The organism is Clostridium zeae, assembly GCF_017312485.1.
Taxonomy (GTDB): domain Bacteria; phylum Bacillota; class Clostridia; order Clostridiales; family Clostridiaceae; genus Clostridium_AR; species Clostridium_AR zeae.
The window spans coordinates 960,992-1,076,334 of the sequence record NZ_BMBA01000002.1; the positions used below are offsets into that span (position 1 = coordinate 960,992).

The following is a 115,343-nucleotide window of genomic DNA, read 5'->3' on the forward strand; positions in this document are numbered from 1 at the left end:
GCAAGTTGTTTTGAGCTTTATACACTTTAACTCTATTATTAGCTTTTAAAAATATCAAAAAATAGCCAAAAATTACAATAAAAATTACTGCTATTAAAGTTACTGGATTAGTAAAAATAATATTCTGAACTATAAAATATAGAACAGCCATAACTGCTGTAAAAATGGTGATGTTCACATAATAGCTTTGGGTAGCTGCTTCAATCTCCTTATCTTTTGTTCTATCTAGTGGTATTACAATACCAAATATTATATCCTTTCTAGTCATTTTAGGAGTAAGCAAAAATGTAATATATAACAATCCTACAATTAAAGCAGACATCAAATTCATAATAAATAAATCATTCATAAACAAACCTCCTTAAGGTTCACTTTTCATACTCATAATATAATTTTTTACATTCATTAATAAAATCTTCTTTAGAAACTCCAAAACAATGAGCTTGTGCAATAATGTTTCTTAATTCTTCTTTAAGAGAGCTTGTAGCTTTTTCATTTTGCTTTATTGGAATTGCATTTACCACTGCCCCCTTGCGTCTATCTATTGTTACAAAACCTTCATCTTTTAATAAGTTATATCCCTTATTTACTGTGTGGAGATTTATACCGATGTCTTCAGCCATTTGACGAACAGATGGTAAACTTTCTTCTGGCTGAAGTTCTCCACTTGCTATTCCATGGACAATTTGATTTTTTAATTGGAGATATATAGGTACTTCGCTTTGAAAATCTATCTTTATCAGCATCCTGCACTTCCTTTCATCTTTAATTATACAAGTTATATTTGTTATATATAATATATAACAAATATAACTATAAATCAATATATTTTAATATAAATTATAATTTTTTTATTTTTTGCTATGGTTGTAAAAATGCAATACTTCAATCTGTTTTCTACATAGTAAAAAATGTTGTAAACCTATTAAGCTAATAGTTTTACAACATTTCCATTTACCTAAAAATATTATTTTTGTAAGTACTCTGTACTTCTACTCATACGATTAAACCAATTCACAGCTTTATGGTCTTGATTAATTATATTAGAAATCCCTCCATGACCACTTAGATAAACTGTAACTGCATTTTTTATATTTATGCCTTTCTTATCTGGTACCTCAATAGCGCTATCAACTTTAATTCCACGATTAATTATATAACTATACACACCTATGCCATAGGCTTCATGTGAATTTACCTTATCACTAACCTTATAGGATGCATAGCCTTTAGTCTTACCATTCACCCAGCTTGATTGCTTTGGTGCGTCATATGGTATTTCACTTTGGTAGAAATAAGTTTTTCCTCTCTCACCATTCCATATGGTTTGATATTTATGAAAATGTTCAACCATAAGAGCATATAAGGTAACATCATTACCATTGACTATAACTCCATTTGAAGTGATATTGGCATCCCAACCTACTCCTTTTCCATGATCTGCACGCCATACCCAAAAATGATCACCAATTACATAATCACTATTTATCTTTAAACATACCTCAGCCTTACCTATATCTGCTCCTCCAACTCTAAAGAACAAATCACTTAAAACAATTGGATTTGATGAATTGTTATTAGACTCACCTTTTGCTCCAACCTCAAGCAATACCGGAGATTCTGCTGTACCAGCATCGAAAAGCACCCCTGAAACATTCACTCCTTCAACATCATCAATAGACATTATCACCACACCATTATCAGCAAGTAAAGTTGCAATTCCAATACCTAATATTATAGTGTCTTTATTCTTCACTGTTATAGTTTCATCTATATGATATATTCCTGGAGTAAATAATATGTTTTTACCTTGCTCAAGGGCATAATTTATATCCCTTGCGCTAGTTTTCTTTGAATGAGCAATATAAAAGTTCTCAAGAGATACTTTCTTACCTAAAGCTTTTCCCTCTTTCCATGTAGTCCCTTTCGTGTCCCTTTGGAATTCAGGAACAAATACCTTGTAATATCCATCAGCATCTATCATCAAAAATGGTTTTTCTCTCATTACTGGTGCTGACTCAATCTTAGTAAATGGATGCTCTGGCCACTGTCCTTTAGGAGGATTGGTGTCCCCTACAAAAAACATATTATACGCGCTTCCATTCCAGCTTTTAAATTCATTATTTCTTGAAAACCACTGCTGTTGTGTCCCTGAAATAATCTCTCCCTCTATTAATGAATCAGCTAAAAAGCCTCCACTTGACCAACCTCCATCATATAGAGTCAAATCTCCTTTTATATAAACTCTTCTTAGTGGTGATGCCTGAGATACTGCCCACTTAGCAACTCCATTGGTTGGTGTTATACTAATATTTTCACATGACCTCCAAAAATTACAAAGCGCATTACCATTGCTCCAGGCAGCATCAACTTCTATTGCACCTGTTACGTTTACATCATAAGGTCTTTCTCCAAGCCCAGAAACTTGTGTATAAAATCCAACCTTCATATTTACTTCATATGAACCTGGTTTAAAAAAGATAGCATATCTTTCCTCACCAAAATGGTTAGCTTCCTGAGTTCTAAATATTTTATCACATATATCTTGTATATAGTTTTTTGTCATGGACTCATCAAATATGTAAACATTTTCACCAAAGTTATATTTATCTTTTAATTCATTTGCGTCAATCTCTTCATTCTGCAGTATTTCTGAAGCAGCCTTAGTATCTTTGTTCATTCTTCTCCTCCTCTTAATAGCCAGACTTCCTAGTTTTACATCCAGTTCAAGCTTAATTACATATATAAATGTCCCAATTCACTATAAAACATTTTATGTTATCTTCCTCATTAATTCCCATAAATAAACATTGTTAATTGGTCTTTAAATATATAAACTGAATTTATAACACTATCCTACGATATTACATTTATCTTCTATTGAAATATTAACATGTACCACCTAAATTTTAAGGTACATATTATTTAGAAAGAGTGTTATATTTTTGGATTTATGCAAATGTCTATTAATAATTTTTGCATAAATTAATATTATTTTTGAAAGGTGATATAGTGGATTTAAAAGAAAAAATCAAAAATCTTCCCTCCTGTTCTGGTGTATATCTGATGAAAGATTCTTTAGATACAATAATTTATGTTGGAAAATCTAAAAACTTAAAGAGCAGAGTTTCATCGTATTTTACAAATTCAAAATCACATTCACCCAAAGTCGTTAAGCTAGTGAAAAACTTAAAGGATTTTGATTATATTATTACAGACACTGAATTTGAAGCATTTATGCTTGAATGTAAACTAATAAAAGAAATTAAACCAATTTACAATAAATTAATGAAGAATCCTATATCATACTGCTACATAAAATTAACTTTAAGTGGTAAGTATCCAGAAATAGATATATCTGATACTTACTCTATTGATGATGGAAATATGTATTTTGGTCCCTATACAAGTTCTAATAAAATTGAAAGAGCTCTTCTGGGATTGAAAGAGCATTATAAAATTTTGTGTAGTAATAAATTTAAAAGTTCTTCTGCCTGTATAAATTATTCTTTAGGCTTATGTATGGGGGTCTGTATGGAAAACTTCTCTAAAGACAGCTACTTATCAGTTGTAGATAAAATTATATCTTTGCTTAAAGGTACTGATACAGGTGTAATTGAAGAAATAGAATATAAAATGCTTGATTCAGTTAATAAATTAGATTTTGAAACCGCTGCAAAATATAGGGATAATATAGAAGCTATAAGTTATATTGTAGCCAGAACCAATATGATTAACTATATGGACTTAAGTAGAAATGTGATCCTCATAGAAAATCTAGACATGTCTTACATAAAATTTTTTCTAATTAAGGATAATAAAATAGTTTTTAATGAAAAATTTAGCCTTCTCCCAAACAATAATCTAGTTGATTATCTGACTAAAATTACATTGGAGCACTACAGCAATGTTAGCTTAAATAATTTAAGATATTTTGATAAGGATGCTATAGATGAAGCTCAGATAATTTTCAGTTATATACAAAATAAATCAAATAACTGTAGATACTCTATTTTAAATATGGACTCTTTATCTATGGATTTTGAAGTTAATATAAATAGGACAATCACTAACCTGCTTACTTCAAACAGCTAACAACGCAATAGTAAGTAATAACATTTTAAAAGCTTTAGACACCGTGTTGAAATTAAATAAGCTGTATCATTGGCTTGATACAGCTTGTTAAAACCCTTGTGAAAATTACAGGGAATATTGAGTTTGTCCACCTGATAAACTTTTCAAAAGAGCATAAATTTATACTTGTTTGAAAATCTTGTTATTATAAGATTTTCAAACATTCATAAATTAATGATTTAATATAGAGTGAACAACTCAAGATTTATTAATCTTATTTAAAATACTTATTAATAATAACAAATAACAGGTGTACCTACTTGAATATTTTCGTATACGGCTTTAGCAAGATAAAATGGTGAGTTTACACAACCATGAGAACCATTTGTTCTATATATATTTCCTCCAAATGCACTTCTCCAACTTGCATCATGTATTCCTATACCTTGATCAAAAGGCATCCAATAACTAACAGGAACATCGTAATCTTGTCCTTTTAGACTAGTATTTCTTTCTTTGTATTTTATATAGTAAACTCCTACTCTAGTGGAGTGGTTTTGGCTTATATTACCTGTGACTACATCTCCTTCAACTACTAATTTACCGTCCTTATAGAACCATAAGTGCTGTTTTGACATATCAACTTCAACATAAGTACTACCTATATCATTATTATCTCTTGAAACACCTTTTATAGTATACGTAGGCTCTTTAGTCTCAGCCTTTCCTTCTTTTATATCCGAAATTATAGCTTGAGTTTCTTTTGTATTACTAATGGACCAACCATAATCTCCGCCATTAACTTTTATTTTATTTCCAAGTGTAGTTACAAAATCTCTTGTTTTACCAACTGTATCATAGGTATTAGAAAGCTTCGTAACGAACTCTTTTACCTTACTTTCATCTAAAGAAATATTTAAATTATCATCAACCTTAATCCAGCTATTAATTGTCGAACCATCTAAAACTTCTGTGCTTTTTCCAAAGGTATAAGTGATTTTTGATGCTACATATTTATTAAGAATATTTTTAGTATCAATTACCTTTTGGGAACTTGCAGTATATTGAGGTTTAACATAACAGTCGGTACTCTTTAAATCTATAGTCGCTTCTCCACTAACAATTGCATTTGAGACAATATTATATAGTGCATCTTTATTAATTTTATTACCATTAACCTCATTTACAATATTATAACTTCCATTTTCATATTTGAAGCTTGCATTTTTAGGTTCAATTATATTGCTACTATCAAAAAAAGATAAGCTATCTAATTTCTTTTTTAAGAGTTCCTTATCAAAAGAAACTGCTTCTGAAACTTTATATTCTTTTGAGTTAAAAACTGCTATCACCCACCCAAATGGATTTTCTTTATCTTTCAAATCTTTGACTTGTCCATTGGAATCATACTTCAATCCAATCTCATCCGCAGTAATCTGTTCTTTTTTGCCATTGTCTGACTCTAACTGTAGCGTATAGGCTTTAACCACAGATGGCATTTGCTTTTCTACTTCTTCTACAGTTTTTCCTGAAACACTAATACTATCAATTTCTGAACCAAAGTAGAAATGATTTCTAAAATATATGGTCATGCCTAAATATATTACAAGTAGAACAGTAAGAGAAATTATGCTACCTATCAAAATTTTATTGCGTTTACTATTATCTTTTTCCGTAATACCATCTCCTTTTATAATCGCAGCAAAATTTTAGTAATGAAATTTTAATTTCATGCCCCCTCTCTAAAGTCATATTTCATTCTATGTTCAATGATTAATTTTTAAGACTATATTGTTTATGATAAATGTAAAATTATTGATACAACTTTTTCTACAAAATTCTCTTACTATTGAAATAAATATACCACTTATAATACTTTCCACTTTTGTATACATAATTCAATTCACGAATACTTTTTCCTGATTATTGTAAACTTTCACTAATTTATTATATCTACGTAATTTAATACAATTGATAAAACTTATGCATTAAGGCATAAAATTTACAAGTGAATTAGACTTAAATGAATACGATATATATTAATACGAAGATTAATATATATCGATACTATTTTTCCAAAATTTTCATAAAAAATTATAATAAAGGAATTATACCCTAAATAAAATACACAAAAAATGTTTATTAACCAAAGAAGGAGGGGGGTTTCTTGAGAAAATATTTTGAAGGTAATGTTATTAAACTTATTTTGTTCTTTTGTTTTTACTTATGTTTGCACACTTTAACAGCCAATGCAAAAACATTCTTGCCACTTAATCTACAAGAATTACAAACCAAGCTTGATATTGCAATGCACTCTAGACTTGCTACATATAACTTAAGTTATATCGGAGATCCCTCCACTATAAAAGTAGATGTTGCAAACATCATAAATAATATCTATGATAAGGATGACTACCTTAAATATTCTTGTAAAAGCTATAGATACACAGCTTCAGCTAAAGGAAATATTATTGCAATAAAGTTCACTTTTAATTATTGGAACACATTAACTCAAGATATGTATGTAGAAAATGAAGTCAATAAAATACTCACACAGATTATATCACCAGATATGAACAGTTATGAGAAGGAAAAAGCAATTCATGATTGGATAGTAAAAAATGTTCAGTATGATGTTTCACTAATCAATCATTCCGATTTCGACGCTCTAATTTATCCTTACAAAACTGTATGCCAAGGTTATTCTTTACTTGCATACAAAATGTTAAATAAGGTTGGTATCCCAACAAAAATAATAGAAGGCGTTTCTAGAGGCGAGGCACACACATGGAATTTAGTCAATCTTGACGGAATATGGTATCATCTTGATATTACATTGGATGATCCCGTACCAGATTTAATGAATTCAATCAACTATGATTATTATAATCTTACTGATTCACAAATAAGTGTTAATCACTCATGGATAAAAGCCTATCCACCTTCTAAAACAGATTTTTCCAATTCAATAAAACTTAAACTTACTGCTAATGACAAAAACTCTGCTTTTTATGCTCAACTTTTTACTGATCTAGGATTAATTTATTTATCAGATGACTATACAGTACATAATTCAATTGAGTTAAAAAGTAAACTTCTCGCTGCAGTAAAAAGCAGAAAAAACAGCATAAATCTAAGATACTTAAATAGTTCTTTATTATCGACTGATATCGAATATGCATTAAGAGATATGCCAGATATAACTTCATATTCTTACAGTAAAATGGACTATTCAAGAACTATTCAATCTAATGATGTTATATTTAAATTGAAAATAAACTATTTTATATCTCCCTATTTAAATTCAACTGATTTTCCTTTTACTAAACCAAAATTGCTTGCAGGTTCTCCAATTAATTCTGCAGTATGATCATTCCAAACAAAACAATCCCACTTCCTCATAAAATAAAAAAATCACTAATGCGTCTATTAGTGATTTTTTGAATACCTTTCTTTTCTAAATATACATTAGAAAATCCCCCGTAGCCAATTAAGTTTTATTTTATAATTTTAATCGTCATTACTATCTATATTTAGTGACATAAGTTTAGAATAAATTCTCTTTTTATCAACATCACTTATTACTTCTTCAGTATATCTTTTAATTGTCTCCACTAATTTAATTGTATACACTACATCTGTATTGGATTTAACTTGTAATTCAGTATTAGTTGTAAAAGTCACAATAGGAATGTATTTTAATTTACTGAATTCTTTTAAAACCTTTTGTATCACTTGAATATGTTTGTAATTTTCACATATAGGATTCTGCAGCTGTTCTCTCTTTATATGTAGTCTTTGTTGCCAGGTTTCATCAAATTCTTCTCCAATAATCTTACCTTTATAATTTTCGGATTGTATTACAAAAACCCCAAAATTCGATACAACAATATGATCTACTTGTGTAATCTCTTCCCCTAAACTTATTGTTATATGGTTAATTATTTCATATTTATTCTTGTCCAAACTGGCTAGATAAACTTCTACTGACTTTTCACCAAGATATTCTTTTATTCTCGGCATAAAAAGATCTATTATCAATGCTAAAATTATTAAAATCCATAAATACCAAAATTTCATTAATAATTCTAATAATACTTCCATTATTATTTCTCCCTTTATCAAAAGTAATCAAGTATCAAATAGACTTTCAACTTCAAGTTTTAAAAATCAAACTTTTGATAATTTTAAATTACTTATAATCTGTTCTTGATACAATTTATTCGATTATATTTTTAAATTAATTGTCAGAATAATAACCCTTAACAATATCTTATCAAAAATTCTACTATAAAACATCTAAATAGAGTTAATAACAAATAAAAACTTAACAAACATTATATTGACCTACTAAATGCAACTTGATATAATTTTATTTGTAAATACATTCCATTCCAAAGACACTATATAATTACATCGTAGTTACCTTTCTTTATTTTCTATCCTTGTTTCGTACTTTTTTCAGAAAGAGGTGATTATAAAAACTTCTTAACTATTAAAATAATTTAACCCCAATCTACTTTAGCTTCTTTTCTTTATATCTATTTTTCAAATCTAATAAAATAAAAGGATGTGTTTTAAAAATGAGTAAACATGTATTTTCTAAAAAACTTCTAGCCTTAGCTGCTGTAGCATTATTGTCAGTTGGTATTCTAAAACCAATTAACGCATATGCAGCTTCTATAACTTCAGGAAAAACTTATAAATTAATTAATGTTGGCAGCGGTAAAGCGCTTGACGTTTATGCTGCTGGTACTGCTAACTATACTAACGTTGATATCTTCACAGATAACGGAACTGCTGCACAAAAGTGGACAATATATTCTAATTCTGATGGCACATATAAACTGCTAAATGCAAATAGTAATAAAGCTCTTGATGTTTATGCTGCAAATACTGCTGATTATGCTAACGTAGATATCTATGATGATAATGGTACCGCTGCTCAGAAGTGGAACATTGTAGCTAATAGTGATGGAACATATAAACTTATAAATATCAATAGCAAAAAAGTTCTTGATGTTTATGCTGCTGGAACTGCTGATTACACAAACGTTGATATCTATTCTGATAACGGAAGTGCAGCTCAAAAGTGGAAAATAGTTGAGGTTGGAAGTAGCACTGGAAGCGGACAAGCCTATACTAACCAAGATTTCACTGCTTACACATCTCCAGTAGGAGGTATTACAGCATCTGGAGTTTCTCCAACTCCTTATACTACCTGTGCTGTCCATCCATCAGATAGATCAAATGCCTATTCTGCACCAATATTTCCATTCGGTTCAATAATCACAACAAACAGTCCAATAAACCTTCCTGGCTATGGAAATAAAAGTTCCTTTGTTGTACAAGATAAAGGAGACTTAGCCTTCCAAAAATCTCAATACTGGGTTGATATATTCTTTGACTATGAAAACAACCCTAATGCTATCCCAAATGCGCAAAACTTTGGAAATCAAAAGATTAGTTATACTGTGAAGTAATACAAATAGGACTTGTATTAAAAAAAGGGCTGTGTTACTAGCTACCTAGTTCACAGTCCCTTTTATAAAAAATGAAGCTCAACCCTATTTTATTAGAAAATCTACTGAAATTTTTAACATATTCGCGGTATAAGGTCATTCTCGGTCATTGCTAATAACCTTGTCCCACCTAGTTCTGTTTTTAAAGTAACTCTTTCTCTTTCATCTTTTATCACCTCACCAATTATCTGCGCATCTTTTCCAAACTCATTATCTTTCATACATTGAAGAACTTTATCACTGTCATCACTTGAAGCAATAACTACAACCTTTCCTTCATTTGCTATGTATAAAGGGTCAAGTCCCAATACTTCACAGATGAATAAAACCTCTTCTCTTATCGGTAAGGATTTTTCATATACGGCCATCCCAATACCTCTTTCATATGCTATTTCATTCAATATAGTAGCTAACCCACCTCTAGTTATATCTCTTATGAATTTAACATTGCTACTGCAATTTAAGATATCTCGTATCATTTTATCTAAAGGATTACAATCACTTATTATCTTAGTTGTAAAATTTAGTTCCTGTCTCTGGCAAAGTATAGCCAATCCATGCTCTCCTAAGGTACCACTTACTATAATCTTATCTCCCACCTGAATTCTACTTGTAGTTATATTTATTGAATCTTCTAATACACCTATCCCTGTAGTATTTATATAAAGCTTGTCTCCTTTACCTCTTTCAACAACTTTTGTGTCTCCTGCCACAATTTTAACCTCACATCTTTTTGCATATTCAGCCATTGAAATAACAATCTTCTCCAATTCCTTTATAGACATTCCTTCTTCGATTATAAATCCAACAGTAATATACAAAGGGTTTGCACCTGAAACTGCTAAATCATTTATTGTTCCACATATAGATAATTTTCCTATATCTCCTCCTGGGAAAAAAATAGGATCTACTACATAAGAATCGGTTGTTATAGCAATCCTCCCATTGAGTTTATTAATTATACTTGAGTCTCCTTGCTGATCAAGTATATCATTACCAAAATATTTGTAGAATAAATTATTTATAAGCTCGTGCGTTTTTTTGCCACCACTTCCAAAATCTAAAGTAACTATATCCACTTAATCGCCTTCTTACATTATATATATTTAAAGTACACACCACAACTTCCTTCCCTAGACACCATACAAACCCCTACAGGCTTATCAGGTGTACATTCTTTTCCAAAAAGCTTGCAATCCTTTGGAACCTTTACTCCGCGTAGAATATCTTCACATATACATCCTTTTGAGGACTTCTGCTCTATTATCTTCAAGCCAAATTTAGTACTTGCATCAAAGTCTTTATAGTCATTCCTTATTTTTAATCCACTGTTTTTAATTGTCCCAAAACCACGCCAGATGCCATCAGAAGCCTCAAATATATAATTAATTAATTGCTTAGCTTTAAGATTTCCTTCATATTTTACAACACTTTTATAAACATTCTTCAATGTACAATCATTTTTTGAAATCATATCAATCAGTAATAGAACCCCTAACATAATGTCCTTATCTTCAAAACCTGCTATTATTCCTGGTACACGCAGCTCATCACTTATATATTCAAACTCTTTCTCCCCCACAATAGTACTTACATGTCCAGGATAAATAATTCCATCTATATTTGTACACTTATCCTTCAAAAGATTTTTTATAACTTCAGGCATGGTTTTTAATGAAGTAAAAACGCTAAAATTCTTTACCTGCTCCACATAAGCTTTATGAATAGCAAGGGCAATGACCGGAACCGTAGTCTCAAACCCTATTCCTAAAAATACCACTTCTTTAAACGGATTTTGTTTTGCTATATTTACCGCCTCAAATGGAGAATATAAAACCCTTATGTCACACCCTAGAGCTTTCTGATATTTAAGGCTTCTGTTTGTACCAGGAATATTAATCATATCTCCAAAGGTAGTTATAATTATTTCGTCTCTTTCACTTAATTTAATTACGCTATCTATATATCCTTGAGGTGTTACACATACTGGACACCCTGGACCGCTTACGAGTTCAATATTATCAGGTAATATATTCTTAATTCCACTTCTTAGTATAGATGCCGTATGAGTTCCACAAATCTCCATTATTCTTATCTTTTTTTGCATTTTTCTTACCTCACTTCTCATCTTGAAGTTTAAGATTATATGGATGTTTCACTTCGTAATAAAGTTTATTATTTTTAAATTTTCTCACCAAAGCCCGTGAGAGTTTTAAAAATATATTTCGTTTCGAACTGATACATCTTTAAAAACACTATTGAATAGTTCCTCGGTCTTTCTTCCTTCTTCTTTATCTAATTTCTCTATGGCACAGCCAGCATGTACTAAAACATAGTCTCCTAAAATAATATTCTCTAAAAGAGATATATTTACTATCATTTCTACTCCTTTATACTGAACCAACGCTTTATCATTATCTATCTTTATAACCTCAAAAGGAAATGCAATACACATACTCTAATAAGCCTCTCTTTCATTTGCAATAACAATTTGTCCTAACGAAATCCCTCCATCATTGCATGGTACTTTATTATTTGTATAAACTCTAAAACCCTTTGATATTAAATTGTTATATATTCTTTCATAAAGTATATTATTTTGAAATACTCCTCCACTCAGAGCCACCTTATTTATATCATAGTCATTATAAATCTTCATACACATGGCTTCGGTAAATTTAATTATAGTATTGTGAAACTTCATAGCAATTACTTCTTTTTTTATTTGTCTCTTCAGATCTTTTAAAATAGAATATATTATATAAGTTGTATTTATAACATATTGATTTTCCTTTTCCTCTATTCCAAACTCGTAATATGCCCTGATGTTTCCATGTGCCATATTTTCTAAATAAATTGCCGCCTCACCTTCAAAAGTTACCCTTCTATTAAAGCCTAACATGTAAGCAACTGCATCAAAAAGCCTCCCCATGCTGGATGTCAATGGAGAATTTATATTCTTTGATATCATATCAAAATATATATCTATATCATTAAGGTTATATATTGGTGTTTTATTAAAATTATGAATATCATTTATCTTTGAAAGTACTTCCATCTTATTATTTTTAAAAGCATCACAAAGATAGGAAATCCCCATTCTCATAGGATCTACTGCCGCTCTATCGCCCCCAGGCATCTTTTCTGTTCTAAGGTTCCCCACTCTTTTGAAGTTCTTTTGGCTAGCTATTAAGAATTCTCCCCCCCATATTGTATTATCATCTCCGAAGCCAGTTCCATCATAGGCCACTCCTATCACTGGTTCATTTATATCATTTTCAAATAGAACACTTGCAATATGAGCATGATGATGATAAGTTCCAATAGTTTTCCCTTCAAACCTCTCTAAAGAGTGTAGTTCAGCTGTAATAGGATGAAAATCATATGCTATTATTTGAGGATCTATATTATAAATTTCTTCGAGATGTCTTATTATTTTATACTGCCTTTCAATTGTTTCCTCATTTTTTAAGTCACCTATATATTGACTTAAAATTATGTTTCCATTCTTAGATACACAGAAAGTATTTTTTAAATAGGACCCTAAACTCATGCTATCTTTAAGTCTATTATGTTTAAAATATGTTGGACTATAACCTCGGCCTCTTCTAATAATTTGTTCGTTGCCATTAATAATCTTAACTACAGAATCATCTACGGATAAAAAAATATCTCTATTATTAATAAGGTGATAGTCAACTATATCATGTAGTTTACTTATGGCATCTTCATTTTTATATATGATTGGCTTACCGTTAAGATTGGCGCTAGTCATTATCAATACCTCTATACCATCGTGAAATAGCAGATGGTGTAAAGGTGTATAGGGAAGCATTATGCCTAAGTCTTTAATGCCTGGTGCTATAATGTCTGGGAGCATATCTCCTCTTTTCTTAAGTATTACAATAGGTCTTTTATTTCCTGATAATATCTTTTCTTCCTTATTAGAAATATAACAATATTTTTTTACTGTTTCTAAATCTTTCATCATTAAGCCAAAGGGCTTAGTATTTCTAACTTTTCTTTCCCTAAGTAATTTAATCGCAGTTTCGCATCTTGCATCACATGTTAAGTTAAAACCACCTATGCCTTTTATTGATAATATGCTTCCAGCTTTAAGTAACTTAATAGCCTCTGTTATAGGATCATTTACATTTATTCTATTGCCCTCACTATCAATCAAGTCCACCTTTGGGCCACATTTGCAACAACAGTTTGCCTCTGAATTAAATCTCCTATTTAACTGATCTACATACTCTTGTCCACAAGATTTACAAGGTTTAAAATTATTCATGGTAGTATCTGCTCTAGAGTATGGTATGCTGCTTATAATTGAATATCTTGGTCCACAATTGGTGCAGTTTGTAAATGGATATCTATATCTAGCATTTTGTTCATCATTGATATCTTCATAACAATCTTCACAGATAGCTAAATCAGGTGAAATAAACGTAAACCCATTGTTTTCTCTAATACACTCCTTTATTTCAAAATCCTTATGTTCCTTAATCTCCTTATCTTCTATACTTATATCCTCAATATTTGATAATTTTGGACATTTAAATCTTAGAGCTTCCGTAAAACTCTCTATAGAATCACTAGTTCCTTCAACATCAATAATTACTCCAATACTGCCGTTTCTCACAAATCCCTTCAGATTATTTTCTAATGCTATTTTATATACAAATGGTCTAAATCCTACCCCTTGTACTAATCCTTTTACTAAGATACGCTTTCTCAACATAAAATCACCTTAAAATATATTTTCAGTATAAGCTTCTGTTTTAAACTTTTTCAATTATATAATCACAAAGTTCCTCTATTCGCCCTCTATCCTCTCTACCACCATCTCAAAGCCTTCCGTTTTTGTTATAATAAGCTTTGCCTCTTCACACTTTGTATCTTTGCTAATAGCAGTAAATGCAAATTTTAATGACTCTTCAAATATACCGTTATATCCACCAATACTAAGAAAGATTCGATTCACTTTCTTTAAATTATAATTTCTTACACTTTCCTCTATGATTAAAAATATCTCATAAGCAATGGACGCCTCATGCACTTATCTCACCAATTTTAATCCCATACTAAAAAGTCTTATAATTATTAATGCTGTAATTTGCTAATATCTATTCTGCTGAATAGATGTGCCACTTCAATCCGAAAACCATTCTCAAAACTCCTCTGGGTCTGAGATGAGGCTTTGAAAATATAAATCGCGTTACGAAACTATACATCTATAGATAATCTCGTACACTTCCTTAGTTATGTCTTCAAATCTACTTTCAAGTTTCTTCGATAGCTCCATGTTAAAGCAGATCCTATCTACTTCAATTCCAATAATGAGTCCATCTATATATAGCTCCGCCTTATTAATCGATGAAATCAAGCTAATATTATGCATAAAAAATCGATTATTCTCGTATAGTCTTCCTTTATCTAACGGCACCACTGTAAGCTCTCCGCACTCTATTCCAAAGTTAGTACTATCAATTATTACCACAGTATCTCCGTTGTCTATACAATCCAGGGCATAGTCTAAGTCTGTTTCTGCCTTTACACATTCTAATTCTAATCCTAGCTTCATTAACTTATCTTCAATACTGTCAATTATCTTCATTGATATACCATCATCACTCATTAATATATTTCCTATACCTATAATCTTGATCATACTAACCTCATAGTAAAATCACTACAACTGTCACTTATGACATGTGTTGCGCAAGAAACACATGGATCAAAGGATCTAACTATCCTTCCTATTTCTAAAGGTGCTTTAGGATTTTCTACATATGCTCCTATTAGAGCCTTTTCAATTACTCCTTTATTTCCTTTCGAATCATTTGGAGATATATTCCATCCAGAAGGTGTTATTATATTGTATTTTTTGATCTTTTGATTTTCTATCTCTACCCAATGTCCCAATGCACCTCTTGTTGTATCTCTTAATCCAACTCCATCAGCTATTTGTGGAATATCTAATTTTTGCTGGGTTGATACTCCTGGTTTTAAAAACTCTAGAAGACTTTCTATTATGTCACAAATTCGTTTTGCTTCTAAAACTCTAGCAGTTATTCTATCCAAAGTGGAAATACCTCTTGAGTACTCACCATTTATCCATAACCTTGCTAAAGGGCCAACCTCCATTGGAACTCCATTGTATCTAGCAGCTTTTATCCATGAGTAAGCCTCCTTTTTAGTAACATCAGCTTGAAGCTCTTTATCTCCATTTATAACACCACTGGCATCTGAATAATATGAATTTACAACATCTTCACTTATATTGGCTGGGTTAAACTCATCCCTTTTATCATCTATATACACTCCACTTTTCACGTAGGAATCTAAGCTGTTAATATCTTTATCAAAAGCGCCATAGCTTAAAAAATTCCCATATCCTTTTCCATTCTTAAAATCTTCTGGGTAGTATTTAGCTATGGTATCAATATCACCCATCATTGAATCATTAATAAATTCCCTTATTCCAAATAAAATTGATTTAAGTTCAATAAGTTTTGTTGCATCTATATTTGATGTTACCCCACCAACAAAAATCCCATGGGTATGAGGTGCTTTACCTCCTAAAAGCGCTAACATTTTATGAGCATCTCTACTATATTTAAAAGCCTGTATATAGTGCGAGTTTAATTTTGAGTTTATGTCTTTTGGTAATTTATACTGCTTCAAATTCTCATTAGCAGGATTAATGTCTACTCTTACATAGTCAGGTATAGTGAATTGATAAAAATGTCTTATATGATTCTGTAAAAACTCACACCCATGCATTACATCTCTAAGCAAACTTCCATTTTCATCTGGTTTAACCCCTAATGCATTTTCCAGAGCTACAGAAGATACATATCCATGAGCTGTTGAGCATATTCCACATATCCTTTCAGTAAAGTAAATTGCATCAAAAGGCGATCTTCCTTTTAACATTTCCTCAAATCCTCTAAATAAAAAACCATTAGTTTTGGCATCTATTATTATGTTTTTCTCTATAACAACTTCAACCTGCATGAACCCACTTATTCTAGTAATAGGATTTATAATTATCTTCTCACTCATTTCTTAACCACCTCTTGATAACTGATAAAAGGTTCCATCTTATCTGGAAAGCCTTTGTTTACACATCCAATACAAGGGGTATTGTCCTCCACAGGCCAATTGATTCGATCATTCCATTTTCTTAAAGCACAGTCAGCTCTGGTCATAGGCCCTCTACACCCTAATTGGTACATACACTCCTTATCCCCAAGTTTAGTGGCAAATATTTTTTTATCGAAAAATGATCTTCGTGAACAATGGGTATGAATTGTATCTTCATATAGAAATAAAGGTCTATTTTCAGAGTCTAGTTCTGGTATGCCATATGAAATTAGATGAGCAATAGTACTTGTCACCCATCTTGGATTTGCAGGGCATCCTGGAATTCTTATAACCTTATATAATTGCTCATTTAAAAATTCAGGTAAACTTACGCTTGAGGAAGGATTAGGAGTTGCAGCTGAAATGCCTCCATAAGATGCGCAGGTTCCAACAGCTAAAATGTATTTTGCCTTACCAGCCGCAAGAATTACTGCCTCTGAACCTGATACAAGCTTTCCATTATATTCAGCTACAATATTATAGCTCCCGTTATCTTTGGTAGATACTGCACCCTCAACTACTAATATGAAATCTGTTTCTAGAGTTTCTAGAAATTTTTCAAAAGCTTTTTCACCTTCTGCTCCCATAATACTGTTATTGTAAGTGATGTTAATCATTTGTGTTAGTAAATAATAAATGTCTGGTGTTCTTGCATCTAAAAGAGAAATGATATTTCCTGAGCAACCACATGCTTCTAGCCAGATAAGATTAGTTTTCTTAATTTGATTCTTTTCTATATTTTTCAATGTAGACTCTATTAATTCTCTTTGACATCTTTTCTTTGACACCTGAGCCTCTCAATAAATTAATTGCCTATAAATCTTATTAATATAATTTTTTCATTAGACTTGATTAAAAAAATAAAACTTATTCGCACTCCAAATTTTCCTCATATACATTTAGAAAGGCAGATGCACAAAAAAATCGCTGAAGTAAGTCACTTCAGCGATTTTTTATTTATTTATTTTCTGTTGTTGTACCATTCGTTTCTGCAGTTTGTGCATATTTACGAATTATAAAAATCTCAACTCTTCTGTTCTTAGCTCTTCCTTCAGCTGTATCATTGCTATATTTAGGTCTGTACTCGCCATATGCTTGTATAGAAATTTTGTTAGTACCTACTCCACCTGAGCTAACCATAAAATTCATAACATTTATTGCACGCATTGCGCTTAAGTCCCAGTTTGATCTAAACTTACTAGTACTTATCGGCACATTATCTGTATGTCCTACAACTTTAATTTCATTATCTAGTCCGTGAACCATTTTTGATATTTCAAGAAGTAGCGGATTTACATTTTGTAATACTTGTGCGTCACCTGAATTAAATAGTACCGCATCCTGTATAGATATCTCTAAACCTTCTTTATTAAGTTCAACTTTAACCTTATCAGCATATCCTTTACTTTCAATTTCTGATTCTAAGCTTTGCTTAAGTCCATTCATAGTATCTTCTTCTTTTTGAGTATTGGATTTTTCTGTTGATGTCCCTGAATTTGCCGCTTGCGATTGAACAGCTGCAGTGGTATCAGTTCCACCTTCAGACATTACAGAGGATCCACCTGAAAATATAACGTTAAACTCTGCACTAAGCCTTTGAAGCTTTTGTGAATCTACTTTACTCATAGCAAACATAACTATAAAAAGTGCTAATAGGAGCGTAAGCATGTCCGCATAAGGTATAAGCCAAGTTTCATCTACATGCTCTTCATGATGTTCTTTTTTCTTTTTCATCACTTATCTCCTTTACTTTTCAGCATTTGCACTAATAACTTTTTCTCTTTCCTTTGGCTCTAACATACCAATTAATCTAGCTTCTATACTCTTAGGATTCTTTCCAGCCTGAATAGCTAGTATACCTTCAAGTATAATTCTCATTGTACTTATTTCTTCATGCGACTTTCTTTTAAGTCTAGATGCAAATGGATGACAAACAACATATCCAAAGAAAATACCATAAAGTGTAGCAACGAAGGCTCCTGCGATCATATGACCTAGCTTTTCTGTATCATTTAAGTTACCAAGTGCTCCTATAAGTCCAACAACCGCTCCTAAAACTCCTAGTGTAGGTGCTGAACCACCAGCTGTAGTAAATACTGAAGCTCCTGCTCTATGTCTTTCTTCTGTTCCATCAATTTCAATTTCTAATGCTTCAACAATATCTGCTGGTTCTACACCATCAACAACCATTTCTAAGCCTTTTTTCATAAACTTATTTTCCATAGCTTGTACAGTACTTTCAAGTGCTAATAACCCATTTTTACGAGTTGTTTGAGCCATTTCTACTAGTTGTTTTATGATTTCTGCAGGATCTTCTTTTCCTTCACCTTTAAAAAGTACACCAAAAAGTCTAGGAATATTAAGAAATTCCTTTTTAGGAAAAGAATTCATTACCGCTGCTGTTGTTCCTACAAGAATAATTATTGCTGCTGCTGGATTTAATAATACAGCTACGTTTGCCCCCTTAACAATCATCCCTACGACAACTGAAAGAAGACCTGTTATAACTCCTATGACTAGAAAAATATCCAAAATTTCGTCCTCCTCGTAAAATTACCTATTCGACATATTATTATTTTTTTCTCAAGTTTCATAAATGTATCATATCATAGTAAATATTAATTTAGAACTACCTATCTATAAATGGACTAATGTAATATATAGCAACAATAATATTTTGTTTCATTACCATCCAGTTAACTATATCGATTACCATATATTAGACAACGTTTAATCCATATACTTGCAGATATACTAATTTACACTTACTTAAATAGATTTTAGCAATATATAAAAAGCATCACTTTTTAGCGGTGCTTTTATAGTATTTCTACTATTAAATTTTTCGTGCAATATCAGAATTACTTTTGTTATTTGACAAAAAATTATATCACAGCTTGTCATTAATTGTTGCTTAAAAAGTAAAATTTTTCAGTTTTTGCTTTTAAAATACTTTATCTATATAATTCTAACATATTATTTACCGTACTTTCAACATACTTTAGTATGTTTTGTCGATTATTGTTATTTAGGCTATTATTATTAAGCATTACATGTTTTTTCTGTTATTCTTATTTGGATTCTTACTAACTCTAATTTTTCCATTGCAACCATATTTCTATACAAATAAAAAATTAAAAAGAGAGCATACTCAGATTCTGCTTCCAAAACCTATGTATGCTCTCCTAAAGCTACCACTTATCGGAAAGTGTCATTTCCAATTATATTCTTATTACTTTTCTATAAAATCTTCTCTATATGGAGTAAACACATCTAATAATATTCCTTTTTTAATACATCTACACCCATGTACTACATTAGGAAGTTTATATAAGGTATCACCTTTTTTAACCACATTTTTAACCCCACCAATTTCAAACTCAAATTCACCCTCTAATACATATGAAAGTTGAGTATGTGGATGACTATGCAGGGTTCCTACTGTCCCCTTTTCAAAGTGTACTTCTACTGCCATCAATTGGTCTCCATATGCTAATATCTTTCTTTGTACGCCTTCTCCTGCTGGCTCAAACTTACAATCTTGTGATTATACAAAAGCTTTGTTCATTTTAAATCCTCCATGTTCATTTATACTATAGATAAATTACTTAATATTTTGAGTTCATGGACTGAAGTAGTTTATCCGTTCTATTTATCTTTAATTACCCTACACATACAACTTAGTCATGCTAATTTATAGATAAACCAGTTCAAATAAAATCAAAATTGACAGTTAAGTTACCATTAATAGTTAATATATCTATTAAACTTACTTCATTAAATAGAACTGGGATATCTTTTCCACTGAACAGATAAACTACTTTGTTCCTTAAAGTCAAAATAAAAATTTTGATGGTTCTACGAATCTTTATTTTGATAAATTCCAATATGAAGTAGTTTATCTATAAGTATGTTTTCATATATAATTATATCATACTGATATATCTAGATTAAATTTCCTGAGGAATAAAAGAAAACAGACACCCTCTTTAGAGAATGCCTGCTAAAATATATCTTTATTTCCTTAAAACCATCCAACTCATTATATGATGAATAGCGAATCCACCAAAGCTTAAGTTTCCACTATAGCTTGTATAAACTTTATTTAATTCTTGATTCATATAAGCTTGTCCTTCTTCATAGAAACTGATATTATCACCTTCACTTGATTTCTGAGTTTCAACTCCAACTGTAACAGTAGTACCATATTGCTTAGCTAAGCTTAGTTCTTTAGAAACTACGCTAATTATCCCATTTGTTCCAGCAGCAGTATCTCTGTAAGCCATTATAACTACATTCTTTACATTTTTCATTATCCATTCAGCCATGCTACCAGTTCCATACTTTGTGTTATAAGTTACACCATCAAACCAGAATGGAATATCTATAGCTAATTGTATTCCTAAAGCATTAGTCTTGCTGATTGCGTTTAGTAAGAAACTTTGATAGTTAGCTAAAACACCATTCATATTCTGACTATATTGTGAATTTAAATATGGTTCAACATCTAAGTGAACACCATTGAATCTTTCATTAGCTAATGCAGAATTTTGGTACTTAGTCACCCAGTCAAAAAACTGCTGTTGTTTATATGCACCGCTATCTGATACCCAGTCTGGAGCACCATCCAATGCTTGTACACTTATACTTTTTGAAGAAGCTTTTTTTATAAAATTCTTATAATAATCAAGATTCAAGCTATAATTCACCTGAAGGTATATGTTCTTTACATTGTTTGTAACCGCAAAATTAAGAATACTATCTGAATTCTTTACAATCTGCTGTGTATCCCACAACCAGGTTGAATTTTGCTTACTTACAGTTTGAGTAACTGTAGTGGTCTTAACACTAACTTTATTTACCGCTAATGCTTGAGTTGGGATAATTAAAGCTGCTGCCACAAATAGTGCTAAGAAAAACTTTGATTTTGACATATAAACTCCTCCTATTAAAAGCCGGGAGGGTCCCAAAAGGATTCCTGGCAACCTGGCAACCATGCGGTATATAACCGTTTAGGCCCATAGCTTTGCGTCTTTGCCTTTCGACAAATTTGCCTTTTTCAAATATACTTTGTATTTTCCCACTATGTACTTATGTGAATCTTTAGCATCTAACAATTATTATCATCTTGGTATTAAGTATTAGCTTCATGCATTAATATACAAAATAATAAGCATATTTAATTCACCAAAATTTGATTATCATTATATATTATTGCTTCACTTAGCACTTGTGGTGCTTTTATTATATCCTAAACAATAAAGCTTTGTAATATTAATCAATAAAATTCAAGCATAAATATGCTGGGTTTTTAAAGGTTTTTTTGTCACATTAGTGCACATTTCACCACTATATGGATAAAAATTCAATTCAACTCCAATTGAGCATTTCTATTATATTGTTAAGTAAAGTTATATTCACTAAATTTTATTAATCATAATAATATATTCTATATCAATTATTATTTTTTAGGAGTTTTATGTTTGATTATCCATTTCCCGATGACTATTTTGAGTATTACAGGGCAATTTATAGTATCACAATTAATACAGAAGCCCATACACTAACCTTATTTAAGGCCGATAAATTTTTTAAGTCTTATACAGTTGCAGTTGGAAAACCTTCTACCCCTACTCCAAAAGGAACCTTTAAGATAGTAAATAAAGCTACAAATCCAGGAGGTCCATTTGGTGTAAGATGGCTAGGACTTGATGCGCCTTATGGTGATTACGGCATTCACGGAACTAATAATCCTGCCTCCATAGGAAAAAATGTATCAAATGGTTGTATTCGCATGTATAACAAAGATGTACTTGAGTTATCAAATTTAGTGCCCATAGGTACTGTTGTAAAGATTGTTTAAAAATAGTGAATCAGTACAACCTTGAAAAAAGTCTAAATTATATTGATTTTCATTTTACCAATATAATTTAGACTTTTTTATTCTTTAGGAAATTATATTTCAGATGAAGTTGTGGGTAAGTATGCGTAGACGGCTTAAATTAGCTTTTCTTTATGTTCTTTATAAAGAATGGTACTTCATAACTTAGCATTACAATCCAACCTAGACCACAACTCAATGCTATACCTGCAATTCCAAATCTCGGAGCAAATATGTAAGAGAAAATCACTCTCCCAATCATTTGTACAAAAGTTGACATTAATGTTATCTTTAAATCACCCATTCCTCTAAAATACCCTTGTATTCCATTTGTCCAACTAGGTAGTAAATAGAAAAATGCCATCATTTCAAGATACATTACTCCCATATTTACAACTGTCTCATCACTTCCATTAATAAAGAGCTTCATTATACTTCTTGAACCTAAAAAAATCATTCCACATATTATGAACCAGTAAATAGTTTCTAACTTTAGTCCTGCCCATAATCCTGGCTTAATACGATCATTTTTCTTAGCACCTCTATTCTGAGCTAAAAAGGTAGTCATTGCTTGAGCTATACTTTGTTCTGGCATAAAAGCAAAATCATCCACTCTATTAACTGCATTAAAGGCTGCAATAGCTTGTACACCTAATGGGTTTACCGCACCTTGAACCAATACTTTTCCTACATATAAACAAGTTTGCTGCATTGCAGTAACCCAACTATAATTTATAGTACTTCTAAGTAAAGCTTTGTCTAGTATAATCTCTTCTCTAGAAAAACGTAAGAGTGGAACTTTTAAATATATATACGCAATACAAAAGACACTAGAAAACATTTCAGCTGTAACTGTAGCTATAGCTGCTCCAGCTACCCCCATATGAAAGAATTTTAAAAATATTATATCCATTACCACATTTAAAATAGATGAAATCATTAGAAATTTAAGGGGTGTTTTTGAATCTCCAATACTTCTTAAGGTTGCTGCAAAAACATTGTATAAAAAGGTAAAAATAAGCCCAAAGAATATTATTCTTAAATAAATCGTAGCGTCTGGAATAAGTTCCTCTGGAGTTCTTATTAATCGTAAAATTGGTTTAGTAAATGCCACACATAAAATAATTATACATGAAGTAAAGATAAACCCAGCAATCATTGTAGTTGAAACTTCTCTCTTAAGCTTCTTAATGTTTCCAGATCCAAAATATTCGCTCATTAAAACAGATGCTCCCATGCAAATTCCAATTATTAAAAACATTACAATATTCATAATGGGATTTGCAGTTCCCACCGCAGCCAGTGCTTTGGTTCCTACGAATTTACCTACAAAAATAGAATCTGCTGCATTGTAAGTAAGTTGAAATAAATTTCCAAGAATCAATGGTATTGCAAAGCTAACTAAATGCTTAGATATATTACCTTTTGTCATATCTGTAGTCAATATTTGTCACCGTCCGATCATTTTATAATTGGGTTCTGTTTAAGTAGAGTATTGAAATTAAGTAGTTAGTCATCCGATGCTTTAATGAGTGAATATTCAAGTTTCAAAACCGACTGAAATCGCCATTGTTCACGTGAACAATGCTACACATACTATTCTATACTATTTTTTTTATAAATGAAAGTAACTGCAAAAAAATCGCTAAGTGATCTCTTAGCGATTTCTTTTACATATTTGAATATATCTATTTCCTTGCCTAAAGTTATATTTATATCTACTAAGCTAATATCTCTTTTATATAAGCAGCTATTTCTTCATTCTTGCAATTTTCAAAAAAGTACTCTTTGAATCTTTCTCCACTTATTGCTCCCTTTAATAAATCTTGATCTATTTCTCTTAGTATTGTTAATATATCTTTATAAGTAACTTTCTTAACTTCATCTAATATTTTCTTGTTTCTTTGTTCAGGTATAACACGATCTCTTGGATATCCTTGTCCGCTTTCACCTTCGAAAAGTCTTTCAAAAACATATTGAAGGTTCAACTCTGCTCCCCATCCAAAGCCTTTTGCAAAAGGCATAGAAATTGCATTGCCGTCATTTATTTGAGCAAACATATATGCATCTGAAGGGTCTACTACATAACCACATATAACTCCTGGAAATGAATTACATGCAAGCATAGCACCTGCACCGGTACCACAACCTGTTATTACATAATCTACCGCACCAGAATTAAGCAATATGGCTGCTAATATACCATTTTGAACATAAGTAAGAGAATTCTTATCTTCTGCTCCATACATACCATAATTAAATACTTGATGGCCCATAGGTTCTACAACCTTCTTTAAAGCAGTATATACTATTTCATTTTTTGATGCCTGACTGTTTTCATTAATTAATGCTATCTTCATGTTATAAATTCCTCCAATTCACATTTTAATATATTATCTTATTTTTGATATCTTGTTGAATCTGTTTTTCTGTATGTTATAAGATAACTCTGACAACATAAAGAATAGGTCCTTTGACAAAACTCAGCACACTTGATACCAAGAACCTCTCTGATCCTATAAGATTTTATGTTATTTTTTACATTTATAAATTTAGTATAGCAATTAATATTTTCAATTTCTTGTTATTTTTTACATTAAATATTGCAATTATTGAACAACAATTTTATACTTATATAAATGATACGATTTTGAAACTTAAATCGTTTTGAATTAGACTATTTTGAAATATAAGTTTTAATATATACTATATTACTAAAGAGGTGAGTGTATCTTGAAAGAGCTGAATTCATGTAAAGAGTCAATGCTACAATGTATGAATACCAAAAGTTTTGCAATTGCTCATCTGTATAAAGATGAGAAAAGTATGGATATACATGTTCATGATTGTTATGAAATATATTATTCTATATGTGGAAGTAAACAGTTTTTGATAAACAATAAGTTCTATGACATAAACCCAGGAGATTTATTTGTAATTAACCAATACGAAAGCCATTATTTATCACAAACTGACCAAATGAAGCTAGAACGAATAGTTATATCTGTACATCCTGAATTTGTACGAAATCTTTCAACTAATATGACTGATTTAGATTATTGTTTTTCCTTTCGCCCAGAACACTTTAATCACAAATTATCACTTACAAAAGATCAACAACAAAGATTTATGTATTATATAAATAAGATTAATTCTGTTGAAGCATATGGAAGTGATATTATTGAAAAAAGTTCCTTTATGGAATTGTTAGTAATGATTAATTCATTATACCAAGCCAGCGCTATGGATGATTTAAAAGATGGTTCTTACAAGTATAATGAATTGGTTGAAGATATACTTACTTACGTAAATCTTAATATCTGTAATCCAATTACTATTGAAGGCTTATCAAAACATTTCTACATAAGCAACTCTTATTTATGTAGAATATTTAAATCTACTACTGGAACTACAATTAATAAGTATATTACTGCAAGAAGAATCAGTATAGCTAAATCCTTGCTTGCATCCGGTTGTAATGTAAATGATGTATGCGAGAAATGTGGATTTAACGATTATAGTAATTTCTTAAAATCATTTACGAAAACTGTTGGGATATCTCCTAAAAAATATTCCCTTTATTCCTTTACTTAATGTGGTCCTTTTTAGAAGCAGTCTTGCGCGCTGATTACTTTATAAAAACTTTGACTTCATAGTCGTTTTATATGTAATAAAAGTAGGAAGTTAACAGTAACCTCCTACTTTTTAACTGTATACGAAGTTATATTATTTAACAAAAGTGTTTTTATGCCAAATTTTAATCCACCTAGGTAAATAATATCTGCAACTTCCCTTCATTATACTTTGCTCCAACTATTTCTTTAGCTTGAAGTTTTGTTGGTAAGACAAAGCTTCTTCTTTCATTCTTTATGGTTATTGTTATCTCATCTCCCTTTTGAGAAAGCTTTAAATCTTTCTTATCTATAAAAGGCATATTTATATTAAAACTATATCCCGTGTCTACTTTCTCGATATCGAATATCTTATCCTTGAAGAGAATCTTAGCTGCATCCATTCCACTAAAGATTTGGCTGCCGACTTCTTTCAAAACATCATATTTCCTTAGCTCAGAACTCATTAGTTCTAATTTAAAGATTGGAATGTCCTTAAAACTTTCATATATATCCTCTAGGCTTTCCTTTTGAATACTCTCCCACTTTGAGAAATAACCTTTTAGCGAGGCCTCTGGAAATATTCTGTTTACAATGACTCCATCCACATTGTAATCAAATAAATGAAGATATGAAAAACTTCTCTTCGCCTCTTTAATTACTATTTTTTCAGGTGTAGTAACTATTCTTATACTAACTATATCTTTGTTTAGCATAAGAGTATGAAGCTCATCAACCTTAGAATATAACTTTTCTATTTCATCAAAAACATCATCTGTAGGCATAGGTATTTTCATCGTAGCTTCAACTAATGGCTTTGCAAACTTTGCCCCCTTTCTTTTTATTGGGAAAAGTTTTTCCATCCACCATTTAAATAAGTCTGGAAATTTCAATAGCGACATAGTTTCACCTGTAGGTGCACAATCAACTATTAAAACATCATATTTTCCTTCATCATATATATCCTTTATTTTTATCAAGGATAATAGCTCTTCGAAACCTGGAAAGACTAATAGTTCCTCCGCCTCAATACTTTTTTCTGACTTTGCTATTAAAAGCTTCTGAATATAATTATTTATATTCGCCCAAGAATTTTCATTTTCTATAATAGAATCAATTTCAAGGGCATATAAGTTTTCATTTATCTTTAAAGGATTGTTAGATAGTTTTATATTAAAAGAATCACTAAGACTATGAGCTTGGTCTGTGCTTACTATTAAAACCTTTTTTCCTTCACTCGCTATCTTGCAAGCAGTGGCTGCTGCAATACTAGTTTTTCCTACTCCACCTTTTCCGGTATACAATATTATTCTCATATTCAATACTCCTCCAATCCTTTTAAGAAAATTCAATATCAACTTTCTTTGTTGAACTCTTCTTTGTTTCTTTATTAGTATCTTCCTTCATAATTTCCACCACAACATCTTTTAGCACACTTATTGCATCCTGCTCTAACTGTTCAACCCTTTTTCTGATTGTTTCTGGCAATATCTCTTTTATTGCCTCATATCTATATCTCTCGACTTTAACCATCTTTTTTATAAATTCCTTATTCATAACACTATCCTCCATTTATTCAAAGTAAATACTTAACACTTCATTATTTAGTTTTGCAGAAGCTATTGAATGTTTCCTTATAACATTAGGAATCGGAATATTTCTTTTAAAGTTTCCAAGCTTCACAATTATATCTGTACCTGACTCAAAAAGATCAAAATCTCCCTTATTGCTAAAAGGTAAATAAACATCAAGTCTATATCCTTTTTCAGTTATTTGAAAAATCTCGTTATTTGTTATCTTAAGAACATCAAATATCTGATCATCCTCCAAAGAGTCTTTTACTATTCTATCAAGTGCATCTATTCCATTCACATCTGTCTCGTACCACTTTATCTTATAGATTGGTATATTAATAAAAACCGACTGCAATTCCTCTAAGTAATTTTTTTGTAGTTCTATCCATTGGCTGAAGAACTTATTATCAATATCAGCTGGTATAAGTCTATTAATATACACTCCATCAACATTGAAGTTATATAGATTTAGGTACATATAACTTCTCTTGCTTTCTTCTACTACCATCTTTTCTGGGATTGTAACTAACCTAATACTACAAACTTCTCTATCTTTCAAAAGTTCCTGTAACTTTCCAAGCTTCACATATAGTTTTTCTATATCGTTCATCGCTGCTTCATCAGGCATATCTAATTTGAAAGCAAGTTTTGATACTGGTCTTAATACCTTCAAAGCTACTTTTCCAATAGGGAATAGCTTTTCCATATACCAGGAAAAAAGTTCAGGAAACTTCAACAAAGAAAGAGTTTCTCCAGTAGGAGCACAATCCACTATGATTAAATCATATATATTTTCCTCATACAGTTCTTTAATCTTTAATAGTGAAAATAGTTCTTCAATACCAGGGAATACTACTATGTCCTCCATAGCTTCTTCATTTTCCTCATTCTTAAAGGAAATCATATTCTTAAAAGCTTCTGAAATACTCCCGTAGTATTTACTCATCTCATAGTTCGGGTCTATCTCCAGTGCATATAAATTTTTATCAACTTCTACTGGTTCTTCTTTTATTTCCTTCATGAATAAATCACTCAAGTTGTGAGCCATATCTGTACTTACTACAAGAGTCTTCATCCCTTGCCTAGCAGCTTTAACTCCGTGCGCTGCAGCAGTAGTTGTTTTACCAACACCACCTTTTCCTGTAAAAATTATTATCCTTCCCATAACAAAACCTCCTATAGTTCTTTTTAAGAATAGTTCTTCAAACGAAGTATTTATTTTAAAAAATAACTTAGTTTCCTAAGCTATTCTATAATTATTCTTTTAACCTTTTTATTCTGCTTCTCTTTATCACTTTGGGAATACTTCTCTTGCTTCATAACAGCTATAACCTTGTTGAATATACCTAATGCAGCCTTTTTTTCTTCAACGCTTAATGTAGTATATATCTTTTCAAAGTAATATTCTATAACCTTCTTTTGCTCTTCGATAAATTTTTGTGCTTTATCCGTTAATATTATATTGACGATCCTTCTGTCTTTCTCATCTCTTCTTCTCTCTACCATTTCTTTTTTTTCAAGTCTATTAATTACCCCAGTAGTTGTATTTAATGGTGCATTAATATACTCAGAAATCTCAGTCATGTTTCCAGCCTTGCCTTTATATAAAAATAGAAGAGCCAATACTTCATTCTTAGAGTAATCTAAAAATCCTTCTCCCCATTTATCAGGAAAAAGTAAAAACTTTAATTCATCAATATAATAAAATATCATTTCTTCAAAATTAAATAACTGATTACTCATTTAAAATCTCCTAAAATTAATTCTTCACCCGAAGTATATTTTAATTCTACTGCAGAAGTATTTTTATGTCAATTGATTAATAAATATTTTTTTGCTTACTTACATAAAAAACTGTTCTTCGTATTATAATCTTCATGCAGTATCTTTAATATTTACCAAAGGCATATATTGAAAAAAGCATGACAGTTATTTTATATCACCGCCATGCTTCTCTATATTAGTTATCGCTTAAATCTTCACCGTTAGTTGCAATAACCTTCTTATACCAACCAAAGGATCTTTTCTTTGATCTTTCAAGAGTTCCATTTCCTTCATTATCCTTATCAACATAGATAAATCCGTATCTTTTCTTCATTTCTCCAGTTGTAAAGGAAACTAGGTCTATGCAGCCCCATGGAGTATATCCCATTAAATCTACACCATCTATATTTATAGCCTTTTCCATTTCTTCTATATGTGCTCTTAAATATGCTATTCTGTAGTCATCATTTACTGTACCATCTTCTTCTTTTACATCGATGGCACCAAAGCCGTTTTCAACTATGAATAATGGTAATTCATATCTTTCATAAAGCATATTTAATGAATATCTTAAACCCACTGGATCAATCTGCCAGCCCCAATCTGATGCTTTCACATATGGATTTTTAACAGTTGACTTTTGACCACCTGATAATCCATCTGCTGCTTCGTTAGCTCCAGTTTTAACAGCATTAGACATATAATAGCTGAATCCAATGTAATCTGCTGTTCCTTCTTTTAGTATCTTAGCATCTTCTGGCTCCATCTTTATATTGTAGCCTTTTCTCTCCCATTCTTTCAGTGCATATATTGGATAGTGTCCTCTACAATGAACATCAGCAAAAAGGTAACGATCATGCATTGCTTCTACAGAAAGCATCATATCATCAGGATGACATGAATATGGATAAATTGGAACAAAAGCAATCATACAGCCTATCTTTAATTCCGGATTTATTTCATGTCCTGCTTTTATAGCTAAAGCACTTGCAACTAATTCGTGATGAACTGCTTGATACATCACTTCTTCCCTGTTTTCACCCTCATGGAATCTAACCCCTGAACAAGTCCAAGCAAATATATCAACATCAACATTTTTTTGATTATTAATTTCATTAAAAGTCATCCAATACTTTACTTTATGCTGATATCTTTCAAACACTGTTTTTGCATATCTTACAAAGCAATCTATTACTTCTCTGCCTCTCCATCCACCATATTTTTTTGCTAAGCCATAAGGCATTTCAAAATGAGATAATGTAATTACAGGTTGAATATTATTTTTTAGTAGTTCATCAAACATGTCATCGTAGAATTTTAAACCCTCTTCGTTTGGTTCTAATTCATCTCCATTAGGAAAAATTCTTGACCATGCAATTGATGTCCTAAAACATTTGAAGCCCATTTCTCCAAACAAAGCAATATCTTCTTTGTAATGAGTATAAAAATCTATAGCTTCATGGTTTGGATAGTTATTTCCAGGAATAACACCATCAGTAATAACTCTTGGAACTCCGTGCGCACCTGCTGTCATAACATCAGCAACGCTTGGACCTTTTCCACCTTTATTCCATCCACCTTCTAATTGATGTGCAGCAACAGCTCCACCCCATAAAAAATTCTTAGGAAAGCTCATATGTATATCCTCCCGATATCTTCTTTAATTTTTTTGCTGTTAAAGTATTGTGCTGAAACTAAGTGATTAGTCTTCCGATACTTTAATTTCCCTAACTTTCTCCTATAGCATCTAATGTATAAGCAACTAATCTTAACAATGCTTAAACACAACATAATTTATATAGATGTTTAAAATGGCATACTTATTATTTCTCAATATAATTATATAAAAAGTCTAATATAAGGTTCAAATACAAAAAAGCACAACTGTATCAGCACAGTTATTAGAATGTTTTTATTATTTATAAATCAAACCTTTATACAATAATTTTGTGCATGATTAAAATAACATATTCAACCTTTTAGTAATATCAGTTGATTAATTTATTTTAGAAGAGTAAAATTGATTACTAATTTTACTATTCCAGATGGAACAATAAAGAAGTCAACATTTTATTCTTATGAATTTAGCACAAATTCTAAATTTCCAATTGCTTGCAAAGGCAAGGATTGTTATAGATGAAAAAATACTGCACTGAATTCTTGTTATGCTAACAAAAATGATGTTTAAAATTTTTCTGAGGTAGAAATTCCTATATTTTAAATTTTATATAATTGATCTAATTTAAGTTTTGCTAATAGTATTCTTGAATCAACAATACTATTAGCTTTTTAACATTTACTTTTAATATAAATTATCAAGTAGACTACCGCTCTAGTAATAAAAAACGCTTATATAAACTTTCTAACTTTTATTTATGCGTTTCTATACAATCAATAATTTTTTCATTATCAATTTTTAATACGAGTGAAGTAGCTTTACTCTTTAAATTATAGTAATAAACTCCACAGGGTATATTGGTATCACTAGCAACAAAATAAAAACCTTTTCCATCTGTAGCAAAACATATCTTCATTATATCTTTATAACATTCTCCAGTACTTAAAATAGATTCTACTTTACTATCATTATTCAAATTTATTAATAAAACCTGCTTCTTAAATTTGTGCTCATCAAGGTTAACTACTTCCCCAGTTAATATTATTGCTGCTTGACTGTTGGGAGACATAGATACATCTACAATCTCATTTTTTATTATCCCATAGTTTTTCTTATTATAACCTTCTGCATCCTTTAATATAATTTTATTACTGAAATAAAGATTTAAATTGTGAGTTTTATTAGCTTCATCTAAAGCTTTAAATTTCTCTTCTTCAGAATTTTGTAGCACTAACATTGAGTCAGAAGAATTAGCAAAATCAAAAAACTGATTTGATAAATCTTGCTCACTCTTATCTAATATTCTTAACTCGTTAGTCTTTATATTATATATTGATAAACTAAAATTTCTATGGTCTTTTTGCACAGTTCTTAAATAAATCAATTGATTTTTGTAATTAATTTTCATGAAATCAACATTAATAATTTTGTTGTCTTTTTCAGTAGTAAGTTGTTTTTCCTCATTTGTAATCAAGTTTCTTTGAAATAATTGCGCATATTGATTTACATCATTTTTTGTAAAATATAATACTTTACCATCATCAGATAAAACTGCAGTTGGATAACATGTTTTATTTGTACTATAAATTTTTTTTATATTTTTACTTATAATATCATATGTATAATAATTAATAATCTTATTGTCATTATTAGGAGTAGAAATTATGAGTAGATTTTTATTGGATTTTACTTTAAATACATTAAAGATCAACAATATTAAAATTATACTTATAATAATACCAAATAATATTTTTCTATTTCTCATATTTTATATACCTCATGTTCAAATAGATATAGCTTATCTTTATCTTCTAATATAGTTTAATTACATAATTTTAATTTTTTACAGTTAAAACCCTATTGAGGTTGATATAATTTAATATCTACTAAATTTATAATTCAGTTCAAAGAAAAACTGTATTATCTTATCTTAACAATAGGTTAATAAGAATAATACAGTTTTAAACTTGCAAACAGATTAGTAAATTTCCTTAAGCAAATAAATTTTTTTTACTATCTTAATTTTTAGTAATGATAATAGTACCCATTATGAAGGAGCCCAGTGTCAACTGGATCATCAATACCAAACACGTCCGTAAATATATATCTATTCCAAATATCAACTATTCTTTTTTCAGGTTGTGCTTGTAAAGCTCCAATATCCCATTTATGGAATCCTCCCCATATTCCGCTATCACGATCCTGTACCTTTATATATGTTCCTAAAGGACAGTTATCAAACATTTGATCTGTAGCACAGTCATAATCACTTAATACATGATTGGATTGGCCGTGTACATCTTCATACCATGATATCGCTCCGTAATTAGAATAATAACCACTGCTAGAAGCTGAAATCATGCTATCTGCAATTTTAGTTTTAGTATTATTATCACTATATGGTTGTCCATTTATTTTAATAAATGTAGGATTGCCAAGACCGTCATAAGATACTGTCATCCCTGGTTGCGGTTTAGGTAGAGAATTATTTATAGTTGTACACTTATCAATTATGTGTCCTTTTAATATAACCAATTTATTATTAGTATCATATTTGATATTTGTACCTGGTTCTGCTTTAGATGGGATAGTATCTATTGTACTTTATAGTTGCTGCTTGTGCTGCTTGCGTTACTTGTCCAAAACCAATAATGGTTACAAAAGACAAGACTAGTGAAACTTTTGTTATAAACTTATTTCTCATAAAAACACATCCTAACTATTTTTTCCAATACATGCATTGATTACATTATATATTATAAAATATACAAGTAAAGTGTTCTTTCATATTTTTGTAAAAAAGAAACTACATAAGAGCATTTATTCATATATTATTATGAATACCAGTTATATTTTTAATAATTTTATACATATTAAGTTATTCTTTAGTTACATAATCAATACTCTTTGTAATTAATGGTAATAATAGTTAATTTATTAAACTAACATATATTTTTTGTTACTTAAACTTGTATTTTTATTATAAAATATAATATCCAACAGTAATATAGTTGAAAATGTGGTATAATTCAGATATACTTATGAAAAATAAGTTTTATAATTAGGTTTTTATGCTTTAATTTAATGCATAAATTCTACAAATTTAAGGATGTAAGATTATGAGAAAGAATATAACATTAATTATAATTGCTGTGTTAATAATATCTATTAGCGGGTGCTCTAACACAACAAAAAACAATAAAAATATAGGTGATAATTCAGTAATTTCAACTAAAACTCCATCGAATCAAGAAAATAACATTGCAGATAAATCTACTGATGATAATATAAAAGGTTTAGAAAAATCATTTAAAGAACCAACTGATTTAAAGAAACCTAATATTGAAGATGCTAGAAATTTTAAGCAATCTCTTAAAAATGGTAGTGTAATAATGATTTCAAAATATAATAATGATAAACTTGAAGTATACAATATATCGATGTTGGACAAATTTGTCGATTCGTTTAACCATGGTAAAAAAGACTATGTATGTATAATAAAAGGAACACTAGGTAGGAACGATAAACTTTCGGTAAATAAGCTTGCAGAGTATGAAACTGATGGTAAACTCATCAAGAGTATAATTTATGACACATACGCTAATAAAAATAACTTTGTGCAAGCGACCCCTATATATTTTCCTAAAATAGCAAAGACATCCTATGGTGATGCAATTAGATATTCCATTCTAGAAAATAAGGATACTCCGGATGATATGGGAGCAACTATTATAAGCTTTAATAAGGGTGATATAAAAAATTGAAATTTAACTAAAAGAAGCTGTGAACTAATTATTTAGTCATACAGCTTCTTCTTATATTAATATAATAGTTTTCTCAAGATCCTTACTTCTATTTAAGTTTAAAGTAACTCAACTTTCACTAAAAATCTTTTGCCAAATCTTTAGCCTTATTTATTGTACCATTTACTATTGCATCTACATCTTGACCCATAACATCCAACATCTCTGCTGCAACTGTGATAAAATCTGTTACTCCAAAGAAGCCAAAAATTGTTCTTATGTATCTATCACCCATTTCAAAGTCTGCAGCTGGACCTTCTGAGTAACCACCACCTCTTGATACTATATTGATTGCCTTCTTTCCTTGAAGCATTCCAACTGGACCTTGCTCTGTATATCTAAAGGTTATACCTGTAACACTTACATAATCTATATATGCCTTTAATATTGCAGGAATACTTAGATTCCAAAGCGGTTCAGCAATAACATATTTATCAGCTTCTGCAAATTGATATGCATATTTCAACACTGGATGTTTCTTGCTTTCCTCATTCTTCGGACCAAAGACAGAGCCAAGATCTTCATCTGACAAAAAATTAATATCCTCTTTGTAGAGATCTAAAGTTATTATCTCATCCTTTGGATTTAGTTCTTTATACTTTTCAATAAAACTATCAGATATCTTAAAAGTTCTTGATGCCTCATTTGATTTGCAATTTGCTTTTATATATAGAACTTTGCTCATTTTGTTCAACTCCCTTAAATAATATTCACAATACTTATATTGCTCTTTTTTTTTAATAAATACACTTATGTTATTACTCATATTTTTATAAATTTTAACCAATTTCTATGGAATTTTCTATTTTTTATGTTATAATATTTTCTATAAAATGATACATTTTAAACTTTTATTAACATAAAAAATAACTAATTACACCTTTCACTCGTTTCTTAAATATTTCAATTTATGATTTATTCTTGTTTATCGTTAAATTGTTCCAATACGAAAATATAGTTTACAAATACTAATATAAGAATAAAACAATTTTATTAACTGTAAGATCTCTTATATTTAAATCTATACAAACAACTCAAATGATTATCCTCAAGTCAAAATTATGCTAGTTTCTTTATGTGATTACAGATTAAGTGATTACATTTCTAAATACATCAGTAGAATCTCTTTTCATTAGATCATATATTTTTTAAAATATCTTAAATCTCTATTAATTTTCTTTAAATGGCTCTTTTTATTTTCACAGCTGTAATCTATTAAAACTTTAAATAGATTTGAAAAATATATAATAGGAGGATTATAAAAATGATCACTAAAGTATTTAAAAAGAAATCATTGCTTCTTTCACTTGCATCCTTAGTTGTCATAGGACAAGTAGGTCTTTTCGGTGTTTTTAAGCCTGAAAAGGCATTGGCGGTTGGAAGTGTATCCAAAAAAGGAGTTGCTTCTAACTACTACTGCAATAACGATCTTACTAAACTTAGTAACCTTAATGTAGGTTGGTTCTACAACTGGTCAACTAATTACAGCTCTACAACTTCCACAAACATGGAGTATGTACCTATGGTTTGGGGAAGAGATTATGTAACTTCCTCGAATATTACTGCTCTAACTCAAGGTAAAGCTTCAGGAAAGTTTAAAAATCTTTTAGCCTTCAATGAACCTGATTTAGCTGGTCAAGCAGCTATGTCTGTTGATGAGGCAATAGGTTACTGGCCTCAACTTATGAATACTGGCTTACGTGTTGGAAGCCCTGCTCCAACTACTCCTGATAATGGCTGGCTTGATAACTTTATGAATCAAGCTAACAACAAGGGTTACAGAGTCGACTTTATTGCCCTTCACTTCTATCCTGACTTCACAAACCCTAATTCAATAAATGACATAAAGACTAAGATAACTAACGTATATAACAAATATAAAAAGCCAATTTGGATCACAGAACTAGGTACAGTGGATATAAATGCATGGGGTATAAAAACTAGTGCTCCAGTTTCTCAACAAGCTGCTGATTCCTATATGCAGAGCGTCGTAGCAATGCTTGAGAGTCTTCCTTTCGTTGAAAGATACGCTTGGTTCATGGATAAATGTCCTACTGATCCAGTAACAAAATATTCATCTTTATATGATAGTAGTGATAATCTTACAAGCATGGGTAAAATCTATCAAACAGTAACTGTTAACAATGCTATTTTCTATCAAGATGCTAATTATGGAGGAACTTCAGTAGCTCTTCCAAAAGGAAACTACACTATGGCTCAACTTAATGCTGCTGGAATCCCAAATGATTGGGTTTCTTCTCTAAAGGTACCTTCTGGCTGGACTGTTGAGCTTTATCAGAATGATAATTTTACAGGTACAAAATGGACCTTTACATCAAATAGCTCTTACGTAGGTTCTGCAGTTAATGATCAAGCAACCTCTATCAAAATTTATTAATCCTATGGAGGACTAATTATATGGGGAAAATGAAAAAGTTTCTACATTTTATCCTTGTCGCACTTTTTATAGGAGCATTAGTACCTATTTCTAGTGTAAAAGCAGCAACAGGGGTAACCTTTTACCAAGACGCTAACTATGGTGGAACAGCTGTAACTCTTGGTGCTGGTTCTTACACCCTATCTCAGCTTAATGCTGCTGGCATTCCTAATGATTGGGTATCTTCCTTAAAGGTTCCTTCTGGATGGACTGTTGAAATCTATCAAGATGATAACTTTACAGGTACAAAATGGACCTTTACAGCAGATATCTCTTATGTTGGTGCAGACTGTAATGATAAGATGACTTCTGTTAAAATAACAGCTCCTGCAACAACAGTTGCAAACTCAATCTATTCTGTGGCAGCCTCTTCAGTACCTGCTCCATCAGGAAATGGTGTTATGACCTTTAGAGTACTTAATGGTACAAATGGTGCTTACGCAGACAGTAGCGTATACTGGGCAATCTTCGGAATCGATCCAACTACAAACAAGTGGTGTTATGTTGACATAAATGGAAATCCAATTCCTCTTACAAGTGCATTAAATGATGCAACTGGACACCTTACAAAAAACAATGTCAACTATGCAAATGTATTCTATACTATTAGTCAAAAACAATGGGTTAACCTTCCAAAGCTTAATGGTGCTAGAATGTATCTTAGTCTTGGAAGCCCTTGTTATATTAGAACTTATGATAATGGCTATAACTGGCCAGATGTAAATAATACATCTGATCCAAATAGAAACATTTATTTTGACTTCGTTGAATTCACTCTAGATGCTAATGGATATCATGGAAACACCACTAGAGTTGATGGATTTGGCTTCCCAATACAACATAGACTAATCAACAAATCAGGAAGCTTTGATAGAACTGTTGGCGAGTTAGAAACTGAGACTCGTTCAGGTTTATTCACAAAATATGCAAATGAAGTACCAGACGCTTTCAAAGAATTAGGCACTCTTCAAGCTCCATATAGAATATTACCTCCTTATAGAGGAAATAACTTCAAATCAGGTGGAGCTTATGCAAACTACTATGATAGTTATGTAAATCAAGTTTGGAGCACTTATACTACTAAAAATCTTACCTTCAATTGTTGGAGTGGTACCTTTACTGGACATGTTGTTGGAAATGACTTTGTGTTTAGTAAAAATGGAGGCTCTTCTAATATATACATTCATGGTAAACCATCAACTTACAATATACTTGCTGGAGCTGGAAACCTAGTAACAGGAACTGATGACGAGAAGACAGCTGAATATCAGCTATGCGCAGCTCTTAACAGACATATAGTTGATGATCCTGCTAACTGGAACAATGCTAGCTATTTATATAAGGCTTCACCTTCAAACTACTATTCTAAGTTCTGGCATGATCACAGCATAAACGGACTTGCTTACGGCTTCTGCTTTGACGACAGCCTTGCAGCATATCTAGATGTAAATGATCCTAAGGGACTTGTTGTTAGAGTTGGTTGGTAAATCCTTGTTTTAGTACAATAATCCTGTCATATATAATTTTGTAATCTCTAAGTATAATCAAAATAGACATAATAGACAAAAAGCATAAGCTATATACCATCTAGCTTATGCTTTTTTTCAATGTACCTTACTTTATTATCTCTACACTAAACTTTTCATCACAGTGCAATTCAATATTTCCTGCCCAAGTACATGCTTTTAGGTCCTTCAAGGTTCCATTAAAATAGCCATTAAATTCCTTAGGAATCTTAACCTTCAGATTGCTCAAGCTTTCTTTTAAGGAAAGATTTCTTTCAGATTTATATTTTCTTACTTCCGAAACAATACCTTCAATTAGTTCTCCAAATTCAAGTATTTTCTCTTTTTCTGTATCTATATCAATACCCCACTCTAAATTATGAATAGAGATATCTTTTTCAAAAGCTCTAAAATATTCTTGATATATCTCTTCAGTGATATGCGGAACGTATATGGAATAAAGCTTCAGTATTTCTAAAAGACTTTTATATAAAGCATATTGAGCTGATTTCCTCTCATTGCTTCCATGTATTTCAGGCTTATATAATCTATCCTTTATTATTTCTAGATAATTATCACAAAAATCACTCCAGAAAAATTCATCTATCTCTTTTTTAGCTAGACCTATCTCATATTGATTTAGATATTCTTCCATGGTTTCTTCTATGCTTTTAGCTTTTTCAATAATCCAGCTATCAATGGGTAACAGTTCCTCTGGCCTTTCTCCATCGAAGTCTTGAAGCTGCATAATACAAAAGCTTGCTGCATTCCACAGCTTAGTGATAAATCTCTTAGACTGCTTAAGTTCCTCTTCAGAAAACATAGTATCCGTACCAAGCCTTGCACCTGCAGACCAATATCTAAGTTCATCAGCTGAATGTCTATCAATAAGATCCTTTGGGGATAAAGTACCATTATTTTTTGATTTACTTATCTTTTCTCCTTTTTTAGCTAAAACAAACCCACATATCATTATATCTTTCCAAGGAAGCTCTCCTGTATGAAACAGGCTTCTTACTATGGTATAAAAGGCCCAAGTTCTAATAATCTCATGAGCCTGAGTTCTCATTCCCATTGGCATAAGCTTCTGAGATAAATCACTATCACCCTTCCAGTCTGAATTTATCATTGGAGTTAAGGAAGATGTAGCCCAGGTATCAAATACAGCGGTCTCAGCGGTAAATTCATTGCATCCACAAGAACAAATAGAATGAGGCTTATATTCCATTGGGTTTATAGGAAGTTCTTCGTCTTTTGCAAATATAGGCTTACCACATTTATTACAATACCAAAGTGGAAATGGAACTCCGTAATACCTCTGCCTGGATATACACCAGTCCCACTTAAGATTTTCAACCCAGCTTATATACTTAGCTTTCATAGAAGCTGGATACCAATTTATGCTATCTGCAGCTTTTAGATACTTTTCTTTTTCACTTAATATATCAATATACCACTGCTTTGAAGGAATAATCTCTATTGGTTTTCCACATCGTTCATGAACTGAAACTCTATGACTTATATTATCGCTCTTTCTTAAAAGGTTATTATCCTTAAGAAGCTCTATTATTTTTCCCCTTGCACTTAATACCTTTAGACCTCCTAAATATGGAACACTATCAGATACCTTCCCATTCGTCTCTACAATCTTCTTATAAGGCAATTTATGCTCTTCATACCACTCTAAATCAGTTGTATCTCCAAAGGTAGCACACATTACTATCCCAGTACCCTTTTCTAAGCTTACCTTTTCATCTGGGTAAATAGGTATTTCAAAATCATATAATGGTACTAATGCTGTTTTTCCTATATACTTTTTATATCTCTCATCTTCTGGATTTATAAATAAACATACGCATCCATATAAAAGTTCTGGTCTTGTGGTTGCAACTATAAGCTCCTCATCTTCAACCAAGAAAGGAATATAATTAAAGGTACTATCTTTATCTACTGTTTCTAGTTCAGCTTGTGCTATGGAGGTTTGACAAGTAGTACACCACAAAACCGGTGACTGCTTTATATAAGCCTTTCCTACCTTTGCCATATCTATGAACGCCTTCTGAGATATTTTTTGCACTCTTTTGTTAATAGTCTCATATTGGAGGCTCCAATCTACACTAAAGCCCATTGCTGTCCAGAGACTTTTAAACTCTTCCTCATACTTTTTAGTGGTATTTAAGCATTTTTCAATAAATTCACTTCTAGGCATAGACGATGCTCTAATACCTTCTTCTTTCTCTACAAGCCTTTCTGTAGGTAGCCCATTGTCATCAAATCCAAAGGGATAAAATACATTTTTCCCCTGCATTCTTTGAAATCTTGCTATTATTTCAGCCTGAGTATAGGAAAATATATGACCTATATGAAGGCTTCCGCTTATAGTAGGCGGTGGTGTATCTATTGAAAAAGTTTCTTTATTACTATTAAAATCATATCTATATATCTCATTATCTTGCCAATATTGTTGCCATTTATTTTCAACCTCTGATGGGTTATATTTTTTACTTAACATATTGATTCCTCCTAGATATAAATTTTGGTTTATACTGCAGAAAATCGTGCACTATTTTCTGCAGTATCCATTGGTAAATAATTTTCATAGTTTTTAAAATTAAAACGACCAGTCATTATTCTGAACAAAAGAAAAGTTTATAATTTTTTATAAAAATAAAAAAACCTCCGTCCTAAAAATATAGGACGAAAGATAATCTCCGTGGTACCACCTAAGTTTGTACTGATGTACACTCTCATTATAGTGCGGGCATTTTATATTGCCGATACTACTTCCCTTTTAACAGTGGGATCTCCGTTAAAGCCTACTCTCTTACAGATTTCGGTTTACAGCTCAGAGGCTACCTTCATCATATACATCATGGGAAATTTCCACCAGCATTCCCTCTCTTTATTTCTGTTATACAACTACTCTTCCTCTTCAAAGCCTTTATTTATTAAATTATACATATATTATCAATTATACATTACACTGTCAACACCTAATTTGTAGTTTTTATATTATATGTTATACCTAAAATATTAGTGAAATTAAGTGATTAGATAGGAGATGCCATTTGAGCGAGATATTAGAATTAAATGATTTTCTCAGATGAAGTGACGTTAATAAACTGTACTGTTTGAACGTAGTGAGTTTACAGTTTTAGCCATGTAATTTGACAAAATCATATTAATTCTTTGCGTAAGCTCATTAAAGCATCTGATAACTAAGCTCTTAATTTCAACATGTTATTTTAACTCTGCCAATATTCATTATATGCTTTATATTTAATATTATTGAACTTTTATTTGTTTATATTCATTTTTTATAATTATTTAATCTGGTAATATTTTTATACAATAATGCTTGCAAAAGTATATAAAAATATATTAATTATAAAATAAATATGAAGCAAGTAAACCTAATAAAAAAGTATACGTTGCTTATTATACGATTCACTATAATGGTCTATCGCCAAAAATCAATCAAATTGAAAAGTGGAAATCTACAGGTTCCAGAGGTACAATGTTCTTATATGACTGTTTTATGCAGTGATCTTTGAGATTACTGATATACATTCTCTGCATATGCGGTCTATTGGGAAATGCAAGGAAGGTGACATATATGAAAACGAATCGTTCTTCATCCGCATTAGGCGAATTCATCAAATCGCGTAGGGAAAAGCTGCAACCTTCGGAGGCTGGAATACAACCACTACCTGGACGAAGGCGTACTCCTGGACTTCGAAGAGAAGAGGTCTCTTATCTTGCTAATATGAGTGTGACCTACTATACTTGGCTAGAGCAAGGCAAAGAGGTTAATCCTTCCCTTGAAGTACTGCTAAATATCAGCAATGCGCTACAGCTTGACGAAGATGAACAAAAATATCTGTTTGATTTGGCAAATGTAGACCAGGCGAACGCCGGTACCATGCCGATTAGCGGAGGAACGGATACCGAACTTTTGAAAAAAATTGTAAATCAGTTGTACTATCCTTCTTTCATCACAGATGAAAGTACGAATGTTATTGCCTGGAATCGTGCAGTAGAGCTAATCATAGCGGATTTCGGCAGTTTTCCGGAAAGCGAACGGTATGTGTTGAACATTATGTTTTTTAAACCAGATTACCGCAAAAGACTTGTTAATTGGGAAGTTTTTATCCGTTACTCTGCAGCAATTCTGCGAGCAAGCTTTGACCGCTACAAGGACAATCAATTGTATATGGAACGGCTAGAACGCTTGAGGCTGGAAAGTAAGGACTTTGCGAATTTCTGGGACCTTTATGAAGTTAAGCAAAAACATGTGTCAACTGCTTTATTTCGTCTTCCAGACGGGCAGGAGATGGAGTTCGGGATCCACTCCGCGGCTGCAATAGATAATGTTCCAGGTCTGCGCTGGTGTTTCTTCGCCCCTGTACCAGGTTCAGGCACAGAAGAGAGACTATTGCGTTTGCTAGAACAGGACAGCCTCCTTAAGCAGAACAATTAATATTACATCTGAATTGAGTAATCATACAGTCTATGATTATAGACTGTTACTCTCATTAATAGTATAAACGTGCTGAGGTTAACTCCCTCCAGTTGCAGGTATAATATAGAGAAATGTAACAATTGGAGGTATTTAAAATGCAAACATGGTTTATTACAGGAGCGTCAGGAGGCTTGGCTTCATGTATAACTCGTCAATTACTTGAAAGGGGTGACCGTGTTGCCGCAACGGTACGTAAGCCTGGTGTGCTTGATGATCTGAAGGCACAATATGGTACCCAATTATGGCAAGCTAGATTAGATCTCACAAACCCGCAACAAATTGCTGAGGTGGTAGAGCGTGCATTTACAGACCTGGGCACAATCGATGTGTTTGTCAATAACGCAGCCTATGGATTGTATGGTGCTGTTGAGGAAGCAAGTGACAAGCAGATAGAGCATCTGTTCATGACCAATGTACTTGGATCACTGCGTGCTGCACGCGCAGTTCTGCCTTTTTTCCGTAACCAGGGCAACGGGCACATTGTACAGATTTCTAGTATGGCGGCTCATTATTCTATTCCTGGTATGGGGCTGTATTGTTCTTCAAAATGGGCAGTCGAAGGTGCCTTTGAAGCGCTAGCCAAGGAAGCAGCACCCTTCGGCATTAAAACGACCATAGTGGAGCCCGGCGGGATTCGCACAAATTTTGCTGCTGGAAACGCTGTATTCGGAGAGCGTATGGACATATATAGAGATATGGAAGCTGGTCAACTAGTTAGTATGATAAAAGGTGAAGTTCCCGGCTTAAATATTGACATGCTTAAAAATATGGTTATCGGTGATCCTGATAAAATGGCACAGCAGATTATACATCGTGTTGATCAGGGAGATGGTCCAATACGTATGGCACTGGGAAGTGACGCATATAAGAAAATCAGGGCGACCCTGTTGGAAAGATTAGCTGCATTGGAAGCACAGGAAGAACTGGCTTATTCCACTGATGCAGATGATGTTGTAAAGCAAGTTTAAAATATCAAAGCCACTCCTTACAATGGAGTGGCTTCTTTGTGCCCTTATACTTTCGCTATATTTAACAAACGGTGCCGCTTGTAAGCAAAACTAAAATATATAAGAGTTCAATTTATTTTGCCGTTACTTGCGATACGGTTCTCCGTAACTATTCCAAGTGAGGTTTTTCCACAATTCTATCAATTCTAGAAACTAAGATCTTCTCCATTAGTTGCTATTACTTTCTTGTACCAATGAAATGATTTTTTCTTATTTCTTTTTAAGGTTCCATTTCCTTCATCGTCCATTTCTACATATACAAAACCATATCTTTTTTTCATCTCTCCAGTTCCTGCAGAAACTAAATCAATGCACCCCCATGGTGTATAACCCATTAAGTCAACACCGTCTAAAGTAACTGCCTTTTTCATTTCTGCAATATGATCTTTGAAGTATTGTATACGATAATCATCCACCACATATCCATTTTCATCAGGCTTATCAATAGTTCCCATCCCGTTTTCAACAATAAATAGAGGTTTCTGATACCTATCATAAAGTTCAGATAAAGTGTATCTTAACCCAACAGGGTCAATAGCCCATCCCCACTCCGTTTTTTTAAGGAAAGGATTTACATCCCCCATTTGCCCGCCAGTGTCTGTATTCTGAACGATTTCAGTATGATATACACTGCTACGGTAATAACTAAATGATAAAAAGTCTGAAGGGTAATTCTTTATTATTAAGTCATCCCCAGGTTCTTTTTTTATGGTTACTCCCATCTCTTCAAAAAAGCGGTCTGCGTAAGATGGATAATATCCCCTCATCATAATATCAGAGTAAATCAAAGCTCCTCTTCGATAATCCAATGCTCCAAATATATTTTCTGGTTTACAATCTTTCGGGTAAATGCAGCTTAAAGCAACCATACAACCAATTTGTGCATCTTCAATGATTTCGTGACAAAGTTTATTAGCAAGGGCACTGGCAACAAACATATGATGCTTTGCTTGATAGCGCATCTGAGCTGTAGCTTCTCTAGTCCCCATAAAGGCGTAGCCATTTAGTACATTAATTTCGTTAATAGTAATCCAATATTTAACTAAATCTTTATACCTAGTAAATACCTCTTTGCACATTCTTAAAAAACAATCAATGGTTTGACGACCACCCCAACCATTATAATGTTCAGCCAAATAAGCAGGCGTTTCAAAATGATATAGCGTAACTAATGGTTCGATATTATATTTCTTGCACTCATTAAAAACATCTTCGTAAAACTTTAACCCTTCTTCATTTGGTTGTTCCCCTTCAATTCCACCATTTGGGAAAATACGAGACCAACTAAGAGATAGGCGGAAACATTTCAATCCCATCTCTCCAAAAAGAGCAATGTCTTCTTTAAAATGATGATAAAAATCAACAGCTTTATGACTAGGATAATAAACAGATTCATCGATATAGCCTACTGCACCTTCTGGTATAGTGTCAATTTTGGGATCACCAGTAGGTCGACGGTTTACCACTTTTTTTGTGCCGTCTTTTAACTGGATTGTAATTTTCCTTGGACGATCTGCAGTTCCATTAGTTATGAAGTCGCTTGTTGCAAGACCCCGCCCGCCTTCATTATATCCACCTTCATATTGATTTGCAGCTGTAGCTCCACCCCATAAAAAATTTTCTGGAAAAACTTTTTTCATTGAAATTCATTTCCTTTCTAAAGTACATTACTTTTTTTGATTTTATAAAAACAAAAACTGCCCAAAATAAGTTGGGCAATCCTAAAAATGGATCTGCATTAAGCCTTTTTGATAAGTTTATACAAATCAGTGATTTCACTGGCCATATCTTTAAGGGCCATGGAAGTCATAAAATGGTCTTGTGCATGAACCATAATAAGAGAAAAATCAAATTCCTCTCCGCCTGCTTCCTTTTGTATTAAGCTAGTTTGAAAATGATGTGCCTCATTTAAAGCAGTATCTGCTTCTATCAATTTTGCTTCTACTTCATCAAAATTGCCTTCTTTCGCTTTTTGGATTGCTTCCATTGCCGAGCTTCTTGCGTTCCCAGCGTGAAGGATTAATTGAAATGCAATATTATATAGTTCTTCTTTATTCATAATTAAAGTCCTCTCACTTGTATTAAGGAGGCAGGCAATAGACAAATATATACCTGCCTCACTTTCTTTAGTTAGTCAGCCCTTCCTCTTCTCTCTTCTTCGCCTTATCATAGATTCTGAAGAAAGGAGTATAGATTAGGAATGAAATAAAAATATCAACTACATTCATCACTGCTCCCGAAATATGTCCACCGGATGCAAGATAGCCTGCGATAATTGGTGGCGTTGTCCAAGGGACTGCAATACCTGTAGGTAACGCTACCCATCCAAAATTCATTGCAATAAAAGTTACAATAACGACAACAAGTGAAGTAATGATAAATGGAATAATCATTATCGGGTTTAACATTATTGGCAATCCAAAGATTACTGGCTCGTTTATGTTAAAAATAGCAGGAGCTATTGATAAACGACTAAGACTTTTCATTTGCTTTGATCTAGCAAAGATTAACATTGCAAGAACTAAGCCAAATGTTACACCCGTTCCACCGATGTGGATAAAGTTATCCCAGAATTGCATAGTAGCAACATGTGGTAGATGTTGGCCAGCTTGATATGCTGCAACATTGTCACCGGAAGCACTAAGCCAAATTGGTTCCATAACACTTTTAACAATGTTTGTACCATGCAATCCAGCCCCCCATAGTAATGTTACAAAAAATTCAGCAACAAGGGATCCACCAAGAGTAAGTCCCACCATTTTTAACGGATCACCTAGAATTGTGGTAACTAAGCCATTAATCGTTCCATAATGAGTGGTTTCAACGAGTAAACGTACTCCCCAAACCAAAAGAATAACAGCAAATCCTGGAATTAAAGCTGCAAATGATTTACCAACAGTTGGCGGTACACCATCTGGCATTTTAATAATAATTTCTTTTTGGACGAACCAACGATAAATTTCTGTTGATATAATTGCAATAAGTAATGCAACAAACAAACCTTTACTGCTTAATAATGCTTTTGAAAGTGCACCGGTTACCATAACAGCATCTTTAGCTCCGGCTGCCTTAAATAGGAAATTAAATGGTGTTGTTAATAAGAAGGCAGACACTGAAATAGTACCGGCACTCAACTTATCAACCTTATAGCTTTCAGCTAATCGGTAAGCTACAGCGAATGCAGCAATGAGCGACATGATATTGTAAGTTGCATCTACCGGATAGTTTAAACTATTTTTCCAGCCTGCGCCGAAAATAGAACTCATCCATTCTGCATATCCATTAACTGGAAAGTTGGCCAAAATTAGAAATAATGAACCAATGATCATGAATGGCATAGTGGCAATCAGACCATCACGGAGCGCCAATAAGTGTCTTTGCGCACCGACTCTTGCTGCAACAGGCATTACCTTTTGTTCTAGAAAGTCGTTGTATTTGCTCATTTTCTTCTTCCCCTCTTAATTTATTTGTTATTTACTAACTTTATAGCAGTTTTTAGAACTTCTTCGCCATTACACATCCCGTAGTGAGTTGGGTCAATAGTATCTACTGGAATACCTTTCTCATCCCCTAATGCTTTTATTTTTGAAAGTAGATATCGAACTTGTGGTCCTAAAAGAACGACATCCGCCTTGTCAATGTGTTCATTGATCTGAGTTGCCGGAGCAGCCCAAATTTTCCCTTCCAAACCTTGTTTTTCTGCGGCCTTTTCCATTTTGGTCACAAGCAAACTTGTACTCATCCCAGCTGCACAACATAATAAAATATTCATTGTTTCTCCTCCTATAAAAAGTTTTTTAATAAAATAAGTAGCCAACTATCTAAACTGCATCAATTGACAACCTTTTCATTTTGCTTTGATTACTTGTTGTTTATAGTTTATTCTAAAACTTATTTGTTTTACAGAAAGGATTTTTCCGTTGATAACGGAAAAAGGTATCCTGCTATGAATATCACTTCTGTTTTATATTGCACTCTTAAGTTTTAATACTTTGTTTATTGAATTTAACTTACATTTCGTTATTTACACCCATTTACAAGCCTTACTATATCTTCAGCTGATCCGCTCCTCAGAACTTTTTGGACCATTGTTCTGTTTTCAACTAAAGCAATGAGCCTTCGATACATCCCTTCCAGGTCTTCCTTAGGATTTTTTCCAATGTTTAACAAACAGATAAATTGAACCATATTCTTACCTGCCCATTCTATAGGCTTTTTTAATGTGCACACAGTCCAAAATGTTTCCTCTGTTTCTGGTTCGAATGGATGAGGAATGGCAACAAAATTTCCAAAGCTAGTTGCAGCGATTTCCTCCCTTTCAAATACAGAATTTACATAATCCTTAGAAACAAGTTTTTGTTTGTGTAATTCTTCACACATAAAACGGATTACGCTTTCTTTGTCATCAAAGTTTTTATGAATAAAAACTCTGGATTCATCTAGATATCTGCGTTCCTCGGAGCCTTTTACAGACCTCAGTTTCTCCTGAATACTTACAATATCTTCCCCTCCTAAAAAAGTATGAACAACTTGCACGGGAACTCCTATATCTTCTTTTAATGGAATCGTACTAATAATAAAATCAATTGAGGATAGATCGTATTCATTTAATTGATAGTAACTAGTTGTGGCCACAATATCTATTTCATCTTTAAATTCATTTTTCAAACGATAGTACAATAATTTTGCGCTTCCAACACCTGAATTGCAAACCACAATTACTCGTTTTGTCTTTATTTGGATTGCCTTAATTCTTTCTAATGCCACGCCTATATGTAATGCAATATAAGCAATTTCGTGTTCTCCTACTTCGACCCCCAAGTAGTGCTCTATACATCTGCTAGCAATGGCGGCACCTTGAAAAGCACTAGGATATTTCCTTTTAATGTCGTCTAATAATGGATTCCGAATACTCATACTATAGCGTAATCGATTCATTGCGGGTCCTATGTGCATAATCATGGCTTGAATGAATTCAGAGTCCCCATAAAAATCCCAATTAAAATTGGTTTTCAATTTTTCCAGCATACAATTAATGATGGTGCGTAAATTATCATTTTCGCTAGATTCATTTAAAACATTCTTATGAATTAATTTTGTACCTAACAAATGCACGATAATATAATTAATTTCAGCTTCCGGAAAAATTTTACCGGTAAACTCCTCAACTTCCTTAACAATTTCATTAGCTATTATACTTTCAAATGGATATTTTCCAATTACATCATGTTCGAAATTTTCAATGACAAACCCTTCATCAATCCTTTTGCATCCAATGGCAATATGAGTTGCCAAATTTTCAAGTGTAATGTCCGAAATTTCAAATTCATATTTATTTACCTTTTTTATAATGATTTCCCTAATTTTTTCAAACAGATTTTTATCCAATAGTTGTAGGGACTTACTGTCAATGTTTAAGTTGTTATTTCGACTTAAAATATAATTTGAAAGGCATATCCGCTTCATATATTCATCGCCCTCCACATGCATACCATAATGCGGTGTCGAAACTAACTTCAAATGATAACTCTCCAATATTTCACGGACCATTTTTAAGTCATTTTGCAACTTAGGCTTAGAAACAAATAGGGATTCCTCAAGACTTTCTAATTTTACTAGGTCCTTTCCTAATAACAATCGCCTTAATATATATATAACCCGATTTTGATGTTCGTAAAGATTTGATTGAGTATCATCCATAGAGTCTTTTTCATTAAGAGTAAATTCTTTTTCAAAAGTTGCAAAATCCTTTACTTTTAATAAATAGCCTTTTCCACGAAACGATTCAATAACAATTCCTAACAAAGCACTTTGTGATTGAAGTTCTTTGATCTCAGTTCTAATGGTTCTGTCACTTACTCCAAGTTCTTTTGCCATCCATTCAGACGTAACAGGGTCTTTTGACTTCATTAAAGACAACACGATGTCTTTTTGGCGTTTCGAAACCACTTTTCGGCCCCCTTTTCTATGTTCTTTTCTTAATCGATATTTACGTCCTTATTTTTATACTGCTTGAAAGCGTTGTCAAGTAAAAAATCTTACTTTTATTGAAGTATATAGAAAAAAAGCATTTATTTCAGGATTTTAACACAGCAATTCTTATGTCTAATAGTGAATATTTTTGATATATTATTTTTTTTATCTCTTAGGAATGTTTTCTCCAATTAGTGAAATTAATATTCTTACAGATAATCATGTTAGATAAGGCAATGAGAAAGGCTACAATTCATCAAGGACCTACTATTAAAATAGTAAGTCCTTCAATACTTCCATGGCAAAAAACCTCATTTACTTATAGTACGGTTCACCTTTAATAATCCTATAAGAGTAAAATTTAAACATTTATTGTAGAATACATTTCAGTATCATGTCTTTAACTTCTTCTCTTGTAAGTACATCATCATCTTCGAATTCTTTAAGAGCTTCTAAGATAACTTCCTTTTTCGGAACTTCAGCAATCTCATTAAATGTTGTTGCAATTCCATATTCCTTATAAACACTTTCTGTTGCAGCAATTCCTTCTTCTATTACCTGTATTTTGCTCTTAGAACTTGGATCTACCTTCATCACATTAACAGCATAGTTATACACTTCATCACTATAATGGTATGAAATAGCCCTTAGCCATTTAGGAAAGATTACAGCTACAGCCTGACGATAGTTTACATGGAATAATTCTTCTGCAATTGTTTCACAGCCATAAAGGGACCATGCACTTTCTTTTCCACATCTTAGCATTCCAAAAGTATTAACTGCAGATGCCCACATGAGATTAGCTCTTGCTTCATAATCCTTGGGATTATTTATGACAATTGGCACACTATTCAACACTGTTCTCATCACAGTCTCACAAAAGCCTTCAGCAATTTTACTGCTTCCTCCAAAATAATTTGAGAATAATTGTGCAAAGGTAACTAGAGCACCGTAAGCAGTTTCTTTCTGATTTACTGAATAGGTTAATTCAGGATTTAATATAGCAAATGAAGGATACTTACCATACAAAGAACCACGTGCTCCGCTTTCATGATCTTCTATTTCAGCTGCTGCATCAACTTCTGAACCACCTGAAGGAAATGTAGGAATTTCCCCAACAGGTAACATTTCTTTATCCTTAGGTGAAAGCTCTCCTGAAAGATACTCCCAAAGATTATCATTTTTAGCACCAAAGGCAATGATCTTTGCCATATCCATGCATACACTACCGCCTATACCAAGCACTACATCTACAGCTTCATCCTTACACATTTTTACCGCTTCCAATACCTTTGAATAAGCTGGAGTTACGTTTCCTCCAAAGTCTACATATGAAATTTCATTTTTAATAAGTACATCAGTAATCTTTTCATAGTTTCTGCTAGACTTTAGAGAATTCCCTCCGTAGACAAGCAGAACTCTATTTCCATATTTCTTTATTTCTTCTGGAAGCTTTTCTAATGCATCTCTTCCAAAATGTATTGTAACTGGATTGTTATACGAAAAATTCAACATATAATTCCCCCCTTTTACTTTAGTCAATTTCAATTAGTTCATACTCTCTTGACCCAACACCTAATCTTGCTCTTTTTGATGTCCGTGAATAGCTTCCGTGCCAGCCTCAATTGCAGTCTCATAATATCCTATCTTGCGAATAATAGTTTGCATAACTCTATTTAATTCTTCCATTTGCTTTTGAACATCTTCTTTTCTTTCAAGAAAAATATCCATACGCTCCTTGAGGGTGCTATCGCCTTCTTCACACAAATCCATATAACGCTTTATATCTTTTATAGACATTCCAGAATTCTTCATACAAGTTATGATATCTAGTCTTTGAAAATCTTCATCTTTGAAAACCCTAGTTCCATTTGGTTTCCTATCTACAAAAGGAAGAAGTCCTTCCTTGTCGTAGTAACGCAAGGTTGGAACCGTAACCCCCATTTTTTCTGCAACCTGTCTAATTGTATAATTCATGATGGCCCTCTTTCTTACCTTAGTTATTATTAATCATAATTTTTCTATGCATCCACTAGTAGATCTAAATTTTAGAAAACATTCCCCTTTGTAATCTAGCTCACCCCATTCATATTCATGTACTTCCCTAAAACTCTGCTCCCTAACTTTAAATTTTATCCAACTGCCACTATCTAATTCAAAAACTAAAATTAAATCTGTATTACTAGTAATAGCACCATTCACATGCACATCAGTGTGGATATCTCTTGTTTTCATAATGAGTCTCGCCTTAGTAGATAATACTGGCAAATTTTCTTTATTTCCGTATATTCTTATTACCTTAATAATTATAAAAGCTATAAATAAAATAAATATAATCTGGCCCACCATCATATAATCCCTGTATTTCCACAAACCTTTTTATATAGTTCAATTCCTTTTTTCAGGCGAGTAAGTCCATCTTCCAAACGCGCGCTTGGACATGCGATGTTCATTCGAATAAAACCTCTTCCAGATTCTCCATAGGATTGGCCGTTAGAAATATATAGTCCTACTTCACTGCGCAAGAACTCGCATAGACAGGTTGTATCCTGTGAAATTCTGCTACAGTCAAGCCACAAAAGATAAGTAGCATTTGAAGGAACAAGATATAATTCCGTTAGTTCAGATGCTATGAACTTCTCTACAACTTTTTTGTTTTCTCCTATATAGGAGCGAAGCTCGTTCAGCCACTTTTCTCCTTTAGTGAAGGCTGCAACTGTAGCTTCCATGGCTATTGCATTTGGTTCGGCCACTTCATCTGTATTTAGCGCCTTATTTATTTTGTGCCTTAGGACCTCATTTGGCACTACAACTGCTGAGGTCTGTACTCCAGCTATGTTGAAGGTTTTTGTAGGTGCAATACATGTTATACTGTTGTTTGCACACATTTCAGAAACAGAAGCAAATGGAATATATTCATGCTGTATATCAGTCAAATCACAGTGAATCTCATCTGATACAACAAGCACATTATGTTTAAAGCATAGTTCCCCAATTCTTTCTAAGGTCTCTTTATCCCATACCTTTCCTATTGGGTTTTGAGGGTTGCATAGAATCATCATGGTTGTTTGTGGATCAGAAAGTTTATTTTCCAAATCTTTAAAATCAATGTTGTATTGTTTTCCATCGTATAGCAGCTTATTCTCTACAATATTTCTGCCATTATTCACAATAGAATTAAAGAAGATATTGTAAACAGGCGTCTGAACAAGTACATTTTCCCCCACAGATGTCATTTTCCTAACTGCACTAGAGATAGCCGGCACAACTCCTGTACAAAAAATCAACCATTCCTTATCTATATAAAAATTGTGTCTTCGCTCCCACCAGTTACTAATGGCCTGATACCATTCATCTGGAACAATTGTATAGCCTAAAATTCCTTTTGCCACTTTTTCCTGAATTGCTTCTATAATTTCTGGGGCTGTTTTAAAATCCATATCTGCCACCCACATAGGTAGAACATTTTCATTCACATCCCATTTGAGAGAATTCGTATTACGTCTGTCCGTTAATGCCCCAAAATCATATTGCATACTTTATCTCCCCCATTATAACCTGTGTCTTATTAGCATCTATCTTTGTCTCATCCATAATCAGTTCGCCAATCCCTTCTGCTCGGATTATACCGCCAGACGGGTTCATAACACTATCAATTTCACTACAAATCTGTACATCTACTGTAGAATATTCAAATGCTAGAGTAGTATTCAACAATCTACAATTTTTCATCACAAGATTGTCAATATAACATAATCCCTGCAAGCTCTCAATTGTGCAATTTACAAAGGTCAGATTTTTTGAATTCCATCCCAGGTATTCTCCAGAAATAAAAGAATCATATACCGTCACATTTTCACAGTTCCAGAATGCATCCTTTGACAGCATTTTTGCATTATGGATTTCGATGTTTTTTCCTCCGTCAAATGAATAGTTCCCAACCAACTGAAATCCGTCAATTTTGATATTTGAGCTGTTCATACCAAAATAATCACCCTTGGCTGTTACATTTTTAAAAGAAATCTCATCACAGTTCCATAAAGTCTCACCAGCATTAGGTATGTTTACATTCTCTAATTTAATCCTTTTTGCACGTCTAAAGTTCTTAGGTGCTTCAATTATAGTATTAACTACTTCAATATTATCTGTATACCAGATTCCTGAACGAGCCATTTCAGATAATATACTATCCTCTACCACAATATTTTTACAATACCATAGTGGATATTTCCACTTAAACATACTGTGATCTATTTTAATATTTTCACTCTCCTTCAAAGGAGATTCTCCATCAGCAAAGGTGGAATAGGAAACCTGCAAATCCTTGCCATGGAATAATGCCCTTTCACCTGTCAACAGCTGTTGTTTTATTAGCTTCATAATTCTACTCTCCCATTCTTTACTTCAATATTTACGACTTTCAGTAGTCATCTAGTACTTATTAATCATAATTAATTACATCTACACCCCAATGATAAATGATAAAGTTAACTTTAGGTCAATACCTAATTTTAAAAAAACACAAAATAGAACAACAAGAGCCAGTTTAAATGGTAGCCCCTCATTTAAACTGGCTTTGCTGTTAAATAATCCAAAGAAACTCTTTCCTCAATTCACGTATTTCCCATCAATACATTATCAATCTCACTCCAACAAATACTAGCAGAAGCATTAGAAATTTCATAGATACTTTATTAATCTTATTTGTGAACTTAAATCCTAACCATTCCAAAGGAGCTACCATTATTCCTATACCACAAGTAATAAAGCCTGCACCTATTAACTTAGGAAAAATAGAGTGAGCACTCATGGAAATACCGACTATAATAATCCATACTCCCATACAAAGAAAACCCAATGTTTCTCCTATTGAATTCCCACAATATACATGAAATGATTTAAAAATTATTTCAATTATTTCTTTCTTTTCAGTAGTGATATTCATATTTATATATTCTTTTGATAATCTATCAGCTAAAAATACCCATCGCATTAAGCCTAAAACATAAAAAATACCTGATGCTATACCAAAGGTTTCTCCAATAATCAAATAAGGAGTATCATTTTTATTTAAAATTGTATAGAATATTGCTGACATTGGAATAAGCATTAATGAACTTAATGCAAAGAGACTCCAAAAGAACTTCAGTTTTACTCCTCCTTCATAAAATTTGTTTAATATAATATCACTGGACTCCCTCAATATTTGAGGATAATTAAAAATCTTAGTAACCCCAATTTGACTTATAGTGAATCCTAAGGCCACCATAATAATAAAAGCTCCTGAAAACTTGTAAAACGTAATAATACTCATAATAAATTACTCCTATCCATCATATTCCAATAGTGTTTAGTTACTAAACACTATCACAAAAAAATAATCATTTTTGATCTAGAAAATTTTCTAATTCATTTAAAATGTCTAAAAAAGTCTCCATATTTTTCTCTGATAAGTAATCCAATCGTTGTGAAATTTCAGCATATAGTTCTTTATGGTATTCCTCATGCCCTTTATATACAATAACTCCTTTTTCTGTTAGTTCTAAAGCCACTTCGTTTTCAGTATTAGATACCATTTTTTTGTTTACCAGACCCTTTTTCACTAGTTTATCTATCATCTGAGAAACAGCACCTTTAGTTATCGCTAAATATTGAGCTAATTCAGTAACATTGATTCTATTATTTTTTCCTATGGCTTCGATTGTATGAGCTTCGGACCTGTATAACAAGTCTTTTGTTCCATAATACTTGGGTCTTTTTTCTGATTTATTATATTTATTCATAACTTGTTCGAATTTATGTATCATAACTTCTGCATTTATTTTTTCAGGCATTATCTCATCCCTCCCTATGTTTAGCAACTAAACACCATAGTATACCAATAATATATTTATGTCAATACATTGATGGTTTCCTAATTCAACTATCAATTAGTTACAAACTTTAAAATTTAAAGTTATCATTTACAGCCCTATCTAGCGTCCATTATAATCATTTTATAACTTATAAATAATTTACTGGACGGAGGATTTAATGGAAGAAAAAGTAGTAATTGATAATTCGGAGCAAAAACATGAGAAAAAACAGAAATACTTAGGAGATAAAGGTTTTGTAGTTTTTATAGCTTTCTTGAGTGCTTTTATTCCCTTATCTACAGATGTTTATTTACCTGCACTTCCTAGGATGGTTGAAAGCTTTAATACTACTGCCAGTATGGTTAATTTAACTTTAATCTTCTTCTTTGTATTCTATGCCATTGGTACTATGTTTTGGGGACCTTTAAGCGATAAATATGGCAGAAAACCAATACTACTTGTAGGCCTTTCAATCTATACAATCGCAAGTATACTATGCATTTTTTCTTCTAGTGTATATCAACTTATAATTTATCGTATTCTACAATCTATAGGCTGTGGTGCTGCTACTGCTGTTTCAACAGCTATAGTTAAAGATGTTTATGCTGGAAGAAAACGTGTTTCAATTTTGGCAATAGTACAATCTATGGGGATGGTTTCACCGATTGTTTCTCCAGTTATAGGAGCTTTGATCCTTAGTGCACTTTCTTGGAGAGGTGTGTTCGTAGTACTAGCTGTTATAGGAGTTTTAAGTTTAGCAGGAAGTCTTGCAATGAATGAAACCATAGAAGAACGTACTGAAGGAAGTATATTTAAGTCTATAGGTAGATTAGGTGTGGTAGCTAAAAATAAAAGTTTTACTTCACTGCTTATAACTTTTTCTATGATGTCTATAGCATCTATGTCCTTTATTTCAGCTTCATCATATATCTATGTTGATGGCTTTAAATTAAGTGAAAGAGTTTATAGCTATTATTTTGCAATAAATGCAGTATTCTTTCTTCTAGGTCCTTTACTTTATATTAGACTCTCCAAACATTTTCACTATAAGCCTATTATAACTACTTCATATATAATTATGAGCATAAGTGGTCTTTTACTTATAACTGTTGGCTTTATGAAACCTTGGATCTTTGCCTTATCCTTAATACCAGCTTCCCTATTTGGAAGTATAATCGGGCCTGCAAGAACTAATCTTATGATAGAGCAATTAGATGGCGATACAGGCGCTGCCTCTTCACTTATGAGCTTTGCTTTTACCTTCTTTGGAAGTATTGGAATGCTTATGATATCTACAAACTTTATAAATAGAATAGTACTTATGGGATTGATGTATCTTATAATCGGATTGCTTAGTCTTGCTGCTTGGTTAACTATCTCTAATAAACCGTATATAAAACACGTATCATATCATGGTGAAGCAGAAGACTAGAATATCTTTTTATGGGATACATTAAAAGATAAAATTTATCATCCCTATAAATTTGCTTCACCTTGAATCAAAAAGGCGGACACGCAAGAAAACCTCACTGAAGAAGGTAACTTCAGTGAGGTTTTTATTATTCTGCTATTTGACTATTTTTATTTCTTCTTATAAACATAACTCCTGTACCAATTAGTGCTACTCCTATTACAAGTAATACTCCAGTACCTACTACTGCTCCTGTTTTTGGTATTGAGCTTATAGTTTGATTACTTGAACCACTTGTACTAGTAGATGTATTGTTTGTGTTATTATTGTTATTTCCTGAGTTTGGTGCTGCGTTTTGCAGAGCCTTAAGCTTGTCTTCTGAAGAAGTTAATGCAGACAAATTAGTCACTAGCTTCTTTTGATCATCACTTAGAGCATTATATGCTTTTCTTGCATCAGTAACTTTTTGTGCATCTGCAAGAGTTAAGCTTGCTGGTATAGCATTTATCTTTCCAATTACTGTATCTGAAGCTATTTTATCTGACTGAAGCTTTGCTATTGTATTTTCTGCTGAAGTTAGCTTAGCTAAATTACTTACTAGCTTCTTTTCATCATCATTTAGTGCACTATATGCATTTCTTGCATCACTAACCTTTTGTGTATCTGCTAGAGTTAAGGTAGTTGGTAACGCATCAATCTTTGCTGCTACATCATTTGCTTCAGTCTGCCCAGCCTTAGTGATATCGCTAGCACTTGAAACTGAAAGTTCTAAAGTAGTATCGTATTTCATTACAGATGCTACCACATCGATCTTATCTCCAACTTTGAAGTCTTTTAATTCTGGCATTTTATATATTACAATGTTGCCAGTGCTGTCTTCAATTGTTGATGACGCTGAAGTATTTATATCTTTTAAAGTAACACCTTTTAATCTTACTAACTGTGACTGTACAGAATCATTTGCTTGACTTATTGTAAGTACTTTAGGAGAAACAGCATTATTGCTACTTACAACTGAAACACTTGGTAAATCCTTAGGAGTTATTTCAATAAGCCCGTGATAGTTTGATAAATCTCCTGTTACAGTTATTTTATCGCCTCTCTTAAGATCAGCTTTTGGTGTATTGTTTAAGCATATGCCAGCATTATCATCTTGTACAAATACATTACTGCCCACAACATTATTAACTACACCTGTTATAACAGCACTTCCAGATGCCTTTGCTCTTGCATCACTTATGCTCATTGCTACTGGTTCTGATATATCCTTATCAGAAATTACATAGTCACTGTTATGAGTAATACTAAACTGCACGTATCCGTTACTTGCACTTAGTCCACTTGCGATATTTTCTAACTTTTTAGTTGTTTCATTATAATAATATACATATAGATTTTTCTTAGAATTAGTTGGATCTAAAAGCCACTGTGTATCTAATTTGACTTTTACAGTTGCTTTTCCAGGAAGTTGTCCATTATTTGCAAAGGATACAACTGTAGCTCCTGCATTTCCAACCTTTGCAGCAATTGCAGCTTTATTTGAAGATGAAGAATTATTTACACTTGCTACATTAACGTTCATATCTATATTCTTTGTAGTATTAGTAATATCTTTACCATTAAAAGACCATTGAAGACCGTCTTGTACAAAATTAACAGTTTTATCTTTTCCCTTTATAGAGTCAAATATAGTCTTATCAACTGTTTTACTTCCACTTACATCTACAGTAATATTGGAACCTTCACTAGTCTTATTTAATGTATCCACAACCTTGCTTGCATCACCATTAACAACTTGTGAAACCTTTGTACTAGTCTTTTCTATTGTGTATTTATCAGTTATCTCCATATTGTCAGTTCTATAAGTAGTTATTGTAATACTGTTTGCATTTACAGATACATTTGAGAAGGTCGGAACATGGAACTGTTGCTTAACTGCCTCATAATAATTGCTGCTATTTGGTTCTTTGAATTCATAGTACTTACTTCCAGAAGCTGAGTTAGCAGTTATATAAAGCACTCCTGTAGGATCAGTGACCTTCTCATCTTGATAAGCCGATCCTGAAGGATTAGCTACTGTCTTCTTGTCATCTTTATCCTGTGCTTTAGCTTCATTGTTTACCATCTGATAAGTTCTTGTATAACAATGATCATGACCATCTAAAACCACATCTATCCCTAGCTCAGTATAAACCTGAGGCATAGTATTTCTTCTTGCTATTATATCTGCATCAGTCTCGTGGTTTGCAGAGCTATATATAGAATGGTGCAACGCTACTACCTTCCAGGTAACATTTGGATTTTTAGCTATAGCCTCCTGCATGAAAGCCTTATGATCAGCAGTATTAACATCATTGCTATTTAATACCATATATAAAGTATTTCCATAGGTGAAATAGTAGTCAGCCCCTGTATCAGGCTTTGTATCAACTATCCCATAAGCTGAGGATTCATTTGGCACATTAAAATGAGTATTGTGTCCCTTTCCAGAAGTCTCATGATTACCAGCAAATGCCACTATCGGCAAGTTTCTAAATTGCTCTGGAGCAAAGTATGCTGAGTACTCAGGCTCATTATCTCCTCCAGTAGCCTCTTTACCGTTATTTACTTGATCCCCTAAAGAAAGTAAAAAGCTTGAATTTTTAAACGCTGTTGTTGCTTTATTTAATGTATCTATCCATCCGTTCTTATCCTTGTTTATATCTCCACTTGCTCCTATTTGTGGATCCCCTGCAAGTAAGAAATTATAATCAGTTGGATTTTGAGTTGTGAAGTTGTAGATTGCACTCCAAGTTACCCCATTTCCTACTCTATAAACATACTCAGTTCCAAGAGAAAGCCCTTTTATAGTAGCCTTATTAGATATAGCATTGTTATTACCTTGTGCCTTCTTACCAACAAAAGTTTTAGCTTTAGTTATTGGGAAAACTCCATTTGCATAATCAGTCTTCTTAGCAATTTGTACCTCAGTATCTCTTGCATTTACATCTGAATACCAAGTAAAGTTAAGCTCACTTGGATCTGATCCTGGTGCAAAAGTTATGTCTGTTATATTTGGCGTTGGTTCATCTTTAATCTCACTCTTTGCTATTGTATATCTATCAGTCTTTTCCATGTTATCAGCTCTATAAGTTGTGATTGTAATGCTGTTATCACTTACTTCAACATTAGAGAAGGTAGGTACATGAAGTTGTTGCTTTACAGCTTCATAATAACTTTGAGTATTTGCCTGCTTCATCTCATAGTACTTACTTCCAGATGCTGAGTTTGCTGTAATGTACGCAACACCAGTTGGTCTAATAACAGTTTCATCCTGATAAGTTGTGCCGGATGGATTGGTTATTGAAACCTTCTTATCATTTACTTGATTTGTAGGTTGATTTCCTACCATCTGATAGGTTCTTGTATAGCAATGATCATGCCCATCTAAAACTACATCAATGCCTAAACTAGTAAAAACCTGCGGCAAAAAATTTCTTCTAGAAATTATATCATCATCTGTTGCATGATCTGCTGAGCTATATATTGAGTGATGTAATGACACTACCTTCCAAGTTGCGTTTGGATTTTTAGCTATAGCATCTCTCATAAAAGCTTCATGATCCGCAGAGTTAACGTCGTTACTATTAATCATCATATACAAAGCGTTTCCGTAAGTAAAATAGTAATCTCCACCTGAGGTTGGAGCACTAGAAACAGTTCCATAAGTTGATTCATTTGGCACATTAAAGTGTGTATTATGTCCTGCGCCATAGGTTTCATGATTTCCAGCTATAGCAGCTATTGGTAAACTCTTAAACTGGTCTGGAGCAAAATAAGCTAAATATTCTGTTTCGTTGCTTATTCCCTTTACTTCACCGCCATTATTAACCTGATCCCCTACAGATAATAAAAAGCTTGAATTAGGGAAAGCTGTTGTAGCCTTATTTACTGTAGATACCCATCCAGTTTTGTCGTTATCAATATTACCACTTGCCCCTATTTGTGGATCACCGGCTAATATGAAATTATATGAGCTTGAATTCTGTGACGTATACTGATAAGTTTGACTCCAATTAGTACCATCACCAACACGATAAACATATTCTGTAGACTTTGCTATTCCAGTTGCCACTACCTTATTTGAATTAAGACCATCGTTACCTTCATTCTTAGTTCCTTTGAAGGTTTGCGCCTTATCAACCGGGAATGTTTGTCCATCATAATCAGATTTCTTTGCAATTTGAATCTCTGCATCACCTGAATTTTTCACTGAATACCATGTGAAATTTAATTCTGATGAGTCTTTTCCTGGAGAAAGTGCTATCTCTCTAATATTGTCAGTAGTACCGCTTGCAGTACTTGTTGTGTTATTTGTAGTATTGTCTGCAGCGAACACTGTACTTACATTACTAATAACAGTAGTGAATACCATAACTGCAGCTAAGATTGAGGATACTAATTTTCTACGCACTAAATAAATACCTCCCTAAAATATTTTTATCACCATGTGGAAGTATATTCCTTCTATGTTAATTGTTTATTTAGCGCAAGTTAACTGTCAATTAATTTTTGTAAATTTCTTGTTATTTTGTATCCCTCTTGAAAATCTTAACACTCCTTTAACCTTAGCTTTACAATAATGCTTTTTTTAGCTTTCTATATACTTTATATTTTAATTTAGGACTAAATTTAAGACCACTGTTGAAATTAAAGGAGGTATTGTAGTGTTTAAAAACTTAAAAGCTAGTAAGCTTATACTCTGGTCTATATTCTTCATATTATTTGCTGTATTTCTTTATATGTTCAACAATAACCATCCATTAGGTTCTAGTAAGCAAAATAATAAATCTTATGTAAGATATGAGAAAGCTCAAGTTTTAAACGTAAAAAGTGAATCTGTAAAGCCCTTAGAAAACGGTTCTAACATATTCCTTGGAAGTCAAGAGATAAGTGTAAAAATACTATCAGGAGAGCACAAAGGAGAACTTAAAGACATAACTAACTACCTTAGCGACACTCACAGTGTATATGTAAAAAAAGGGATGTCAGTCATTACGGAAATTGACACAGCTGGTTCTGAGTATCAGGTGATGGTTTATAACTATTATAGAGCTCCAGTGCAATACATGTTTGTCATAATATTTTTCGTTTCATTATGTGTTATAGGAGGAAGAAAAGGAGCAAAGTCAGTTATTGGACTAGCATTTACCTTTATATGTATTATATTTTTATTTGTACCTATGCTCTACAAAGGTTACTCACCAGTACTATCCTCAATAGTTATAATAATCTTAGTTACAGGTATAACTTTACTTTTACTAAATGGATATAGTGCAAAAACCATTTCCGCAATACTAGGAACTATACTTGGTGTAGCAATAGCTGCAATCATAGCACTAATTGTAGGAAAATTAGCTCATTTAACTGGCTATAGCACACAAGATGTAGAGACTTTAAACATGATATCCGCTAAATTTAATATTAAAGTAGAAGGTCTTTTATTAGCCGGCATCTTAATAGCTTCTCTAGGAGCTGTTATGGATTTAAGCATATCCATTGCCTCTTCAATTCAGGAGATCTATTCGTCAAATAACAAGATAAGTAAAAAAGACTTGTTTGCTTCTGGTATGAACGTAGGACGTGATATGATGGGTACCATGGCAAATACTCTTATTTTAGCCTTTGCAGGTGCATCACTAAACATGATTATTATAATTTATTTCTATAATGTAGGGTATAATCAACTCATTAATATGGACATGGTTAATGTTGAAATAATTCAAGGTCTTACAGGCAGTTTAGCTGTAATACTAACTGTTCCTATAATTGCTTTTATTTCTTCTAGGCTAATACCAGCCTTCCAGAATCAAAGTAAGAAAAATAAAAGTTTTATCTATAAATTTGCCCCTTCAAAATGATGTTAAAAGGACTGAAAGCTCATTCAAAGCTTTCAGTCCTTTAATCTGAATACATAACCTTACAAACAAATATTATATTAAAAATAAACTTATTTTATAGCTATTTAATTTCCACAAACTCATAGCTTTGACTTCCAAGCCCTATCTTTTCAGCATAATCAAGTGTATATCGACCTCTTCTAAATACAGTTTTTCCATTGTTTCTATCAACGATATCAAGACAGGCTTTATCTATAGCTACAGGATCAATTGAAGCAAAAACTCCTACATCATTTACAATTGGCTTCATACTATGCCCTTCACAGTCACAGTTTTTAGTTATATTAAATGCGAAGGTTATATAAATATTAGTTTTATCCTTGGCAGCAGCATAAGCATACTCAGAAAGTCTTTCATTAAAGGATTTAGATATGGATGCAACCCAGCTATTTGATATAGCACCATATGGGCATATTGCCATACAGGAAGCACAACCAACACACTTATCCTTATCTATTTTTGCTTTTTTATCCACAGTTATCGCACTTTCTGGACACCTTTTTGCACATGCTTTGCAGGATTTGCACTTTAAGGAACTAATCTTAGGTATGGAGTTTGCATGTTGCGCAAGCTTTCCACCTCTTGCAGCACATCCCATTCCAAGCTGTTTTATAGCTCCTCCAAAACCTGCAAGCGCATGGCCTTTAAAATGACTCATTATGATCAATTGTTTCTTATCTGCAATCTCTTTACCAACCTTGCATTTATTAAAGTTCTTCTTATTTGTTTCAACTTCTGTATAGTCTTCACCATGTTCACCATCAGCAATTATTATAGGAAGTTCTGTAAAACCATGTTCCTTAGCCAGCTTTATATGTTTTTCCTTGGTAGTTCTTTCACCCCTATACAACACATTCGTCTCTATAAATGCGCTTTCAATATGCTGTTCCTTTAAATAATCTATCACTCCTGCATAATTTTTAGATTGGATGAAGGTGTTATTGCCCTTCTCTCCAAAGTGAACCTTTAATGGAATGAACTTTTCTAAAATCACCTTATCTTCTTTTACTATTATAGTTAAAAGCTCTCTAGCAGCACTGCTTATCTCTTCTGTGTTAGAATAAGAATCCACTGCCTTAAAATAAACCTTTGCCATAGTTTAACCCCCAATTAATTTACTCTTTTCCACTTAGCAATTTATCTAAATATACTGATTTCATCTGTTTGCTTGCCATAGCTCTCTTTATTGGCGGAAGTTTTAAAATAGATGAAAAAACTGCTGCCATAGCTCTATGACTAAGTAATGCTTTATTATCAAAAAGAAGTTCCGTTAGTTGCCCCTTTTCAATAGCCTGCAGAACTATTCTATGGGTCGTGTTAGCTGGGGTTATTATTTCTTTGCCCCTATGTTTAAGATATATACTTTTCTTAGGACAATTTCTAACGCATACTCCACAACCAAGGCATATCCCCTCATCAACTTTTGCTTTTTTAGTAATAGGATCAACTTTTATAGCTTCTATAGGACATACCTTTGAACACTTACCACAGCCTACACAGCTCTCATCAGTTACCTGAGGCAAAAACGCTGTGGTTTGAATAGGTGCCATGTATCCAAACTTTTTAACCGCCAACATTCCTTCACAACAACAGCCACAGCAATTACACATAAATACAGAACCATTTCTAACATTTTCACCACACTGAACCAAGTTATGTTCATATGCCATGTTCAATATGTCCAATCCTTCTGATGCATCTATAGTTCTAGCATACCCATTTTTACTCAAGGTGTGAGCTGTATTTCCAAGAGTTATACAAGTTTCCATAGGCGCATCACAGTTTTCTCCTAAATGCTGCATCTTATGTCTACAAAAACACATGCTAACAGCAATATGTTTAGCTTCTTTAATTACATTACTAGCTCTGTCATAATCCATTATCTCAAGTTCATTTTGCCTTGAAAGAACTCCTTCTTGAACAAAAACCTTTCCAAATCTAGTTTCTGTACCTAAGAATAGATCTTTAATAAAGTCTTCTTCTACATTAAGATATTGGTAGTACAGCTCAGATAAAGTCTTCTGATCTATATCGTCTCTGGTCCTCATAAGAGAAAACTCAAAAAAACCTATCATAGGAGGCGGAAGACAATATTCTTTTTTACCATCAAAATCAATATCCATAATTATAGCTCTAGAAGCTAATTTTTCAAGAATTCCTTGAGTTTCAACTTCACTTAATTTCCATATTTGACTTGCAGTCTTCAATGTAAACGGCTTTATAGGAAGCATAGCAACTAATTCTGCTTCTTTTTCAGTAAAAAGCATGCTTAGTATTTTATATAAGGTTTTTGAAGGTGGCGCACCCTGTGGAAATCTATTAATTCTATCCTCTAACATCTTGTAAGCGTTTTTATTTGAAATATGAGACATACTTTCACAACCTTTCTAAAGATGATTACATCATCTCCAAATTTTTGCCGAATTATTAGCATAATTTTAAAGATACACATTTAATTTGAAGGTATTAATTTAATATATAATTAATACTTTTGTACTCATTAGTTCAATTTTACATTTCTATATATTACAAGTCAAAGAAAAAATATGAAAAAGGTATATATAAACTGTAAAACTACCAATTTATATATACCTTATCTTTAATTATTATTTTTCACAACGTTAAATATACTCGATTAAAATTCCTTCTCTAGCTTTGATAATAGCACCTGCATTAAAACTTGCAATTTTATGACTATTAAGCTCTGAAACCACTAACATTATAGTATCATCCAAGTCTCTTTGCTTTAGCAGTTCTCTGTTAAAGCTTAAAAGAAGGTCACCCTTTTTCACTACTTTTCCTTCTTCACAGTATAACTGAAATCCCTCACCGTTTAAGATTACAGTATCAATTCCAACATGAATCAGCATCTCAACTCCATCTGAAGTTTTAATTCCAACTGCATGCTTACTCTCTTTCATAACTGCAACTACGGTTCCATCGCAAGGAGAAAATACTTTATCATCACTAGGCTTTATTGCGATTCCTTCCCCCATCATTTTTTGTGAGAAAACCTCATCTTTTACTTCAATTAAATCAACACTTATACCATCAGCAAAGGCATAAAGTATTTTAGTTTTCTTTTTAAATAAACTTTTAAACATGTTAACCTCTACTTCAATTCTGGCCAGTAGCCTTTATTAGCTTCTATAAGGTCATCAAGTAATAACTTAGCAACTCTAGCACTTGTAATCGTCTTAGATAAAGTAAGAGCTTGCCATAATTTTTGATAACTATTTTCTATCCAGGCTTCTACAACTAACTTTTCTACTGATACTTGTTGTTCCATTAATCCTTTTTGGAATTGTGGTATCTCTCCTTGAGCTAATGGTTCTGGTCCGTCACTACCTACAATACATGGAACCTCAACCATAGCAGTAGGATCAAAGTTTGCTATAGCTCCTTTATTTTCAACTATGCAAAGCATTCTTTCATGAGTGTTGTAAGCAATTGCTCTAGCTAAATCTACTATGAAGGTAGCATGTGCATCAATATGGAACTCTCCACCTTTAGCTGTTCCTGCTTTAACTATATCTCTTGCAGCACTAAATACGCTTTTCTCCCTTCCATCCATCACTTCATTTGCTCTAGAATATTCTGCATTAGAATGCTCTACAACATAGTCTGGATACAAGTAATATTTAAGATAAGTATTAGGTAAAAACCTTGGATCTATTGCTAGTAAATCTTTTGCTTTTTTATGAGTTTCCTGCCAGCTTGGATCTGTATGCTGTGTTTCTACTTCTTTTACTGTAAGGTATCCATTTTCAGCAACGTAAGCTTTTATTCTCTCTGTTAGATCATTTCCTTCCTTATCTTTAACGCTAGTCCACCATCCAAAATGATTTAATCCAAAATACTTAACTTCTAAATCACTTGGTTCTAAGTCCACAATTCCAGCCATACGGCGAAGGGTTCCTACTGGCATATCACAAATATTTAATACCTTCGAATTTGGCTTTAATCTTCTGCAAGCTTCTGCAACTATTGAAGCGGGGTTAGAATAATTTAGCATCCAACAGTTTGGCGAATATTTTTCCATAAGATCTATTAATTCTAACATGCCTCCTATACTTCTCATTCCATAGGCAATTCCTCCTGGTCCACAAGTTTCTTGGCCAACTACTCCATATTTTAGAGGAATTTTTTCATCTTTTTCACGCATCTCATATTTTCCAACTCTAATATGAGCCATACAGAAATCTACATCTGTAAAGGCTTCTTCCGGATCTGTAGTGAAAGAAAACTCTATATCAGGTGCATTTTCTTTTAATACTATCTCTAAGGCTTCACCAATAACTCCCTGGCGTTCACCATCATTATCGTATAATTTTAATTTTCTAATTGGAAAACGGTGTAGATTGTCTAGTAGCATCATAACTATTCCTGGAGTGAAAGTACTTCCTCCTCCTGCAATAACAATAGAATGTTTTTTCATATATATTACCTCTTTCCTTTTATTCTTTATTATTCTCCTACGATTCCTAGTGCTTCATCTACTATGGATCTAATTCTAGTTACATGTAGTCCATAAATAACTTGAACATTTTCTCCCTTTATAACTACTCCTGTAGCACCTGTTCCTTTTAGTGTACTTTTATCAACCTTTGAGGTATCTTCAAGAATCAATCTTAATCTAGTAAAACAATTATCTACCTTTTTAATATTGTCTTTACCACCTAGAGCCTCTATAATTACCAAAGCTTCATTTGATTGAGAACTCTCCCCATTCCCATGTTCAACTGAACTCTTTTCCTTGTAGTCTTTTTTACTATAAAGCTTAACTTCTTCAGTGCTATCTTCTCTTCCTGTAGTCTTTAAGTTAAGTTTAACTATTAGGAATCTAAATATTACGTAGTAAACTGCAAATTGTACTATACCTACCAAAACAAACATTGGCCAATGAGTCTTCTCTATACCTAATGGTAAATTATATAATAAGAAATCTATAAGCCCATTTGGTCCAATTGCTCTTACATTTAATATATTTAAAGCTACCATTCCAAGTCCACTTAGTACTGCATGAACTCCAAATAATATTGGTGCTGTGAATAAGAATGAGAACTCAATTGGCTCAGTTACTCCAGCTATTATTGATGTAACTACTGCTGGTATAAGTATCGCTTTTGCTTTATTCTTCTTGTCAGCATCAGCAGTATGATAAAGAGCTAAACAAGCTCCAACTAACCCGAACATTTTTGATAATCCTCTAGCATCCCATATAACTGTGCCAGATAAAACTTTTATAGAAGGGTCTGCTATTTGTGCAAAATAGATATTTCTTGCTCCTTCGATTACCTTTCCGCCTATGGTTTCTACTCCTCCAAGCTGGCTGTATAAGAATGGAGTATAAACTAGGTGATGCAATCCTGTTGGTATTAAAAGTCTTTCAAGCATTCCATACATGAATATTCCGAAGTTACCACTCTTTTGTATATAATAACCTAAGCTTGATATCACCCACTGCACTGATGGCCAAACATATGATAGTACAACTGCTAGTATAACTACTACTGGGATAAGTATTAAAAATACTAATCTTGAACCACCATATATTTGGAAAGCTCCTTCAAATTCTTTTTTGCAATACTTGTTATGAACATAAGCCACTACAATACCTAAAATTATTCCTAAGAAAACTCCCATGTCCAAAACTTGTGTTCCAAGAACAACTGCTTGACCAGACCCCCTTAATTTATCAGCAGCTACTAGCTTACCTGATAGACTAAGAAATATATTCATTGCATTATTAAATATTAAATAAACTAAAACTGATGTAAATCCAGATTCTGCTTTTTTCTCTTTCGCAAGACCTACTGCTAAGCCTACGCAAAATATTATTCCAAGATTTGATAGTATAGGAACCAATGAACCTGATAGTATCTTACCAAATCCAAATATTAAATTATTTTTTAGAAATGGTGCGTATTCTGCTAATTTTGCATTTGTTAAAATATTTCCGAAAGCTATTAGTATACCTACAATTGGAAGTATTAGTACGGGAATGAACATAGCTTTTGAAAATCTTTGCATTGCATTCATGATCTTATCCTTCATATTCTCCACCTCTTAAATTATTTTTTCTCTCTCTTACAGTGATTATTATATATACGATTTCATGATTTTGAAATGGATTTCAAACACTAAGAAACCTGTTAGCATAAAAGATAACAGGTTTCTAAAATTTAAAGTATTTATGAATTTTTATTGTTTTTTTATATTTGTTTCTTCATAGTATCTATAGATTAAATATTCCATGAGCATAAGCATATTAGCGAAAAATGAATTAGGAAGCATGTTGCTGTCATCCAATTTATGCATATCAAATATCTTAAATGAAACATCTGAAAGTTCTGAGATACTGTTTTCAACTTCTTTAGTAAAAGAAACAACTACTTTATTTTTCTTTTTTGCTACTTCAACCTTATCTAATACCTCTTTAGTCTCTCCTGATTTAGATATTACTATCAACATCTCCATATCTTCTAGATTATTCTCAAAACTTCCTATAGAATCTATTAATATACTTTTTATTCCTATCCCTAACATCTTTTTATTGAAATATTCCCCAGCTATCTTAGAATAACCTCTTGCGTATATAAATATATACTTCTTTGTTCCACTTGATAGCAATTCAATAAATCTGTTTACATGTTCTTCTTCAATGTACTTAAATAAAAAATTAATGTCTGTGCCTATTAGAGCTTCAGATTTTTCTACAGTTCCTGAATTCTTATTACTTACAAGTGGTATTATATTGTAGACCATATCTATGAATCCGGTGAATCCTAATTTCTTTGAAAGCCTCATAATTGTGGATGTAGAAGTATAGTTTTCAGCAGCTACCCCTCTTACACCTATATCCATAACATTATCAATATGATCAATTATATATTCAAGTACTTGCTCCTCTAACGCAGTAATCTTTTTATTATTAACTATTTTACTTAAATCAGCTTTCATTTTTCAACCTTCCTCTAACAAAGATATTAAGTATGCATAGGTTTTAATATCTCATCCTGAATTTATATTTTAACTTCTCTGTCAAAAATTAAATAAACTTAACTAATGCTTCATAACCTAAATTTATAACTTTTTAAATTCCTTAGATCTTAAATTATATATTTACTATATTATCAGTATTTTTTAACAAATAAAATAATATTGTTTTATGTGTACCACTTAAATCTAAGAATATAACTTATATATCATAATTACACTTAATAATCGTGAGTAAAGTTATTTTTTACAATTTTCAAAATTAATGTTGACACTGTAAACTTAAAGATTGTATAATTATCTCATAAAGTTTACAGTGTCAACTTAAAAATATTAGGAGGAAGTTTATGAAAATTTTAATGGTAAGTGATAGTTCAAATCAAACCTCACTAGGAAAAAATTTAGAAGAAGCTTTGCTAAAAACTTTAAAAGAAAATAACTATGATTTGAAACATTATAATGTTAGTAACGTTGAAATGAAAAAATGTATAGGCTGCTTCAATTGCTGGGTAAAAACACCAGGGTTATGTATCTTTGATGATATAACCCGTGACATAGCTGATGCTGATGTAAATAGTGATCTTTATATCATACTTAATGAAGTAAAGTATGGTGGTTATAGTTCTAAGATAAAAAAAGTATTGGATAGAAGCATATGCAAAATACTTCCTTTCTTTAAAGAAGTAAATGGAGAAACGCACCACGCTCCCCGCTATGATAAATATCCAGATCTATTTTTTATTGGTTATGGAGACAATATTACACAAAAAGAAGAACAAGACTTTAAGAACTTAAATCAAGCCAATGCTATAAACTTTCAAGTAGAAAAAGCTGAAACTCAAATATGCAGACAACAGGAACAGGTTGAAGCTTCAGTTCTTATGGTATTAGATCATATTAAGAAAATAGGAGGAGAAGTGAAATGACAAAAATATGTTTTATAAACGGAAGTCCAAGAGGGAAAAATAGTGCCTCTAAAAATCTTATCGATGAATTATGTAAAATCACATCAAATGCTATAAAAGAAACAAATCACATCTCCTTGAACAACAAATTTGATTATGAGGTAGTTACAGACTCAGATGCTATTGTGATTGCTTTTCCTTTATATGTTGACACTTTGCCATCTTCAGTAATTGAATTTTTAGAAGACCTAGAACTTTTTGCTAGAAATACTACTAAACACCCCAAAGTATATGCTATAGTAAACTGCGGTTTCTTTGAAGGATTTCAAACTAAAAATGCAATGGTCCTGCTGGAAAACTTTTGCCTTAAGACAGGTTTCATATGGCGTTTTGGAATAGGTATAGGTGCTGGTGAATTTATGAGATCTACTAAAGATATAATTCCTATAAACAGTGATATAAAAAGAGAGGTATATAATTCTTTCATTGAACTAAACAAAGATATTGTAAATAATAAACATGACTCTAAAGAAAACCTCTTTATATCACCTAATTTTCCTAAATCTGAGTTTATCGCTTCCGCAGATAATGGTTGGGTTGAGTTTGCAAAAAACTTTTCGGTAAGCAAAGAGCAACTTTATTCCACTCCTTTTAAAAATACTTTATAATAAAAAAGTTGCTGAAGCGACCCTTCTTCAGCAACTTTTAAACACAAAACAAATTTATTTACTTACAGGAATATATACATTTCTCTCTCTTGGACTTACGAAATATCCCTCTACAGTATTTATCCATTTTTTAAAATGCTCTGTTTCTAAATGTTCCTCCATTGCATTCTCAGATTCATACACTTCATAAAGCAAAAACTTACTCTCATTTTCGGAATCTTGTAAGAAATCAAATGTTTTAATCCCTTCTTCTTTTATTGAATTACTTTGATTTTCTAAAGTAGCTTCAATAAATTTTTTTATGTATTCTGACTTAATATAAAAAGTAACACTTTTAACTATCATCTTTCTTCACTCCTAATTAATTATTAATCCTTCACAAAACTCATTGAAGTATTGGATGGAAAAACACTTTAATTTCCACATAATATTATGCATAACCTAATATTAAAACTTTTTTGTGGAATAATAAATACTATTAATCTTTATAAATGAGGTAATAGTGATGTTTAATCTAATACTATTTGTTTTAATTGGTCTTGCAGCCGGCATATTAAGTGGACTTTTCGGAATCGGTGGTGGAGTAATAATAGTTCCCGCGCTTATTTACATATGTAATTTTTCTCAATTAAAAGCACAGGGCACTTCACTAGCTGTGTTACTTCCTCCAGTAGGTCTACTAGCCTTTTTAGAGTATTACAAAAAAGGTGACGTTGATATAAAAGCAGGAATAATCATCTGTATTACTGTGCTTATCGGAGGCATATTTGGTGGAAAAATTGCTCAGGCTATCTCCCCTGATATGTTAAAGAAGGGCTTTGCACTTTTTATGCTTATTATATCTTTGAAGATGTTATTTGGAAAATAGTCAATGGATTCTTGGTAAAGTTATTTTCCAAGAATCCATTATTAAATCTTAAAGTTAATATTCATATAGCCAATCCAAATTAATCATATAATTTTCTGCTTAAGTATTACTCTTATAAAAAATGTAATTTCTAATCTAGATTATTACATCCTTTTAGCAATTCTACAATTTCACAAATATTTTGCTTAGCCCAATCATATGCTCCACGATCTTCATAATTTCTATAATCACATTCTAGAACTTGTATTAAGAATAAATATAAATCATACCACCTAATACGAAGTTTTTGAATATCTGTTAGTATTTCAATTCCATAGCCTCTAAAAAATTCTTTATTATGATTATGAGTTCTAAAGCCTACTTCCATTAACTCATCAGCCCAAAGACATCTTTCAAAATCAATCAATCCAGTTATTTGCCCATGTTCAATAAATATATTACCAGCCCATAAATCCCAATGCACTAGCTTTGGTACTTTTACTTCCTCAAAAGCTTTTATATCTCTTAAAAACAGTTGTTTTATTACTTGAGGTTCTACTCCAATATCAATATTAAACACTTTTGCATCACTAATAGTATCATTAATCATATCATAAAATACATCAGCCCATTCAACTCCCTGTTTGTCTACTTGACCATAGTATCCAAACTTACTACCTGTTATACTATTGATTTTTAAATTGAATACAGCTGTTTTGTATGTTATATTTATTAATTCTTCTTTACTAAGCTTTTCTTGAACAGAATTTAAGCTTTCTCCATTAAGCTTTGACATAAAAAAATAATCCGTTTCACAAAGCTCATGGCTATTATCATAATACAATACTTCAGCAATTGGGATGTCAGTTTTAATTTTAATGAGTTTCATTACTTCTACTTCTGCTTGCATTATATTTTTTTCATGTGTCATTACCAAAGCATCTTTTGGTGGAGCAATCTTAAGTATCACTTCTCTTCCATCAGATAAAATCACCATATAAGCTACATTGAAGAACCCTTCTTTTAACTCTATTACTTCTAACAGCTCCACTCCACTGAAAGCTCTTTTTACCATATTACTTATAGTCTCATATGATTGTTTATTTTTTGTTGAAGTTTCCATTTTAAACTCTCCCTAATATTTCTCAAACCTCTTTAAATTTCCTCATTATAAATTCATAGCTTAAATATATATTTATAAATTTTAAACTTGTCCTATTATATATTTACCATATATTCCAAAAAACATAAAGAAAAAACTATTAATATTGCAAAATATTCTTAAAATCTTATTCTATATAATGGCGTTATCAACATCTATTCTTATATTCTCTTTCCCCATACTGCAATACCGTACTGATCTTTTCCCGTTATAGTTATAGTTGGTTCATCTAACTGCCAGTCCCAAGCAGCAGTTATTTTATACACTTCTACAATATTTCCATAAGTAATTGATATTGTTGTATCATTTATATATTTCCATTGTCCTATAATCGAACAACATTCAAACTTTCCATCTTCAGATAAAATCATCGGTACAGAGTTAAATACTCCTTGAGGAATAGAAGGTACGAGCTTAATTCTCTCATATTCACCAACAATGAATTCTCTACCTATTGGCTGAGTTATCTCACCAGCATAGGGTTCTGGATTTAGCACTGGCCATCCATCTGGTGTCCAGAACATCTTATAAACATGCATTGTTGAAATTTGAGGTGTTTTAAAATCATGTTCTCTTATATGACATATAAGATACCATTGATTATCAAAATCTCTCAAAACTGAATTATGCCCTGGTCCCATGTATCCTTGTCCATCATTAAAATGATATCCACATGCAATCATATATCCAATTTCATTGTTGTAATCATCTAAATCTGTCATATCTCTTCCATTGGTATCATAGTAAGGTCCTATTACATCTTTGCTTCTTCCAACTCTTATATTATAATCACTTTTTAAAGAACCATAGGAAACAAAAAGATAATAGTATCCTGTATCAGGATTATATTTTATATATGGCCCTTCAATTGAGCTATCAAACCATTTTGGACGACGAGCGATGCATTTTCCAATGCCTTCTTCTGAAGCAAGCCCTGTTTCAGTGTCTAGTTTTATAATATGACATCCTCCCCAAAAAGATCCATAAACCATATACTGCTCTTCAGCTTCTTCATCTATTATTAAGTTAGCATCTATTGCATTTACAGGCATATCCTCACTAGTCTTCAGCACACAACCTCTAGGAATAAAAGGGCCTTCTGCATTATCTGCTACGGCAAGAAATATACAGGACTGACGCACTCCCCAAGTAGAATTAGAGCAATATAATCTATACTCATCTCCAACTTTTATAATATCTGGAGCCCAAATTCCAGTGTCTTCTACCCACTCTATAGATTCCTTTGGAGGATTTTCAACAACCTTACCTATAGTTTCCCAGGTAATCATATCTGCAGATTTCCTTGCTATAGCACCTGTACAATAAGTGTAGTAGTTACCAGACAATGGATCATGATAAATAGCTGGATCATGTGCTCCCCATAAACTAAACTTACTTTGTTCTCTTGGTCCTTCCTCAGATTTAAACACAGGCTTAGCTATAGGAATTGGTGGTTTGCTTGGAAACTTTATATTACATTCTTTAAATTTAGCCATTGTTCTTCTCCTTATTAATTTTTAAAATAGCTTTAATTTAATCTTAATTAAAATAATAATTATATTTCTTCATTATGACTTTATTTTTTATATATTATTGTACACTTGACGAGCACTATAGCCCAACATTACAACCTGCTAAATCATTGAGTAGTTGCAAATATTTTTCTATATAGCCTCCTTTTCAATATACCATGTAGCATAATATATATCAACGTTCATTTTAGAATTATTTAAATCAGTTAATATAAATCTCAATATATTTTAAAACTTAAAAAGAACTCAATATTATTTACTAACTCAAAAACTTTATACCTTCTTAGACAGTAAAAAAAGCATCACTTTCAGTGATGCAGAAACACTTGATCATATTTAAATAACTATTAATAATAACTTCATTTCTATTCTTTTCCTCCAGAGTTGGTAATCCCCTTAACAAAATTCCTTTGGAGAATAAAAAATATTAAAATTGATGGTAGTGATAATATCATAACCCCTGCCATAACTTGATCTGAAGCCTGAAAATACTGCCCATAAAAGGAGTTAAGCCCAATCGGTAATGTATACATTTCAGTAGATTGCGCAAGTAAACTTGGCCACAAGAAACTATTCCAATTTCCTGTAAACATCAATATAAATTGAGTTGTTAATGCAGTTTTAGACATAGGCATAACTATTCTAAAAAAAGTTCCGAACTTGCCCAGACCATCAACCTCTGCTGCCTCCTCCACTTCTTTCGGTATACTTAAATAAAATTGTCTCATTAAGAATATTCCAAATAAGCTCGTTAGAAATGGTAAAGTCATTCCTTTATAAGTATTTACCCATCCCAGCTTGCTCAATAATATATATGTAGGCACCATCACTACTTGTCCTGGAATCATCATCATTCCTAATACTGACAAAAACATTATATTTCTTCCTGGAAAATTAATTCTAGCTAGAGAATAGCCAGCCATAGAGTTAAACAGCAAATTACCACAGGTAACAACTCCAGCCACTATAATAGAATTTATAGTCCATTTTAAAAACGGATAATTCTTAAACACAAAAATATAATTTTTAAAGGATAAAGTTTTTAAGTCAACTGAAAAGTTATTAACCGCTGAAGTAGGTTTTAATGATGTAATTGCACTCCATAGGAATGGCCCTAAGGTTATAAATGCATACCCAATTAGAATCAAATAAAAAACAATTCTAATAGGTGATATATATTTTTTCTTTTTCATAAACCATCCCTCCTATGCACTTTCTTCTTTAAATATAGATTTTTGTACTAATGTAAGTGCAAATATTATCGCAAATAAAACAAATGCTATAGCACTTGCATATCCCATCCTAAAATCTTTAAAACCTTTATTATATAAGTATAAAACTATAGTCATAGTTTTTCCCAAAGGACCTCCAGTTCCTCCGGAAATTATATATGCCTGATCAAAAACCTGCAATGTGCCAATGATTGATACAACTAGATTAAAAAAGAAAGTTGGTCTTATTAAAGGTAGTGTTATCTTGAAGAACCTTTGAATGTTACTAGCTCCATCTATAGTGGCTGCTTCATGCAAATTTACTGGAATATCTTGAAGACCAGATAAAAAGATTATCATGTAGTTACCTACGGAAGCCCATACAGCCATTATTATTATGGCAGGAAGAGCAAAGTTAGGCTCTGAAAACCAATTTTTCGGCACCACATGAAATATAGCTAAAAACTTATTTAAAACTCCATCTACATTGAATATAAACAAAAACATAACTGAAACCGCAACGGTAGATGTTAATGTAGGTATATAATATGCAACCCTAAAAAAAGTCTTTCCTTTTATGTTTGAATCAACAACTAATGCCAGTAACAGAGCTATGATCAGTTGTGCAGGTACCACTGTTATTGAATATTTAATGGTATTTAATACAGCTATTCTAAAGTCAGCATCTTTGAAAACATCTATATAGTTTTGAAGCCCTACATTTTTCGCTTCAAGTATGCTTACTCCATCAAGAAGAGAATATTCTTTAAAGCTTAGAATAAAAGCTGTAACCATTGGACCTATGAAAAAAATCAAAGCTGAGATAGCGAAAGGAAGTACAAAAAGCCACCCATCAATTTTTTCTCTAACTTTATATTTACTGCTATTTTTCTTAAGTGAAGTCCTTCTATTATTTTTGATTTGGTGCATAAGACTCACTCCTCTCTTTTAAAAATAGGAAGCGTACAACTACGCTTCCTTATTATACTATTGTCCTATAGATGTTTTTACCTTTTCTAATGCAGTTTTAGCATCTGATTTTCCAAGTCTTACTTCAGTGCAAGCATTAGTAAGTGCATCATTTACTTTAGCATGTTGTAATCCATAAGTATAAACTGTAGCATTAGCAACTCCATCAACTAAAGCTTTTCTTTCTGGGAACTTCGAAACGTATACATCTCCAAGTGAAGTTCTAGTTGGCATAGCCAATCCACTTTCAGCTGTCATCTGTTGTGCTTCTTTACCTGTTAAGAATTTAATTGCTTCTGCTGCTTCTTTAGGATTCTTTGTATTCTTGCTCATAGAGTACGAAACTGTGAACGCATAGTTTCCGTCGTTATCACCTTTTGGCAATAAAGCTATACCATATTTTAAATTTGGTGCTGATTCCGCAATAGCTGGAATTAGCCAACCACCTTCAAAAGTCATTGCAGCCTTTTCTTTGTAGAAAGCTTCTCCTCCCCAGCCTGCACCTAAGGACTTAGGATCAGAACCTGTACCATTTTTAACGAAAGACGTATAAAAATCAAGTCCCTTTATAGTTCCTTCGCTGGTTATATTTAAATTTCCGTTATCATATATTTTACTTCCTGATTGATTTGCGAAAACTCCCCATCTAGCCACATCATCTTGAAGTGCTAATCCCTTTACCTTATCAGTTGTAAGCTTTTTTGCTGCATCTTGAAGCTCTGCCCAAGTTGTTGGAACTGACACTCCTGCTTTTGAAAGCATATCTTTGTTATAGAATAGTGCTAAAACATTAGTATCCTTTGGAAGACCATAAGTTTTTCCATCCTTTTGATATCCAGCTAGAAGATTTGATGAGAAATCTTTTAGATCTTCTTTATCTAAGTATTCATCTAGCGGTGCTACAGCTCCTTTTGATATATATGTTTGAGCTAAAGATACATCTAGGTAAAACAAATCTGGTTCTGTTTTAGATGCAATTTTTGTCTGCATAGCCTGATTGTAATCTCCAGTTATTACTTGTTTTTCTAAAGTTATGTTTGGATGAGCTTTTGTAAAAGCTGCTATTTGACTATCTAATAATTTTGTTTCAGCTGGAGATGAACTCCAAACCCCTACCTTAAGTGTAACTTTTTTATTAGCCTCATTTGAACTGCTATCTTTACTGCTGTTACCACATCCAGCAAATAAACCAGTTACTATAACAGCTGCTGATACAATTGATAATAATCTTTTTCTCATAATAACATCCCCTCATAATTTCATTTTTTTATCTTAACTGACGACTCCCTCACTATTAATGTAGGCTCTATAATACTTCTTGCAATTGACTTACCATTTATCATTTCAACCAACTGCATGGCTGCAGTTCTTCCTATCTTATCTCTTTCTTGTCTAATAGTTGTAAGCTTTGGCGTTACATATTCGCATATATTTATATCATCGAATCCAACAACAGCTATGTCCTCTGGAATACATAGCCCCATATCCTTAATGCCTTCCATTGCACCACAAGCCATTAAATCTGAAGCACAAAATATAGCAGTAACCTCTTTATGCTCACTGATGAGTTTAACTGCAGCTTCTTTTCCACCATCAAAACTAAAACCGCCACTAATAACAAGGTTTTTATCAATTAATAATCCCTGTCTTGCCAATGCTAAGTAATAACCATCTAATCTTTCATAGCTTACTTGAGCATCTTTATGTCCATTAATAAATGCGATCTTTTCGTGACCTTGCTCTATTAAGTGTTCTACTGCCTTTGCAGCCCCTTTTAAATTATCTACACCTACTGAGCTGCACAAATCATTCTTGATAGAAATATCATATAAAACACATGGATACTTAAAACTCTCTAATTGTTTAAAGTATTCATCAGTCATCTTCAATCCCAGTATAAATACTCCATCCACTTGCTTCTCTTGAGGTATCTTACTTAAATTTTCTACCTTTTGTATATCTGTAGTAGTGGATAGAATTATAGTTTCATATCCTTGTTCCGCTAACTCTGATCTAAATGCCATGAATATCTCGTAAGTTGCATAATCATCTGGCATGTAATCCTCTACTATAATAGCCATACGATAATTTCTGTTAGCACTTAAACTCTTGGCAACTATATTAGGATGATATCCAAGATCTGCTGCTACCTTAAGGATATGTTCTCTTGTACTTTCACTTATATCTTCATATTTATTAAAAGCTCTAGAAACAGTACTTATAGAAACTCCTGCCTTCTTTGCTACATCTCGAATTGTAATATTTTTTCCTTGCATAATTTTACCCCTTTATCATTGAAGATTTATCTATAAGTACTATTATAGTGCTTTTAGAACTACTTTTTAATAACTACTGTCGAATTTTTAGATATTTTATACATTTTGTCATTGACAGAAATAGTATTTTCTCCAGTAGAGTATACTTCAATAGCATCATGATATATTGAAAATTGAATTTTGGAATTTCTCCAATTAACTCCAAAGCATAATTTGTCCCAATTACTTGGAATCCAAGGTCTCAATTTTAAATTGCCATCCTGTCCAATAGATAGTCCTGCAAAACCAAAAACCACGCTTTGCCATGATCCTCCAGTTGACGCACCATGTAATCCAAAGTCAGTATTACCTTGATTATCCTCTAAATCTGTATATACTGTTTTCATGAAATACTTATATGCATTGTTTGTATCTCCAACTGCCAAACCTAAGATTGAATACATTGATGGACTTAATGAAGATTTGTGCATAGTTCTATTTTCATAAAACTCATAATTTGCTTTCTTAATATCGTAGGAAAATTCCTCTGGAAGCATAAGCATAAGTTGTACTACATCAGCCTGCTTAATTAGTTGAGTATCTCCTAATCTATCAAGCTTAACTCCCTTTGGCCAAATCGGCATACTATTTTGATCATATTCTGTGATAGGTAGATAATCTAAATCAAAGAAGCCTTGAAATTGTTCTATAATAGTTCCATCTTTACTTTTAGGAATATATATCTTCTTAGAAATATCTCTCCAGTTTTCAAAATCTTCTTCATTTATACAGAGTTGGTTACATAAAACCTTAAGTTTATTCTCATCGTTTTCCTTAAGCCATTCTTTAAAATAAAGAGCTTTCTCAATATTCCATTTTGCAAGGTAGTTTGTAAAAACATTGTTATTAACATGTTCATGGAATTCATCTGGCCCTATGACTGAATTTATCTCATATCTATCATCTTCTTTGTTATACTCAACTCTACTTTCCCAAAACTTTGCAGTATCTAATAACATCTCAACTCCAAAGTTTATTAGAAACTCTTCATCGCCTGTAACTCTAAAATATTCGGTTATTCCAAAAGCAATATCAGAATTTATGTGAAACTCTTCATCGCCAGTCCAAATTCTTACAGCATTGCCTTCATAGTCAAATCCCCATTTTGGTGTAACCTCTGTTCCATCGTCAGCTGCTTCCCATGGAAATCTAGCTCCTTTATAGCCGCTTACCCTTGCATTTTCTCTAGCTCCATCCAAAGTATTATATCTATACATCAAAAGTGCTTTTGCTACTTTAGGTCTAGTATATATAAAGAAAGGAAGCATAAATACTTCAGTGTCCCAAAATACATGTCCTTTATAACCTTCTCCATGTAATGCCTTTGCTGCTATACTTACCTTTTGATCACCTTCATAAGCAGATGCTACTAGCTGGAACAGATTGAAGCGTATTCCAACTTGTGCTTTGTCATCACCTTGTATTTGTATGTCTATATCTTTCCATACCTCATCCCAAGCATTAGAATGACTCTTCTTTTCTGCTTCATAACCTTCTAGAACGAAACTGTTCAATTCTTCTAAGGCTGAATAATAGATTTCTTCATCAGTATCTCTATCAGTATAAGTAGTTCCATACTTATAGATAATTTCGGTATTACCTTCTCTCATAAAGGTTTCATATACCTCTACTACCTTTTCTCCTAGCTGGCTGTATCTCCTTGCTTTAAAGATATTACCTTTTACATTTTCTCCAATTAATCTAGTAAGCTCTATTATTCCTATTTTCTTATCAATGGTTCTTGTTTCTAGTGCTATACCTGGTCTCATATCATAAGCTTGTACAATGCTGAAGTGCTTTGTCCTATTCATAACATCATCAGAACTATTAGTTATACTACCGTCGATATAGTTTTCTATAAATACCTTCCCGTTAAAGTTCTTAGGAGTTATTTCATACTTAGTTGCCCATCTATGAACATTACTTTTACTCAAATATCTTTCTGAATTAATTTCTATGGTTTTTCCGGATTGAGTAGTTACAACTAATTCTGTAGAAAGAACAGCGTCCTTCATATTAAGTATTCTTTTAAAGCTATCCACCGAGCATTCTTCTAGGCTCACAAGTTCATTATCTATATAGATATTAAAACCTAATGGATCCTGACAGTTTACAATCTCAGTTACCTGAGCTTGACCTTTATCAAAGATTCCAGCTATAAAGTTTCCTCTATTTCCTGACCTTGAAAGTTCTAAGCTTCCTCGTAAGCCCTTGTATCCATTAGCTAGCACAAAAATGGTTTCGTATTTCTTGATATTATTTTTATTGTATTGTTCCAACTCCACATTCCATAAATTCATAAATTTCAATCACTCCTTTTCGAAAACGTTTTTGTATTTTTATTATAGTTTCCGAAAACTTTTTTCTCAACTTCCTTTTGTTACCGTTTTCAGTGAATAAACTGTATATTCCTGCCAATAAATCATTTTATGTCTCTTTCTCTCAATCTTTCTCACCTTTACGTGCAAGTCGTGTATAAATTTATCCATTGCAAATCTTTATTTCGACTAATAAATCTATTATGTATCTCAATAAAATATTTTCGTAAATTTTCGTAAATATTTTCGTTGCTAATTTGCAAAATATACTTACATAGAGTTTTTTGACTCAACTGTTAATTTGAGACTATGTTTAGGAGAAATTTTGAAATTAAAACAAAAACCTCACTGAATTATCTTTTTCAGTGAGGTTTTTGCTTTAATTTCAATTCTTCACACTATAGAACTTTATAGTTGTATTTTATCTACGGTTTCTCTTATTTTCCTTACAAAGTTCTGATTAATAAGATTATATTTATCTTCTGCATTCTTAGATGCATTTCCGAAAAATACATGAGGCTTTTTGTTTACTGATAAATCAATCTGCTCTATAAAGGATGCAATATGTATCTGATTACAACCAAGCTTTGGCGCATACTCTTCAACATTATGAAGTTTTATTCCACCAGGAAGAATCTCTAACCTGTCACCACAGTGATTAATCATTTTTCTAAGTAGCTCATATCCATCTTCAATAGTATTTTCTTGTGCCTTTGTAAGTACTCTTTTAACACCTAAATCCATAAGAATGTCTAGTGCCTCAAAGACATCAGGTACAACATCGATGGCTCTATGAAAAATAACCTCTTTATCACCTGCTAATTCAACAATTCTTTTGCATCTGTCAACATCTATTCTTCCATCTTCTTTCAATATACCGAAAACTATACCATCTGCCCCACACTGCAATGCTACTTTGACATCCTTTTCCATTACTCTAAATTCTTCTTCAGTATAACAAAATCCACCTTCTCTAGGTCTTATCATAACCACTACAGGTATGTTAAGCCTTTCTTTAGCCTCAAGTATAGCTCCAGCAGAAGGAGTAAGTCCTCCATACATTACATTAGAGTTAAGTTCTACTCTATCCGCTCCTCCTCTTTCAGCTTCTATCGCATCATCAACCGAACCACAACATACTTCTATTAACATTTTGTTTTCCATAACTCTCCTCAAACTCCCTTTATTAATTTTTATATTTACAATGCATCATTTATCTCAAAATCAATTACTTTTTCAAGCCTTTCATATAGCTAAAGTAAAAAAATTCGCTAAAGCGACCTTCTTTAGTGAATTTTTTGCGCATCTGCCTTTCCGAGTGAATACGAGGAAAACTTGGCAGGCGACATATTCTTCTTTTTTATTCTTTAAATTATAGAATATTTTAAGCCGTTACTCATATTTATCCACAGATATACTTGAGTTATAAATTGCTAAAGAATAAAAAACTGGTATCATCGCAATGATACCAGTTAAGACTAAAAAAATCAAATTCTAATATTTAACTCTATTTATGATGTATTAATTTCTAAGACTAAGAAGTTTGTTCTTTAACTGTTCTTCAATACTTTGAAGTTCTACTTCCGCTTCCTTACGTTTTTGACGCCCATCTGTTTGTATACGAAGCACTTCATCTAGAGTTGAAATTAACGATTCATTCGTAGCACGAAGTGTTTCGATATCTACAATGCCTCTTTCTGATTCTTTAGCTGTCTCAATAGTTGACATCTTAAGAGTCTCTGCATTCTTTCTCAATAATTCATTAGTCATATTAGTGACTTCATTTTGTACTCTAGCCGCATTAGTAGAATGTGCAACCCCTAGAGCTAAAACAATTTGGCTTTTCCAAAGTGGTATTGTATTCACTATTGTAGACTGTATCTTCTCTGACATTAAAGAATCATTATTTTGAACTAGACGAATTTGTGGAGCCATCTGAAGTGATATCATTCTAGTTAATTCCAGATCATGAATCTTCTTTTCAAAGCGATTACAAAGAGATACAAAATCATTAGTTGCTTGAGCATCTTCCGGAAGTCCTGACTTTGTTGCTCTATCTACTAGCAAAGGTAGTTCTTCCTTTTCCAACTTCTCAAGTTTCTTTTTCCCTGCAAATATATACATTGAAAGCTCTTTAAAGTATACCTTATTTATCTCATACATTTTATCGAGCATAGCAATATCTTTTAACAGTTGAATTTGGTGACTTTCAAGTTGATTACAAATCTTATTTATGTTTCCTTCTACTTTTTCATATTTTGCTCTTACACGAGTTATTTTCTCTGAAGTTTTCTTGAAAAAGCCTAAGAATCCCTTTTTATCCTCGTCTGCTTCAAAGCTCTTTAGTTCACCTACTACGCTAGTGAGCATTTCGCCTATCTCTCCTAGTTCCTTCATCTTGATATTATTTAAGGCTGTTCCAGAAAAATCTGCAATTTTCTTTTGAGCTCCCACTCCATATTGAAGTATAGAGTTAGAATTTGTTATATCTATCTTATCTACAAAGTCATTGACCATTTTCTTTTCTTCATCTGTAAGATAGCTTTCATCAAGCAAATCTGCATTCTTTTTTTCTTCTTGAACCTTAGGTGTAGTGATATTCTCTTCAAAAGGGTCAAAAGTTAGACTTGGCGTAATATTAATATTTTCTTTAAGTTCATCGTTCACTCTCAGTTCCTCCTATTAATTCAATATACTATTTCTTAAAATCATTTTTTGTTAATCCCTCTTGTGTAAAAAGTGTTTGTAGCACAGATATATCGGTAGAAATATCTAAAGCAACATCTTCAAACAAATCATCCAGAAGCTTCTCAAAAGCATCGTTAACAGTATCTATTGTATTTTCGATCTCCACTTTAGATTTTTTTATATTTTCTCCTTGAACAACCTGGTCATTTAACTCTTTATAAGTGCTGACCAATTTAAGCGTAATCGGCAAATAGTGTCTTATAAACTTACTAACTGCTGACAACTTTTTAGGATTATTCTCTACAAAGCTAAGTATCTGTCTCACAATATTCTGAAGCCTATCTAGTTTTGCAGAAATTTTCTCTACATATATAGAATCATTGAGCTTCTTTATCTGTTCAATATAATTATTTCCAACTTCAAGTGTACTCTTTAATTGGTTATCGTTCGGTTCACTTGTTTTTTCTTCTTCTTGTTCATTCTTATCAATTCTAAGTTCTTCTTCCTTACGCTTCTTGTAAGCCTCCTGCGCATCTAGATAATTATCATAAACTTCATTACTTATCATAAGCAATGTATTATTATCATCAATATGGCCTTGAGTAAACATACCAAGTTCAATCATTTTTCTTAAGTCTTTAACAACAAACTTTTCTTTCTTATCAATAACTTTAGCTAATTTTTCAATATTACAATAGCTGCTATTACCAAGACAACTTATATATTTTCTAAAACGTCTCACTCTTTTCCTTAAGCTTATACCCTTAAATGTCATTCCCATACTTATAATAAAAAACGATGATAACAAGCCAAGTCCAACAAGATTTGCTATTAAGAACTTACCTAAAACCGAAATAAATGCTGCATATACTACTGTTTGAATACCAAACAATACACTTCCTGTAATACCCAAAGACATGTAAACTACGCCAGATACACGTCCTACTGGTTTCTTATTTATATATATTTGCATTGCTTTTTGCTCTTTAGTAACAACATCAGTAACATTTCTATATTGGCTTTTTACCTTATACTTCATTTTATCATTAAATTCTTGTGATTTATTCTTCATGGTTTCTTTCACTTCATTTATGGTGTCTTCTGCTTTATTGTTAATATCTTGTTTCAGATTATTAATATCTATATCTATGGAATCCAATGCATTTTTAACTGTATCTTTAATTTGACGTTCTAAATCTGAGAAATCAAGTTTACTCATACTTATGCCTCCATTTTACTTACTTCTAGCCTATAAAATCAATTAAAAACTAATAATATTGTTGCTTTATTATATATCAATATTGCATAAATTACAATTTACAACATCTATATTATTTACCAATTTCATTATTATAATTTTAATTTATTGCTATTGTAATTTTTATAGATTTTCTCTATTTAACAATATTAAGTTTAAGATGAAGCTATCCATTAATTTTAAAAACTACCAAGATAATAATCTTTAATTTATAGTAATAGATTATGCCAATAACTTAATGATTGTTTCATTACTCTAGCAATAAAGCAAAACAATTACAATATCATATATTTATGTTTAAAACTAATTATAATATTTTTTATAAATTTTAAAAAAACCCTTCACAAAACTAATGTAATTAGTTATTATATTAATATAATTAGTTTAGAGGTGATTTATATGAAACTAACTCAGATAGGTATGATTTATCAATTGACTTTCTTTCCACGTGCTTTTCCTGTAAATGTATATATTATAGAAGAAAAAGATAGCCTTACCTTGATAGATACTGGTATTCCAATTAGCTTAAAGGGTATATTAAAAACTGCAGATAAAATAGGTAAGCCTCTTGATCGAATAGTTTTAACTCACGCTCATAGTGATCATATAGGTTCTTTAGAACATCTTAAGAAAGCTTTACCTAATGCTAAAGTATATATTTCTAAAAGAGAAAATCCAATTTTGTTAGGAGATTTGTCACTTAATCCTAATGAACCTCAAGTACCTATTAAAGGTGGGGTCCCTAAAAAAAGTATTATGAGCGCAGATGTATTACTTGAAGAGGGAGATTCTATAGAATCATTAACCTCAATTTATGTTCCTGGTCATACTCCTGGAATGATGGCTTTTTTAGATAGGAGAAGCAATTCACTTATTGTAGGTGATGCCTTTCAACTTAGAGGTGGTATAGCAGTAGCTGGCAAGCTAGTACCTACATTTCCTTTTCCTAGCCTAGCCACATGGGATAAAGAGCTTGCTATACTAAGTGCAGAGAAGCTACTACAGTATGAACCGACTTTATTAGCCACTGGACATGGATCAATGCTTAAAAATCCTATAGATCCTATGAAAAAAGCCATATCAGATGCTAAAATAGCTTTATACAAATAATGTTGAAGGAGTATAAAAAATGTCACCTAGGGTAAATCTTGATTTAATTACTATTCTAAAAACAGCTGCTGATATAGCCAATACTGAAGGAATTGATGCAGTAACGATGATCGAGTTATCAAAAAGATTAAATGTGAAGTCACCTTCTCTATATAATCATATTAGTGGAATGAGTGAACTTAAAGTTAATTTAGCCATATATGGTATGGAACAGTTATACGAATTACTGGCTAGAGCTACTATTGGCAAATCAAAAGACGATGCTATCCGTAGTTTATCAGCAGCTTATGTTTCTTTTGTAAGACAAAATCCTGGCCTATATAATGCAATAATCTTTGCTCCTGATACTGATAGTGATAAGTTTAAAATTGCAGCAGATAAGATTGTAGACTTACTGTTATTAGTCCTAAATTCATATAATTTAGAAAGAGATGATCAAATTCATATAGTGAGGGGTCTAAGAAGTATGCTTCATGGCTTTGCTTCATTGGAACAAACCAGTGGCTTTGCAATGCCATTTAATGTAGATGATAGTCTAGCTATAATGGTTGATATATTTATTACAGGCATACACTCTATCAAAAATAGAAAATAACTTAATAAGGTTTTTGTGTTTAAATAAGTTCATTAATACATCTGTTCCAACGGATTAATTAGTGTTTTTTGCAAACCATAATTAGCATTGCATGCTATGTTTGTGCAATGCTAATTGTATTAATTTATGTACTGTAATTGTCTTTTACATCATCAAGCTCATCATAAGTGTATTGTAATAAACACCATTTATATAGTTATCAGCTTTCAGTACGCCTTCTACTTCAAATCCAAATTTTTTATACAACTCTATTGCCTTTATATTATCTTCTCTAGTTACAAGGGATATCTTTTTAGTAATTTTATTTGCTTTTGCCCACTGAATAAGATAATCTATCATTTTATTACCTATTCCTAAACCACAAAAACTATTAGCTACAACTATTCCTAAAACTCCTACATGCTTAGTTCTTGCTTTTTGGTTAGAGTTAATTGATGCTATACCTACAATTTTATCCTTACTGATAGCTAAAAATATAATAGAGTTCTCTTCTTTATGAACCCCTTCAAGATAATTCTCGTAGTCTTTCAAATCTCTTATAAATTCATTTTTCCCAAATGAAAGAAAATCTGTTTCTCCTCCTACAACATTATAAAAATCTATAATAGATTTTGCATCTTCTTTCTTAGCCTCTCTTATAGCAACTTCTTTTCCATCTATTAAATATAGTTTTATCATACTTATACTCCTTGTAATTAGTTGTGCCAATTATGTAATTGAATGTAACTATATTAAATCTTTATTTACATTAACTTTAAACACATAAATAATTATATCTTAATGCTTTAAATAATTAAATCCAAAGGTGATTTTAAATTTTAATTCACCTCTATTTTTTCATTACATACTATATAACGTTATATGATTATAGAGGAGGAGTAATTTGATATATTTTTATCCTAGTGATGATGAATGGTCTGAATACTTAAATGAAAATAATTTTAATTATACTGGTTACTGGCCTACTGAATGTACAAGAGCTAGTTCAGCAAATGAAACAATCATTGATAGGTGGAATACAATCCCTATACCTCCACCCCCAGAATTAACACCAGTATATATTACCGCAAAAACTACAGCTCTATTGATACTAGATATGGAAACCACAATATGTAAAGACCCAAGATGCATAAGTTCAATCTCTAAGATTGATACTTTATTAACTAGAGCTCGTAGAAGTAGAATGCTAGTTGTTTATAGCCTTACCCCTACAGGTAACTTACTGAATATTGCTAACCAAATAATTCCTTTACCAGGTGACCCTATTGTACAATCTAGCGTAGATAAGTTTTATAAAACTACTTTAGAGAGAATGTTACACGAAGAAGGCATAAAAACTGTCATTGTTACAGGCTATGCAGCAAATGGTGCCGTACTTCATACAGCCACTAGTGCCGCTTTCAGAGGATATAATGTTATTGTTCCAGTTGACTGTACGTCAGCCAACAATCCTTACGCAGAACAATACACCGCTTGGCACATGCTTAATAGTCCTGGTACTAGGAATAAAGCCATACTAACGAAAGTAGATTTAATGAACTTTTTACCATAAAATCTATAATCAAATTTATTGATGTAAGCCACTTAATACTCATGTATACAGCAAGGTTATTCTTTATGAAAACAGCAAAAAACGTGCTATATTAGTTATTCAGTTTATATATAGCACGTTCATTTAGTTAATCATTATAAACTACTTGTTCAATCCGCAAATGGTCTCCTCTTCATCTTCTAAGCGGTACGAATAAGTAGCTACAACTATATCATCTTTTCTCTTTAAATAATTTATCTTTATTTTTCCTTTATATTAGATTAAAATTATAATTATTATTAAAATTAAATAATAACGAAGAAAAGGATTCACTATAGACATACTACCCTTTTCTAAATCAATACGCTTATAGGAGATGTGAAACTATGTCAAATGAAATTAATTCTTCTAATTTTATAAGAAATATAATAGTAGAAGATCTAGATAGTGGTAAACACGACGAGATAATAACTCGTTTCCCACCAGAACCAAACGGTTACCTACATATAGGCCATGCTAAGTCAATACTTTTAAACTTTGGACTTGCAAGTGAATTCAAAGGAAAAACTCACTTAAGATTTGACGATACAAACCCAGTTAAAGAAGATACTGAGTATGTTGAATCAATAAAAGAAGATGTTAAATGGCTCGGTGGTAACTGGGATGCGCTTTACTTTGCATCTGATTACTTTGATGAAATGTACAACAGAGCTATACTTTTAATAAAAAAAGGAAAAGCTTATGTTTGTGATTTAACAGCTGAACAAGCTAGAGAATACAGAGGATCTTTAACTGAACCAGGTAAAGAAAGTCCTTATAGAAATAGATCTGTTGAAGAGAACTTAGATTTATTTGAAAGAATGAAAAATGGTGAATTTGCTGATGGTGAAAAGGTTCTTAGAGCCAAAATAGACATGTGTTCACCTAATATAAATATGAGAGATCCTATTATATACAGAATATCTCATTCTACTCACCACAATACTGGTGATAAGTGGTGCATCTATCCTATGTATGACTTTGCTCATCCATTAGAAGATGCTATTGAGCATGTGACTCATTCTATCTGTACTTTAGAGTTTGAAGATCATAGACCACTTTATGATTGGGTTGTAAGCGAATGTGAAATGGACTGTGCTCCAAGACAAATAGAGTTTGCAAGACTAAACATGACTAACACAGTTATGAGTAAGAGAAAGCTTAAGCAATTAGTTGATGAAAAAGTTGTTGATGGCTGGGACGATCCTAGAATGCCAACTATCTCAGGACTAAGAAGAAAAGGCTGTACTCCTGAAGCCTTAAGAAACTTCTGTACTGCTATTGGAGTATCTAAAGCTAATTCTTTAGTTGAATCTCAAATATTAGATTACTTTATAAGAGAAGATTTACAGCTAAAAGCTCCACTTGCAATGGCAGTTCTAAATCCACTTAAGCTTGTAATCACTAACTACCCTGAAGATCAAACAGAAATGCTTGAAATAGAAAACAATGCTAAGGATGAATCACAAGGTACTAGACTTGTTCCATTCTCTAGGGAATTATATATTGAAAAAGAAGACTTTATGGAAAACCCACCAAAGAAGTATTTTAGATTATTTCCAGGAAATGAAGTTAGACTAAAAGGTGCATACTTTGTTAAATGTAATGAAATAATCAAGGATGAAAATGGTGAAGTAATCGAAATTCACTGTACTTACGATGTTGAAACTAAGAGTGGTTCTGGCTTTACTGGAAGAAAAGTTAAAGGAACTATCCATTGGGTAGATGCAAAAACTTGTATTCCTGCAGAATTCAGATTATATGAACCTCTAATATTAGATGATGAAGAAGAAAATGAAGGAAAGCACTTCCTTGAACAAATAAATCCGAGCTCTATGGAAATATTACAAGGCTTTATCGAACCAACTGCTTTTGAAGCTGCTAAACCTCAAGATAAATTCCAAATGGTTAGAAATGGTTTCTTTAATGTTGATTCTAAATATTCTACTTCTGATAAATTAGTATTTAACAGAATAGTGTCTTTAAAATCATCCTTTAAATTAAGTTAATATTTCAAATAAAAAATCTCATTGAAGCGATCTTTTTCAGTGAGATTTTTTGCGCATCTGCCTTTCCGAATGAATATGAGGAAAATATGGCAGGCGACAAATTCTTATTTTTTATTCTTTAAGTCACATTTTGTTTTAAGTTACTACTCATCTTCATCCACAGATATAATTAAGTTATAAATTCCTAAATAATAAAAAATCGCTAAGGATACTAATCCTTAGCGATTTCTATTATATACTTAAAAACTTTTCAAATCTGCTTCTTACCTTTTCTTCACCCATAATTTGCATTATAGTATAAAGATCTGGTGTGTTATTTCTATGAGCTAACGCACTTCTAACTGCACCTGCAACATCAGAAATCATGCCTTTGAATTGATCTGGATTTGCTTTAAATTCTTTTCTATTAGCACAGTATCCAAGTCTTATTCCTATTTCCTTTAAGTCTTCAAACCAAGCTTCTTGACTACCAGCATTGAAGTTAAACTCATCTTTGTAAGTGTTTATTACTTCCTTTGCAGCATCAATTGAAAGCCCCTTTGGAAGTTCTATTTGATTTACTGTTTCTTTATCAAATAATTCATCAAAGAAATAGAATATCTTATCCTGAACTTCATCCCACTTAGCATAGTCTTTTCTTGGCTTTGGACCTTCTTTATCTATATTAAATATTTCTTTTGCCATTGTTTCATTTGACTTAACTAATGCGCACATTTCGTTATCATATTCTTTAGCCCAAGCTATATAGTTTGCATAAACATCATCAGCCTTCATTGCAGCTATACGATCTTTTGATACGTCATTTAATTTAACTAAATCAAATAACGCCCCACTCTTACTCATCTTTTCTAATTGAACCTCAAATTCATGGTAATCAGCCGTTGGATTTTCAGATCTCCATTCTTCAAAAGTTGAATTAACAATGTTAAGTAAGTATTCGATAACTGTAACTGTTGGATATCCCACTTCCTTATAGTAAGAAACAGCTGCTTCTGCATCTTTTCTCTTTGAAAGCTTTCTCTTTGATCCACCATCTTGTTTCATTATTGTAGGAATATGAGCATATCTAGGTGCTTCAAAACCTAATACTTCAAATAACTGAACATGTATAGGAAGCGAAGATAACCATTCTTCTCCTCTTATAACATCTGTAGTTCTCATTAAGAAGTCGTCTATTGCATGAGCAAAGTGATAAGTTGGAAGTCCATCTCCCTTTATAAGTACAACATCTTGATTGTTTTCAGGGAAAGATATATCTCCTTTTATAAGATCATGAAAATCAACTCTTTTTTCTGGATTTCCTGGAGACTTCAGTCTTATTATATATTGCTCTCCTCTTTCAATTCTCTCTAAAGCTTCCTCTTCAGTGATATTTCTAAACTTTGCATATTCTCCATAGTAACCTGGAGTTATTTTATTAGCTATTTGTTTTTCTCTTAGCTCTGCTAACTCTTCTGGAGTGCAGAAATCTGGGTAAGCTAATCCTTTTATTAGTAAGTCTTTTGCAAAAGTGTTATAGATATCAGCTCTTTGACTTTGTCTATATGGACCATATTCACCTTTAGAAGTTTCTTGTCCTGTCATACCTTCATTAAAATCTAGTCCAAAATGATGCATAGTTGCTATAGTATCATCTATTGCCCCTGGAACTTCTCTCTTTTGATCGGTATCTTCAATTCTTAAATAAAATACGCCTTCACTTTGACTGGCTAATCTTTCATTGATTAACGCAGCAAACACTCCCCCTATATGTTGAAAGCCTGTTGGGCTTGGTGCATATCTTACTACCTTTGCACCTTCTTTAAGATTTCTTTTTGGATATTTTTCCATATAATATTCTATAGAGCATTCAACCTTTGGGAATATTTTCTCTGCTAATTTTTCAAAACTCATCAAACACATCTCCTTTTTATCTATGGCCATATTTAATATTTTTATATAAAAATAAAAACCTTTCATCCTAAAAATACTTAGGACGAAAGGCTATCTTCCGCGTTACCACCTAAATTGATTAATTTCTTAATCCACTTATTTATCTTTAAGGGAATAACCCCATAAATATACTACGTTTATAAACTTTCTATCTATCGCTCCAAAGCTTCCTTCAATAGCTTTAACTTCTAGGATTACACCCTCCCTAGATCTCTTCAAATTAAGAATCTATTTACTCTTCTTTATCAACACGTTTATTAAGTTTTCATATCTAAATTTATTATTTAAAAAATACAAATCAATTATACATTTTGGAAATAATAATGTAAAGACATTTTCTTATCATAAGATAAAGTAATTTCCATAATTAATGTTTATAGCTATAACTTAATCATGAAATTATATACTATAAAGCATTAAGCCTTTTTTTTATTTTTTCTAAAATAATTGCTCTTGTTATCTTTCCTATTAGTATCATTTTTTCTTGTATTTCTATTTTTCTCTGCACCTTTATTCTTCAATATATCAGAACTTTTAATGCTTACCTCTAAGTTATTAGCTGTATATGGATGTTCTTTAATAACTGTTATTGATTTTGATATAGTTTTTTCAATATGTTTAAGTAAATCTTTTTCTTCCTCATCACAAAAAGAAATTGCCATACCTTCTGCTCCAGCTCTTCCAGTACGTCCAATTCTATGCACATAGGTTTCTGGTACTTCAGGCAAATCAAAATTTATTACATGTGATAACTTTTCCACATCAATCCCTCTTGCAGCTATATCTGTTGCAACTAAAACTCTTATTTTCTTTTCTTTAAAATTACTTAACGCAAGCTGCCTTGAGTTTTGTGATTTATTACCATGAATTGCCTGAGCCTGTATTCCTGCTTTAACAAGATCACCTGCTATTTTATTAGCATTATGCTTGGTTCTAGAAAATACAAGAACAGATTCAATTGATTTATCTTTTAACAGATGCGTAAGCAAGTGTCTCTTATTTCTCTTTTCAACCAAATATACTGACTGCCTAATAGTATCTATAGTAGATGAAACTGGGGTTACCTCTACCTTTATTGGATTTAAAAGAATAGACTCTATAAGCTTTGAGATTTCCTTAGGCATAGTCGCAGAAAACAACATTGTCTGCCTATTTTTAGGAAGCTTTGCTATAATTCTTTTTACATCATGACCTAGTCCCATATCAAGCATTCTATCTGCCTCATCGAGCACTAAAAACTCTATATGCTGTAGATTTATATACTTTTGTTGTACTAAATCCAGCAACCTTCCTGGAGTTGCAACCAAAACATCTATTCCTGCCTTTAACCTCTCTACCTGAGCCTTTTGTGAAACTCCACCAAAAATAGCAGTATTCTTTATTCCTGTATACTTTCCATATGCCGAAAAACTTTCTTCAATCTGGATAGCTAGTTCTCTTGTTGGAGCCAACACTAAAGCTTTAATATTTATATTTTTTCTTTCAGTTTCTTTCTTTTTATGAAGAAGTTGCAATATAGGTATAGCAAATGCTGCTGTTTTTCCTGTACCTGTCTGTGCAAATCCTTCTAAATCTTTTCCTTCAAGGATAACTGGTATAGCTTGCTCCTGTATTGGCGTAGCTGTAGTATATCCTTCATCCTTTATTGCTTTTAAAATTGGTTCAATAATTTTCAATTCTTCAAAAAACATTTTTCTCCTTATTGGTACCTAACAATTTAGCACCTTTAAATCTTATATAGTATTAAAAATTATATAAGGATGTACCACTTCATTTTAGAATTTATATTTTCAAATTCTCCTCTCATAACCTAAAGGAGTTTTGAAAATAGTTTTCAGATTGAATAGGTACATCTTTATAAATAACTAAAAACCCCTTAAATAGAATACCTATTTAAGGGGTAAAAAATCTACTAATTAAAGAATAGTAACATTTTCTGCTTGAGGTCCTTTAGGTCCCTTAGCTACATCAAAAGAAACTTCTTGGTTTTCTTCTAATGTCTTATATCCATCTGTCTTTATTTGAGAAAAATGTACGAATACATCCTTTCCATCTTCTCCTGTAATAAATCCAAATCCCTTTTCTCCGTTAAACCATTTAACTTTACCGTTCATATCATATACCTCCGAAATTTTATTATTCTTAAATTTGTTGTAATAACTAACTAATAAAATCTCGATATCATCATACTCTATTACTAGGTACTAATTGAAATATATTTTGTTGCATTATTTACTATTAATTTAAGTACTTTTTAAGAATAACACAGTTAAATATATAAAGCAAGTTATTTTAATTTACATAATTTAAATCTACAACCTTCTTATTAGCAATGCAATTTATATGCTTCTTTATTTTATTTTCATTTATATATGATATTAATTATATTCTTATATAGCTTGAATCATTTTTCTACTAAAAATATATAGTTACATGTAAATTGATTTTAAATTATAGTAGCCTATACTCTATTTCATTTTGAGCCAAATTAATAAATTTTCTTATAGAATTCTTTTTTACATTTTCATCCTTTAACTGGTTATTGTGAAAATCGCCGCCATCTATGATTTTAGCATTTGGGCAATATTCACTAAATTTAGTGTGAAAATTTCCAAAATCGCCTTTATGTGTGCAAAACGGAATAACAATTTTATTTTGTAGATTATATTCCTTTAAGAATGATGTAATTGGTGGTGTAATAGTATACCACCATATTGGTGACCCAATAAAGATAATATCATATTTTTCAATGTTCTCTATATGCCGCTTTAATTGTGGTGTATGTCCACTTTTTATATGCATTAATCCTAAAGTTGCTGCAGTAGCTACATTGTATGTTTTCTCAAGCTCTATTTCAAAAATGTCACCACTTATAGATTTTTGAATACTTTCAGCAACTTGTCTAGTATTACCTTGAAGGGAATAGTATACAATTAATATTTTCTTATTATCCATCTTGATTCTCCTTTTTTTATAGTATAATTTAGTTATACAAGGATCTTGTTTTATTATAACTGTTCTAAATGATAAAAATTTACTTAGTTTATATTCATACCTTAAGCTTTTCAATTACAGCTTTATTAGGCTTTGGATAATGTCCAAACTTATTGTACCCATTTGTGTAAATTGCTTTTGTTGGACATAAATTGTAGCATGCAAAGCAACCATGACATTTAGCTTCATCAAATATTGGAAAATCATTCATTTTAATAACCTTATATGGGCATGTGTTAACACATTTTTTGCACTGGATACATAATGTGCTATCCACTTTCTTATCCCCCATAATCTTTCTCATCATTAATGCAGTTCCAAGTTTACTAAGCACAATATATTTAGTTTTTACTAATACCTTTTTCTCATTCACTACTTCTCTATTTCTTATTTTTAAACATATTCTTGATAGTTCATCTATGAAGATATTAAATTCATCCATCTGCTGTTTAGTTGGATTATTTATATGTCCATGATCATGCTTCATAACTGGAGGATAGTTTTCAGGAGTGTTTAACCCATGATCAAGTACTACCTTAAAACCCTTTTTTGTTATCTTCTCGGCTAAAATTTTTGTTGCTGCTCCGTTGTCTTTTCCATAGGTACTAAAGACAAAAGCTGGTTTATTAATACTTTCCATACCATCAATATACGCTTTTACAAACTCAGCAATTGAATATTCATCTGCATAAGTAGCAAAACCTATAATATTATACTCATCTAAATTTGGGTAACCATTTCTCATATTTATAAGATCAAACTCTACATCTTGAATCTTACTAATTATATACTCACAAGCTAATTTAGTATTTCCAGTCAGCGAAAAATATAAAATCGCACCCTTCATAATCATTATTCCTTCCTCAACAAATTAATATATACCTAAGCCTTTTGGATTGTTTGTTCCAACTTTATTTTAATACTATATCTATTTTCTCCTATTGTCAATGAGTAAATTGACTAAAAGCGCTTTTTTTAGTTATAATATAGAATATATAATCCACGGTGGTGATAAAAAATGAGTAAAAGATCAGATATATTAGATGCTACTCTTCAACTGATTGTAGAGGAAAGTATCCAATCAGTTACTTTAGCGAAGATTTTAAAAAAAGCAGATGTTGGTTCTGGAACTTTATATAATTATTTTTCCAGTAAAGATGACTTAATAAGCGCCTTATACCAGGATATACTTTTAAAAATGGATGCTGTCATCTTATCAAATTATGATCAATCTGAAGGAATAAAGATACGGTTTGATAAATTAGTTTCTGGTTTATTAGAATATACATTTCAATACTTTGATGAACTTAATTTTGCTGAGCAATACGCATATTTGCTACATAAAACTAAATGTCATAATGATACTTCAATAAATAATGCTTTCATTAACATTGTATATAACTTAATTATTGAAGGTCAAAATCAAAGAATTATTAAAAATATAGATACTTCTTTGGTTGCCCAAATTATATCAGGTATAATTACCTCAGTTGTAAAAGGCCACAAGGGCGGTAAATTGCAACTTGATGAAGCTAAAAAACATGAAGTTCTTAATGCTTGCTGGCATTCTATAAGAGCCTAAATAATAATTGCTATAAACTAAAAAAACTCTCACAAATCCAGTGAGAGTTTTTTAAAATTACGAAATTTTCATTTAAAGACACTTTATATTTTTAATATAACATTTATTTATATTCAGTGATCAATCTTCAGACTTAGAACGTTCAATCCAAAATATTCTGATTTAATTCATAACTAACATTACTTACAATCATCTGATCCCTTTCTTCTACATTCCTCCAAGTGATATGGATAGGTTGAAACCACTATATTATGATTTCTAAGCAAGGTTTCTCTAAGAATTAAACTTGTATGATTATGTAAAACTTCTCCCCTCTTTTCATGACTGATGAATTCCGGTAATATTACTGTTATCTTTTCATCTTCACCAGCAGCATCTGCTATCAATTGTATATTATCAATCAAAGGATTTATTATTGCTCTATATGGTGAATATTTAGATACAAGTATTATATCTGTGTTCAACTCATCCCATCTCTGTTTTAATTTATCAATTGCCTCCTGATCTGGCGACACATTTAGAGCAATGACATTCTCACTTAAACTCTGAGCATATTGAAGTGTACTTATAGATGCTTTATTTAAACTAGCTATAGGAACTACTACAATATGAGTATATTTTTTCTTCATATTTATGTCTTTTAGGTTTACAGTACTTATACTTAAACCTTTAGCTACTTTATCATAGTGAGCTTTAATTCTTAATTGTCCTAAAATTATAATTGGAATTAGTATTACAACTATAAAAGCTCCTTGGCTGAACTTTTCAATCAAAATTACTATTCCTGTTATTAAAGTTAACACAGTTCCTATTCCATTTATAATAGCACCTTTTTTCCAACCTTCTTCTTTTTCTTTTATCCAATGATTAACCATACCAAATTGACCTAAAGTAAAAGAAGTAAACACTCCCAATGCATATAAAGGAATCAACCTATGAGTATCGGCTCTAAATATAATAACCAAAATACATGCAATAAAAGATAACCCTACGATTCCAAATGTAAACCCAAGGCGCTTTCCTCTAACAGTAAATTGTCTTGGTGCATAGCCGTCCTTAGCAACTATATACATCAGCATTGGAAATCCAGTAAAAGCTGTATTACATGCCATAAGTAGTATTATAGCTGTACTGAATTGTATTATATAGAACATAAAACCATTGCTAAAAATCCCTGAAGCTATTTGTGAGATAACTGTAGGTCCATCTGTAATTGGTACTGCTGTATAAAATATTGCAAGTACTGATGTACCTCCAAATATGAAAAATATCATGAATGCCAATAATATCATAACGATTTTTGCATTTCTTTGACTTGGCTCTTTAAAGTTGGGAACAGAATTACTTACTGCCTCTAATCCCGTTAAAGCGGAACATCCAGAAGCAAAAGCTCTTAATATCAAAAATAAGGATAAGCTTTGTGTAGCTTTTGTAGGTACCGAATACATAGGCGCTGGATGGATATTTAGTACAAAATATTTAAATAATCCATAAATTATCATAAATATCATACTAACTATAAATATATAACTAGGAATTGCAAATATCTTTGAAGATTCACTTATGCCTCTTAAATTTAAAATAGTTAAAATTACAATTATCACCACAACTATTAAAACTTTATATTGCATTAAGCTACTAAACGCTGAGGCAATAGCATCTGCTCCTGCACTAGCACTAACTGCTACTGTAAGTATATAATCTATTATTAATCCTGCACCTGCAGTTAAACCAGCCTTATCACTCAAGTTTTCCTTCGCTACCTTATATGCCCCTCCACCTTGAGGATATGCTTTAATAATCTGTATGTATGAAATTGTAAGGATTAGGAGTAGACCAATAATCATAAATGAAGTCCATGTTAGCCATTGATATGCTGATGCACCTAATACTATTAAAACAAAAAGAATTTCCTGTGCCGCATATGCTACAGAAGATACCGCATCACTTGCCATAATTGCAAGACCAAAAGGTACATTATATTTCTCATGCTTACCTTGCTCACTACGCAGTGGTTCTCCAAGTAACACATCTGAAAATTTTCTATTCATCGTTTTGCCCCCTATACTATGTTGTAAAAAATATCTTTTTTAAAATAATAAATGAATCTGATATTGTACCTTAATTATTAGAACTTTTTATTAATTATACTTTCTCTCATTTTTCTAAAAATGATACATCATCTTATAACTAATGTTTTTGTGTTAATATTACAGTCCATTATATTCCAATATATTGAATTTTTTTACCATTAACTTTAATATAATTCATGTTTTCTAGAAATATATTTAAAAACTAATTACAAAAAGCATGCAGTATCTAAGAAAAATGACGAAAATATATAATAGTGGCTGAATATTTATTCACTGGATATTTTATTAATTAAATAAGGAGGTGTATTTATCGTGAAAAAATATTTTAAATCTAATTTTTTCAAGCTTGCTTTGTTTTCACTACTATTTGTAGTAATGGTAACATTGAAAGCATACGGTTCTGTAGATTCTGCCGGAACTCTTTCAGACTTACAGACAAAGATTTCTTCAGCCATGCACTCTAGACTGACTACATACAGCATAAGTTATTCTGGAACTACTTCAACACTTGGCAATGATATTTCTAATGCGATAAACAGTATTTATAACGGGGATGATTATTTGCATTACACTAGTAAAGGTTATTCCTACTCTTATACTGTTAGTGGTGGAGTTGCTACCATCAATTTTACTTTTAATTATTGGAATACAGCAGCTCAAGACAGCTATGTAAGTACCAAAGTAAATGACGTATTAAGCCAGATAATAACTTCAGGAATGAATGATTTTGAGAAAGAAAAAGCTATTCATGATTGGATAGAAAAGAATGTGGCTTATGATACCACATTAGTAAAGCATTCAGACTATGATGCTGTTGCATCGCCGTATAAAACTGTGTGTCAAGGGTACGCACTGCTTTCTTACAAGATGTTAAACCAAGCTGGCATCCAAACTAAAATTGTAGAAGGAACAGCCGGCGGACAAGCTCATGCTTGGAATTTGGTTTACCTTGATGGTGCCTGGTACCACTTTGATTCAACTTGGGATGATCCTCTTCCAGATGTAGCTGGTAGAGTAACTTATGATTATTATAATCTTACTGATACTCAGATTAAACTTAATCATACTTGGGTAAAAACTTACCCTACAGCTAACACTGATTTTGCCACTACTTTAAATGCAAAACTTGTAAGTGATTCTTCAAATTCTTCTGTGTACCAAGGTTTAATTGATGCTTTAAATCTTAGTTTATTAACACCTGCATATACTGTAAATGACGCCACTGAATTAAATGCTAAGATTCAGGACGCTATTAAAAATAATCAAACTAAAATAACAGTAAGATATATGAAAGGTTCTACTCTAGCAGCTGATATATCTACTGCAGTTAGAGGAATTTCTAATATAACAGCTTATTCTTATTCAAGTGGTGATTATAACAGAAGCAGTATAACAGGAGATGTAGTATTAAATTTATCATTTACTTATTTCAATCCTGTTAGCGTAAGTTCTGTAGCTTTATCTAGTAGTGACTTAACCTTAGCTGCTGGTGCTACAAGCACACTTACTGCTACAATTCTTCCTAGCAACGCTAGCAATAAAACAATTATTTGGTCTACAAGTAATTCTGCTGTTGCTACAGTTACAGGAGGCGTAGTTAAAGCTGTTGGAGGTGGAACAGCTGTTATTACAGCAAAAACATCTGATGGAAGCTTCACTGCTACTTGTAATATAAAAGTTATCCAAGGAGTATCCACTATCACCCTTACTTCATCCTCACCTTACGTTAGAGTAGGCGGCGATGATATTACATTGACAGCTACGGTTAATCCAATTGGAGCTAATGATAAGTCTTTAACTTGGACAAGTAGTAATCCAACTATAGCAACAGTAGATTCTACTGGTAAAGTTCATGCATTAGCATATGGTTCTGCTATTATATCAGCAACTTCAGTACAAGACCCAACTAAAGTTGGAAAGTTCACTGTTATTGTACCTGTGCCAGTAACCGGAGTTACTGTAACTTCTAGTTCTGCTGTTGTTAAAATGGGATCTACTCTAACCTTAGGTACTACTATAGCTCCTACTACTGCTACTATTAAGACAGTTACTTGGTCTAGTAGCAATGAAGCTATAGCTAAGGTAAGTGCTACTGGTGTAGTTACTCCTGTAGCTACTGGTACAGCAACTATCACAGCTAAAACTACTGATGGCGGCTTTATGGCTACTAAGGATTTAACAGTTATCTACGGTGTTACCAGCATAACGCTTGATAAAACCTCAGCTTATGTTAGATTGGGCGAAAGTGATTTAACTTTAGTTCCAACAGTTAACCCAACCAATGCTACTGACAAGTCATTAACTTGGACTAGCAGTAATCCTAACATAGCTGCTGTAGATTCAAACGGAACTGTACATGCTGTTGCCTATGGTACGGTTACTATAACGGCAACTTCAGTACAGGACCCAACTAAGGTAGCAAAATCTACTATCATCGTTCCTATACCAGTAACTGGAGTTACTGTAACTTCTAGTTCTGCTGTTGTTAAAATGGGATCTACTTTAACCTTAGGTACTACTATAGCTCCTACTACTGCTACTATTAAGACAGTTACTTGGTCTAGCAGCAATGAAGCTATAGCTAAGGTAAGTGCTACTGGCGTCGTTACTCCTGTAGCTACTGGTACAGTAACTATCACTGCTAAAACCACTGATGGCGGGTTTACAGCAACAAAGGATTTAACAGTTATATATGGAGTTACCGGTATAACTCTTGATAAAACTTCAGCTTATGTTAGATTGGGCGAAAGTGATTTAACTTTAGTCCCAACAGTTAACCCAACCAATGCTACAAACAAATCATTAACTTGGACTAGCAGTAATCTTAGCATAGCTACTGTAGATTCAGATGGTAAAGTTCATGCTGTTGCTTATGGTACAGTTACTATAACAGCAACTTCAGTACAGGACTCAACTAAAGTAGCTAAATGTACCATTATCGTTCCCGTGCCAGTAACTGGAGTTACTGTAACTTCTAGTTCTGCTGTTGTTAAAATGGGATCTACTTTAACCTTAGGTACTACTATAGCTCCTACTACTGCTACTATTAAGACAGTTACTTGGTCTAGCAGCAATGAAGCTATAGCTAAGGTAAGTGCTACTGGTGTAGTCACTCCTGTAGCTACTGGTACAGTAACTATCACTGCTAAAACCACTGATGGCGGCTTTACGGCTACAAAGGATTTAACAGTTATCTACGGAGTTACTGGTATAACTCTTGATAAAACTTCAGCTTATGTTAGATTAGGCGAAAGTGATTTAACTTTAGTCCCAACAGTTAACCCAACCAATGCTACAAACAAGTCATTAACTTGGACTAGCAGTAATCCTATCATAGCTACTGTAGATTCAGATGGTAAAGTTCATGCTGTTGCTTATGGTACAGTTACTATAACAGCAACTTCAGTACAGGACCCAACTAAGGTAGCAAAATCTACTATCATCGTTCCTATACCAGTAACTGGAGTTACTGTAACTTCTAGTTCTGCTGTTGTTAAAATGGGATCTACTTTAACCTTAGGTACTACTATAGCTCCTACTACTGCTACTATTAAGACAGTTACTTGGTCTAGCAGCAATGAAGCTATAGCTAAGGTAAGTGCTACTGGCGTCGTTACTCCTGTAGCTACTGGTACAGTAACTATCACTGCTAAAACTACTGATGGTAGTTTTACGGCTACAAAGGATTTAACAGTTATCTATGGTGTTACCAGCATAACTCTTGACAAAACTACAGCTACCCTTAAGCTGAGTGGTGCTGATATAACATTAATAGCTACCGTTAATCCAACCAATGCTACAGATAAATCATTAACATGGACAAGTGGTAATGCTAATGTAATTTCAGTAGATTCCTCTGGTAAAGTTCATGCTGTAGGATTAGGTACTGCTACCATCACTGTAGCTTCTGTACAAGACCCTACAAAAGTTGCACGATGCACAATAACAGTAACTAATTAGTTTATAAGAATATAGTAAAAGGCCCACGACAAACATGTCGTGGGTTTTAATTATATTAGTGATTATAGAATTTTATGGTTATATAACTTGCCGTGCTTAAGATTTTTAATACATGCTTAATGAACTTTTACTCTAAATCTTCACCATTTGTTTGTATAACTTTTTTATACCAATAAAAGCTCTTCTTCTTAGAACGTTTCAACGTACCATTACCTTCATTATCTTTATCTACATAGATAAAGCCATATCTCTTCTTCATTTCACCAGTAGATGCACTTACTAAGTCTATACATCCCCATGGAGTATATCCCATAAGTTCTACACCGTCTTCATTAACTGCATCTTCCATTGCTTTGATGTGTGCTCTCAAATAGTCTATACGGTAGTCGTCCTCTACATATCCATTTTCATCTGGATTATCCACAGCACCTAAGCCATTTTCCACAATAAATAGTGGTTTTTGATAACGATCATAAATAGAATTCATAGTTATTCTAAGTCCAAGTGGATCTATCTGCCAGCCCCATTCACTTGCTTTTAGATACGGATTCTTTAAAGTAGCAAATACATTTCCTGCAGTTTCTTTATTAACCTCTGGATCAGCACTTGTAAGTCTTGAAGAATAATAGCTGAAAGAAATAAAATCAACAGTATTATTCTTTAATACTTCAAGGTCTCCTTCTTCCATTTTTAGCTCTATATTATTTTTTTCAAGCATTTTTATTGCATAGTTTGGATACTCTCCACGAGATTGAACATCTATGAAGAAATAGTTTTCTCTATCCTTCTCCATTGATCTCCATACATCTTCAGGAGCACAAGTATTAGCATAAGTATTGCCTGCAGCTAACATACATCCAACCTTAATTTCTGGATTTACTTCATGAGCTATTTTAGTAGCCTTAGCACTTGCAACTAATTGATGATGTGCAGCTTGATATTTTACTGCTTCTACATTTTCCCCTTCTTCAAAAGTTAAACCAGCTCCTATAAATGGAAGATGCAAAAGCATGTTTATTTCATTAAAAGTAAGCCAATACTTAACTTTATTGTTATATCTATTAAATATAACCTCACATAATCTTTCATAATAATCTACCATCTTACGGCTTCTCCATGAACCAATAGTCTTTACTAAGTTCATAGGCACATCAAAGTGAGTTATAGTAACTAATGGCTCAATACCGTATTTCAAGCATTCATCGAATACATCATCATAGAATTTTAAACCTTCTTCATTTGGCTCTACCTCATCTCCGTTAGGGAATATTCTAGACCAAGCTAAAGACATTCTAAAACACTTAAATCCCATTTCTGCAAATAATGCAATATCTTCTTTATAATTATGATAAAAATCAATAGCTTCATGGCTTGGGTAAAAATGCTCTTCATCACACTCATACATCTTCATCTTTCCAAGCATAACTGGGAAACGATCTTTTCCAGCTGGAATTACATCCACTGTAGATAATCCCTTATTTCCTTCTAAATATCCTCCTTCGAATTGGTTCGCAGCAGTAGCTCCTCCCCATAAAAAGCCTTCTGGTAATTTGTTTGTGTTAACTGTCATTTCTATACCTCCAAAAATATTATTAAACTTAAATGAAAAAATCGAGTTTCAAGTTTGTTATACATACACAGATATAATTGAGTTATAACTGGTCTAAAGAATAAAAAACAAAAGAGACCTCAATTAATAAAAAGAGAGAGCTTGTCTCGCTTTGTACTAAATGAAGGTCTCGCCTGATCAACTCAGTTACAATCCTACAACTATTATATGTAAGCGTTTATAATACACTATACTTTAATTATATTTCTCATTCTATTTATAGTCAATAAATTTTACTTATAAAGCTGTACACGTTTCAATGCTAAATCAAAAATCTTGCTTATCCCCATTTTCACATAGATATGCAAGATTTTATCATAAATACTTTTATATATTAGTAATGTTTAGTACTATGATTGAAATTAAGTGATTATGCGTAAGCTCATTAAGGATGAATAACTCTAAACCTAAGAGTATTAGTTTAATTATAGAGTTGTTCATCTAAAGAGCCTCGGATCAATAACCATTTAATTTCAATGCAGTGTTTTAACATCACCTAATTATAAAACTTTTCTTCCTTATAAGCACATCTCTAAAATCTTACATACATCTTCTTCATTTAAAGCAACGTAAGCATATGCTAAACCACCATGTTCAACAGCTGATTTTGCCATTGCTTCAAAATTTGTTTTGTCTATTCCTAATTCACTTAAAGTCATTGGAATTCCGCAAGCTTTAAAAAAGTCTTCTGTGGCATCTATAGCTTGATTTGCAAGCGCAAACTTATCTCCCTTAGGGTCTAGATTCCATACATTTATAGCATAATCAACGAATTTATCAATGGTTGCTTCACTTAATATATATCTCATCCATCTTGGGGTTAGAATAGCAAGACCTACTCCATGAGTTATATCATAGTATGCACTTAATTCATGCTCTATAGGATGACAAGTCCATGCTCCTGCCTTTCCGCTTCCAGTAAGACCATTAAGAGCCATGGAACTAGCCCACATCAGGTTAGCACGAGCTTCGTAATTCTTTGGATCTTTTAATGCTATCGGACAGTATTTTATACAAGCCTGTAGTAATCCTTCTGCAAACTTATCCTGTACAAAAGCATCAGTAGTTTTCTTAAAGTAATTTTCAATAATATGAGACATTATATCTGCACAGCCAGCTGATGTTTGAATAGCTGGTAAAGTATATAAGTATTCAGGATCTAGAATAGACGTTTGAGGTATCATATTCCAAGATGCTGTTCCAAGCTTTTCGTTTGTATCCATTTTTGAAATAACTGCATTTTTATTCATCTCAGATCCAGTTGCAGCTAGTGTTAAGATAGTAACTATCGGTAAAACCTTATCTATCTTAGCTGGACTCGTAACTATATCCCAGGCATCTCCATCATAGTAGTAAGCAGCTCCTACAACCTTTGCACAGTCTATAGTACTTCCACCACCAACAGCTAATATAACATCAACATTATGTTCTTTACAAAGTTCCACTCCACGTCTTACTGTTTCTATTCTAGGATTTGGTTCAATTCCACTAAATTCTATTATATTAAAATCCTTTAGAAGTTCTTGAATATTATCATATATTCCATTTTTCTTTATACTTCCTCCACCATAAGCAAGCAATACATTTTTCCCATGTCTTTTTAATACTTCTGGAAGGTTAGAAATCTGACCTTTACCAAATAGCATCTCTGTATAAGCATTAAACTTAAAATTATCCATCTTTTCTTCCTCCTATTAGTACATGAATCTTTACTAATTTTTAACTTTTTATAGTTCAAGTATACCCCTTACAGTAAACTCTAAGTCAATACTAATTCCTATACAGCAAAAAAAGTGAACTCTGTAGTACAGAATTCACTCTTCTTGCTTGCTTTACATATATACTATTGTTGTTTTACACCTTTCTTTCTTAGCAGTACATATCCACCTGCTACAGAAGCTGACATTAGTAATGTTAATGGTAGTATTGGTGCTGAATCACCAGTTTGTGGTGAAGTTGTACTAGTACTGCTTACTGATGTTGTAGTTGAACTAGTATTTGTTGATGTTGTTTGGGTTGGAGTAGTTGTTTGAGTTGGTGTTGTTGCTTTGCTTATTGCCTGAGCAGCTAACCATTCCATAATTGTTGTGCTCTTTCCATTGATTGTATCTATGCATTTATTATTGTATACATATATCCATGACCAATGTCCAGAATATTCATATGGTGTTCCATCTGCTTTTTTATATAAACCTGTAGTATCTACTACTTTATCAAAATATGAGAAGTGAACATTCTTTGCCCCAGCTTTTACTAATCTATCATAAGTTGGAACTACATAAGTAGCTGGTGGAAGTACTGTATCTGTTTTAGCTGCTGTAAACCAGATTGGTAGATTCTTTAATTTCTGTATATCAGAATCAGATATTAAGGTATCCTTCAAACCTTCACAAGTTGGGAACGCAGCCGCAAAATAGTCTGTATAATCTCTAGCCATTAATAATGTCATATATCCACCGTTAGAATCTCCACCGATATATATTCTGCTTGTATCAATATCCTTGTTATTTGAAACATAATCTTTAATTAGGGACATCAATGCACTTTCATATTTTGAAGTTCCATCAGCCTTACCATTTAAACCATCCATCCAGTATGTTGGTGCTTGAGGTGCTAAAACATATGCTCCATTAAAATATCCTTGTATTTCGCTTGAAGCAAAGTTTACTGCCTTGTTTCCTGCTATAGGAAGAAGTCCATCTGTTCCACCTTCTCCACCACCATGTAACCATATAACTAATGGATGTTTTTTGCTATCTTTTGCAGGGGAAAAGCTTGCATAGTGAAGAGTCACATTATCATAAGTTGCCTGGGAAGTTGTAAACTTATCTAAAAGTCCACTAGTTCCACCTGCATATACATTTCCTACTAAACCTCTGATTGTTTGTGAATCAGAAGTTATATCTCTTTGCTGAGTTATTGTGTAATTAGAAGTAATCCATCCATTTAAACCTGATGTTAAGCTATAGTTCATTGGTGAACCTAAAGCTAAATCTGGTCCAATCTCCATTTCAAGAACTGCATAGTTTCCATTAGGTACTGCATTACCTTCCTTATCAGAAACATATGCTCTTACAACCTTACGATCTCCTTCTGCAGCTCCTAATATTGGAGTGTTTGGTCTATTTTCAGTTCTTAATACATGCACTTTAAAAGTATCTGTAGCTATTAAACCTTGATCTACCTTTTGCCCTAAGTTAACGATTACTTTCGTAATTGCAGGTCCCCAGTCCTGTACTTCAGTAACTGTTGAGTAACTTGTAGACTTAACTTTAGCTTGACTAGCTAACCATTCCATTATTGTTGTATTTTTTCCGTTAATCGTATCTGTGCATTGGTTATTGTACACATAAATCCATGACCAGTGACCCATATATTCATATGGTGATCCATCTGCCTTTTTATATAAACCTGTTGTATCAACTACCTTATCAAATAATGATAAATGAACATTCTTAGCTCCAGCCTTCACTAAACGATTATAAGTTGGAACTACATAGTCATTTACTGGAACTGTAGTATCTGTTTTAGCTGCAGTAAACCATATTGGAAGGTTCTTCATCTTCTCAATATCTGAATCCTTTATTAAAGTATCCTTTAAAGCTTCACAAGTTGGAAATGCAGCTGCAAAATAATCTGTATAATCTCTTGCCATAAGCATTGTCATATATCCACCGTTAGAATCTCCACCGATGTAAATTCTGCTTGTATCAATGTCTTTGTTGTTTGCAACGTAATCTTTAATTAGCGACATAAGTGCATTCTCATATTTTGAAGTTCCATCACCAAAGCCACTAGTGCCCTCCATCCAGAAGGTTGGAGTTTGTGGCGCTAGAACATAAGCACCTCCAAAATATGCTTGCATTTGCTTTGAAGCAAAGTTATCTGCCTTATTTCCCATAATAGGAAGTAATCCATCTGTTCCGCCTTCTCCCATACCATGAAGCCATATAACTAATGGATGTTTGTTATTATCTTTTTCAGGTGTATAGTTTGAATAATGTAAAGTAACATTATCATAGGTTGCTTGTCCAAGTTTGAAATTATCCACAATAGGTTTAATATCTCCAGCAGAAGTGTTAACAACTAGTCCTGATATTGTTCCTGAACTTGCTGCGATATCCTTTTGTTGAGTTATCGTGTAATCACATTTAACCCATCCATTCATAAATGTTGTCATGCTGAAATTAATTGGAGAACTTAAAGCATCATCAGGACCAACACTCATTTCAAGTACTACATAATTACCACTATCAACAGCATTACCATCCTTATCTGAAACATATGCTTTAGTAATAGTTCGATCACCTTCTGCAGCACCAGTAATCGCAGTATTTGGTCTAGTATCAGTTCTCAATACATGTACTTTGAAAGTATCTGTACCAACTGAACCTTTATCTACTTTCTTACCTAAGTCAACAATAACCTTTGTTGTCGCTGATCCCCAGTCAAACACCTCAGTAACTGTACGGTAAGATGCTGCTTGAGCTTCTGCAGCAAAAACACTTCTTACTGGAGAAACTGCCATTACACTTGCTAACATGACTGCAAGCATTAGCTTTCCACCTCGTTTAAATATACTTGCCATTTTTACCCCCCCATATCACAGGCTTTTAAACCTTTTTTACTTTAAAATCTATATAAATGATCATAAAGTACTTATTTAATATCTAGCTTATTTTGTTAATTTTTATCTATATTCAATATTGCTTTTTTAACTATTAAAACTAATATAATTTTGATATCATCAAATAATGCGTGTATTCAACTGTATGATTACTGTTTCAAAACCTTAGCATGCACAATTATTCGATCATCTTTATCTGAATTTGTACAAGTAGATAAACTTAATACTTTATCATCTACAGTAACTTCTACTCCAGTATCATAAATAGAATTTTTCTTTAAAGTTTTTAAGAATTTATCATATTCATCTCTTGAGCTAAAACCCTTATTATAGCTCTCACTCGTACTTCTCGTTATATAACAAGAAAAAATTTCACATTTTAAATCTCCATTTGGAGTGTAAATCCAAAAATAAGGATTGGACACATAAAAAGCTTTATCTTTATACTTCATTAATACACTAAACATTGATGAATTCTTCAGATTATGACCATATATCATGGTATGTAAGTCTTTAAACTGGCTATTATTTTCATAATCCATAAAAATACTTCCTGCTTTGTTTTCCTCCTTTTTGAAGGTATGCTTTAAATAAAAGTTATTATCTATACCTTTTACAATAGGGTAGTCAATTCCAGTACTCTCAAAATAAATCCACGCCACAATATCACTATTTATAGCTTTAAGGCTGTCAAAATCTATTTTCGAAGCTTTTGTGGATTTGCTGTCAGTAGGAAGTTTCTCAATATATTTTTGTAAATCTTTGTATTCATCAGTACCTTTCTTATACTCACTCCCAATGATGTATAAACTATAAGCAGAATATAAAAAGGTACTTGCACAAATTAATACCATAATTATTTTTAGAGCGCTTCTTATAGAAGCTTTCTTCTTCAAATCTGTTTTATTTGAATTACCTTCACTATCTCTTCCATTATCATCAACCATATATATCTCCTGCTATATTTTAAAATGCCAAGCTTTCATAACTTCTCAGCAAATTAATTATATATTTCATACAATTGTAAAGCTTTCCATTTATAGATTTTTACATACTGTTTTATTATTGTTTCTTGCCCTATTTTTCATATAATTAAAAAAATTAATTATTCTCACCACATTGAAGTCAAAAAATGGAATAATCTTATATTTTCCTAAACAGTAGAAAAATAGAGTGCTTTTCTCAACACTCTATTTTTTCAACATTTTATATACCTTTTTCTAATTATTATGTTTAATAATACTATTGAAATTTATTTAGCTATGTTTAATAGGAATAATTTCAATTAACATAACTTCATGTGGCTCCATCTTTTCATTAATTATAAAATCACCATTGATATCAATATTTTTCATTTTATATTCAAATATTGATCTATTTTTAATGTAATTAAGTTCATCTAACTCCATAAATTTTGGTGCACCAATTCTAAGCCATTCATCATAGGCTGATCCATTTTCTTTATTAATTCTATATATTTTCATAACTACTTCTCCAGATAATCCTTTTAAAACAAAGCTTATATTTTTATTTTTCTCATCAAAAACATGGTATCTATTTTTTAAAGTAATATCTTTTGAATGACACTGCTTTTTATCATCAATAAAATGACAATAGTTAAATGCTAAAATCTGAATAGAATTATTGATATTCTTAGTAGCTATGAAATCATCTTCTTTTTTTATTATGTTATTTCCTAACCTATTCATTAGTTGATAGGTGTAATAGATTGGCTTCTTTATTCCATTGTTAGTTATAAAACCAAGTCCTCCATGAAAGATATTGTTACTTGCTTTAGTTTCTTCAAATATATCACTAAAGGACCAGTAAGCCATACCATAAACTTTATTAAAGTTAGCAATAATGTTTTTTACGAAGAATGAAGCCTTGAAGCATGTATCATGTAATAAGTCTTTTTGACTCGGAGTAGTATTCCATTCAGTAATAAAAATCTCTTTTATATTTAGTTTATCCTTGTCTATTTTATTTATAAATTTATCTATCTGTTCACTAATAAAACTTTCATGAGCATGTAAGCAGTAATCTATAGAATTCTGAAGTATTAGTTGATTATCCGACACCTTTCCAAACCTATTAATAAGTTCAAGTGAATCTGATTTCCCCATTGGTACAAGCGAATAAGTTCTTATAGCAATAAAGTCTAATACTATCTTCTCATCTTTTAAAAAGCTAATATACTTATCTAAAAGCTGCAGGTCAAATGTTCCTCCAATCCTGAGCTTTGCTTCAACCTGTTTCACACTACTATAAGTTTCTCTAAAAAAATCAAAGTACTTCCTATATTCAGTATTGAAGTAACTCCATTGATCACAAATTTGAAAATACCAGGTTTGTACCTCATTACTCCCATATTTTTCTATTAGATGCTTCACAAAGCTTTTTATAAGCTTATTCCACTTATTTATGCTTTTTGGAAAACTGATATTGGCCTTCCAAGCAAATATATATTTCTTTTCAGATGCTAATTGATCAGGCATATACCCAAGTTCTATGAATGGTTTAAGCTTTATCTCCAATAAAAAATCTATAAGTTCATCAACATAAGTAAAGTTATATTCTGAATTTCCCTCATCGTCTTCACTATAAACCCTCATCTCATCAGAAAATATTCCATGAAACCTTACATATTCAAAACTTATATCTTTTTGAACCAATCTCAATTGATTTCTTAGTTCTTCTCTCATACCTTCTGCAGCCCTACCAAAAGCTAAAATCCTTTTCCAGCTCTTATTAAAAGTACTCACTGAAGAATTCAAGTCTATTACATAGCTTTGCTTTTTTTCAGGTAACAACCTAAGTTTATCGTTTTCATGATTAGGTATCTTTTCTAATTTAAATTTAGAAAAATCTAATTCCAGTGAATTTTCTTTTATTTCGTTTAAATAAATATTTTTATATTTTGATGGAGTCATGCCATAGACTTCTTTAAAAACCTTAAAGTAAGATTTTAAATTTGGAAATCCATTTTCTAACGCAATAAAAGTAATTTTTTTATCCGATAGTACCAAATCCTTTATGGACTCTTCCAATCGTACATTACTAATAAAAGCATTTAGAGGAATCCCCATTTGTTTTGAAAAATATCTAGATATATATTGGGAATTTAAATGCATATATTGCGAAATATCTTGTAAACTTATTTTTTCTTTATAATGAGTAAGTACAAACTTTATAATACTGTTTATCCTTTCGTCATCATGATTTATAGAGAATGTATTTTCTGTTTTATCAACAGTGAATTTATTAATTAATCGTACTATGATTTCCATTATTAACTGTTTTGCCATTAATAAATATCCATTTTCTTTATTTATACATACTTCTAATAGCTTTATAATTATACTTTTAATACTTTTATAGTCTTCTATATTGCTTTCATCAATATTTAAAGAGTTTAATTCAAACATCAAATCACTAAAGTTATTATATAAGTTATTAAAATACTGATAGTCTATTTCTAAAATATAGATTTGATTAGTGCTCGAACTATCTATACTGTACATTATGTTTGGATTAATTAAAATAACATCCTCTTCTCTTAGTGTATAGCTCTTGTCTTCTTGCTTTATAAGAATTTCACCTTTAATAACAAATATCAAAATTAGCTTTGGTTTTAAGTAGTAACTTGAGGTTTTAATGCTTTCAATATATAGTTTAACTGGAATTTCTCCTATGGTATCTATAATCTCATTTGTATACCTCATTAATCTCCCCCCATTATATAAATAGACCCTTTTGAATTAAAATTTGATACTTTCCCATACAGTAAAAAAGACCTCTATTAATAAAAAAGTAGGTTTCATCCTGCTTCTCATTAATGAAGGTCTAGCCTGATCAAGTCAGTTGCAATCCAACAATAACATGTACGCTTTTAATATATAAACTTAATATTATTATATTTTACATTCCAATAATTGTCAATTAGCACCATAATATTTTATATTCCCTATTTCAAAGTATTTTACGCCTCAGCCTTTTCAGAGATGCAAGAGGAAAATCTTACGCCCTATTAAATTATATTTTTTATTGGAGTATCTTCTTTCCTTCATTTACTGCTTCTACTCTATTTTTAACTCCAAGCTTTGAATATATATTTATTATATGAGTTTTTACGGTGGATACAGATATAAATAACTTCTCTCCTATTTCTTTATTGCTTAAGCCATCTATTAAAGCTCTAAGTACTTCTATTTCTCTTGAACTTAATATTAGAGTATTTTCACCTGCAATCTCTACTATACGCTCTAACTTTTTAAGAAACTCTCTATTTTCCTTATCCTCTACCAATTGACCATTAAATTTCTTAAATATTGTATTTAGAAGCTTCCTATTTACATAGTAAGGAAATAAAATCTCTTCCTCCCTAGAGTAGAATATTGCTTCCTTTAAAATATTTATGAGCTCTCTATTTTCACTAGTCTGAAGCTTATCTAAAACTATTGCCTTCCAGAGTAAAGAATAAACCAATGAGTATCCAGCTCTATTTTTTCTACTTAAAGATGCTACATCCTTAAATACTTCTAAACTTTCTTCATGTCTTCCTAAACGGAAAAGCGCCATTCCGTAAGTTATACCTATAATTCCTTTATAACTTGAATTTTTGTACATATATTCATAAGTATTAATAAATTTATCATATTCATCTTTTTTTATCTTATCTTCACTTGATAATAGTCTTATCCTTAATGCCAGCATTTGAATATATACATAGCTTCCCTTTT

At 32.0% G+C, this 115,343-nt stretch carries 92 protein-coding genes, 2 pseudogenes, 1 riboswitch and 2 other annotated features (2 of these 97 running past the window's edge); of the genes and pseudogenes, 21 read left to right on the forward strand and 73 right to left on the reverse strand.

Annotation, left to right across the window (positions count from 1 at the left end):
• The 3 genes from J3477_RS13720 to J3477_RS13730 form a co-directional block, all read right to left on the reverse strand.
• On the reverse strand, positions 1-349 hold the start of the coding sequence (locus J3477_RS13720; protein WP_206870509.1) for a DUF1648 domain-containing protein. Its footprint begins 782 nt before the window's first position; the window shows 349 of its 1,131 coding nt (coding positions 1-349); its start codon is at positions 347-349; the stop codon falls past the left edge of the window.
• A 19-nt stretch (positions 350-368) separates the two neighbouring features.
• On the reverse strand, positions 369-746 hold the full coding sequence (locus J3477_RS13725; RefSeq protein ID WP_206870510.1) for a GntR family transcriptional regulator: 378 nt from the start codon (positions 744-746) through the stop codon (positions 369-371).
• 221 nt (positions 747-967) lie between these two features.
• On the reverse strand, positions 968-2,680 hold the full coding sequence (locus J3477_RS13730; RefSeq protein ID WP_206870511.1) for a pectate lyase-like domain-containing protein: 1,713 nt from the start codon (positions 2,678-2,680) through the stop codon (positions 968-970).
• 332 nt (positions 2,681-3,012) lie between these two features.
• Between J3477_RS13730 and J3477_RS13735 the strand changes: the two genes are divergently transcribed.
• The gene (locus J3477_RS13735; RefSeq protein WP_206870512.1) at positions 3,013-4,095 is read left to right on the forward strand and encodes a GIY-YIG nuclease family protein; all 1,083 of its coding nucleotides are present in this window, start codon (positions 3,013-3,015) and stop codon (positions 4,093-4,095) included.
• Between the two features lie 269 nt (positions 4,096-4,364).
• On the opposite strand, the gene J3477_RS13740 is transcribed toward J3477_RS13735, so the two are convergent.
• Complete coding sequence (locus J3477_RS13740) at positions 4,365-5,717, reverse strand: L,D-transpeptidase family protein (protein ID WP_228731278.1); 1,353 nt, start codon at positions 5,715-5,717, stop codon at positions 4,365-4,367.
• Between the two features lie 524 nt (positions 5,718-6,241).
• Between J3477_RS13740 and J3477_RS13745 the strand changes: the two genes are divergently transcribed.
• Positions 6,242-7,444 carry a transglutaminase domain-containing protein gene (locus J3477_RS13745; protein WP_206870513.1) on the forward strand — a complete coding sequence of 401 codons (1,203 nt, stop codon included), beginning with the start codon at positions 6,242-6,244 and terminating at the stop codon, positions 7,442-7,444.
• A 140-nt stretch (positions 7,445-7,584) separates the two neighbouring features.
• Here J3477_RS13745 and J3477_RS13750 read toward each other — a convergent pair whose 3' ends face one another.
• Positions 7,585-8,178 carry a nuclease-related domain-containing protein gene (locus J3477_RS13750; protein ID WP_206870514.1) on the reverse strand — a complete coding sequence of 198 codons (594 nt, stop codon included), beginning with the start codon at positions 8,176-8,178 and terminating at the stop codon, positions 7,585-7,587.
• 479 nt (positions 8,179-8,657) lie between these two features.
• On the opposite strand from J3477_RS13750, the gene J3477_RS13755 reads away from it, so the two are divergent.
• Positions 8,658-9,557 (forward strand): DUF8837 domain-containing protein, encoded by a 900-nt coding sequence (locus J3477_RS13755; RefSeq protein ID WP_206870515.1) that lies wholly within the window; start codon positions 8,658-8,660, stop codon positions 9,555-9,557.
• A 113-nt stretch (positions 9,558-9,670) separates the two neighbouring features.
• On the opposite strand, the gene hypE is transcribed toward J3477_RS13755, so the two are convergent.
• From hypE to J3477_RS13815, 12 genes and pseudogenes are all read right to left on the reverse strand, one after another.
• Entirely contained in the window at positions 9,671-10,675 is a 1,005-nt protein-coding gene (gene hypE / locus J3477_RS13760; RefSeq protein WP_206870516.1) for a hydrogenase expression/formation protein HypE, read from the reverse strand.
• 17 nt (positions 10,676-10,692) lie between these two features.
• Positions 10,693-11,724, reverse strand: a complete 1,032-nt coding sequence (gene hypD, locus J3477_RS13765) for a hydrogenase formation protein HypD (protein WP_206870517.1) — start codon at positions 11,722-11,724, stop codon at positions 10,693-10,695.
• Between the two features lie 84 nt (positions 11,725-11,808).
• The gene (locus J3477_RS13770) at positions 11,809-12,051 is read right to left on the reverse strand and encodes a HypC/HybG/HupF family hydrogenase formation chaperone (protein WP_206870518.1); all 243 of its coding nucleotides are present in this window, start codon (positions 12,049-12,051) and stop codon (positions 11,809-11,811) included.
• A gap of 3 nt (positions 12,052-12,054) precedes the next feature.
• Complete coding sequence (gene hypF, locus J3477_RS13775; RefSeq protein WP_206870519.1) at positions 12,055-14,340, reverse strand: carbamoyltransferase HypF; 2,286 nt, start codon at positions 14,338-14,340, stop codon at positions 12,055-12,057.
• A 75-nt stretch (positions 14,341-14,415) separates the two neighbouring features.
• Entirely contained in the window at positions 14,416-14,658 is a 243-nt protein-coding gene (locus J3477_RS13780) for a hydrogenase maturation nickel metallochaperone HypA/HybF (protein WP_206870520.1), read from the reverse strand.
• 159 nt (positions 14,659-14,817) lie between these two features.
• Positions 14,818-15,270, reverse strand: coding sequence for a hydrogenase maturation protease (locus tag J3477_RS13785; RefSeq protein ID WP_206870521.1), 453 nt, complete (start codon positions 15,268-15,270; stop codon positions 14,818-14,820).
• Complete coding sequence (locus J3477_RS13790; protein WP_206870522.1) at positions 15,267-16,667, reverse strand: nickel-dependent hydrogenase large subunit; 1,401 nt, start codon at positions 16,665-16,667, stop codon at positions 15,267-15,269. Before J3477_RS13790 ends, J3477_RS13785 begins: the two co-directional genes overlap by 4 nt.
• The gene (locus J3477_RS13795) at positions 16,664-17,536 is read right to left on the reverse strand and encodes a hydrogenase small subunit (RefSeq protein WP_206870523.1); all 873 of its coding nucleotides are present in this window, start codon (positions 17,534-17,536) and stop codon (positions 16,664-16,666) included. Before J3477_RS13795 ends, J3477_RS13790 begins: the two co-directional genes overlap by 4 nt.
• 169 nt (positions 17,537-17,705) lie before the next feature.
• Positions 17,706-18,482: a flagellar motor protein MotB gene (locus J3477_RS13800; RefSeq protein WP_206870524.1), complete on the reverse strand. Its 777-nt coding sequence runs from the start codon at positions 18,480-18,482 to the stop codon at positions 17,706-17,708.
• A 12-nt stretch (positions 18,483-18,494) separates the two neighbouring features.
• A complete protein-coding gene (gene motA, locus J3477_RS13805; protein WP_206870525.1) occupies positions 18,495-19,280 on the reverse strand; it encodes a flagellar motor stator protein MotA in 786 nt (261 codons plus the stop codon).
• 700 nt (positions 19,281-19,980) lie between these two features.
• Positions 19,981-20,280 (reverse strand): annotated as a pseudogene (locus tag J3477_RS13810) (cupin domain-containing protein); the annotation flags it as partial.
• Positions 20,281-20,764: 484 nt separating this feature from the next.
• Positions 20,765-21,682: a hypothetical protein gene (locus tag J3477_RS13815; RefSeq protein ID WP_206870526.1), complete on the reverse strand. Its 918-nt coding sequence runs from the start codon at positions 21,680-21,682 to the stop codon at positions 20,765-20,767.
• Positions 21,683-21,725: 43 nt separating this feature from the next.
• A riboswitch (cyclic di-GMP riboswitch) is annotated at positions 21,726-21,813 on the reverse strand.
• A gap of 414 nt (positions 21,814-22,227) precedes the next feature.
• Between J3477_RS13815 and J3477_RS13820 the strand changes: the two genes are divergently transcribed.
• Complete coding sequence (locus J3477_RS13820; protein ID WP_206870527.1) at positions 22,228-22,611, forward strand: L,D-transpeptidase; 384 nt, start codon at positions 22,228-22,230, stop codon at positions 22,609-22,611.
• A 139-nt stretch (positions 22,612-22,750) separates the two neighbouring features.
• On the opposite strand, the gene J3477_RS13825 is transcribed toward J3477_RS13820, so the two are convergent.
• Positions 22,751-24,073 carry an MATE family efflux transporter gene (locus J3477_RS13825; protein WP_206870528.1) on the reverse strand — a complete coding sequence of 441 codons (1,323 nt, stop codon included), beginning with the start codon at positions 24,071-24,073 and terminating at the stop codon, positions 22,751-22,753.
• Positions 24,074-24,350: 277 nt separating this feature from the next.
• Entirely contained in the window at positions 24,351-24,989 is a 639-nt protein-coding gene (locus tag J3477_RS13830; protein WP_206870529.1) for an RpiB/LacA/LacB family sugar-phosphate isomerase, read from the reverse strand.
• A 373-nt stretch (positions 24,990-25,362) separates the two neighbouring features.
• On the opposite strand from J3477_RS13830, the gene J3477_RS13835 reads away from it, so the two are divergent.
• Positions 25,363-26,223 carry an AraC family transcriptional regulator gene (locus J3477_RS13835; protein WP_206870530.1) on the forward strand — a complete coding sequence of 287 codons (861 nt, stop codon included), beginning with the start codon at positions 25,363-25,365 and terminating at the stop codon, positions 26,221-26,223.
• A gap of 172 nt (positions 26,224-26,395) precedes the next feature.
• Here the strand turns inward: J3477_RS13835 and J3477_RS13840 are convergent, their stop codons facing one another.
• The 9 genes and pseudogenes from J3477_RS13840 to J3477_RS26310 form a co-directional block, all read right to left on the reverse strand.
• Complete coding sequence (locus tag J3477_RS13840; protein ID WP_206870531.1) at positions 26,396-27,556, reverse strand: ArsA family ATPase; 1,161 nt, start codon at positions 27,554-27,556, stop codon at positions 26,396-26,398.
• A 22-nt stretch (positions 27,557-27,578) separates the two neighbouring features.
• Entirely contained in the window at positions 27,579-27,797 is a 219-nt protein-coding gene (locus J3477_RS13845) for a hypothetical protein (RefSeq protein WP_206870532.1), read from the reverse strand.
• 15 nt (positions 27,798-27,812) lie between these two features.
• On the reverse strand, positions 27,813-28,979 hold the full coding sequence (locus tag J3477_RS13850) for an ArsA family ATPase (RefSeq protein WP_206870533.1): 1,167 nt from the start codon (positions 28,977-28,979) through the stop codon (positions 27,813-27,815).
• A gap of 80 nt (positions 28,980-29,059) precedes the next feature.
• Positions 29,060-29,557, reverse strand: a complete 498-nt coding sequence (locus J3477_RS13855) for a MarR family transcriptional regulator (protein ID WP_206870534.1) — start codon at positions 29,555-29,557, stop codon at positions 29,060-29,062.
• Positions 29,558-29,774: 217 nt separating this feature from the next.
• On the reverse strand, positions 29,775-31,214 hold the full coding sequence (locus tag J3477_RS13860) for a 6-phospho-beta-glucosidase (RefSeq protein WP_206870535.1): 1,440 nt from the start codon (positions 31,212-31,214) through the stop codon (positions 29,775-29,777).
• Positions 31,201-31,263: pseudogene (locus tag J3477_RS26415) on the reverse strand (bacteriocin); the annotation flags it as partial. The pseudogene J3477_RS26415 and the gene J3477_RS13860, both read right to left, overlap by 14 nt.
• 684 nt (positions 31,264-31,947) lie before the next feature.
• Positions 31,948-32,961, reverse strand: coding sequence for a hypothetical protein (locus tag J3477_RS13870; protein WP_206870536.1), 1,014 nt, complete (start codon positions 32,959-32,961; stop codon positions 31,948-31,950).
• Between the two features lie 260 nt (positions 32,962-33,221).
• Complete coding sequence (locus J3477_RS13875) at positions 33,222-33,731, reverse strand: hypothetical protein (RefSeq protein ID WP_206870537.1); 510 nt, start codon at positions 33,729-33,731, stop codon at positions 33,222-33,224.
• 43 nt (positions 33,732-33,774) lie between these two features.
• Positions 33,775-33,900 carry a hypothetical protein gene (locus tag J3477_RS26310; protein WP_284691997.1) on the reverse strand — a complete coding sequence of 42 codons (126 nt, stop codon included), beginning with the start codon at positions 33,898-33,900 and terminating at the stop codon, positions 33,775-33,777.
• A 415-nt stretch (positions 33,901-34,315) separates the two neighbouring features.
• Between J3477_RS26310 and J3477_RS13880 the strand changes: the two genes are divergently transcribed.
• The gene (locus J3477_RS13880; RefSeq protein ID WP_206870538.1) at positions 34,316-34,960 is read left to right on the forward strand and encodes a hypothetical protein; all 645 of its coding nucleotides are present in this window, start codon (positions 34,316-34,318) and stop codon (positions 34,958-34,960) included.
• Positions 34,961-35,078: 118 nt separating this feature from the next.
• Here J3477_RS13880 and J3477_RS13885 read toward each other — a convergent pair whose 3' ends face one another.
• Positions 35,079-35,684, reverse strand: a complete 606-nt coding sequence (locus J3477_RS13885) for an FMN-dependent NADH-azoreductase (RefSeq protein ID WP_206870539.1) — start codon at positions 35,682-35,684, stop codon at positions 35,079-35,081.
• Between the two features lie 579 nt (positions 35,685-36,263).
• Here J3477_RS13885 and J3477_RS26115 point away from each other — a divergent pair.
• Together J3477_RS26115 and J3477_RS13895 are read left to right on the forward strand one after the other, a co-directional pair.
• The gene (locus J3477_RS26115; RefSeq protein WP_228731279.1) at positions 36,264-37,397 is read left to right on the forward strand and encodes a glycosyl hydrolase; all 1,134 of its coding nucleotides are present in this window, start codon (positions 36,264-36,266) and stop codon (positions 37,395-37,397) included.
• Positions 37,398-37,417: 20 nt separating this feature from the next.
• Positions 37,418-38,923 carry a beta-1,3-glucanase family protein gene (locus tag J3477_RS13895; RefSeq protein ID WP_206870540.1) on the forward strand — a complete coding sequence of 502 codons (1,506 nt, stop codon included), beginning with the start codon at positions 37,418-37,420 and terminating at the stop codon, positions 38,921-38,923.
• Positions 38,924-39,050: 127 nt separating this feature from the next.
• On the opposite strand, the gene J3477_RS13900 is transcribed toward J3477_RS13895, so the two are convergent.
• Positions 39,051-41,453 (reverse strand): valine--tRNA ligase, encoded by a 2,403-nt coding sequence (locus tag J3477_RS13900; protein ID WP_206870541.1) that lies wholly within the window; start codon positions 41,451-41,453, stop codon positions 39,051-39,053.
• A gap of 178 nt (positions 41,454-41,631) precedes the next feature.
• Positions 41,632-41,886, reverse strand: a binding site (T-box leader).
• A 671-nt stretch (positions 41,887-42,557) separates the two neighbouring features.
• On the opposite strand from J3477_RS13900, the gene J3477_RS13905 reads away from it, so the two are divergent.
• Both J3477_RS13905 and J3477_RS13910 read left to right on the forward strand, forming a co-directional pair.
• On the forward strand, positions 42,558-43,421 hold the full coding sequence (locus J3477_RS13905; protein ID WP_206870542.1) for a helix-turn-helix transcriptional regulator: 864 nt from the start codon (positions 42,558-42,560) through the stop codon (positions 43,419-43,421).
• Between the two features lie 137 nt (positions 43,422-43,558).
• The gene (locus J3477_RS13910; protein ID WP_206870543.1) at positions 43,559-44,431 is read left to right on the forward strand and encodes an SDR family oxidoreductase; all 873 of its coding nucleotides are present in this window, start codon (positions 43,559-43,561) and stop codon (positions 44,429-44,431) included.
• Between the two features lie 185 nt (positions 44,432-44,616).
• Here the strand turns inward: J3477_RS13910 and J3477_RS13915 are convergent, their stop codons facing one another.
• The 12 genes from J3477_RS13915 to J3477_RS13970 form a co-directional block, all read right to left on the reverse strand.
• Positions 44,617-46,110, reverse strand: coding sequence for a family 1 glycosylhydrolase (locus tag J3477_RS13915; protein WP_206870544.1), 1,494 nt, complete (start codon positions 46,108-46,110; stop codon positions 44,617-44,619).
• Between the two features lie 98 nt (positions 46,111-46,208).
• A complete protein-coding gene (locus J3477_RS13920) occupies positions 46,209-46,529 on the reverse strand; it encodes a PTS sugar transporter subunit IIA (RefSeq protein ID WP_206870545.1) in 321 nt (106 codons plus the stop codon).
• Between the two features lie 67 nt (positions 46,530-46,596).
• A complete protein-coding gene (gene celB / locus J3477_RS13925; RefSeq protein WP_206870546.1) occupies positions 46,597-47,913 on the reverse strand; it encodes a PTS cellobiose transporter subunit IIC in 1,317 nt (438 codons plus the stop codon).
• 20 nt (positions 47,914-47,933) lie between these two features.
• Positions 47,934-48,242, reverse strand: coding sequence for a PTS sugar transporter subunit IIB (locus J3477_RS13930; RefSeq protein ID WP_206870547.1), 309 nt, complete (start codon positions 48,240-48,242; stop codon positions 47,934-47,936).
• Positions 48,243-48,490: 248 nt separating this feature from the next.
• On the reverse strand, positions 48,491-50,419 hold the full coding sequence (locus J3477_RS13935) for a BglG family transcription antiterminator (protein ID WP_206870548.1): 1,929 nt from the start codon (positions 50,417-50,419) through the stop codon (positions 48,491-48,493).
• A 393-nt stretch (positions 50,420-50,812) separates the two neighbouring features.
• Positions 50,813-51,958 (reverse strand): iron-containing alcohol dehydrogenase, encoded by a 1,146-nt coding sequence (locus tag J3477_RS13940; protein WP_206870549.1) that lies wholly within the window; start codon positions 51,956-51,958, stop codon positions 50,813-50,815.
• Between the two features lie 60 nt (positions 51,959-52,018).
• Positions 52,019-52,420, reverse strand: a complete 402-nt coding sequence (locus J3477_RS13945) for a MerR family transcriptional regulator (protein WP_206870550.1) — start codon at positions 52,418-52,420, stop codon at positions 52,019-52,021.
• 33 nt (positions 52,421-52,453) lie between these two features.
• Positions 52,454-52,795, reverse strand: a complete 342-nt coding sequence (locus J3477_RS13950) for a DUF2500 family protein (protein WP_308483209.1) — start codon at positions 52,793-52,795, stop codon at positions 52,454-52,456.
• Positions 52,792-53,979 carry a MalY/PatB family protein gene (locus tag J3477_RS13955; protein ID WP_206870552.1) on the reverse strand — a complete coding sequence of 396 codons (1,188 nt, stop codon included), beginning with the start codon at positions 53,977-53,979 and terminating at the stop codon, positions 52,792-52,794. Before J3477_RS13955 ends, J3477_RS13950 begins: the two co-directional genes overlap by 4 nt.
• A complete protein-coding gene (locus J3477_RS13960; protein WP_206870553.1) occupies positions 53,969-54,823 on the reverse strand; it encodes a DUF3737 family protein in 855 nt (284 codons plus the stop codon). Before J3477_RS13960 ends, J3477_RS13955 begins: the two co-directional genes overlap by 11 nt.
• Positions 54,824-55,070: 247 nt before the next feature.
• A complete protein-coding gene (locus J3477_RS13965; RefSeq protein WP_206870554.1) occupies positions 55,071-55,757 on the reverse strand; it encodes a DUF4386 family protein in 687 nt (228 codons plus the stop codon).
• 67 nt (positions 55,758-55,824) lie between these two features.
• A complete protein-coding gene (locus tag J3477_RS13970; RefSeq protein WP_206870555.1) occupies positions 55,825-56,277 on the reverse strand; it encodes a MarR family winged helix-turn-helix transcriptional regulator in 453 nt (150 codons plus the stop codon).
• Positions 56,278-56,476: 199 nt separating this feature from the next.
• Here J3477_RS13970 and J3477_RS13975 point away from each other — a divergent pair, with 199 nt between their 5' ends.
• Positions 56,477-57,730: a multidrug effflux MFS transporter gene (locus tag J3477_RS13975; RefSeq protein ID WP_206870556.1), complete on the forward strand. Its 1,254-nt coding sequence runs from the start codon at positions 56,477-56,479 to the stop codon at positions 57,728-57,730.
• Between the two features lie 127 nt (positions 57,731-57,857).
• Here the strand turns inward: J3477_RS13975 and J3477_RS13980 are convergent, their stop codons facing one another.
• Positions 57,858-62,162 carry a metallophosphoesterase gene (locus tag J3477_RS13980; protein WP_206870557.1) on the reverse strand — a complete coding sequence of 1,435 codons (4,305 nt, stop codon included), beginning with the start codon at positions 62,160-62,162 and terminating at the stop codon, positions 57,858-57,860.
• 253 nt (positions 62,163-62,415) lie between these two features.
• On the opposite strand from J3477_RS13980, the gene J3477_RS13985 reads away from it, so the two are divergent.
• Complete coding sequence (locus tag J3477_RS13985; RefSeq protein WP_228731280.1) at positions 62,416-63,609, forward strand: YibE/F family protein; 1,194 nt, start codon at positions 62,416-62,418, stop codon at positions 63,607-63,609.
• A gap of 100 nt (positions 63,610-63,709) precedes the next feature.
• Here J3477_RS13985 and J3477_RS13990 read toward each other — a convergent pair whose 3' ends face one another.
• The 6 genes from J3477_RS13990 to J3477_RS14015 form a co-directional block, all read right to left on the reverse strand.
• Positions 63,710-64,744 (reverse strand): DUF362 domain-containing protein, encoded by a 1,035-nt coding sequence (locus J3477_RS13990; RefSeq protein WP_206870558.1) that lies wholly within the window; start codon positions 64,742-64,744, stop codon positions 63,710-63,712.
• 19 nt (positions 64,745-64,763) lie between these two features.
• Complete coding sequence (locus J3477_RS13995) at positions 64,764-66,020, reverse strand: 4Fe-4S dicluster domain-containing protein (RefSeq protein WP_206870559.1); 1,257 nt, start codon at positions 66,018-66,020, stop codon at positions 64,764-64,766.
• A gap of 249 nt (positions 66,021-66,269) precedes the next feature.
• The gene (locus J3477_RS14000) at positions 66,270-66,752 is read right to left on the reverse strand and encodes a PTS sugar transporter subunit IIA (RefSeq protein WP_206870560.1); all 483 of its coding nucleotides are present in this window, start codon (positions 66,750-66,752) and stop codon (positions 66,270-66,272) included.
• 8 nt (positions 66,753-66,760) lie between these two features.
• The gene (locus tag J3477_RS14005; RefSeq protein ID WP_206870561.1) at positions 66,761-68,086 is read right to left on the reverse strand and encodes a 6-phospho-alpha-glucosidase; all 1,326 of its coding nucleotides are present in this window, start codon (positions 68,084-68,086) and stop codon (positions 66,761-66,763) included.
• Between the two features lie 29 nt (positions 68,087-68,115).
• Positions 68,116-69,705, reverse strand: coding sequence for a PTS transporter subunit EIIC (locus J3477_RS14010; protein WP_206870562.1), 1,590 nt, complete (start codon positions 69,703-69,705; stop codon positions 68,116-68,118).
• A 147-nt stretch (positions 69,706-69,852) separates the two neighbouring features.
• Complete coding sequence (locus tag J3477_RS14015; RefSeq protein ID WP_206870563.1) at positions 69,853-70,611, reverse strand: MurR/RpiR family transcriptional regulator; 759 nt, start codon at positions 70,609-70,611, stop codon at positions 69,853-69,855.
• 383 nt (positions 70,612-70,994) lie between these two features.
• Here J3477_RS14015 and J3477_RS14020 point away from each other — a divergent pair, with 383 nt between their 5' ends.
• Positions 70,995-71,573 (forward strand): NAD(P)H-dependent oxidoreductase, encoded by a 579-nt coding sequence (locus tag J3477_RS14020; protein WP_206870564.1) that lies wholly within the window; start codon positions 70,995-70,997, stop codon positions 71,571-71,573.
• Positions 71,570-72,220: a flavodoxin gene (locus J3477_RS14025; RefSeq protein ID WP_206870565.1), complete on the forward strand. Its 651-nt coding sequence runs from the start codon at positions 71,570-71,572 to the stop codon at positions 72,218-72,220. Before J3477_RS14020 ends, J3477_RS14025 begins: the two co-directional genes overlap by 4 nt.
• Before the next feature lie 54 nt (positions 72,221-72,274).
• Here J3477_RS14025 and J3477_RS14030 read toward each other — a convergent pair whose 3' ends face one another.
• Positions 72,275-72,565 carry a putative quinol monooxygenase gene (locus tag J3477_RS14030; RefSeq protein WP_206870566.1) on the reverse strand — a complete coding sequence of 97 codons (291 nt, stop codon included), beginning with the start codon at positions 72,563-72,565 and terminating at the stop codon, positions 72,275-72,277.
• Positions 72,566-72,725: 160 nt separating this feature from the next.
• Here J3477_RS14030 and J3477_RS14035 point away from each other — a divergent pair, with 160 nt between their 5' ends.
• On the forward strand, positions 72,726-73,088 hold the full coding sequence (locus J3477_RS14035; RefSeq protein WP_206870567.1) for a sulfite exporter TauE/SafE family protein: 363 nt from the start codon (positions 72,726-72,728) through the stop codon (positions 73,086-73,088).
• A 130-nt stretch (positions 73,089-73,218) separates the two neighbouring features.
• Here J3477_RS14035 and J3477_RS14040 read toward each other — a convergent pair whose 3' ends face one another.
• The 10 genes from J3477_RS14040 to J3477_RS14085 form a co-directional block, all read right to left on the reverse strand.
• Positions 73,219-74,190, reverse strand: coding sequence for a phosphotransferase (locus tag J3477_RS14040; protein ID WP_206870568.1), 972 nt, complete (start codon positions 74,188-74,190; stop codon positions 73,219-73,221).
• 200 nt (positions 74,191-74,390) lie between these two features.
• Entirely contained in the window at positions 74,391-75,725 is a 1,335-nt protein-coding gene (locus tag J3477_RS14045) for an arabinan endo-1,5-alpha-L-arabinosidase (protein ID WP_206870569.1), read from the reverse strand.
• Positions 75,726-76,126: 401 nt separating this feature from the next.
• On the reverse strand, positions 76,127-76,954 hold the full coding sequence (locus J3477_RS14050; protein ID WP_206870570.1) for a carbohydrate ABC transporter permease: 828 nt from the start codon (positions 76,952-76,954) through the stop codon (positions 76,127-76,129).
• 12 nt (positions 76,955-76,966) lie between these two features.
• The gene (locus J3477_RS14055; RefSeq protein ID WP_206870571.1) at positions 76,967-77,902 is read right to left on the reverse strand and encodes a carbohydrate ABC transporter permease; all 936 of its coding nucleotides are present in this window, start codon (positions 77,900-77,902) and stop codon (positions 76,967-76,969) included.
• Between the two features lie 57 nt (positions 77,903-77,959).
• On the reverse strand, positions 77,960-79,180 hold the full coding sequence (locus tag J3477_RS14060) for an ABC transporter substrate-binding protein (protein ID WP_206870572.1): 1,221 nt from the start codon (positions 79,178-79,180) through the stop codon (positions 77,960-77,962).
• Positions 79,181-79,200: 20 nt separating this feature from the next.
• The gene (locus J3477_RS14065; RefSeq protein ID WP_206870573.1) at positions 79,201-80,217 is read right to left on the reverse strand and encodes a LacI family DNA-binding transcriptional regulator; all 1,017 of its coding nucleotides are present in this window, start codon (positions 80,215-80,217) and stop codon (positions 79,201-79,203) included.
• Positions 80,218-80,276: 59 nt separating this feature from the next.
• Positions 80,277-82,556: a glycoside hydrolase family 65 protein gene (locus tag J3477_RS14070; protein WP_206870574.1), complete on the reverse strand. Its 2,280-nt coding sequence runs from the start codon at positions 82,554-82,556 to the stop codon at positions 80,277-80,279.
• A gap of 426 nt (positions 82,557-82,982) precedes the next feature.
• Positions 82,983-83,738, reverse strand: a complete 756-nt coding sequence (locus J3477_RS14075) for a copper homeostasis protein CutC (protein WP_206870575.1) — start codon at positions 83,736-83,738, stop codon at positions 82,983-82,985.
• A 357-nt stretch (positions 83,739-84,095) separates the two neighbouring features.
• Entirely contained in the window at positions 84,096-85,241 is a 1,146-nt protein-coding gene (locus tag J3477_RS14080; RefSeq protein WP_206870576.1) for a toxic anion resistance protein, read from the reverse strand.
• Between the two features lie 28 nt (positions 85,242-85,269).
• The gene (locus J3477_RS14085; RefSeq protein ID WP_206870577.1) at positions 85,270-86,481 is read right to left on the reverse strand and encodes a 5-bromo-4-chloroindolyl phosphate hydrolysis family protein; all 1,212 of its coding nucleotides are present in this window, start codon (positions 86,479-86,481) and stop codon (positions 85,270-85,272) included.
• Between the two features lie 438 nt (positions 86,482-86,919).
• On the opposite strand from J3477_RS14085, the gene J3477_RS14090 reads away from it, so the two are divergent.
• Together J3477_RS14090 and J3477_RS14095 are read left to right on the forward strand one after the other, a co-directional pair.
• A complete protein-coding gene (locus J3477_RS14090) occupies positions 86,920-87,630 on the forward strand; it encodes an MBL fold metallo-hydrolase (protein WP_206870578.1) in 711 nt (236 codons plus the stop codon).
• A gap of 19 nt (positions 87,631-87,649) precedes the next feature.
• Positions 87,650-88,225 carry a TetR/AcrR family transcriptional regulator gene (locus tag J3477_RS14095; RefSeq protein WP_206870579.1) on the forward strand — a complete coding sequence of 192 codons (576 nt, stop codon included), beginning with the start codon at positions 87,650-87,652 and terminating at the stop codon, positions 88,223-88,225.
• 144 nt (positions 88,226-88,369) lie between these two features.
• On the opposite strand, the gene J3477_RS14100 is transcribed toward J3477_RS14095, so the two are convergent.
• On the reverse strand, positions 88,370-88,903 hold the full coding sequence (locus J3477_RS14100) for a GNAT family N-acetyltransferase (RefSeq protein WP_206870580.1): 534 nt from the start codon (positions 88,901-88,903) through the stop codon (positions 88,370-88,372).
• Positions 88,904-89,108: 205 nt separating this feature from the next.
• Here J3477_RS14100 and J3477_RS14105 point away from each other — a divergent pair, with 205 nt between their 5' ends.
• Together J3477_RS14105 and J3477_RS14110 are read left to right on the forward strand one after the other, a co-directional pair.
• A complete protein-coding gene (locus J3477_RS14105) occupies positions 89,109-89,777 on the forward strand; it encodes a cysteine hydrolase family protein (RefSeq protein ID WP_206870581.1) in 669 nt (222 codons plus the stop codon).
• Positions 89,778-90,142: 365 nt separating this feature from the next.
• Positions 90,143-91,804 (forward strand): glutamine--tRNA ligase/YqeY domain fusion protein, encoded by a 1,662-nt coding sequence (locus tag J3477_RS14110; protein WP_206870582.1) that lies wholly within the window; start codon positions 90,143-90,145, stop codon positions 91,802-91,804.
• 231 nt (positions 91,805-92,035) lie between these two features.
• On the opposite strand, the gene gltX is transcribed toward J3477_RS14110, so the two are convergent.
• The 5 genes from gltX to J3477_RS14135 form a co-directional block, all read right to left on the reverse strand.
• Positions 92,036-93,697: a glutamate--tRNA ligase gene (gltX, locus tag J3477_RS14115; protein ID WP_206870583.1), complete on the reverse strand. Its 1,662-nt coding sequence runs from the start codon at positions 93,695-93,697 to the stop codon at positions 92,036-92,038.
• 75 nt (positions 93,698-93,772) lie between these two features.
• Positions 93,773-93,994, reverse strand: a binding site (T-box leader).
• A gap of 158 nt (positions 93,995-94,152) precedes the next feature.
• On the reverse strand, positions 94,153-95,427 hold the full coding sequence (locus J3477_RS14120; RefSeq protein WP_206870584.1) for a DEAD/DEAH box helicase: 1,275 nt from the start codon (positions 95,425-95,427) through the stop codon (positions 94,153-94,155).
• Positions 95,428-95,652: 225 nt separating this feature from the next.
• The gene (locus J3477_RS14125) at positions 95,653-95,850 is read right to left on the reverse strand and encodes a cold-shock protein (RefSeq protein WP_128215213.1); all 198 of its coding nucleotides are present in this window, start codon (positions 95,848-95,850) and stop codon (positions 95,653-95,655) included.
• Positions 95,851-96,187: 337 nt separating this feature from the next.
• Positions 96,188-96,691, reverse strand: a complete 504-nt coding sequence (locus J3477_RS14130; RefSeq protein WP_206870585.1) for a flavodoxin — start codon at positions 96,689-96,691, stop codon at positions 96,188-96,190.
• Positions 96,692-96,785: 94 nt separating this feature from the next.
• Positions 96,786-97,583 carry an EFR1 family ferrodoxin gene (locus tag J3477_RS14135; protein ID WP_206870586.1) on the reverse strand — a complete coding sequence of 266 codons (798 nt, stop codon included), beginning with the start codon at positions 97,581-97,583 and terminating at the stop codon, positions 96,786-96,788.
• 165 nt (positions 97,584-97,748) lie between these two features.
• Between J3477_RS14135 and J3477_RS14140 the strand changes: the two genes are divergently transcribed.
• Entirely contained in the window at positions 97,749-98,312 is a 564-nt protein-coding gene (locus tag J3477_RS14140; protein WP_206870587.1) for a TetR/AcrR family transcriptional regulator, read from the forward strand.
• Between the two features lie 179 nt (positions 98,313-98,491).
• On the opposite strand, the gene J3477_RS14145 is transcribed toward J3477_RS14140, so the two are convergent.
• The gene (locus J3477_RS14145) at positions 98,492-100,363 is read right to left on the reverse strand and encodes an APC family permease (protein WP_206870588.1); all 1,872 of its coding nucleotides are present in this window, start codon (positions 100,361-100,363) and stop codon (positions 98,492-98,494) included.
• A 354-nt stretch (positions 100,364-100,717) separates the two neighbouring features.
• Here J3477_RS14145 and J3477_RS14150 point away from each other — a divergent pair, with 354 nt between their 5' ends.
• The gene (locus J3477_RS14150) at positions 100,718-104,365 is read left to right on the forward strand and encodes an Ig-like domain-containing protein (protein ID WP_206870589.1); all 3,648 of its coding nucleotides are present in this window, start codon (positions 100,718-100,720) and stop codon (positions 104,363-104,365) included.
• Between the two features lie 127 nt (positions 104,366-104,492).
• On the opposite strand, the gene J3477_RS14155 is transcribed toward J3477_RS14150, so the two are convergent.
• The 6 genes from J3477_RS14155 to J3477_RS26315 form a co-directional block, all read right to left on the reverse strand.
• Positions 104,493-105,935 carry a 6-phospho-beta-glucosidase gene (locus tag J3477_RS14155; RefSeq protein ID WP_206870590.1) on the reverse strand — a complete coding sequence of 481 codons (1,443 nt, stop codon included), beginning with the start codon at positions 105,933-105,935 and terminating at the stop codon, positions 104,493-104,495.
• Positions 105,936-106,492: 557 nt separating this feature from the next.
• A complete protein-coding gene (locus J3477_RS14160; RefSeq protein WP_206870591.1) occupies positions 106,493-107,653 on the reverse strand; it encodes an iron-containing alcohol dehydrogenase in 1,161 nt (386 codons plus the stop codon).
• A gap of 164 nt (positions 107,654-107,817) precedes the next feature.
• A complete protein-coding gene (locus tag J3477_RS14165; RefSeq protein WP_206870592.1) occupies positions 107,818-110,562 on the reverse strand; it encodes a prolyl oligopeptidase family serine peptidase in 2,745 nt (914 codons plus the stop codon).
• Between the two features lie 188 nt (positions 110,563-110,750).
• Positions 110,751-111,548 (reverse strand): class B sortase, encoded by a 798-nt coding sequence (srtB, locus tag J3477_RS14170; protein ID WP_206870593.1) that lies wholly within the window; start codon positions 111,546-111,548, stop codon positions 110,751-110,753.
• Between the two features lie 309 nt (positions 111,549-111,857).
• Positions 111,858-114,326 (reverse strand): GH39 family glycosyl hydrolase, encoded by a 2,469-nt coding sequence (locus J3477_RS14175; protein ID WP_206870594.1) that lies wholly within the window; start codon positions 114,324-114,326, stop codon positions 111,858-111,860.
• Positions 114,327-114,645: 319 nt separating this feature from the next.
• Positions 114,646-115,343: the 3' end of a LuxR C-terminal-related transcriptional regulator gene (locus J3477_RS26315; protein WP_284691998.1), read on the reverse strand. Its footprint extends 1,864 nt past the window's final position; 698 of the gene's 2,562 nt are visible here — the last part of the coding sequence; the start codon falls outside the window, past its right edge; its stop codon occupies positions 114,646-114,648.

What these genes read in the sequence shown, in the direction of transcription:
- J3477_RS13725 (WP_206870510.1), bottom strand. Translation starts at nt 746, where the DNA reads ATGCTGATAAAGATAGATTTTCAAAGCGAAGTACCTATATATCTCCAA.
- J3477_RS13730 (WP_206870511.1), bottom strand. Translation starts at nt 2,680, where the DNA reads ATGAACAAAGATACTAAGGCTGCTTCAGAAATACTGCAGAATGAAGAG.
- J3477_RS13750 (WP_206870514.1), bottom strand. Translation starts at nt 8,178, where the DNA reads ATGGAAGTATTATTAGAATTATTAATGAAATTTTGGTATTTATGGATT.
- J3477_RS13755 (WP_206870515.1), top strand. Translation starts at nt 8,658, where the DNA reads ATGAGTAAACATGTATTTTCTAAAAAACTTCTAGCCTTAGCTGCTGTA.
- hypD (WP_206870517.1), bottom strand. Translation starts at nt 11,724, where the DNA reads ATGAGAAGTGAGGTAAGAAAAATGCAAAAAAAGATAAGAATAATGGAG.
- J3477_RS13770 (WP_206870518.1), bottom strand. Translation starts at nt 12,051, where the DNA reads ATGTGTATTGCATTTCCTTTTGAGGTTATAAAGATAGATAATGATAAA.
- hypF (WP_206870519.1), bottom strand. Translation starts at nt 14,340, where the DNA reads ATGTTGAGAAAGCGTATCTTAGTAAAAGGATTAGTACAAGGGGTAGGA.
- J3477_RS13785 (WP_206870521.1), bottom strand. Translation starts at nt 15,270, where the DNA reads ATGATCAAGATTATAGGTATAGGAAATATATTAATGAGTGATGATGGT.
- J3477_RS13790 (WP_206870522.1), bottom strand. Translation starts at nt 16,667, where the DNA reads ATGAGTGAGAAGATAATTATAAATCCTATTACTAGAATAAGTGGGTTC.
- J3477_RS13800 (WP_206870524.1), bottom strand. Translation starts at nt 18,482, where the DNA reads ATGAAAAAGAAAAAAGAACATCATGAAGAGCATGTAGATGAAACTTGG.
- J3477_RS13815 (WP_206870526.1), bottom strand. Translation starts at nt 21,682, where the DNA reads ATGTCAAAATCAAAGTTTTTCTTAGCACTATTTGTGGCAGCAGCTTTA.
- J3477_RS13820 (WP_206870527.1), top strand. Translation starts at nt 22,228, where the DNA reads ATGTTTGATTATCCATTTCCCGATGACTATTTTGAGTATTACAGGGCA.
- J3477_RS13830 (WP_206870529.1), bottom strand. Translation starts at nt 24,989, where the DNA reads ATGAAGATAGCATTAATTAATGAAAACAGTCAGGCATCAAAAAATGAA.
- J3477_RS13840 (WP_206870531.1), bottom strand. Translation starts at nt 27,556, where the DNA reads ATGAGAATAATATTGTATACCGGAAAAGGTGGAGTAGGAAAAACTAGT.
- J3477_RS13845 (WP_206870532.1), bottom strand. Translation starts at nt 27,797, where the DNA reads ATGAATAAGGAATTTATAAAAAAGATGGTTAAAGTCGAGAGATATAGA.
- J3477_RS13850 (WP_206870533.1), bottom strand. Translation starts at nt 28,979, where the DNA reads ATGGGAAGGATAATAATTTTTACAGGAAAAGGTGGTGTTGGTAAAACA.
- J3477_RS13855 (WP_206870534.1), bottom strand. Translation starts at nt 29,557, where the DNA reads ATGAGTAATCAGTTATTTAATTTTGAAGAAATGATATTTTATTATATT.
- J3477_RS13860 (WP_206870535.1), bottom strand. Translation starts at nt 31,214, where the DNA reads ATGAGCTTTCCTAAGAATTTTTTATGGGGTGGAGCTGTTGCTGCACAT.
- J3477_RS13870 (WP_206870536.1), bottom strand. Translation starts at nt 32,961, where the DNA reads ATGAGAAATAGAAAAATATTATTTGGTATTATTATAAGTATAATTTTA.
- J3477_RS26310 (WP_284691997.1), bottom strand. Translation starts at nt 33,900, where the DNA reads ATGAGAAATAAGTTTATAACAAAAGTTTCACTAGTCTTGTCTTTTGTA.
- J3477_RS13880 (WP_206870538.1), top strand. Translation starts at nt 34,316, where the DNA reads ATGAGAAAGAATATAACATTAATTATAATTGCTGTGTTAATAATATCT.
- J3477_RS13885 (WP_206870539.1), bottom strand. Translation starts at nt 35,684, where the DNA reads ATGAGCAAAGTTCTATATATAAAAGCAAATTGCAAATCAAATGAGGCA.
- J3477_RS26115 (WP_228731279.1), top strand. Translation starts at nt 36,264, where the DNA reads ATGATCACTAAAGTATTTAAAAAGAAATCATTGCTTCTTTCACTTGCA.
- J3477_RS13895 (WP_206870540.1), top strand. Translation starts at nt 37,418, where the DNA reads ATGGGGAAAATGAAAAAGTTTCTACATTTTATCCTTGTCGCACTTTTT.
- J3477_RS13900 (WP_206870541.1), bottom strand. Translation starts at nt 41,453, where the DNA reads ATGTTAAGTAAAAAATATAACCCATCAGAGGTTGAAAATAAATGGCAA.
- J3477_RS13905 (WP_206870542.1), top strand. Translation starts at nt 42,558, where the DNA reads ATGAAAACGAATCGTTCTTCATCCGCATTAGGCGAATTCATCAAATCG.
- J3477_RS13910 (WP_206870543.1), top strand. Translation starts at nt 43,559, where the DNA reads ATGCAAACATGGTTTATTACAGGAGCGTCAGGAGGCTTGGCTTCATGT.
- J3477_RS13915 (WP_206870544.1), bottom strand. Translation starts at nt 46,110, where the DNA reads ATGAAAAAAGTTTTTCCAGAAAATTTTTTATGGGGTGGAGCTACAGCT.
- J3477_RS13920 (WP_206870545.1), bottom strand. Translation starts at nt 46,529, where the DNA reads ATGAATAAAGAAGAACTATATAATATTGCATTTCAATTAATCCTTCAC.
- celB (WP_206870546.1), bottom strand. Translation starts at nt 47,913, where the DNA reads ATGAGCAAATACAACGACTTTCTAGAACAAAAGGTAATGCCTGTTGCA.
- J3477_RS13930 (WP_206870547.1), bottom strand. Translation starts at nt 48,242, where the DNA reads ATGAATATTTTATTATGTTGTGCAGCTGGGATGAGTACAAGTTTGCTT.
- J3477_RS13940 (WP_206870549.1), bottom strand. Translation starts at nt 51,958, where the DNA reads ATGTTGAATTTTTCGTATAACAATCCAGTTACAATACATTTTGGAAGA.
- J3477_RS13945 (WP_206870550.1), bottom strand. Translation starts at nt 52,420, where the DNA reads ATGAATTATACAATTAGACAGGTTGCAGAAAAAATGGGGGTTACGGTT.
- J3477_RS13950 (WP_308483209.1), bottom strand. Translation starts at nt 52,795, where the DNA reads ATGATGGTGGGCCAGATTATATTTATTTTATTTATAGCTTTTATAATT.
- J3477_RS13955 (WP_206870552.1), bottom strand. Translation starts at nt 53,979, where the DNA reads ATGCAATATGATTTTGGGGCATTAACGGACAGACGTAATACGAATTCT.
- J3477_RS13960 (WP_206870553.1), bottom strand. Translation starts at nt 54,823, where the DNA reads ATGAAGCTAATAAAACAACAGCTGTTGACAGGTGAAAGGGCATTATTC.
- J3477_RS13965 (WP_206870554.1), bottom strand. Translation starts at nt 55,757, where the DNA reads ATGAGTATTATTACGTTTTACAAGTTTTCAGGAGCTTTTATTATTATG.
- J3477_RS13970 (WP_206870555.1), bottom strand. Translation starts at nt 56,277, where the DNA reads ATGCCTGAAAAAATAAATGCAGAAGTTATGATACATAAATTCGAACAA.
- J3477_RS13975 (WP_206870556.1), top strand. Translation starts at nt 56,477, where the DNA reads ATGGAAGAAAAAGTAGTAATTGATAATTCGGAGCAAAAACATGAGAAA.
- J3477_RS13990 (WP_206870558.1), bottom strand. Translation starts at nt 64,744, where the DNA reads ATGGCAAAGGTTTATTTTAAGGCAGTGGATTCTTATTCTAACACAGAA.
- J3477_RS13995 (WP_206870559.1), bottom strand. Translation starts at nt 66,020, where the DNA reads ATGTCTCATATTTCAAATAAAAACGCTTACAAGATGTTAGAGGATAGA.
- J3477_RS14000 (WP_206870560.1), bottom strand. Translation starts at nt 66,752, where the DNA reads ATGTTTAAAAGTTTATTTAAAAAGAAAACTAAAATACTTTATGCCTTT.
- J3477_RS14005 (WP_206870561.1), bottom strand. Translation starts at nt 68,086, where the DNA reads ATGAAAAAACATTCTATTGTTATTGCAGGAGGAGGAAGTACTTTCACT.
- J3477_RS14010 (WP_206870562.1), bottom strand. Translation starts at nt 69,705, where the DNA reads ATGAAGGATAAGATCATGAATGCAATGCAAAGATTTTCAAAAGCTATG.
- J3477_RS14015 (WP_206870563.1), bottom strand. Translation starts at nt 70,611, where the DNA reads ATGAAAGCTGATTTAAGTAAAATAGTTAATAATAAAAAGATTACTGCG.
- J3477_RS14020 (WP_206870564.1), top strand. Translation starts at nt 70,995, where the DNA reads ATGAAAATTTTAATGGTAAGTGATAGTTCAAATCAAACCTCACTAGGA.
- J3477_RS14025 (WP_206870565.1), top strand. Translation starts at nt 71,570, where the DNA reads ATGACAAAAATATGTTTTATAAACGGAAGTCCAAGAGGGAAAAATAGT.
- J3477_RS14030 (WP_206870566.1), bottom strand. Translation starts at nt 72,565, where the DNA reads ATGATAGTTAAAAGTGTTACTTTTTATATTAAGTCAGAATACATAAAA.
- J3477_RS14035 (WP_206870567.1), top strand. Translation starts at nt 72,726, where the DNA reads ATGTTTAATCTAATACTATTTGTTTTAATTGGTCTTGCAGCCGGCATA.
- J3477_RS14040 (WP_206870568.1), bottom strand. Translation starts at nt 74,190, where the DNA reads ATGGAAACTTCAACAAAAAATAAACAATCATATGAGACTATAAGTAAT.
- J3477_RS14045 (WP_206870569.1), bottom strand. Translation starts at nt 75,725, where the DNA reads ATGGCTAAATTTAAAGAATGTAATATAAAGTTTCCAAGCAAACCACCA.
- J3477_RS14050 (WP_206870570.1), bottom strand. Translation starts at nt 76,954, where the DNA reads ATGAAAAAGAAAAAATATATATCACCTATTAGAATTGTTTTTTATTTG.
- J3477_RS14055 (WP_206870571.1), bottom strand. Translation starts at nt 77,902, where the DNA reads ATGCACCAAATCAAAAATAATAGAAGGACTTCACTTAAGAAAAATAGC.
- J3477_RS14060 (WP_206870572.1), bottom strand. Translation starts at nt 79,180, where the DNA reads ATGAGAAAAAGATTATTATCAATTGTATCAGCAGCTGTTATAGTAACT.
- J3477_RS14065 (WP_206870573.1), bottom strand. Translation starts at nt 80,217, where the DNA reads ATGCAAGGAAAAAATATTACAATTCGAGATGTAGCAAAGAAGGCAGGA.
- J3477_RS14070 (WP_206870574.1), bottom strand. Translation starts at nt 82,556, where the DNA reads ATGAATTTATGGAATGTGGAGTTGGAACAATACAATAAAAATAATATC.
- J3477_RS14075 (WP_206870575.1), bottom strand. Translation starts at nt 83,738, where the DNA reads ATGGAAAACAAAATGTTAATAGAAGTATGTTGTGGTTCGGTTGATGAT.
- J3477_RS14085 (WP_206870577.1), bottom strand. Translation starts at nt 86,481, where the DNA reads ATGAGTAAACTTGATTTCTCAGATTTAGAACGTCAAATTAAAGATACA.
- J3477_RS14090 (WP_206870578.1), top strand. Translation starts at nt 86,920, where the DNA reads ATGAAACTAACTCAGATAGGTATGATTTATCAATTGACTTTCTTTCCA.
- J3477_RS14095 (WP_206870579.1), top strand. Translation starts at nt 87,650, where the DNA reads ATGTCACCTAGGGTAAATCTTGATTTAATTACTATTCTAAAAACAGCT.
- J3477_RS14100 (WP_206870580.1), bottom strand. Translation starts at nt 88,903, where the DNA reads ATGATAAAACTATATTTAATAGATGGAAAAGAAGTTGCTATAAGAGAG.
- J3477_RS14110 (WP_206870582.1), top strand. Translation starts at nt 90,143, where the DNA reads ATGTCAAATGAAATTAATTCTTCTAATTTTATAAGAAATATAATAGTA.
- gltX (WP_206870583.1), bottom strand. Translation starts at nt 93,697, where the DNA reads ATGAGTTTTGAAAAATTAGCAGAGAAAATATTCCCAAAGGTTGAATGC.
- J3477_RS14120 (WP_206870584.1), bottom strand. Translation starts at nt 95,427, where the DNA reads ATGTTTTTTGAAGAATTGAAAATTATTGAACCAATTTTAAAAGCAATA.
- J3477_RS14125 (WP_128215213.1), bottom strand. Translation starts at nt 95,850, where the DNA reads ATGAACGGTAAAGTTAAATGGTTTAACGGAGAAAAGGGATTTGGATTT.
- J3477_RS14130 (WP_206870585.1), bottom strand. Translation starts at nt 96,691, where the DNA reads ATGGATAATAAGAAAATATTAATTGTATACTATTCCCTTCAAGGTAAT.
- J3477_RS14135 (WP_206870586.1), bottom strand. Translation starts at nt 97,583, where the DNA reads ATGATTATGAAGGGTGCGATTTTATATTTTTCGCTGACTGGAAATACT.
- J3477_RS14140 (WP_206870587.1), top strand. Translation starts at nt 97,749, where the DNA reads ATGAGTAAAAGATCAGATATATTAGATGCTACTCTTCAACTGATTGTA.
- J3477_RS14145 (WP_206870588.1), bottom strand. Translation starts at nt 100,363, where the DNA reads ATGAATAGAAAATTTTCAGATGTGTTACTTGGAGAACCACTGCGTAGT.
- J3477_RS14155 (WP_206870590.1), bottom strand. Translation starts at nt 105,935, where the DNA reads ATGACAGTTAACACAAACAAATTACCAGAAGGCTTTTTATGGGGAGGA.
- J3477_RS14160 (WP_206870591.1), bottom strand. Translation starts at nt 107,653, where the DNA reads ATGGATAATTTTAAGTTTAATGCTTATACAGAGATGCTATTTGGTAAA.
- J3477_RS14165 (WP_206870592.1), bottom strand. Translation starts at nt 110,562, where the DNA reads ATGGCAAGTATATTTAAACGAGGTGGAAAGCTAATGCTTGCAGTCATG.
- srtB (WP_206870593.1), bottom strand. Translation starts at nt 111,548, where the DNA reads ATGGTTGATGATAATGGAAGAGATAGTGAAGGTAATTCAAATAAAACA.
- J3477_RS14175 (WP_206870594.1), bottom strand. Translation starts at nt 114,326, where the DNA reads ATGAGGTATACAAATGAGATTATAGATACCATAGGAGAAATTCCAGTT.